The sequence below is a fragment of the Thalassospira sp. HF15 genome, from assembly GCF_011806525.1.
Classification (GTDB): domain Bacteria; phylum Pseudomonadota; class Alphaproteobacteria; order Rhodospirillales; family Thalassospiraceae; genus Thalassospira.
Map to the genome: position 1 here is coordinate 115,344 of NZ_JAAVKI010000005.1, position 115,343 is coordinate 230,686.

The 115,343-nt window shown below is 55.4% G+C and carries 105 protein-coding genes and 1 tRNA gene (1 of these 106 only partly in view); 55 read left to right on the forward strand and 51 right to left on the reverse strand.

Annotated elements, in window-relative coordinates; all coding sequences use genetic code 11:
- Nucleotides 1-156 precede the first annotated feature (156 nt).
- The 12 genes from HED22_RS12495 (at nucleotide 157) to HED22_RS12550 (ending at nucleotide 14,217) form a co-directional block, all read left to right on the forward strand.
- Nucleotides 157-819, forward strand: a complete 663-nt coding sequence (locus HED22_RS12495) for a dienelactone hydrolase family protein (RefSeq protein WP_167722678.1) — start codon at nucleotides 157-159, stop codon at nucleotides 817-819.
- A 232-nt stretch (nucleotides 820-1,051) separates the two neighbouring features.
- Nucleotides 1,052-2,731 (forward strand): PAS domain-containing sensor histidine kinase, encoded by a 1,680-nt coding sequence (locus tag HED22_RS12500; protein ID WP_368484499.1) that lies wholly within the window; start codon nucleotides 1,052-1,054, stop codon nucleotides 2,729-2,731.
- Nucleotides 2,697-4,067 carry a sigma-54 dependent transcriptional regulator gene (locus tag HED22_RS12505; protein ID WP_167722682.1) on the forward strand — a complete coding sequence of 457 codons (1,371 nt, stop codon included), beginning with the start codon at nucleotides 2,697-2,699 and terminating at the stop codon, nucleotides 4,065-4,067. The genes HED22_RS12500 and HED22_RS12505 overlap by 35 nt, the downstream gene beginning before the upstream one ends.
- Before the next feature lie 241 nt (nucleotides 4,068-4,308).
- Nucleotides 4,309-5,646, forward strand: a complete 1,338-nt coding sequence (locus tag HED22_RS12510; protein ID WP_167722684.1) for an ABC transporter substrate-binding protein — start codon at nucleotides 4,309-4,311, stop codon at nucleotides 5,644-5,646.
- 21 nt (nucleotides 5,647-5,667) lie between these two features.
- The gene (locus tag HED22_RS12515; RefSeq protein WP_167722685.1) at nucleotides 5,668-6,981 is read left to right on the forward strand and encodes an ABC transporter substrate-binding protein; all 1,314 of its coding nucleotides are present in this window, start codon (nucleotides 5,668-5,670) and stop codon (nucleotides 6,979-6,981) included.
- A gap of 94 nt (nucleotides 6,982-7,075) precedes the next feature.
- Complete coding sequence (locus tag HED22_RS12520) at nucleotides 7,076-7,975, forward strand: branched-chain amino acid ABC transporter permease (RefSeq protein WP_167722686.1); 900 nt, start codon at nucleotides 7,076-7,078, stop codon at nucleotides 7,973-7,975.
- 1 nt (nucleotide 7,976) lies between these two features.
- The gene (locus HED22_RS12525; RefSeq protein ID WP_167722687.1) at nucleotides 7,977-8,924 is read left to right on the forward strand and encodes a branched-chain amino acid ABC transporter permease; all 948 of its coding nucleotides are present in this window, start codon (nucleotides 7,977-7,979) and stop codon (nucleotides 8,922-8,924) included.
- The gene (locus HED22_RS12530; RefSeq protein ID WP_167722688.1) at nucleotides 8,921-9,697 is read left to right on the forward strand and encodes an ABC transporter ATP-binding protein; all 777 of its coding nucleotides are present in this window, start codon (nucleotides 8,921-8,923) and stop codon (nucleotides 9,695-9,697) included. Before HED22_RS12525 ends, HED22_RS12530 begins: the two co-directional genes overlap by 4 nt.
- Nucleotides 9,694-10,356 carry an ABC transporter ATP-binding protein gene (locus tag HED22_RS12535; RefSeq protein WP_167722689.1) on the forward strand — a complete coding sequence of 221 codons (663 nt, stop codon included), beginning with the start codon at nucleotides 9,694-9,696 and terminating at the stop codon, nucleotides 10,354-10,356. Before HED22_RS12530 ends, HED22_RS12535 begins: the two co-directional genes overlap by 4 nt.
- Before the next feature lie 36 nt (nucleotides 10,357-10,392).
- Entirely contained in the window at nucleotides 10,393-11,547 is a 1,155-nt protein-coding gene (locus HED22_RS12540; protein WP_167722690.1) for an iron-containing alcohol dehydrogenase, read from the forward strand.
- 18 nt (nucleotides 11,548-11,565) lie between these two features.
- Nucleotides 11,566-13,041 carry an NAD-dependent succinate-semialdehyde dehydrogenase gene (locus HED22_RS12545; protein ID WP_175581234.1) on the forward strand — a complete coding sequence of 492 codons (1,476 nt, stop codon included), beginning with the start codon at nucleotides 11,566-11,568 and terminating at the stop codon, nucleotides 13,039-13,041.
- Between the two features lie 21 nt (nucleotides 13,042-13,062).
- On the forward strand, nucleotides 13,063-14,217 hold the full coding sequence (locus HED22_RS12550; protein ID WP_167722691.1) for an iron-containing alcohol dehydrogenase: 1,155 nt from the start codon (nucleotides 13,063-13,065) through the stop codon (nucleotides 14,215-14,217).
- 223 nt (nucleotides 14,218-14,440) lie between these two features.
- Here HED22_RS12550 and HED22_RS12555 read toward each other — a convergent pair whose 3' ends face one another.
- From HED22_RS12555 to HED22_RS12585, 7 genes are all read right to left on the reverse strand, one after another.
- The gene (locus HED22_RS12555) at nucleotides 14,441-16,063 is read right to left on the reverse strand and encodes a dihydroxyacetone kinase subunit DhaK (RefSeq protein WP_167722692.1); all 1,623 of its coding nucleotides are present in this window, start codon (nucleotides 16,061-16,063) and stop codon (nucleotides 14,441-14,443) included.
- A gap of 11 nt (nucleotides 16,064-16,074) precedes the next feature.
- A complete protein-coding gene (locus HED22_RS12560; protein ID WP_167722694.1) occupies nucleotides 16,075-17,070 on the reverse strand; it encodes an ABC transporter ATP-binding protein in 996 nt (331 codons plus the stop codon).
- Nucleotides 17,063-18,160: an ABC transporter ATP-binding protein gene (locus tag HED22_RS12565; protein ID WP_167722696.1), complete on the reverse strand. Its 1,098-nt coding sequence runs from the start codon at nucleotides 18,158-18,160 to the stop codon at nucleotides 17,063-17,065. The genes HED22_RS12560 and HED22_RS12565 overlap by 8 nt, the downstream gene beginning before the upstream one ends.
- Before the next feature lie 3 nt (nucleotides 18,161-18,163).
- On the reverse strand, nucleotides 18,164-18,352 hold the full coding sequence (locus tag HED22_RS12570; protein ID WP_167722698.1) for a hypothetical protein: 189 nt from the start codon (nucleotides 18,350-18,352) through the stop codon (nucleotides 18,164-18,166).
- Nucleotides 18,349-19,287 carry a carbohydrate ABC transporter permease gene (locus HED22_RS12575; RefSeq protein ID WP_167722700.1) on the reverse strand — a complete coding sequence of 313 codons (939 nt, stop codon included), beginning with the start codon at nucleotides 19,285-19,287 and terminating at the stop codon, nucleotides 18,349-18,351. The genes HED22_RS12570 and HED22_RS12575 overlap by 4 nt, the downstream gene beginning before the upstream one ends.
- Nucleotides 19,284-20,231 (reverse strand): carbohydrate ABC transporter permease, encoded by a 948-nt coding sequence (locus HED22_RS12580; protein ID WP_167722703.1) that lies wholly within the window; start codon nucleotides 20,229-20,231, stop codon nucleotides 19,284-19,286. Before HED22_RS12580 ends, HED22_RS12575 begins: the two co-directional genes overlap by 4 nt.
- 123 nt (nucleotides 20,232-20,354) lie before the next feature.
- Nucleotides 20,355-21,677 (reverse strand): ABC transporter substrate-binding protein, encoded by a 1,323-nt coding sequence (locus HED22_RS12585; protein ID WP_167722705.1) that lies wholly within the window; start codon nucleotides 21,675-21,677, stop codon nucleotides 20,355-20,357.
- 187 nt (nucleotides 21,678-21,864) lie between these two features.
- On the opposite strand from HED22_RS12585, the gene HED22_RS12590 reads away from it, so the two are divergent.
- Nucleotides 21,865-22,887 (forward strand): LacI family DNA-binding transcriptional regulator, encoded by a 1,023-nt coding sequence (locus tag HED22_RS12590; RefSeq protein ID WP_167722708.1) that lies wholly within the window; start codon nucleotides 21,865-21,867, stop codon nucleotides 22,885-22,887.
- Nucleotides 22,888-22,944: 57 nt separating this feature from the next.
- Here the strand turns inward: HED22_RS12590 and HED22_RS12595 are convergent, their stop codons facing one another.
- Together HED22_RS12595 and HED22_RS12600 are read right to left on the reverse strand one after the other, a co-directional pair.
- Nucleotides 22,945-23,646: a GntR family transcriptional regulator gene (locus HED22_RS12595; protein ID WP_167722710.1), complete on the reverse strand. Its 702-nt coding sequence runs from the start codon at nucleotides 23,644-23,646 to the stop codon at nucleotides 22,945-22,947.
- A complete protein-coding gene (locus HED22_RS12600) occupies nucleotides 23,643-25,016 on the reverse strand; it encodes a formimidoylglutamate deiminase (RefSeq protein ID WP_167722712.1) in 1,374 nt (457 codons plus the stop codon). The genes HED22_RS12595 and HED22_RS12600 overlap by 4 nt, the downstream gene beginning before the upstream one ends.
- Nucleotides 25,017-25,098: 82 nt before the next feature.
- Between HED22_RS12600 and hutI the strand changes: the two genes are divergently transcribed.
- The 7 genes from hutI (at nucleotide 25,099) to HED22_RS12635 (ending at nucleotide 33,680) form a co-directional block, all read left to right on the forward strand.
- Nucleotides 25,099-26,301: an imidazolonepropionase gene (gene hutI / locus HED22_RS12605; protein ID WP_167722714.1), complete on the forward strand. Its 1,203-nt coding sequence runs from the start codon at nucleotides 25,099-25,101 to the stop codon at nucleotides 26,299-26,301.
- A gap of 43 nt (nucleotides 26,302-26,344) precedes the next feature.
- Nucleotides 26,345-27,886 (forward strand): histidine ammonia-lyase, encoded by a 1,542-nt coding sequence (hutH, locus tag HED22_RS12610; RefSeq protein ID WP_167722715.1) that lies wholly within the window; start codon nucleotides 26,345-26,347, stop codon nucleotides 27,884-27,886.
- Nucleotides 27,883-28,692, forward strand: coding sequence for an N-formylglutamate deformylase (hutG, locus tag HED22_RS12615; protein WP_254870014.1), 810 nt, complete (start codon nucleotides 27,883-27,885; stop codon nucleotides 28,690-28,692). Before hutH ends, hutG begins: the two co-directional genes overlap by 4 nt.
- The gene (gene hutU / locus HED22_RS12620) at nucleotides 28,689-30,365 is read left to right on the forward strand and encodes a urocanate hydratase (RefSeq protein WP_167722717.1); all 1,677 of its coding nucleotides are present in this window, start codon (nucleotides 28,689-28,691) and stop codon (nucleotides 30,363-30,365) included. The genes hutG and hutU overlap by 4 nt, the downstream gene beginning before the upstream one ends.
- Before the next feature lie 77 nt (nucleotides 30,366-30,442).
- Nucleotides 30,443-31,537, forward strand: a complete 1,095-nt coding sequence (locus tag HED22_RS12625; protein WP_167722719.1) for a TRAP transporter substrate-binding protein — start codon at nucleotides 30,443-30,445, stop codon at nucleotides 31,535-31,537.
- A gap of 74 nt (nucleotides 31,538-31,611) precedes the next feature.
- Nucleotides 31,612-32,133, forward strand: coding sequence for a TRAP transporter small permease subunit (locus tag HED22_RS12630; protein ID WP_167722721.1), 522 nt, complete (start codon nucleotides 31,612-31,614; stop codon nucleotides 32,131-32,133).
- Entirely contained in the window at nucleotides 32,133-33,680 is a 1,548-nt protein-coding gene (locus HED22_RS12635) for a TRAP transporter large permease subunit (RefSeq protein ID WP_167722723.1), read from the forward strand. The genes HED22_RS12630 and HED22_RS12635 overlap by 1 nt, the downstream gene beginning before the upstream one ends.
- Nucleotides 33,681-33,765: 85 nt before the next feature.
- Here the strand turns inward: HED22_RS12635 and HED22_RS12640 are convergent, their stop codons facing one another.
- The 6 genes from HED22_RS12640 to HED22_RS12665 form a co-directional block, all read right to left on the reverse strand.
- The gene (locus tag HED22_RS12640; protein WP_167722725.1) at nucleotides 33,766-34,221 is read right to left on the reverse strand and encodes a DUF3237 domain-containing protein; all 456 of its coding nucleotides are present in this window, start codon (nucleotides 34,219-34,221) and stop codon (nucleotides 33,766-33,768) included.
- Nucleotides 34,222-34,231: 10 nt separating this feature from the next.
- Nucleotides 34,232-35,527, reverse strand: coding sequence for a TRAP transporter large permease (locus HED22_RS12645; protein WP_167722727.1), 1,296 nt, complete (start codon nucleotides 35,525-35,527; stop codon nucleotides 34,232-34,234).
- A complete protein-coding gene (locus HED22_RS12650; protein ID WP_167722729.1) occupies nucleotides 35,520-36,107 on the reverse strand; it encodes a TRAP transporter small permease in 588 nt (195 codons plus the stop codon). Before HED22_RS12650 ends, HED22_RS12645 begins: the two co-directional genes overlap by 8 nt.
- 65 nt (nucleotides 36,108-36,172) lie before the next feature.
- Nucleotides 36,173-37,201 carry a TRAP transporter substrate-binding protein gene (locus tag HED22_RS12655; protein ID WP_167722732.1) on the reverse strand — a complete coding sequence of 343 codons (1,029 nt, stop codon included), beginning with the start codon at nucleotides 37,199-37,201 and terminating at the stop codon, nucleotides 36,173-36,175.
- 216 nt (nucleotides 37,202-37,417) lie between these two features.
- The gene (locus HED22_RS12660; protein ID WP_167722733.1) at nucleotides 37,418-38,668 is read right to left on the reverse strand and encodes a thiolase family protein; all 1,251 of its coding nucleotides are present in this window, start codon (nucleotides 38,666-38,668) and stop codon (nucleotides 37,418-37,420) included.
- Between the two features lie 5 nt (nucleotides 38,669-38,673).
- A complete protein-coding gene (locus HED22_RS12665) occupies nucleotides 38,674-40,536 on the reverse strand; it encodes a feruloyl-CoA synthase (protein ID WP_254870017.1) in 1,863 nt (620 codons plus the stop codon).
- A gap of 244 nt (nucleotides 40,537-40,780) precedes the next feature.
- Here HED22_RS12665 and HED22_RS12670 point away from each other — a divergent pair, with 244 nt between their 5' ends.
- From HED22_RS12670 to HED22_RS12705, 8 genes are all read left to right on the forward strand, one after another.
- Complete coding sequence (locus HED22_RS12670; RefSeq protein WP_167722736.1) at nucleotides 40,781-41,545, forward strand: SDR family NAD(P)-dependent oxidoreductase; 765 nt, start codon at nucleotides 40,781-40,783, stop codon at nucleotides 41,543-41,545.
- 31 nt (nucleotides 41,546-41,576) lie between these two features.
- Nucleotides 41,577-42,356, forward strand: a complete 780-nt coding sequence (locus HED22_RS12675) for a crotonase/enoyl-CoA hydratase family protein (RefSeq protein WP_167722737.1) — start codon at nucleotides 41,577-41,579, stop codon at nucleotides 42,354-42,356.
- A gap of 143 nt (nucleotides 42,357-42,499) precedes the next feature.
- Nucleotides 42,500-43,552 carry a TRAP transporter substrate-binding protein gene (locus HED22_RS12680; RefSeq protein ID WP_167722740.1) on the forward strand — a complete coding sequence of 351 codons (1,053 nt, stop codon included), beginning with the start codon at nucleotides 42,500-42,502 and terminating at the stop codon, nucleotides 43,550-43,552.
- Between the two features lies 1 nt (nucleotide 43,553).
- Nucleotides 43,554-44,117, forward strand: coding sequence for a TRAP transporter small permease (locus HED22_RS12685; RefSeq protein WP_167722742.1), 564 nt, complete (start codon nucleotides 43,554-43,556; stop codon nucleotides 44,115-44,117).
- Nucleotides 44,114-45,436, forward strand: a complete 1,323-nt coding sequence (locus HED22_RS12690) for a TRAP transporter large permease (protein ID WP_167722744.1) — start codon at nucleotides 44,114-44,116, stop codon at nucleotides 45,434-45,436. The genes HED22_RS12685 and HED22_RS12690 overlap by 4 nt, the downstream gene beginning before the upstream one ends.
- Nucleotides 45,437-45,462: 26 nt before the next feature.
- On the forward strand, nucleotides 45,463-45,942 hold the full coding sequence (locus tag HED22_RS12695; protein WP_217701890.1) for a MarR family winged helix-turn-helix transcriptional regulator: 480 nt from the start codon (nucleotides 45,463-45,465) through the stop codon (nucleotides 45,940-45,942).
- Between the two features lie 22 nt (nucleotides 45,943-45,964).
- Nucleotides 45,965-46,426, forward strand: coding sequence for a thioesterase family protein (locus HED22_RS12700; RefSeq protein WP_167722748.1), 462 nt, complete (start codon nucleotides 45,965-45,967; stop codon nucleotides 46,424-46,426).
- A gap of 23 nt (nucleotides 46,427-46,449) precedes the next feature.
- Nucleotides 46,450-48,072, forward strand: a complete 1,623-nt coding sequence (locus tag HED22_RS12705; RefSeq protein WP_167722750.1) for an acyl-CoA dehydrogenase family protein — start codon at nucleotides 46,450-46,452, stop codon at nucleotides 48,070-48,072.
- A 167-nt stretch (nucleotides 48,073-48,239) separates the two neighbouring features.
- Here the strand turns inward: HED22_RS12705 and HED22_RS12710 are convergent, their stop codons facing one another.
- Both HED22_RS12710 and HED22_RS12715 read right to left on the reverse strand, forming a co-directional pair.
- The gene (locus HED22_RS12710) at nucleotides 48,240-49,187 is read right to left on the reverse strand and encodes a cyclase family protein (protein ID WP_167722752.1); all 948 of its coding nucleotides are present in this window, start codon (nucleotides 49,185-49,187) and stop codon (nucleotides 48,240-48,242) included.
- Nucleotides 49,188-49,411: 224 nt separating this feature from the next.
- Nucleotides 49,412-49,497: transfer RNA gene (locus HED22_RS12715), tRNA-Leu, on the reverse strand.
- A gap of 215 nt (nucleotides 49,498-49,712) precedes the next feature.
- Between HED22_RS12715 and HED22_RS12720 the strand changes: the two genes are divergently transcribed.
- On the forward strand, nucleotides 49,713-50,300 hold the full coding sequence (locus tag HED22_RS12720; protein WP_167722754.1) for a YqaA family protein: 588 nt from the start codon (nucleotides 49,713-49,715) through the stop codon (nucleotides 50,298-50,300).
- A 43-nt stretch (nucleotides 50,301-50,343) separates the two neighbouring features.
- Nucleotides 50,344-50,850 (forward strand): disulfide bond formation protein B, encoded by a 507-nt coding sequence (locus HED22_RS12725; protein ID WP_167722756.1) that lies wholly within the window; start codon nucleotides 50,344-50,346, stop codon nucleotides 50,848-50,850.
- A 132-nt stretch (nucleotides 50,851-50,982) separates the two neighbouring features.
- On the opposite strand, the gene HED22_RS12730 is transcribed toward HED22_RS12725, so the two are convergent.
- Nucleotides 50,983-51,549 carry an HNH endonuclease gene (locus HED22_RS12730; protein ID WP_167722758.1) on the reverse strand — a complete coding sequence of 189 codons (567 nt, stop codon included), beginning with the start codon at nucleotides 51,547-51,549 and terminating at the stop codon, nucleotides 50,983-50,985.
- Between the two features lie 382 nt (nucleotides 51,550-51,931).
- Entirely contained in the window at nucleotides 51,932-52,225 is a 294-nt protein-coding gene (gene rpmB, locus HED22_RS12735; protein WP_167722760.1) for a 50S ribosomal protein L28, read from the reverse strand.
- Nucleotides 52,226-52,673: 448 nt separating this feature from the next.
- Between rpmB and HED22_RS12740 the strand changes: the two genes are divergently transcribed.
- Nucleotides 52,674-52,862 carry a hypothetical protein gene (locus HED22_RS12740; RefSeq protein WP_167722762.1) on the forward strand — a complete coding sequence of 63 codons (189 nt, stop codon included), beginning with the start codon at nucleotides 52,674-52,676 and terminating at the stop codon, nucleotides 52,860-52,862.
- 90 nt (nucleotides 52,863-52,952) lie between these two features.
- Here the strand turns inward: HED22_RS12740 and HED22_RS12745 are convergent, their stop codons facing one another.
- Nucleotides 52,953-55,022, reverse strand: a complete 2,070-nt coding sequence (locus HED22_RS12745) for a bifunctional diguanylate cyclase/phosphodiesterase (RefSeq protein ID WP_167722764.1) — start codon at nucleotides 55,020-55,022, stop codon at nucleotides 52,953-52,955.
- A gap of 185 nt (nucleotides 55,023-55,207) precedes the next feature.
- The gene (locus HED22_RS12750) at nucleotides 55,208-55,807 is read right to left on the reverse strand and encodes a short chain dehydrogenase (RefSeq protein WP_167722766.1); all 600 of its coding nucleotides are present in this window, start codon (nucleotides 55,805-55,807) and stop codon (nucleotides 55,208-55,210) included.
- 102 nt (nucleotides 55,808-55,909) lie between these two features.
- Between HED22_RS12750 and HED22_RS12755 the strand changes: the two genes are divergently transcribed.
- Nucleotides 55,910-56,842: a LysR family transcriptional regulator gene (locus HED22_RS12755; RefSeq protein ID WP_167722768.1), complete on the forward strand. Its 933-nt coding sequence runs from the start codon at nucleotides 55,910-55,912 to the stop codon at nucleotides 56,840-56,842.
- On the opposite strand, the gene gluQRS is transcribed toward HED22_RS12755, so the two are convergent.
- The 4 genes from gluQRS to HED22_RS12775 form a co-directional block, all read right to left on the reverse strand.
- A complete protein-coding gene (gene gluQRS / locus HED22_RS12760) occupies nucleotides 56,843-57,682 on the reverse strand; it encodes a tRNA glutamyl-Q(34) synthetase GluQRS (RefSeq protein WP_167722770.1) in 840 nt (279 codons plus the stop codon). It abuts the gene before it with no gap.
- A gap of 19 nt (nucleotides 57,683-57,701) precedes the next feature.
- Nucleotides 57,702-59,627 carry a cobaltochelatase subunit CobT gene (gene cobT, locus HED22_RS12765; RefSeq protein WP_167722772.1) on the reverse strand — a complete coding sequence of 642 codons (1,926 nt, stop codon included), beginning with the start codon at nucleotides 59,625-59,627 and terminating at the stop codon, nucleotides 57,702-57,704.
- 51 nt (nucleotides 59,628-59,678) lie between these two features.
- The gene (gene cobS, locus HED22_RS12770; protein ID WP_167722774.1) at nucleotides 59,679-60,686 is read right to left on the reverse strand and encodes a cobaltochelatase subunit CobS; all 1,008 of its coding nucleotides are present in this window, start codon (nucleotides 60,684-60,686) and stop codon (nucleotides 59,679-59,681) included.
- 200 nt (nucleotides 60,687-60,886) lie between these two features.
- Entirely contained in the window at nucleotides 60,887-61,537 is a 651-nt protein-coding gene (locus HED22_RS12775) for a DnaJ domain-containing protein (protein ID WP_167722776.1), read from the reverse strand.
- A gap of 173 nt (nucleotides 61,538-61,710) precedes the next feature.
- Between HED22_RS12775 and HED22_RS12780 the strand changes: the two genes are divergently transcribed.
- Nucleotides 61,711-62,007, forward strand: a complete 297-nt coding sequence (locus tag HED22_RS12780; protein ID WP_167723274.1) for a BolA family transcriptional regulator — start codon at nucleotides 61,711-61,713, stop codon at nucleotides 62,005-62,007.
- Nucleotides 62,008-62,050: 43 nt separating this feature from the next.
- Here HED22_RS12780 and HED22_RS12785 read toward each other — a convergent pair whose 3' ends face one another.
- From HED22_RS12785 to HED22_RS12810, 6 genes are all read right to left on the reverse strand, one after another.
- Nucleotides 62,051-63,427 (reverse strand): transporter substrate-binding domain-containing protein, encoded by a 1,377-nt coding sequence (locus HED22_RS12785; protein WP_167722778.1) that lies wholly within the window; start codon nucleotides 63,425-63,427, stop codon nucleotides 62,051-62,053.
- Nucleotides 63,428-63,507: 80 nt separating this feature from the next.
- On the reverse strand, nucleotides 63,508-64,077 hold the full coding sequence (locus tag HED22_RS12790; RefSeq protein WP_167722780.1) for a DUF2889 domain-containing protein: 570 nt from the start codon (nucleotides 64,075-64,077) through the stop codon (nucleotides 63,508-63,510).
- 166 nt (nucleotides 64,078-64,243) lie between these two features.
- Complete coding sequence (locus HED22_RS12795) at nucleotides 64,244-64,693, reverse strand: CBS domain-containing protein (RefSeq protein WP_167722782.1); 450 nt, start codon at nucleotides 64,691-64,693, stop codon at nucleotides 64,244-64,246.
- Nucleotides 64,694-64,946: 253 nt separating this feature from the next.
- The gene (locus HED22_RS12800) at nucleotides 64,947-66,221 is read right to left on the reverse strand and encodes an HlyC/CorC family transporter (protein ID WP_167722784.1); all 1,275 of its coding nucleotides are present in this window, start codon (nucleotides 66,219-66,221) and stop codon (nucleotides 64,947-64,949) included.
- Between the two features lie 131 nt (nucleotides 66,222-66,352).
- Nucleotides 66,353-67,468, reverse strand: a complete 1,116-nt coding sequence (gene aroB, locus HED22_RS12805; RefSeq protein WP_167722787.1) for a 3-dehydroquinate synthase — start codon at nucleotides 67,466-67,468, stop codon at nucleotides 66,353-66,355.
- Between the two features lie 4 nt (nucleotides 67,469-67,472).
- Complete coding sequence (locus HED22_RS12810; protein ID WP_167722789.1) at nucleotides 67,473-68,084, reverse strand: shikimate kinase; 612 nt, start codon at nucleotides 68,082-68,084, stop codon at nucleotides 67,473-67,475.
- A gap of 409 nt (nucleotides 68,085-68,493) precedes the next feature.
- Here HED22_RS12810 and HED22_RS12815 point away from each other — a divergent pair, with 409 nt between their 5' ends.
- The 5 genes from HED22_RS12815 (at nucleotide 68,494) to HED22_RS12835 (ending at nucleotide 74,240) form a co-directional block, all read left to right on the forward strand.
- Entirely contained in the window at nucleotides 68,494-68,631 is a 138-nt protein-coding gene (locus tag HED22_RS12815) for a hypothetical protein (RefSeq protein ID WP_167722791.1), read from the forward strand.
- Between the two features lie 46 nt (nucleotides 68,632-68,677).
- The gene (locus HED22_RS12820; RefSeq protein WP_254870018.1) at nucleotides 68,678-70,708 is read left to right on the forward strand and encodes an antifreeze glycopeptide; all 2,031 of its coding nucleotides are present in this window, start codon (nucleotides 68,678-68,680) and stop codon (nucleotides 70,706-70,708) included.
- 43 nt (nucleotides 70,709-70,751) lie between these two features.
- Nucleotides 70,752-71,702, forward strand: coding sequence for a site-specific tyrosine recombinase XerD (gene xerD / locus HED22_RS12825; RefSeq protein ID WP_167722795.1), 951 nt, complete (start codon nucleotides 70,752-70,754; stop codon nucleotides 71,700-71,702).
- Nucleotides 71,703-71,958: 256 nt separating this feature from the next.
- Nucleotides 71,959-73,758 carry a GGDEF domain-containing protein gene (locus HED22_RS12830; protein WP_368484500.1) on the forward strand — a complete coding sequence of 600 codons (1,800 nt, stop codon included), beginning with the start codon at nucleotides 71,959-71,961 and terminating at the stop codon, nucleotides 73,756-73,758.
- Nucleotides 73,759-73,886: 128 nt separating this feature from the next.
- Nucleotides 73,887-74,240 (forward strand): hypothetical protein, encoded by a 354-nt coding sequence (locus tag HED22_RS12835; RefSeq protein ID WP_167722796.1) that lies wholly within the window; start codon nucleotides 73,887-73,889, stop codon nucleotides 74,238-74,240.
- Nucleotides 74,241-74,255: 15 nt separating this feature from the next.
- Here the strand turns inward: HED22_RS12835 and HED22_RS12840 are convergent, their stop codons facing one another.
- Genes HED22_RS12840 through HED22_RS12860 form a run of 5 tightly spaced genes read right to left on the reverse strand, consistent with a single transcriptional unit; the run spans nucleotide 74,256 to nucleotide 77,820 of the window.
- Complete coding sequence (locus HED22_RS12840; RefSeq protein ID WP_167722798.1) at nucleotides 74,256-74,915, reverse strand: GDSL-type esterase/lipase family protein; 660 nt, start codon at nucleotides 74,913-74,915, stop codon at nucleotides 74,256-74,258.
- A complete protein-coding gene (locus HED22_RS12845) occupies nucleotides 74,915-76,231 on the reverse strand; it encodes a CCA tRNA nucleotidyltransferase (RefSeq protein WP_167722800.1) in 1,317 nt (438 codons plus the stop codon). The genes HED22_RS12840 and HED22_RS12845 overlap by 1 nt, the downstream gene beginning before the upstream one ends.
- A gap of 55 nt (nucleotides 76,232-76,286) precedes the next feature.
- Nucleotides 76,287-76,574, reverse strand: coding sequence for a hypothetical protein (locus HED22_RS12850; RefSeq protein ID WP_167722802.1), 288 nt, complete (start codon nucleotides 76,572-76,574; stop codon nucleotides 76,287-76,289).
- A gap of 23 nt (nucleotides 76,575-76,597) precedes the next feature.
- Nucleotides 76,598-77,242: a CoA pyrophosphatase gene (locus HED22_RS12855; RefSeq protein ID WP_167722804.1), complete on the reverse strand. Its 645-nt coding sequence runs from the start codon at nucleotides 77,240-77,242 to the stop codon at nucleotides 76,598-76,600.
- The gene (locus HED22_RS12860; protein ID WP_167722807.1) at nucleotides 77,239-77,820 is read right to left on the reverse strand and encodes a DUF1285 domain-containing protein; all 582 of its coding nucleotides are present in this window, start codon (nucleotides 77,818-77,820) and stop codon (nucleotides 77,239-77,241) included. Before HED22_RS12860 ends, HED22_RS12855 begins: the two co-directional genes overlap by 4 nt.
- 113 nt (nucleotides 77,821-77,933) lie before the next feature.
- Here HED22_RS12860 and HED22_RS12865 point away from each other — a divergent pair, with 113 nt between their 5' ends.
- The 4 genes from HED22_RS12865 to HED22_RS12880 are packed head-to-tail and all read left to right on the forward strand — an operon-like array spanning nucleotide 77,934 to nucleotide 84,705.
- Entirely contained in the window at nucleotides 77,934-78,974 is a 1,041-nt protein-coding gene (locus HED22_RS12865) for a MoxR family ATPase (protein ID WP_167722809.1), read from the forward strand.
- Nucleotides 78,975-78,977: 3 nt separating this feature from the next.
- Nucleotides 78,978-79,928, forward strand: coding sequence for a DUF58 domain-containing protein (locus HED22_RS12870; protein WP_368484501.1), 951 nt, complete (start codon nucleotides 78,978-78,980; stop codon nucleotides 79,926-79,928).
- Nucleotides 79,925-82,633, forward strand: a complete 2,709-nt coding sequence (locus tag HED22_RS12875) for a DUF4159 domain-containing protein (RefSeq protein WP_167722813.1) — start codon at nucleotides 79,925-79,927, stop codon at nucleotides 82,631-82,633. Before HED22_RS12870 ends, HED22_RS12875 begins: the two co-directional genes overlap by 4 nt.
- Nucleotides 82,630-84,705: a hypothetical protein gene (locus HED22_RS12880; RefSeq protein ID WP_167722815.1), complete on the forward strand. Its 2,076-nt coding sequence runs from the start codon at nucleotides 82,630-82,632 to the stop codon at nucleotides 84,703-84,705. The genes HED22_RS12875 and HED22_RS12880 overlap by 4 nt, the downstream gene beginning before the upstream one ends.
- Here HED22_RS12880 and HED22_RS12885 read toward each other — a convergent pair whose 3' ends face one another.
- Complete coding sequence (locus tag HED22_RS12885; protein ID WP_167722816.1) at nucleotides 84,706-85,671, reverse strand: LysR family transcriptional regulator; 966 nt, start codon at nucleotides 85,669-85,671, stop codon at nucleotides 84,706-84,708.
- 159 nt (nucleotides 85,672-85,830) lie between these two features.
- Between HED22_RS12885 and HED22_RS12890 the strand changes: the two genes are divergently transcribed.
- Complete coding sequence (locus tag HED22_RS12890; protein WP_167722818.1) at nucleotides 85,831-86,790, forward strand: glutathione S-transferase family protein; 960 nt, start codon at nucleotides 85,831-85,833, stop codon at nucleotides 86,788-86,790.
- Between the two features lie 77 nt (nucleotides 86,791-86,867).
- Here HED22_RS12890 and HED22_RS12895 read toward each other — a convergent pair whose 3' ends face one another.
- The 9 genes from HED22_RS12895 to HED22_RS12935 form a co-directional block, all read right to left on the reverse strand.
- Complete coding sequence (locus HED22_RS12895; RefSeq protein WP_167722820.1) at nucleotides 86,868-87,371, reverse strand: F0F1 ATP synthase subunit B; 504 nt, start codon at nucleotides 87,369-87,371, stop codon at nucleotides 86,868-86,870.
- 4 nt (nucleotides 87,372-87,375) lie between these two features.
- Nucleotides 87,376-87,861, reverse strand: a complete 486-nt coding sequence (locus HED22_RS12900; RefSeq protein WP_167722822.1) for a hypothetical protein — start codon at nucleotides 87,859-87,861, stop codon at nucleotides 87,376-87,378.
- Between the two features lie 74 nt (nucleotides 87,862-87,935).
- On the reverse strand, nucleotides 87,936-88,160 hold the full coding sequence (locus tag HED22_RS12905; RefSeq protein WP_007089066.1) for an ATP synthase subunit C family protein: 225 nt from the start codon (nucleotides 88,158-88,160) through the stop codon (nucleotides 87,936-87,938).
- Between the two features lie 60 nt (nucleotides 88,161-88,220).
- Nucleotides 88,221-88,943, reverse strand: a complete 723-nt coding sequence (locus HED22_RS12910) for a F0F1 ATP synthase subunit A (protein WP_008889876.1) — start codon at nucleotides 88,941-88,943, stop codon at nucleotides 88,221-88,223.
- Between the two features lie 21 nt (nucleotides 88,944-88,964).
- Nucleotides 88,965-89,330 (reverse strand): AtpZ/AtpI family protein, encoded by a 366-nt coding sequence (locus tag HED22_RS19645; protein WP_254870020.1) that lies wholly within the window; start codon nucleotides 89,328-89,330, stop codon nucleotides 88,965-88,967.
- Between the two features lie 449 nt (nucleotides 89,331-89,779).
- On the reverse strand, nucleotides 89,780-91,111 hold the full coding sequence (locus tag HED22_RS12920) for a bifunctional 2-polyprenyl-6-hydroxyphenol methylase/3-demethylubiquinol 3-O-methyltransferase UbiG (protein WP_167722824.1): 1,332 nt from the start codon (nucleotides 91,109-91,111) through the stop codon (nucleotides 89,780-89,782).
- A 99-nt stretch (nucleotides 91,112-91,210) separates the two neighbouring features.
- Nucleotides 91,211-94,744 carry a chromosome segregation protein SMC gene (gene smc, locus HED22_RS12925; protein ID WP_167722826.1) on the reverse strand — a complete coding sequence of 1,178 codons (3,534 nt, stop codon included), beginning with the start codon at nucleotides 94,742-94,744 and terminating at the stop codon, nucleotides 91,211-91,213.
- Nucleotides 94,745-94,817: 73 nt separating this feature from the next.
- Nucleotides 94,818-95,414, reverse strand: coding sequence for a thioredoxin domain-containing protein (locus tag HED22_RS12930; RefSeq protein WP_167722828.1), 597 nt, complete (start codon nucleotides 95,412-95,414; stop codon nucleotides 94,818-94,820).
- Between the two features lie 232 nt (nucleotides 95,415-95,646).
- Nucleotides 95,647-96,258: a DciA family protein gene (locus HED22_RS12935; RefSeq protein WP_167722830.1), complete on the reverse strand. Its 612-nt coding sequence runs from the start codon at nucleotides 96,256-96,258 to the stop codon at nucleotides 95,647-95,649.
- Nucleotides 96,259-96,336: 78 nt separating this feature from the next.
- On the opposite strand from HED22_RS12935, the gene mutY reads away from it, so the two are divergent.
- Complete coding sequence (gene mutY / locus HED22_RS12940; RefSeq protein WP_167722831.1) at nucleotides 96,337-97,416, forward strand: A/G-specific adenine glycosylase; 1,080 nt, start codon at nucleotides 96,337-96,339, stop codon at nucleotides 97,414-97,416.
- Nucleotides 97,417-97,507: 91 nt separating this feature from the next.
- Here the strand turns inward: mutY and HED22_RS12945 are convergent, their stop codons facing one another.
- Entirely contained in the window at nucleotides 97,508-97,717 is a 210-nt protein-coding gene (locus HED22_RS12945) for a hypothetical protein (RefSeq protein WP_254870021.1), read from the reverse strand.
- Between the two features lie 142 nt (nucleotides 97,718-97,859).
- The gene (locus tag HED22_RS12950) at nucleotides 97,860-98,960 is read right to left on the reverse strand and encodes a site-specific DNA-methyltransferase (protein WP_167722835.1); all 1,101 of its coding nucleotides are present in this window, start codon (nucleotides 98,958-98,960) and stop codon (nucleotides 97,860-97,862) included.
- Between the two features lie 479 nt (nucleotides 98,961-99,439).
- Between HED22_RS12950 and HED22_RS12955 the strand changes: the two genes are divergently transcribed.
- From HED22_RS12955 to HED22_RS13000, 10 genes are all read left to right on the forward strand, one after another.
- Nucleotides 99,440-100,447, forward strand: coding sequence for a BMP family protein (locus HED22_RS12955; protein WP_167722837.1), 1,008 nt, complete (start codon nucleotides 99,440-99,442; stop codon nucleotides 100,445-100,447).
- Nucleotides 100,448-100,563: 116 nt separating this feature from the next.
- Nucleotides 100,564-102,162 carry an ABC transporter ATP-binding protein gene (locus HED22_RS12960; protein WP_167722839.1) on the forward strand — a complete coding sequence of 533 codons (1,599 nt, stop codon included), beginning with the start codon at nucleotides 100,564-100,566 and terminating at the stop codon, nucleotides 102,160-102,162.
- The gene (locus tag HED22_RS12965) at nucleotides 102,159-103,229 is read left to right on the forward strand and encodes an ABC transporter permease (RefSeq protein WP_167722841.1); all 1,071 of its coding nucleotides are present in this window, start codon (nucleotides 102,159-102,161) and stop codon (nucleotides 103,227-103,229) included. The genes HED22_RS12960 and HED22_RS12965 overlap by 4 nt, the downstream gene beginning before the upstream one ends.
- 11 nt (nucleotides 103,230-103,240) lie before the next feature.
- Nucleotides 103,241-104,182, forward strand: coding sequence for an ABC transporter permease (locus tag HED22_RS12970; protein ID WP_008889864.1), 942 nt, complete (start codon nucleotides 103,241-103,243; stop codon nucleotides 104,180-104,182).
- A 48-nt stretch (nucleotides 104,183-104,230) separates the two neighbouring features.
- Entirely contained in the window at nucleotides 104,231-105,520 is a 1,290-nt protein-coding gene (locus HED22_RS12975; RefSeq protein WP_167722843.1) for an amidohydrolase family protein, read from the forward strand.
- 80 nt (nucleotides 105,521-105,600) lie between these two features.
- A complete protein-coding gene (locus HED22_RS12980) occupies nucleotides 105,601-106,206 on the forward strand; it encodes a flavin reductase family protein (protein WP_167722845.1) in 606 nt (201 codons plus the stop codon).
- A 155-nt stretch (nucleotides 106,207-106,361) separates the two neighbouring features.
- The gene (locus HED22_RS12985; protein ID WP_167722847.1) at nucleotides 106,362-107,663 is read left to right on the forward strand and encodes an esterase-like activity of phytase family protein; all 1,302 of its coding nucleotides are present in this window, start codon (nucleotides 106,362-106,364) and stop codon (nucleotides 107,661-107,663) included.
- A gap of 97 nt (nucleotides 107,664-107,760) precedes the next feature.
- Complete coding sequence (locus HED22_RS12990; RefSeq protein WP_175581235.1) at nucleotides 107,761-108,726, forward strand: SAM-dependent methyltransferase; 966 nt, start codon at nucleotides 107,761-107,763, stop codon at nucleotides 108,724-108,726.
- Nucleotides 108,727-108,911: 185 nt separating this feature from the next.
- The gene (gene nadB, locus HED22_RS12995; RefSeq protein WP_167722849.1) at nucleotides 108,912-110,558 is read left to right on the forward strand and encodes an L-aspartate oxidase; all 1,647 of its coding nucleotides are present in this window, start codon (nucleotides 108,912-108,914) and stop codon (nucleotides 110,556-110,558) included.
- The gene (locus HED22_RS13000; protein WP_167722851.1) at nucleotides 110,559-111,008 is read left to right on the forward strand and encodes an MOSC domain-containing protein; all 450 of its coding nucleotides are present in this window, start codon (nucleotides 110,559-110,561) and stop codon (nucleotides 111,006-111,008) included.
- A gap of 5 nt (nucleotides 111,009-111,013) precedes the next feature.
- On the opposite strand, the gene HED22_RS13005 is transcribed toward HED22_RS13000, so the two are convergent.
- The gene (locus HED22_RS13005; RefSeq protein WP_167722853.1) at nucleotides 111,014-111,619 is read right to left on the reverse strand and encodes a DUF4269 domain-containing protein; all 606 of its coding nucleotides are present in this window, start codon (nucleotides 111,617-111,619) and stop codon (nucleotides 111,014-111,016) included.
- Nucleotides 111,620-111,704: 85 nt separating this feature from the next.
- On the opposite strand from HED22_RS13005, the gene HED22_RS13010 reads away from it, so the two are divergent.
- Nucleotides 111,705-112,661 carry an AEC family transporter gene (locus HED22_RS13010; RefSeq protein ID WP_167722855.1) on the forward strand — a complete coding sequence of 319 codons (957 nt, stop codon included), beginning with the start codon at nucleotides 111,705-111,707 and terminating at the stop codon, nucleotides 112,659-112,661.
- A gap of 10 nt (nucleotides 112,662-112,671) precedes the next feature.
- Here HED22_RS13010 and HED22_RS13015 read toward each other — a convergent pair whose 3' ends face one another.
- Nucleotides 112,672-113,682, reverse strand: a complete 1,011-nt coding sequence (locus tag HED22_RS13015; RefSeq protein ID WP_167722857.1) for a YHYH protein — start codon at nucleotides 113,680-113,682, stop codon at nucleotides 112,672-112,674.
- Between the two features lie 183 nt (nucleotides 113,683-113,865).
- Nucleotides 113,866-115,343: the 3' portion of an ABC transporter ATP-binding protein/permease gene (locus HED22_RS13020; RefSeq protein WP_167722859.1), read on the reverse strand. Its footprint extends 397 nt past the window's final position; 1,478 of the gene's 1,875 nt are visible here — the last part of the coding sequence; the start codon falls outside the window, past its right edge; it ends in the stop codon at nucleotides 113,866-113,868.

Here is a 115,343-nt window from a genome sequence, read left to right on the forward strand (position 1 = left end):
TGATACCCTAGTGATGTCACATCCTGAGCACTCCGTGCAAGCCAATTGGAAAATCATGTTTCAACCTGACCAATCTGACCACCCTGATTGCTCTGACGCCGCAATTCGATATCATCAGCGCAATAATCCGTTCGACCCAAAAGGAACACGAAAGACATGATGCAGACCATTACAGCCAGTGACGGCCACGTTCTTGATTGCTGGTTTGAAGCCCCGGTCGGTGAACGTCGCGGCGGGATTGTCATCCTGCAGGAAATCTTTGGCGTCACCGATCAGCTCAAGGGCGTCGCACGGAAATATGCCGCCCTTGGCTATGAGGTTGCCATCCCTGCCCTGTTCGACCGGACCGAACACGGCGCAGTCGTTGACTTCAACGATTTTGATCGTGCCCGGACCCTGATGATGGCATCCCAATTGCCAAACACCCTTATGGACATTGATGCCGCCGTTCAGGCCTTGGCGGCCAAGGGCGGCAAGGTTGCTGTGATCGGATTTTGCTGGGGCGGCGGACTGGCGCTGCGCAGTGCCCAAACAATTGATATTGCGGCGGGCGTTTCATTTTATGGCACGCGTATCGATCAATATCTTGATAAACCGCTGCATAAGCCGTTTCTGGCGCATTTCGGATTGTCGGACGGCCACGTCCCGGTCGAGATGATCGAAGACGCCAAGGAGGCCCTACCTGGCATGGAAGTGCACATGTACGAGGCAGGCCACGCCTTTGCCAACGAAGCCCGCCCGTCGGCTTATGTGCCAGCCGCGGCCGAGGTTGCCCATGCCCGCACAGTCGAGTTTCTTGCCCTTCACCTTGGGACATGAAATGACGGAAATCGGCCCTTGAGCACCCCTCAAATACGCCGAAAATTGACCTGTGCCCCTGCACCGCGCTGTAGATTTGCGTTGCCGTTCTGAGCGATTTCAGCGAGAACTGAGGAAACAACAAAACCAAAAACGCTGAAAACAGGGAACGCTCGTGACCGGATTTCATTGGTCCCGAAACCAACGACTGAGCCTTGTGGGCCGATATACATTGTTGTCGGTCGGGGTTGTCGTGTGCGCGCTTCTTGCCCTGAGCTTCATTTATCAGCGTTTTTCAAATGAACTGATTGACCGGCTAACGGGTGAAAGGCTGAGCGCGCAGGTCGCAGCCACGTCAAACAAGCTTTCTGCCTTTCTTGATGCCCGCATCTATCAGCTGGTGACCCTGTCAAATCATCCGGCCCTGCCGGCCTTCATTGAAGCGCCGAACTCCCCGCAGGCTGAAGAAGCCCTGACGCTGCTTCGGGTCGAAGCGGATTCACCTGACCTTTATGGCGTGTTGTTCTTTGACTGGTATGACAATCTTGATCGACTGGTCGCAGGGCAGGCTGCATCGGGCCCGCCATACTGGTCGAAAAGCGGTTGGGATATTTCCGGTCTGCCGCGCGTCGAGCATGAAGGCATCGAATTCATTGGGCCAAAACTGCCTGAGAACGGCAATTCCGGCTGGATTTTGATGCGCGCCCATATCCGCGACACCGGATTGGGCCAAAACACGTCTGTGGCCCTGCATGTCCGTCTGGCATCGCTGACCGAACTTCTGGCAAGTGCGGGCGTATCGGGCGTGATTGATCCGTTGTTGCGTGCGCCGGGCGGTATTGTTCTTGATGCCACCGGGCGCCCGACAGAAGTCAGTGGTGAGCTGATCGAAGGCCCCAGTATCCTGCCGGGCTGGAACCTTGTGATGAGTGTCCGTCCGGGCACCATCCTGCAACCGATTGATGAAACGCGTTTCTGGCTGACCGTAACCGCCGCCGTCATCATCGTCGTGATCCTCGCGATCTTTTTTGCCCTGTCGCGCAGTCTCCGCCGACGGGTCGATACCCTTGTGCAAGGCGCACACAGCATTGCGTCGGGCGATCTTTATTATCGTTTGCCCGAAGGGCGGCGCCGCGATGAAATCAGCACTGTTGCCAAGGCGTTCAACACCATGGCCTGGCAGCTCAAAGACCTGATTGATCGCACGGTGCGGGCCGAAAAGCTTGCGGTTTTGGGGCAGTTTGCCACCGGTGTCGCACATGAGGTCCGTAATCCGTTGGCGACCATGAAGACAACCGTGCAGGCCCTTGTGCGCAAGGAACCGGATGGCGAACGCAAGACGCTGCTTGATGATATGGGCCATCAGATTGATCGCCTGTCGCGCGTGGTCAATGATCTTCTGGCCTATGGCCGCCCCGGCGAAGCCTGCCCGCAGGAAACCGAAATCCGTGATCTGTTCCGCCAGTCATCGCGCGTTCTGACCCCGGTCGCCGAAGAAGCCCAGGTTCGGTTTTATACCAGTGGCGATTCCCGCCTGACGATCTTTGTTGATCCCGATCAGGTCTTGCAGATCCTGCTCAATATCGGGATCAACGCCATTCAGGCCTGCCAGCCCGGTGGCACGGTCAGTCTCAGGGCCGAACGCCACAATGACCAGGTCGAAATACGTGTTACCGACGATGGTGCCGGCATCCCCAAAGAGCATTTGCTTGACGTCGTGCAGCCATTTTTTACCATGAAAAGCAAAGGAACCGGACTAGGCCTGACAATCAGCCAACAACTGGTCGAGTACAATAACGGTTCAATCAATATTGAAAGTGCCCCGCAAGAGGGCACAACAATCACATTGAAGTTCCCGGCAACGAAATCGGGAGTTTCAAAAGAGGAAACATCGAAAAATGCCCCGCCAGATCAGGATTCTGATCGTCGATGATGAGGAATCATTCGTCCGATCACTAAGCTTTGCGCTCCGCACCGAAGGCATGGATGTCACCGGCGTTCATTCCGGTGAAGATGCGTTTTTGCAGGTACGTGAAAACAAGTTCGACATCATCCTGCTGGATCTGCGCCTGCCCGGTGCCGATGGCATGGAGGTGCTTGATAGCATCCGCAAGCTTGATATCGACGTTCCTGTCATCATGATTTCGGCCCATGGCGACACGCGCGCCGCCGTCAAGGCCGTCAAACTCGGTGCGGCGGATTACCTGAGCAAACCGTTCGAGCTTGATGAGCTGATCCACACGATCAACACCACCCTGGATCAGAGCCGCACGGCCCTTGAGCTTGATTACCATCGCAAGCGCAATTTGCCGACCAATGGTCTGATTGGCGAATGCGGGCCGATGCGCGAATTGCGCACAACGATTGACCGCGTCGCACAAAGCAGCGCCAGCCGCATTCTGCTGCAAGGGGAATCCGGCACCGGCAAGGCATTGGTCGCACGCGCCATTCACGGCGAAAGCCCGCGCGCCTCAAACGCCTTTATCGAGGTCAACTGTGCCGCCCTACCAGAACAGCTGATTGAATCCGAATTGTTCGGGGCAGAAAAGGGCTCTTACACGGGCGCGCATCAAAAACGCACCGGTCTTGTGCGCCTTGCCGATGGCGGCAGTCTGTTTCTTGATGAAATCGGTGAACTGCCACTGGCCCTGCAGGCGAAGTTTCTGCACTTCCTTGAAAATGGCGACTACCGCCCGGTCGGCAGCGAGCATTCCGCATCCGCCGATGTCCGCGTGATTGCCGCAACCAATCGTGATCTTGCCGAGGAAGTCCGACAGGGAAATTTCCGCGAGGACCTGTTTTATCGCCTGAATGTCATCACCATCGATATCCCCGCACTGCGCCACCGTGGTGAGGACATCATCAAGCTGGTCGATCATTTCGCCGATCATCAGGCCAAGGCCGAAGGGTGCCATCCAATCCGCTTTGACGACGCCGCGCTTGATCTGCTGCGCCATCATCGCTGGCGGGGCAATGTGCGCGAGCTTAAAAACCTGATTGAGCGGCTCACCATTCTCTATCCCTCCAAAGAAATCAGCACCGATTTGCTGCCAGCCGAGTTTCACGCCCCCGACGAAACGTCAGATGATCTGCATAGCGACATTTCCGATGGCACGTCTCAGCTGCAGGACCGTATGGAAAGCACCGAACGCCATCTGGTGCAGGATGCCCTTGATCAGGCAGACGGGCACAAGGGCCGCGCGGCAGAAATCCTTGGTATTTCACGCCATGCCCTGAAACGCCGCCTCCAAAGGCTTGGCCTGCAATAACCCCCCAATCTGACGCATTTCCAATGCACCCTTGAGCGGAAACCGCTCAAGGGTGTTTTGCTGTTTGAGCGCAAGGCGCTCAACGCAGCGCTCAAAACCGCTCCATGAATTCGGACCAGAACGGTCAATCGCCCGGCTTTCCTGACTTTGCTTCGAAATTTCGCAACTGGCACAGCCTTTGCGGAATAGCGAGACAAAGGTACAAACGCGGATGGAACAACCATTCGCAGGGAGGAAAGTCATGGAGATGTTCAAACGCCCGGTTTCCGGGTGCATCACCATTATTGCTGCCACGTTCGCACTGTTTGCGGCCGATACCGCACAGGCAGAACGTTTTGAGCTGGGCGCATCTACACAGAACGCAGATGCTGTCATCGGCTGTTTGTACCCGATGACCGGACGGTCGGCGACCTATGGTCGCGACAGTATTTCCGGGATCAAGATCGCCCTTCAGGACCTCGAAGCCGAAGCCCGATCGGGCCTTGATGTACCCAATCTTCGCGTCATCGCCGATGACCCGCGATCAAAGGCATCCTACGCGGTCCGACTGGCACAGGATTTCATCACCAATGACAAGGCCAAGTTCTTCTGCGGCATCGTGTCGTCAGGTGTGGCCCATGCCGTCAGCGATCTGGCCCGGACCGAGAAAATCGTCATGGTCGGCACCGATCATGCGTCATCCCGACTGAGCATTGAGGCCGGTCACGATTACTATTTCCGTGTCACCAATGACAGCTGGACGTCAATGGCCGCCGGTGCGCGCTATTTGCGTGACCTGCAAAAGGAAACCGGCTGGAAGCGCCTTGCCTTCGTTGGGCCGGATTATGATTACGGCCATGTTTCCTGGACGGACCTGCAGCTCGCACTTGATGAGTTGGGTGTCGAATATGAAACGGTCGGCGATCTGTGGCCCAAGCTTTATGAACCGGATTACTCGGTCTATATCAACGCCCTGCAATCGGCAAAGGCCGACGTCGTTGTTACCGCGCTCTGGGGCGGAGATTTCATCGCCTTTATCAAACAGGCGGCATCAACCCGCTTCTTTGAAACCACCCGCCTGGCGAATTTCGATACCGGGGCCAATTACGATGTGATGATGGCGCTTGGTGATCAGCCCTATCCGGGTTTGATCCTGTCAGCGCGCCATCACAATAACTGGCCCGAAACTGGCCGCAACAAGCGGTTCGTCAAACAGTTCCACGACATGACCGGGCGCTATCCGACCTATGCGGCCGAAGGCGCCTATACCGGGATCATCGCCATTGCACGCGCCATTGAAAAGGCTGGCGGCGTTGATGATGACCGCGCCCTGATCACAGCCCTCGAAGGATTGCAACTGGCCCTGCCCGAAGATCCGCCGGGCTTTGCATCCTACATCGATCCCGAAACTCACCAGATTGTCCAGGCGCAAGCCGTGGGCACGGTCGTCCACAACGAAGACTTTCCGCCATCAAAACTGATGGTGGGGAATTGGGCGATCTACGATGCCGAAGACCTCAAACCATCAAAAGAGATGGTCAAACGTCGCCGCGATGCCGTGGCGGGCGGGTCGGAGGCAGTTCCACCGCCAACTCCATGACTTTTCCTAAGGGAGGAAATAGTGAAGAACAATAAATCAAAATTCAGCAAATACCTTGTTTCGGGCGTCGCAGCCCTCGCCCTTGCAGCTGGCGCAGCCGGTTCTGCATCGGCGGCTGAAAACGGCAAGTTCCGCGTCGGGATCGTAACCTTCCTGTCCGGTCCGGCAGCGGGTCCGTTCGGTGTTCCGTCGGCAAATGCCGCCAAGGTTCTTGTTGATGAACTGAACAAGGGCAACCTGCCTGCACCTTACGATAAGGTCGGCATCAACGGCTTGGAAATCGAAGCCGTGGTCATCGACGAAGCCGGTGGTGCAACCAAGCAGGTTGAAGAATACCGCAACCTTGTTCAGCGTCAGAAAGTCGATGCTGTCATCGGCTATGTTTCTTCGGGCGACTGCCTGGCGATTGCGCCGGTTGCCGAAGAACTGAAAACCTTCACCATCGCATATGACTGCGGTACTCCCCGTCTCTTTGCTGACAACCCGGACGCGGCCTACATGTTCCGTACCGGTCTTGATGCATCGGTCGATAACATCGGTGCTGTTCGCTATCTCGCAGCGACCCGCCCGGACGTCACCCGTCTTGCCGGTATCCAGCAGAACTATTCCTGGGGCCAGGACAGCTGGGCTGACTTCACCGCTGCTGCTTCGGCCCTGATGCCGGAAGCAGAAGTCGTCGAAGAACAGTTCCCGAAAATCTATCAGGGTCAGTACGGTGCTGAAATCTCCGCCCTGTCGGTGAAACGCCCGGAAGTCGTTCACAGCTCCTTCTGGGGTGGCGACATGGAAGCGCTGGTTCTGCAGGCAAACGCACGTGGCCTTCTTGAAGATGCAACCGGCCTTCTGACCTGCGGCGAAGCATCCTTTGCCACCTACAAGGATCAGGCCCCGAACGGCATGATCATCGGTGCACGTGGCCCGTTCGGCCAGTTTGCCCCGGACAACGAACTGAACACCTGGTTTGAGGGTGTCTATCAGAATGCCTACGATCTGGAACCGGTCTACCCGGCAACCAAAATGGCACAGGCGATCCTTGGTCTGAAATATGCTGCTGAAAATGCCGGTGTTGGCGACAAGGAAATCGCATCTGCAGAGCAGCTGGCCGCTGCCATGAAAGGTGCCACCTTTGAGTCGGTTTCGGGCACGGTTGAAATGGCGCGCGCAAACGGCCATCAGGCAATGCAGGGTATCACCTATGGTGAATACCACTACGAAGACGGCGTTGCCTCGATCAAGAACGCTGTTTCGTTCGCTGGCGAATGCGTAACCCCCCCGGAAGGTGTTGCTGCTGCGGACTGGATCGCAGACGGCTTCCCGGGCGCTCAGTGTAACTAAGCTGCCCGCTCTGTTTCAGAGAGCTTCCTGATCCTGCGGACATCCCACCTCCCTGGGGATGTCCGCCCTTTTCCCTGCACACTGGATATTTGTGATGACAAGTCTTCTTGCCGTCCTGATTGATGGCTCGATCTATGCATCGTGGCTGTTTCTTGTGGCTGCTGGCCTGACCGTGATTTACGGGGTGATGCGCATCCTGAACATGGCGCATGGCAGCTTCTATGCCATCGGCGCCTATTCGGCGGCTTCCCTCGTTGGCTGGTATTTCAACAATGGCATGGGCCCGGCCTGGGTCAGCTATCTGCTGCTGGTGGGTGCCGCGCTGGTTGCCGGTCTGATTGTCGGTGTGATCGTCGAACGCGGATTGCTGCGCCTGATGTATGGCCGCGACGAAATCCTGATGGTGATCATTACCTATGCCCTTCTTCTGATCCTTGAAGACGGCATGAAAATCGTCTGGGGTGTCAGCCCCTATTTCGCCTATCAGCCCTATTCCGAACTCGGGCGTACATCGCTCGGATTACTCAAGGTTTCCAATTACGACGTCGCCTTGGTCGGTGTGTCCGCCCTGCTTGGTCTTGGCCTGTGGGCGTGGCTTGAACGCACCAATCAGGGCAAGGTCCTGCGTGCCGTGATCCATGACCGCGAAATCGCGGTTGCCATGGGTGTGAACGTAAAACTGATGTTCACCATCACCTTTGTTCTTGGCACCACGCTGGGTGCGCTTGCCGGTGCATTGACCGCGCCTGCGATCTCGGTTGTGCCGGGGATCGGTATCGAAGTGATCGTGCTGGCCTTCGCCGTTGTCGTCATTGGCGGCCTTGGCAGCATTGGCGGTGCGGCAGTCGGCGCGCTTCTGGTCGGACTGAGCCGTGCGGCCGCGGTCCACTATGCCCCTGAATTCGAACTGTTCGTCATTTATGGCGTGATGTCGCTGGTTCTCGCGTTCCGTCCCGAAGGCCTGTTTGGCCGTACTTTGGTGAGGAAAATCTGACATGCGTCTTGATAAAACTGAAATCTCGCTCGGACTGGTCGCACTTGCCTGCGTTCTGTTCGGCTTCGTTTCGCCGGGTTGGCTGATCTTCCTTCTGACCATCGCACTGGCCAAGGCGCTTGTCGTGCAAGGCGTCGTCATGCAGATGCGTTCCGGCCTCGTGTCCTTTGGTCAGGGCCTGTTCTATTGCATCGGTGGGTACACTGTTGGCATGGGCGGTCAGTTCTTTGGCATTCATGATGCGATTGCCGCCCTGTCGCTGGGTATGTTTGTCGCCATCGTCATTGCGATGCTGCTGGGCCTGTTGCTGACACGTTATCGCGAAATCTTCTTTGCGATGCTGTCGCTGGCCTTCTCGATGATCCTGTTTGGCATTCTCGTCAAAAGTCAGGAACTGGGCAGCACGGACGGCTTTAACGTTCATGACTGGACCCTGTTTGGCTGGGCCCCCGAAGCAGGTGCGGGCAGCCAGCATACGGTCTTTACCATGACTGTGGTTGCCGGTCTGATCGTTGCTGTTCTTCTCCATCGCTACACCAAGGCTGGCGTGGGTGTTATTTGCGAAGCGGTTCGCGAAAACGAAGTCCGTGTTGAATATCTCGGCCTGTCGCCGCGCTGGTTGCTGTATGGCAACTATGTTGCTGCGGCCGCTGTTTCCGCCCTTGGTGGCGGCCTGACGGCACTGGCCACCGGCCACGTCGATCCGGAAATGGCCTATTGGACCACGTCGGGTGAGTTTGTCTTCATCGCACTGCTCGGTGGACTGGGCCATGTGGCGGCACCGTTTATCGCGGCCATCGTCTTCTCGTTCGTGCGGACCTACGCCATCGAATTCGTTCCCCATACCTGGCAGATGATCCTCGGTTTCACGCTGCTTGCGGTCATCATCTTCCTGCCCAAAGGGCTGTGGAGCCTGGTCAGCCGTGAAAAAACAGGAGAACGGGCATGACCTGCATTCTCGAAACACGTTCGCTGAACAAGGAATTCGGCGCGGTCATCGCCGCAAAGGATTTGAACGTTCAGATCAACAAGGGTGAAGTCGTTGGCGTTATTGGTTCCAACGGGGCTGGCAAAACGACCTTCATCAACATGGTGACGGGCTATCTCAAACCGACCCGGGGCGAGATCCTGTTTAACGGCAAGTCCATCATGGGGCATTCCCCGCGTGCCATCACGCGGGCCGGAATGGCACGCTCCTTCCAGGTCGCTCAGCTGTTCCCGGAAATGACCGTGCTCGACAACCTGATTGTCGCGCTGGCGGCTGCCGAAAGTGCCCGTCCGAGTTTCTTAAGCCCCCTGCGCAGCGATGCCCGCATCGCCCGTGCGGAGGAAATCCTCAAGGAATTCGGTGTCGAAAACTATCGCGATTCACTGGTGACCGCCGTCCCGCAGGGTGCGCGCAAACTGGTCGATATCGCCATGGCCCTGATCGGCAATCCGCAGATGCTGCTGCTTGATGAACCGACCAGCGGTGTCAGCATGGATGAAAAGACCGGCCTGATGGATACGGTGATGAATGCCGTGCGTCAGCATGGTGTGACCGTGCTGTTTGTCGAACATGACATGGATGTGGTCGAACGCTATGTCTCGCGCGTTTTGGCGTTCTATAGCGGCGAAATCATTGCCGATGGCGAACCTGCGGCTGTTCTGGCCGATCAGCAGGTCCGCGATCTTGTGACCGGCCATCGTCCCACCACCAAACAAGGGAATGGCGCATCATGACCCTGGAAATCAACAATCTCGATGTTTCAATCGGCAATATTCCGATCTTGCGTGATGTCTCGCTTTTGGTTCCATCCGGCAAGATGTTTGGCCTGATTGGCCATAACGGGGCAGGCAAAACCACCCTGATGCGCGCCATCATGGGCCTTCTGGATGCAGACCAGGGCACCATCACCTTTAATGGTCAGGACCTGCGCAAGATGGCCGACTTTGCCCGCGCCAAAACCGGCATCAGCTACATGCCCGAAGACCGTCGTCTGATCCCGTCCCTGACGGTCGAGGAAAACATTCTTCTTCCGGCCTGGACCAACGGCATCAAGGACGCCGAGGAACGGCTGAAATGGGTCTATGACCTGTTGCCGGAAATCGCCCAGTTCCGGGATCGCCGGGCGCTGCAGCTTTCCGGCGGGCAGCAGAAACTGGTTTCGCTCGGGCGCGCATTGATGCCCGGCCGCAATCTTCTGTTGCTTGATGAACCGTTCGAAGGGGTCGCACCGGTCCTGTCACGTCGCCTGTCGGAAGTTATTTCCGATCTGGGCAGCAGTGGCCTGTGCGTCCTGATCTCTGAATCCGATGACAGCCATTCTGCCGATCTGGTGGCGGGCAGTTATCGCATCGAACGTGGCACCGTTTCCAAGGCTGAACTGGAAACCGCCTGATCCCGCTAACAGACAAGTCAAAAGACGAGGTTTCCCATGTCAGACTTTGTGTTTGAAACCACCCCTCGCGTCATCTGCGAGTTCGACGGTGCCTTGCAACTCGGTGCGCTCTGCAAGGAGTTCGGTGCAAAACGCGCCGTTCTCCTGACCGACCCGGGTTTGCAGAAGGTTGGCCTGATTGACGCCCCCTATGCCGCCCTTAAGGACGCCGGGATCGAAACCCTGCTGTGGACTGATGTTCAGGCCGACCCGCCCGAGCAAAGCATTCTGGCGGCCGTCAAGGGTGCCCGTGATTTCAAGGCCGATATCGTCATCGGCCTTGGGGGCGGTTCATCGCTTGATACCGCCAAACTGGTCGCCCTTCTGTGCGGCAAGGACCAGAAGCTTGACGAGATTTATGGCATCGGTCTGGCAACAGGTCCGCGCCTGCCGCTTATTCAGGTGCCGACCACGGCCGGTACCGGTTCGGAAGTCACCCCAATCTCGATCGTCACCACCCCGACACACGAGAAAAAGGGTGTCGTTTCCAACCTGCTTTATCCCGATATCGCCCTGCTGGATGCCAAACTGACCATGGGCCTTCCGGCACCGATCACGGCCATGACCGGCATTGATGCCATGGTTCATGCGATTGAGGCCTACACCACCAAGCACAAGAAAAATGCGCTGTCTGACGGGCTCGCCATCCGTGCGATGCAGCTGATGACCGCCCATATCGATGATGCGGTTTCCGCCACCCCGTCACGCGAAGCCCGCGAAGCCATGCTTCAGGGCTCCATGCTGGCCGGGATGGCCTTTGCCAATGCCCCGGTCGCGGCTGTTCATGCCCTTGCCTATCCGCTGGGCGGACATTTTCACGTACCGCATGGCCACAGCAATGCATTGGTCCTGATCGAAGTTCTGAAATTCAACCGGGATGCCGCGGTATCACACTATGCCGAGCTCGCCCGTGCGGTTCTGCCCGGCGAAAAATTCGCAAATGACGATGTCGCCTGTGATCGCTTCATCAATTTCATGACCGACATGGTCGAACGCATGCCGTTCAGCCGCACCTTGCGCGAAGTCGGCGTGGCGGAAAGCGACCTCGACATGCTGGCAACCGATGCGATGAAGGTGGAACGCCTTCTGATGAACAACCCGCGTGAAATGACGTTCGATGCCGCACGCGCGATTTATGCCGCCGTGCTGTAACGAAAAGGAATAGCCACCATGACCATCCAGCTCAATGATTCCGGCCTTTGGCAGACCCAGGCACATATCGACGGCAACTGGGTCGCATCTGACAGCGGCAAGACCTTTGCGGTCGTCGATCCGGCCACGGGCGAACATCTTGCCGATGTGCCCGATATGGGTGCGGCTGAAACCGGCCGCGCAGTTGATGCCGCCAATGCCGCCCTGCCCACATGGCGCGCCAAAACCGCAAAGGAACGCGCAAGCGTCCTTCGTAAATGGTTTGATCTCTGCATGGCGGCACAGGCCGACCTTGCCCTGCTGATGACCCGCGAACAGGGCAAACCCCTTGCCGAGGCATCCGGCGAAGTTGCCTATGGCGCGTCCTTCCTTGAATGGTTTGCCGAAGAAGGCAAACGCATCTATGGCGACGTCATTCCGTCCCATGGGGCGGATAAACGCATCATCACCATCAAACAGCCGATCGGTGTTGTCGCCGCGATCACACCATGGAACTTCCCGATGGCAATGATCACACGCAAATGCGCCCCGGCCCTTGCGGCGGGCTGCACCGTCGTCATCAAACCGGCCGAAGATACGCCGCTGACCGCACTGGCACTGGTGGAACTGGCCAAACGTGCAGGCTTCCCCGATGGCGTGATCAACATCGTCACCGCATCGCACGGCGCAGAAATTGGTGGGGAGCTGACCGCGAACCCGATTGTGCGCAAGCTGTCCTTTACCGGTTCGACCCAGGTCGGCAAGCTTTTGATGCGTCAGTGCTCCGACACAGTCAAAAAGGTCAGTCTGGAACTGGGTGGCAATGCGCCGTTCATCGTGTTTGACGATGCCGATCTGGATGCGGCCGTTGCCGGCGCGATTGCATCGAAATACCGCAATGCCGGTCAGACCTGTGTGTGTGCCAACCGTATTCTGGTTCAGGACGGTGTCTATGACGCCTTTGCCGCCAAACTGGCCGAGGCCGTTGGCAAACTGCGCGTTGGTCACGGCACCGAAGACGGCGTTACGCAGGGTCCGCTGATCAATACCAAGGCGATTGAAAAGGTCGAAGCACTGGTCGAAGACGCCGTTTCCCGCGGTGCAAAGACCGTGCTTGGCGGTAACCGCGCCAAAGCAGACAGCAACTTTTACACCCCGACCATCCTGACCGGGGTTACCGCCGATATGCGGATTTTCTCCGAGGAAATCTTTGGCCCGGTTGCCCCGCTGTTCAAGTTCAGCAGCGAAGAAGACGCCATTCGAATGGCCAATGATACGCCGTTTGGTCTGGCGGCCTATTTCTATGCCCGTGATATCGGCCGCATCTGGCGGGTTGGCGAGGCGCTTGAATACGGCATCGTTGGCATCAACGAAGGTATCATTTCGACTGAATCCGCCCCGTTTGGCGGGGTCAAGGAATCCGGCATCGGCCGCGAAGGGTCGAAATACGGCGTCGATGATTTCGTCGAGATTAAATATATGTGCCTCGGCGGTCTCGCCGGGAATGCCAACTGATCCCGGATAAGGAGACAAATCATGAGTTTCATGTTCCGAAGCGTCCCGCGCATTGTCTGCGAAGCCGGTGGCATTGCCAAGACCGGCAGCCTGATGAAAGAACTCGGCACCAGCCGTGTCACCATCGTCTGCGATCCGGGCATCGTCAAACTGGGCTTTGCGCAAAAGGCACAAGCCTCCCTCGAAGCCGCCGGGATCGCTGTTCAGATCTTTTCCGACGTCGAAGCCGACCCACCCCAGAAAGTCGTCGAAGCTGCGATTACCGGTGCACGTGACTTCAAGGCAGATGGCGTGATTGGACTTGGCGGCGGCAGTTCACTTGATAGTGCCAAGCTGGTTGCGTTGCTGGCCAACAGCGATCAGACCATCGAAGAGATCTATGGTATCGACAAGGCAACCGGTGATCGCCTGCCACTGATCCAGATCCCGACCACTGCCGGGACCGGATCGGAAGTCACCTGGGTGTCGGTGATTACCGATAACAACAACCTCAAACAGGTTGTCTACACCCCGCAACTGATGCCCGACATCGCCCTTCTTGACGCAGAGCTGACCTATGGCCTGCCGCAAAAAGTCACAGCCGCCACAGGCCTTGATGCCATGGTGCATGCAATCGAAGGCTATACCAGCCGGACGCGCAAGAACCCGATTGCCGATGGCATGGCGGTAACGGCCCTTTCGCTGCTGGGCAAAAACCTGATGAAGGTGATTGAAAATCCGGGTGACAAGGAAGCACGCTCTGCGATGTTGCAGGGGTCGCTGATTGCCGGGATGGCCTTTGCCAATGCATCGGTTGCCGCCATTCATGGCTTGGCCTATCCGCTGGGTGCGCGGTTCCATATCCCGCACGGCCATGCCAATGCACTGGTCATGGCGCAAGTGATCCGCTTTAACCTGCCCTCGGCCAAAAAGCTTTATGCCGAACTGGCACCCTGCCTGATCGAAGGGGTTGAGTTCGACAGCGAAGATGCCGCTGCTGAGGCCTTCGTCAAACGGATCGAGGAAATGGTCCCGGCCAGCGGTCTTGAAACCCGTCTGCGCGATCTTGGCGTCACCGAAGAGTCCCTGCCCGAAATGGCCGAGGAAGTCTTTACCAAGATCCATCGCCTGATTGACAGCAACCCGCGTGACATGACCGCCAAGGAAATCGAGGCGATCTATCGCGAGGTCTACTGATTGCCGGGATTATGCGGTTTCGGCCGCTAATCTTTGCAGAAACCGGCGGCGTGCTCGGTCGCTTCGTCGCCGGTTTTACTTTTTCGGGATTTGAGTTCAGATCGCAGAAAGCGCTCAGTTTGCCCCTTTTTCCATTTTGGAAACGCGATCAGCTGTCAAAAAGCCCCAACCGATTGTAGCTAGGGCTTTTTGATGCCGATATTAAAAGGCGATAAGATTAACCCTACTCGCTCAGTTGTTCAAACAACCGGGCGACGGCCTCAGCCCCCGGGTCGATATGACCTTCAAGCTGTTCAGCATTGATATAGGATGCCCGTCCTGCCTTTGCCTTGACAATCGTCGAGGTATGAACAGCCCCTTTGCGAGCCGCATCTGCCGCTGCAGAAAGACCTTTGCCTTCAAGTGCGTCAAGAGCAGGCTTCAGAGCATCAACCATCGTACGGTCACCGAGTTCGGCACCGCCAATCTGCTGCATGCGCTCCAAACCGTCCTTGAGCGCCGCCACCATCGAACGCCCGCTTGAGGCCGCGTCCCCGGCTGCGGTGAAGAAGATCGCCAGCAATACACCTGATGATCCTCCCATCGTCTGGCTAAGCTCCTGCCCAATGGCGCGCAAAAGCTGGGTATGATCGGCAAGTGGCAACCGATCAAGAGCACCCATTAAGGCCCGCGCCGCTGTGGCAAGCGTGGACCCGGTATCGCCATCGCCCGACTTTGCATCCAGCGCGTTCAGATCATTTTCAGCATCAATCAGGATATGACAGCACTGCGTCAGAAACGCCGCAGTCTGGCGATGCTCGGACGGGATCGGCTGGATTGGCGTCAGGCCATCAGGAAGCTCAATGACACTAACAGGTTTTATCGGATTGCAACCCGGCCAGGCTGATGGTGCACAGGGTGCAGACAACCATGCATGATCCTCGGCACTGATCGGATAGACCGATACCGAAAAGCCCCGCATATCAAGCGACGTCATCATGGCGGCTGGCCCCACGATGAATTTCAGGTTCTTGGCAATCGATGAATTGATCAGGTCGTTGGCCAGAATGGCCATCTCAAGCACGGATGTCCCGCCAAGGTTATTGAGCAACACCACATGCGGCTTGTTTTCCATGACCGCTGCAAGCTTGGCCGTGACTGCAGCCATGGCTTGCTCGGCATTGTGATAATCAATCTGTTGAACACCTGCTTCGCCGTGAATGCCAAGTCCAAGCTCGGCCTTGCCATCCCCAATACGGTTTTCCTTGGGGGATCCCGGAACGGTGCAGGTATCAAGCGACATGCCAATAGATTTAGTCCCCGAAATCACCCGATTGGCGGCCGCAGTTACGTCTTCAAGTGACGCGCCGCTTTCGGCCATCGCACCGGCAATTTTATGGACAAAAAGCGTGCCTGCCACACCACGTGGCTGCGGAAGATCTGGCAAGGCGATATCATCATCAACAATGACGATATTGACCTTCAGGCCAAAGGCCCGCGCACGTTCTGCTGCCAAGCCGAAATTAAGCCGATCCCCGGTATAGTTTTTGACAATCAGCAAACAGCCGGATGGACCGGTAACCGACAGGATACCGGCAAGCACGGCATCAACCGACGGGGAGGCAAACACATCACCGCAAACCGCAGCTGTCAGCATGCCCGCCCCCACAAAACCGGCATGGGCCGGTTCATGGCCAGAGCCACCACCCGAAACAATGGCGACCTTTGATTTGTCCCAGTCGTTGCGTACCACCACACGAATATGTGGGTATCCGTCAATCCGGGCCAGTTTGCCGCCGGATGCCTTTATCACGCCATCAATGGCTTCGGTTACAGTTGCGTCTTTATTGTTTATGAATTGGGCCATTGTGATCTCCTTCAGGCCACCCGAGCGCCGTCAGCGCCGAAGTAGAATGGTTTCCGTGGACTAATCTTGACGATGTCTCCGGTTTTAAGTTCCGTATGAGCATCCGTGACCGTGATCAGGTCATGCGACTTGAACGTCAGATGAAGCCGTGTCTGATCCCCAAGATGCTCAACCCGCTGAACAAAGCTTTCTTCACCCTCGCCCTGAATGATTTGTTCAGGACGCAGTCCGATCTTCGCTGCCCCACTTGGGGCGCCAGCAAAGACATCGGCAGGCAAAACATTGATCCGCGGTTGACCAAGCCGACTGGCAGCATAGATGCTGACCGGGTCTTCATAGATTTCACGCGGCGCGCCAAACTGAACCAGCCGCCCCTGATCAAGAACCCCAACATGGGTCGCCATGGTCATGGCTTCGATCTGGTCATGGGTAACGTACAAAAGCGTCGCCCCGGAATCCGCCTGAATGGATTTCAGCTCAACCCGAAGGTCAGCACGCAACTTGGCATCAAGCGAACTTAGTGGCTCATCCATCAGATAAACCATCGGTTTGCGGACCAACGCACGCCCGATGGAGACACGCTGCATCTCCCCCCCTGATAACTCGGTCGCCTTGTTATCAAGCTTGTGGCTGATCTGCAAAATCTCTGCGATTTCACCGACTTTGCGTTTGATCTGATCCTTGGACGTTTTCAGGATCGGGGATTTCAGCGGGAATTCCAGATTGTCACGCACCGTCATATGCGGATAGAGCGAGTATTGCTGAAACACCATGGCGACGTCGCGTTGGGCCGGAGTCAGCCCCGCCATGTCACGCCCGCCAATCATGACCTGCCCTGCATCCGGGTTATCAAGCCCGGAAACCATCCGAAGCGTTGTTGTTTTCCCCGCCCCGGTCGGACCAAGAAGCACAACAAAGGAACCGTCTGGAATGGTCATTGTCACATTATCAAGTGCCGTATCCGCCCCAAAGCATTTGGTGACACCGGTTAAGCTTACCTCAGCCATGTCCGAACACTCCCTCATTCCCTTGTGAACGCAATGCCTTGCCATGTTGCGCATCGAACAATGTGACTGTTCTTGGATCAAACCGCAGACCGATGAGTTGCCCATTTGTCACAACTTCATGGCTGGGAACACGCGCCTTAAGCAAACCATTTGGCGTCTCGAAAGTAACGATTTGCGTGGTGCCGAGATACTCGGTCGCAATCACCCGGCCGCGATAGGGCGCGTCATCATTAAAATCTACATGTTCGGGGCGTATGCCAAACGTCAGTTTGCCATTTGCCCCTTCGCGGCTTTGCGGCACTTCCATAGGAACATCGTTTAAACGCACCTCAGTACCACCCGTGCCAATCATGCCTTCGAACTCAAGGAAGTTCATTGGCGGTGATCCGATAAACTCGGCAACAAAGCGGGTAGCTGGCCAGTCATAGATGTCTTGGGGAACGCCAAACTGTTCGACGACGCCATGGTTCATAACCACGATCTTGTCGCCCATTTGCATTGCCTCAAGCTGATCATGAGTGACGTAAACCGTGGTGGCCCCCATCCGATCGTGCAAGGCACGAAGCTCTTCGGACATATGTTCGCGGAACTCGGCATCAAGGGCTCCAAGTGGCTCATCCATGAAGAATGCCTTGGGGTCACGGACAATCGCGCGGCCAAGGGCAACACGTTGACGATCCCCGCCAGACAACCCGCCAACCGGCCGGTCAAGGATATCGGTAATGCCAAGAATTTCAGCCACTTCACCGACCTTGTTTTTGACATCGCCCGATTTCATCCCCTGACTTTTCAAGGGATAGCTGATGTTGGCCCGCACATTCATATGTGGATAAAGCGCAAACATCTGAAAAACAAAGGCAATATCGCGCTGGCTGGCGGGCTTTTGACCCACCTCTTCGCCATCGATATAGATTTCGCCCCGCGTTGGCAGTTCAAGCCCGGCCATCATGCGAAGGGTGGTTGTCTTGCCACAGCCAGACGGCCCCAAAAGCATGAAGAACTCACCATCTTCAATCGTGAAGGTTGAAGACTGAACTGCGGTAAACGTCCCGAAATCCTTGCGCACGTTTTCAATTCTAATCTGTGCCATGGGTTACTCCGGGAAGTGGCTGACGATGATGAACATGACTGTTCCGATCAGCGTGGTAATGAAGGAATAGGTGTACAGCGTAATCGCAACCGGTTGCATCAGCATGACAACACCCAGCGCAATGAGCACCGATGCCACCATTTCCCATGGACCACGGCGCAGCCGAAGAAGGTTGTTGATGAAATCACTCATTTGCGAACGGCTCCAAACGTGATCCCGCGCAGAAGATGTTTACGCAGAAGAATGGTGAAGACCATGACCGGCACAAGGAAGATGGTTGCTCCGGCGGCAACAGCGGGCCAATCCTTGCCACCCACACCGATGATTGTCGGAATAAAGGGCGGTGCCGTCTGAGCCGTGCCAGACGTCAGCAGCACGGCAAACGCATATTCGTTCCATGCAAATATCAGACAGAAGATGGCCGTGGATGCGATGCCCGTCGCTGCCTGTGGCAGCACCACCTTGTAAAAGGCCTGAAAACGGGTATAGCCATCAATAAGGGCGGCTTCTTCGTACTCGATCGGGATTTCATCAATGAACCCCTTAAGCAGCCATACCGACAGGGACAGGTTCACACCCGTATACAGCAGGATCATCCCCAGATGCGTGTCATTCAGACCCAAGTTCCTGAACATCAGAAAGATCGGAATGGCAACCGCAATCGGCGGCATCATGCGGGTTGAAAGGATAAAGAACAGCAGATCATCCTTAAGCGGCACACGAAAACGACTAAAGGCATAGGCGGCAGCCGTGCCAAGGATCATGCAAAGTGCGGTGGAACCAAACCCGATAATCACCGAGTTCAGAAACCGTTCGCCATAGCGCGACGGACCACTGATCACGGTCCCCTGATCGCGTGCAATTTCCTCGTACCAGGTTGTGGGTTCACCTGCCGCTTCAAGCATATCGTCGGTCGCCCGGGTCCGCTCGGTAAACAGGTTCACATATCCTTCCATCGATGGTTCAAAAACCACCTTGGGCGGATAGGCAATGGAATCAGCGGGGGATTTGAACCCGGTCGCAATGATCCACAGCAAGGGTGCAATCGTCACCAGGGCATAGCCAACAACAAGGACCCCGGCGAACCATTTGGTTCCCTTGTTTGGTTCTGTAACAGAAAAACTCATCTTTCTTTTACCTTGTTGAGGGCTTTGACATAGATCGACGCGAGACCGAATACCGTCACAAACAAAATGACGGCATAGGCCGATGAATATCCAGTCCGCCATTTTTCAAAGGCTTCACGTTTCAGATCGATTGACGTCAATGTCGTCGTGTTTCCCGGCCCACCGCCTGTCAGCTGGACCACAAGGTCGAACATCTTGAAATTTTCAATCCCGCGAAACAGCACGGCCAACATCAAAAACGGCAGCACCATCGGAATGGTAATCGTCCAGAATTGCCGCCACTTTGATGCACGGTCGCATTCGGCGGCTTCATAGATGCTGTTTGGAATGGATCGCAAACCTGCCAAACAGATCAGCATCACAAAGGGCGTCCACATCCAGGTATCGGCAATCACAATCGCCCAAGGTGCCAGATGCACATCACCAATCATCGAAAAGCTTGCCGGATCTGCACCAGTAAAGAAGGCTATGACGTAATTGAACAAGCCAATTTGCGGCTGATACAGGAAGGTCCAGAAATTACCGACCACAGCTGGCGACAACATCATCGGAAAGACAATGATCGTCGTCCAAAGGTCATTGCCCTTGAATTTCTTGTTGATCAGGAAGGCCAGCATAAAGCCGATCAGGACCTGCAAAACGATGGTCCAAATCAGGAAATGTGCTGTTGCTTGCATCGTGTTCCAGATATCGGAATCGGTCAGGATGCGTTCGTAGTTGCGCAAACCCACCCATTCGACATCACGGTTGGGACGGTTCACACGACTGTTGGTAAAGCTCAGCCAAACGGTCCAGATCAGCGGGAAAATATTGATCGCCAGCAACAGGAAGATTGTTGGTGCGACAAAAATCCACGCGATGCTTCGATCCGACAGGCCACGAATGTGCCGCGCCACACTGTCTGGCGTCGCACTGGCGATCTTTTCGATCGGAATATTCTTCATTATGGATGCCCTTGGCCATGCGGCGATGCCACACGGTCTCTGCTTTGTCGGGGGAGATGGTCCCGGTGCAATTATCCATCACACCGGGATCGGTGCAGAGCCGGTCGCCTTCAACAAGACGACTTAAAGCTTGCCTTCATCTTCGAAGACTTCGATCCAATCCTTGGCCAGATCGTCAAGCGCTTCCTTGGCCGTGCCGTCGCCAGCCACGACATAGTTGTGGACGCGCTCCTGCATCGACAAAAGCAAATCGGCATAAGCAGGTTCTGCCCAGAAGTCCTTCACGATTGCCATGCTATCAAGGAAAGTCTGTGCATATGGCTGGCTGCTGGCAAAACCGGGATCCTCGACCACGGCGCGCAACGCAGAATAGCCACCAAGCTCCCACCAGCGGGCCTGAATTTCAGGCTGGGCAAACCACTTGATGTATTCAAGCGCTGCATCCTGTTTTTCAGAGTAGGCAACAACCGAAATCCCCTGCCCGCCGAGCTGCGCAAACTGCCCTGCCGGCCCTGCCGGATTCGGGAAGTACCCCGACTTACCGCCACCGACATTGGGGTCGGCTTCAACACCCGGCCAGATGAAGGCAAAGTTCATCTGAAGCGCAACCTGACCGGATTTATAGGCATCAATATTTTCGCCCATATACCAGTTCGATGAGCCCGGAGGCGTGGCGGTATCATAAAGGTCCTTGTAGTATTCAAGTCCAGCAACCGCGCCGTCTGAGTTAACGAACCCTTCGATGTCATAAGGCTGGTCCGGGTTCTCGTACTGGAAGCCATAGTTATAAAGCGCGTTGGTAACGCCCATGGTGATGCCTTCGGACCCACGCTCGGTATAGATCGCCGCACCATAAACAGTGTTGCCATCGATTTCGCGCCCCTGGAAGAACTGCGCAATGTCCTTGAGCTCTTCAAGGGTTTCCGGCGCACCAAGCTCACGACCATATTTTTCCTTAAACTCTGCGCGAATTTCCGGACGTTCGAACCAGTCCTTGCGATAGGTCCAGCCGACCACATCACCAAAGGCGGGCAATGCATAATAGTTTGGCGTGTTTTTCGGCCACTCGGCATAACCGGTCACGGTGGCCGGAATGAAGTCGCCCATGTCGATACCGTTGGCATCAAAGAAGTCATTCAGTTTGACGTAGTGACCGTTTTCGGCACCGCCACCAATCCACTGGCTGTCCCCGATCATCAGATCACACAGCTGACCACCGGAATTCAATTCATTGAGCATACGGTCAGCAAATGACGTCCACGGCACAAACTCGAAGCTCATGTTGTGGCCGCTTTTGGTCTCGAAGTCCTTGGACAGCTCTACAAGTGCATTTGCAGGATCCCATGCTGCCCAGCACAAGGTCAGATCTTCGGCAGCAGCAGCTGTCGGAAGCGAACCAGCAACGATTGCAGACGCCACAATCGTCTTCAAAGGTATTGATTTCATTTTGTTTTTCCTCCCATTGGAAAGTCGCAGCTTTTTGGCGACTGCGGCACTTCTACCACAAGTTTTTGAGGTACGCACCTCAAAATGAGCATTTTTTGCGGTACGTACCTCAAATTTCTTGCAGAGACGCCTCCAATAGTTGAGGGTAAGATAAGAAAAAACAGACCGATCTGGGCCTTAAAAACCAATGAGACCAACCACAAAAGACCTTGCAAAGGCAGCCGGTGTAAGCCTTGCGACGGTTGACCGCGTACTGAACGGGCGCAGCGGTGTGCGCCAGAAAACCGTCGATGCCGTTAATGAGGCGATCACACGCATCGGATTTGAACGCAATCAGGTCGCGGCGACACTGGCCCGACAGCGCGGTTATCGTTTTGGCTTTGTCGTGCCACGTTCTGGCGACGAATTCCTAAGCGTCATTATCAAGCATATCTCTGAATTTGCCCAAGCCAGCCGGGCTGAAATGATCCAGACCAAGGTCATTCGCATTGACGACCACGATCCTCATCGCGCGGCAAGAACGCTTTCGCGCCTGTCAGCAGATGAATATGACGGCATTGCGATCATGGCACCGGAAACCCCGCAAATTCGCGATGCGCTCTATCGGATGCGCGAACGCGGCATTCAAACGGTCGCAATCGTTTCCAACCAGCAGGAAGAAGACGGCCAATCCTTTGTCGGCATTGATAACGTGGCCGCGGGGGCTACGGCCGGGCGTCTTATGGCCCGGTTTCTTGGCAACCGTTCAGGGGATATTCTTGTCCTTGCCGAAACCATGCAATCACGTGACAGCCTGGAACGTCGACTTGGTTTTGATCGGGTATTGAGCCCGGACTACCCGCATTTTCATGCGCTACCGACCCTCGAAACGCACGGCTATCCGGACCGCACAAAACTTGTCCTTGAAAACGCCTTTGCCGCGCATCCCGACATTATCGGGCTTTACATCATGGGTTCTGAGGCCCGTGTGGCCATCGAATGCGCCCGGGACCTCAAACCCGATGGAAAACTGATCACCATTGCCCACGAACGCACCCCGTCCACCGAGCAGGCATTACGCGACGACACACTCGACGCACTGATCAACCAGGACCCTGGGCATATCGTACGAAGCGCCATTCGAACCCTCAGAGCCAAGTGCGAAAACCGCGAAACACTCGCCTCTCAGGAACGCATTCGCATTGAAATCCTCATTTCCGAGAACCTGTAGCGGCAAACAGCCATTAGGCCATCGCCCAATCTCCAGTTTTACTTTTTAGAGATGGGTTCAGATCGCAGAATGTTTGCGATAGCCCGGTGCAAACAGAAGCCGGGCGGATGTGATCCCGGTCTGGTTTTCCCACGTGGTACGTTCCATCAGGAAAAGCGATGTGCCCGGATCGGTGCGCAGTACCTTGGCCTCGGTCTCGGTGGCATTGACGGCGGAAAAATAGATATCGCCGCGCGTATAAGGTGCATGCAGCACCAGCCATTCATTGGCACTGATCTTTTCAAGGTCGGCCTCAACGATCGTGGGTGTTGCGGCAATCGATACCCAGCGGTCCTCGAACATGAACGGCTTGCCATCGGCCAGATGTAATGAGGTGATATGCAGCATATCACTTTCTGCGGTTACACTCAGATTGGCGCAGATTTCCGGTGGCGGCGTGCGGCGTTCACTAAACAGCAGGCCATAGGCATATTTCTGCCCGCGCCCTTCGACCTCAAGACGAACAACCGGAATATCAAGCTTGGCGCGCCGCACCGGGTGGGCTGCCACCCGTGTGCCGGCCTTGCGCCGGCGATCCAGGAACCCTTCGGATGCCAGTTCACGCAGGGCACGGTTTACCGTGGCGCGTGCACAGCCAAGTTGCTCGGCAAGTTCGACTTCCTTGGGGATCAGATCGCCGGGCTTCCAAACACGCGTATGAATGCGGCGCAGAACCTCGTCGTGGACGGACTGCCAGCTTTGCTGTTCCAGGCTGTTCACACTGCTTCCTTGAGTTGTTCCATCACGTTGCGATACCGGCTGGTGATCGCGTCATGGGCGATGTGGCGGCCTTCGGTCACGACATGGCGACCGGCCGACCAGACATCACGCACCATGCGATCATCTCCGGCGAAGATATATGTATCGAGGATCGTATCGCCTGTCCGGCCGATCAGGTCAACCGCCGAACCATCCAGCGCCATCAAATCGGCCAATGCGCCGACTTCGATCCGGCCGGAATCGCGCCCGGCAGCCTGTGCACCGCCCTTGGCGGCTGCGTCATAGATACGGCGCGCGGTTGATTTTTCCTCTGTTGCCAAAGCCGCACGGGAATTGTCACGCAGGCGTTGACTGTATTCGAGTGTACGGAGCTCCTCAGACAAGGAAATACGGATGTTAGAGTCTGAGCCCACACCAATCACACCCCCGGCATTCAGATAGCGAACCCCGTCAAAGATCCCATCGCCAAGGCTGCTTTCCGTAATCGGGCACAGCCCCGCAACCGCGCCGGTTTTGGCAAGACCAAGGGTCTCGTGCTCTTCTATCTGTGTGCAGTGGATCAGGCACCAGTTTGCGTTTACATCAGCGTTTTCAAGCAGCCATTCGGTCGGGCGCTTGCCCCAGCTTTCACGCACTTCATCCACCTCGGCCAGCTGTTCGGCCAGATGCATGTGGATCGGACCGTCCTTGGAAAGCAGGCTTGTGGCGATCAAGTCTTCGCGGCCAACCGCACGCAGTGAATGCGGTGCGACGCCCATTACAGTATCGGCGGGCAGGTTTTTAATCGCGCGTGATGATTCCTCATACAATTTAGCGAACTGGTCTGGATCGTTGCCAAACCGGATCTGTCCGGGACCCAGTGGGCGCTTGTCACAGCCGCCATATTGATAGTGCACCGGCAAAAGCGTCAGCCCGATGCCGGTCATTTCGGTCGCGGCGGCAATGCGTTCGGCCATCTCGGCGATATTGTCATACAAATGTCCGCCGGGGCGGTGATGCAGATAATGGAACTCGGTATTGTTGGCATATCCGGCCTCCAACATCTCCATCTGAACGAATGCCGCGATGGCTTCGACATGGTCCGGTGTCAGCTGATCGAGGAAGCGGAACATCAATTGCCGCCAGGTCCAGAAGGTATCGCGCGGATCGGGTCCACGCCTTTCCGTCAGGCCCGCCATGGAGCGCTGAAACGCGTGGCTGTGCAGGTTTGCAATCGCCGGAAGAAGAATATCGGTTTTGCTTGAGGCATCCGAAGGCGCAGCAGAATCGGCCTGAATCGCAGCGATTCTGCCATTCTCATCAATGTCTATGCGGACATTGTTTTGCCAGCCCGTCGTCGTAAGTGCCTGATTTGCCCAAAGAACCGTCATTGCCTCTACCCGTCTTGACAGAAATAATATGTACGTACATATTATCTTTAATAACAAACTTATCAAGGGGTGATGCTTCGCGATGCTGCTTCGAAACGCAAAAATCGTCACGATTGAGGATCAGGAAAGTTATGGCCTGATCGAATGCGGTGCGATTGCCATCAAGGACGGCCTGATTGATTGGGTCGGCGCCGATGATGCCATCCCGAGCAAATATCTTGAGGGTCCAACTCGTGACCTTGAAGGACGCCTGATCACCCCGGCTTTGATTGATTGTCATACCCATGTTGTGCATGGCGGCGACCGTGCAGTTGAATTCGAGATGCGCCTGAAGGGTGCAAGCTACGAAGAAGTTGCGCGTGCTGGCGGCGGGATTGTTTCCACGGTCAAGGCCACCCGCGACGCATCAATTGACGAACTTATTGAAACCGCCCTGCCGCGCGTCGATGCGCTGCTGGCCGAAGGCGTTTCGGTGATTGAGGTCAAATCAGGTTACGGCCTGAACAAAGAGACCGAGCTCAACATGCTGCGCGCAGCGCGCAAGATCGCCGATCATCGTAACGTGCGGATCAAGACCACCTTCCTTGGCGCCCATGCGGTGCCGGTCGAGTATAAAGACAATCCGGACGGCTATATTGATGAAGTCTGTATTCCGGCTCTGAAAGCCGCCCATGCGGAGGGGCTGGTCGATGCGGTTGACGGGTTCTGCGAAGGCATTGCCTTTAACACCGATCAGATCAAACGTGTGTTTGACGCGGCCCGCGACCTTGGCATTCCGGTCAAACTGCATGCCGAGCAGCTTTCAAACATCGGCGGCACCAAATTGGCCGCCGAATATGGCGCGCATTCCGTTGATCACGTTGAATACGCCACCGAAGAAGACGCTATGGCCATGGCCAAGTCCGGCTCGGTCGCAGTCCTTTTGCCCGGTGCGTTTTACACCCTGCATGAAACCCAGTTGCCGCCGATTGAGGCGTTTCGCAAGCACGGCGTACCCATGGCCGTTGCCACCGATTGCAACCCGGGCACATCGCCACTGGCATCGATCCTTTTGACCATGAACATGTCCTGCACGCTGTTCCGCCTGACGCCCGAAGAGGCACTTGTGGGTGCAACGGCCCATGCGGCACGTGCACTTGGCCTGTCTGATACCGGCCGGGTCAAAGCAGGCCTCCGTGCCGATCTTGCCATCTGGAATGCCAAACATCCGGCCGAGCTTTCATACCGCATCGGGTTTAACCCGCTGTTCGAACGCATTCTGGGCGGTGAAAGCATCGCCGCCTGAGAAACCCGCGCCACCGCGCCAACATATGCCCTGAGGTTAGAATATGACTGTCACCCTTATCCCCGCTTCGGTCAAACTGGCAGAGCTTGAACGCATCTGGCGTGATCAGGTTGCGGTCAAACTCGATCCTTCAGCACGTGCCGGTGTTGAAGCCGCGCACGCAATGGTGCGCAAGGCGGCCGACGGCGAAGATGCGGTGTATGGCGTGAATACCGGTTTTGGCAAGCTGGCCTCGGTCAAGATTGCCCCGGAAGATACCGAAACCCTGCAACGCAACCTGATCCTGAGCCATTGCTGCGGCGTGGGCGAGCCGCTTGATACCCCGACCACACGTTTGATGATGGCACTTAAATTGCTGTCGCTTGGTCGTGGCGCGTCGGGTGTGCGTTGGGAGCTGATCGAACTGATCGAAGGCATGCTGGCCAAGGGCGTCACCCCGGTGGTCCCGTCGCAAGGATCGGTCGGTGCATCTGGCGATCTGGCGCCGCTGGCCCATATGGCCGCGGTCATGATCGGTGCAGGCGAAGCCCTATATAAAGACCAGGTTCTGGCCGGTGGCGAGGCGCTTGCCAAAGCGGGTCTAACGCCAGTCGTGCTTGGCCCGAAAGAGGGTCTTGCCCTGATCAACGGCACGCAGTTTTCCACCGCCTGCGCGCTGGTCGGGCTGTTTTCGGCGTGGCGCAACGCGGCAAGTTCAATTGTTACATCGTCGCTTTCGACCGATGCCATTATGGGATCAACCGCCCCGCTGGTCGATGAAATCCATACCCTGCGTGGTCATCCCGGCCAGATCAATGTTGCGCGTGCGATGCGCGAACTGATGGATGGTTCGGAAATCCGCGAAAGCCACCGCGAAGGCGACACCCGCGTTCAGGATCCCTATTGCATCCGTTGCCAGCCACAGGTCACCGGGGCTGCGATGGACTTGCTGCGCTTTGCCGGTCAGACGCTTGAGATCGAAGCCAATGCGGTGACCGACAACCCGCTGGTGCTTAAAGAAGATGGCCGCATCGTTTCGGGCGGTAACTTCCACGCCGAACCGGTCGCCTTTGCCGCCGATCAGATCGCGCTTGCGGTTGCCGAGATCGGCGCAATTGCCCAGCGCCGTGTCGCGCTGATGGTCGACCCGACCCTGTCGCATGATCTGCCGCCGTTCCTGACCCCGGAGCCGGGTCTGAATTCCGGTCTGATGATTGCCGAGGTCACGACGGCAGCACTGATGAGTGAAAACAAACATCTGGCCAATCCGTGCTCGACCGACAGCACGCCCACCAGTGCCAATCAGGAAGACCATGTGTCGATGGCGGCCCACGGGGCACGTCGACTGGCACGGATGAATGCCAACCTTGCCAATATTCTGGGTGTTGAGCTGATCTGTGCGGCGCAGGGGGTGGAATTCCGAAGCCCGCTTAAAACCAGCCCGGGCCTTCTGAATGTTCTGAAATCGGTACGTGCCGACATTCCGACCGTGAAGGAAGACCGTTACATGGCACCGGATCTGGCCAAGGCCGCCGAACTTGTTACCGAAGGCACCATTGTCGCCGCCGCCAAATTGTCGGGCTTTGTTGTCGGGGAGGATGCATGAGCATGACCAACCCGGTTGAAATCAAACAGGGCGATAGCCCGATTGTTTTGGGCCTGCCCCATACCGGCACCTATGTCCCCGATGACATTGCCGGAAAGCTCAATGATCGTGGCCGTGAACTGGCAGATACCGACTGGCATATCCATCAGCTTTATGACGGGGTACTGGACGGGGCCACCACGGTACGCGCGACATTCCATCGCTATGTGATTGATGCCAACCGCGATCCCGAAGGTGTCAGCCTTTATCCCGGTCAGAACACCACGACCCTTGTGCCACTGACCGATTTTGACGGCGAAAATATCTGGGACGTGGCCCCGACCGACGATGACATTGCCTATCGCGCGGCGACCTTCCATGCGCCCTATCATCAGGCATTGGCGGCCGAGCTTGAGCGTGTGCGCGCCAAACATGGTGTGGCGATCCTGTATGATTGCCATTCGATCCGATCAAACATTCCGTTCCTGTTTGAGGGAACTCTGCCGGATTTCAATATCGGCACCAATCTGGGCACGACATGCGATCCGATGATCGAGACGCTGACGTCTGAAATCTGTTCGCAGGCGCCGGGATACAGCGCGGTTTTGAACGGGCGTTTCAAGGGTGGCTGGACCACCCGCCATTATGGCCGCCCGGAGATCAATCAGCACGCCATCCAGATGGAACTGGCGCAATCGACCTATCTAACGGCCGAGGAAGCCCCTTGGTCCTATGACGAAAGCCGTGCGGCAAAACTGCGCACGCATCTTACCGAAATCCTGAAGACACTGGCCGATTTGGCCCCAGCACTAAGAGGCAAGTCATGACCAATAATCCGCGTCACAACCAGCGTGATGTTTATCCCGATACCGGGACCGAAATTTCGGCGAAAAGCTGGCTGACCGAAGCGCCGATGCGCATGCTGATGAACAACCTGCATCCCGATGTGGCCGAAAACCCGCATGAGTTGGTTGTTTATGGCGGCATTGGCCGTGCGGCCCGCACCTGGAAGGATTTCGATCAGATCGTTGCCAGCCTCAAGGAACTCGAAGATGACCAGACCCTTCTGGTGCAGTCGGGCAAGCCGGTTGGCGTTTTCCGCACGCACAAGGATGCACCGCGCGTTCTGATCGCGAACTCCAACCTTGTGCCGCATTGGGCCAACTGGGACCATTTCAATGAACTCGATAAAAAGGGTCTGGCGATGTATGGCCAGATGACCGCGGGTTCGTGGATTTATATCGGGTCACAGGGCATCGTTCAGGGCACCTATGAAACCTTTGTCGAGGCAGGTCGCCAGCATTATGACGGCAACCTTACCGGCAAATGGATTTTGACCGGCGGCCTTGGCGGCATGGGTGGCGCACAGCCGTTGGCGGCCGTGATGGCCGGTGCCTGCTGCTTGGCGGTCGAGTGCGATGAAACCCGTGCGGACTTCCGCCTGCGCACCCGTTACGTCGATGAGAAAACCCATTCCCTGGACGAGGCGCTTGAAATGATCGAGCGCTGGACCAAGGCGGGCGAAGCCAAGTCCGTTGCCCTGATTGGCAATGCGGCCGATGTGTTCCCGGAACTGGTCAAACGCGGTGTTCGCCCGGATATCGTAACCGATCAGACTTCGGCGCATGACCCGGTGCATGGCTATCTGCCGCAGGGTTGGACCGTTGCCGAATGGCGCGAAAAACAGGAATCCGACCCCAAGGCCGTTTCCAAGGCCGCACGTGCATCCATGCGCGTTCAGGTCGAAGCCATGGTTGCCTTCCATGATGCGGGTATTCCGACAGTCGATTACGGCAACAACATCCGTCAGATGGCACTGGAAGAAGGGTTCGAGAACGCATTCGCTTTCCCGGGCTTCGTTCCGGCCTATATCCGCCCGCTGTTCTGTAAGGGCATCGGTCCGTTCCGCTGGGCCGCCCTTTCGGGTGATCCGGAGGACATCTACAAGACCGACCAGAAGGTCAAGGAACTGATCCCCGATGATCCGCACCTGCATAACTGGCTGGATATGGCGCGCGAACGCATTTCGTTCCAGGGCCTGCCGGCGCGTATTTGCTGGGTCGGTCTGGGGCAGCGCCATCGTCTGGGCATGGCGTTCAACGAAATGGTCAAGAATGGCGAGCTTAAAGCCCCGGTCGTGATCGGGCGTGATCATCTTGACAGTGGTTCGGTCGCAAGTCCGAACCGGGAGACCGAAGCCATGAAAGACAGCTCGGACGCGGTCAGTGACTGGCCGCTTTTGAATGCGCTGCTGAATACGGCGTCCGGGGCAACCTGGGTCTCGCTGCATCATGGTGGCGGTGTTGGAATGGGCTTCTCGCAGCATTCCGGCATGGTGATTTGTTGTGACGGCACAGAAGATGCCGCACGCAGGGTCGAACGCGTCCTTTGGAACGATCCGGCAACCGGTGTGATGCGTCATGCGGATGCGGGATATGACATCGCACTGGATTGCGCACGGGAAAACGGGCTGAACCTGCCCGGCATTCTCGGCAAATAAGCAAAACTCTCACGTGGGGGCGATGACGATTGCCCCTGCTCCGCCCAATCAGGGTACAATCAAGGAGGCTTCTTAACATGAAAAGACGTGAATTTCTGACCGCCGGTGTTGCCGGCGCAGGTGCAGCAGCCGCTGCAACATTCGCAACCCCTGCCATCGCACAGGACAAGCGCCAGTGGAACATGGTTACCGCTTGGCCGAAAAACCTGCCTGGACCGGGTGTGGCTGCACAGAAACTGGCAGACCGTATCACCACGCTGTCGGGTGGTCGTCTTGAAGTCAAACTCCACGCGGCTGGCGAACTGGTTCCGGGTCGTGGTGTGTTTGATGCCGTTTCCGAAGGCACGGCCGAGATCTATCACGCGGTTCCGGCCTATTGGGGGTCAAAATCCAAGGGCATCCTTCTGTTCGGGTCTCAGCCGTTTGGCCTGCGTGCCGATGAACAGGTTGGCTGGCTGAACTATGGTGGCGGTCAGGAACTGTATGACGAAATCTATGGCCAGTTCGGCCTGAAACCGTTCCTGTGTGGCAACTCCGGTCCGCAGTGGGCAGGCTGGTTCCGCAATGAAATCAACTCGGTCGATGACCTTAAGGGGCTTAAGTTCCGCACCACCGGTCTGGCATCGGAAATGTGCGCGAAACTCGGCATGGCGGTTCAGGCCATGGGTGGTCGCGACATGTTCCAGGCACTTCAGTCTGGTGCGCTTGACGCCGGCGAGTTCATTGGCCCGTGGACAGACAGCGCGCTTGGTTTCTATCAGGTTGCCAAGAACTACTACTGGCCAGGTGTTGGCGAGCCGTCCTCGGCTGAGGAATGTGCAGTGAACGCCAAGGCCTATGCCGATCTTCCGGAAGATCTTCAGGCGGTTGTGAAGTTCGCGGCAGACAGCCTTTATAACGAAGTCTGGACCGAATACGAAACCAACCACGCCAAGGCATTGCAGAAACTGGTTGCCGAGCAGGACGTTAAAGTCCGCATGCTTCCAGATGAAGTGATTACAGCAATGGGTGAGGCTGCGACCGAGGTTTATGCAGACCTGCGTGAAAGCGACGACGCATTGACCCGTAAAGTCACTGAAAGCTTCCTTGCCTATCGTGACCTGATCGGTGGTTACATGACCTATGCCGATAATGGTCAGATGAATGCCCGCGCCAAAGTGCTCGGCTTCTGATAGACGTTATGACCGGTGCCGGAACTCTCCGGCACCGGTTATTTTTTCAGGCGTGCCTTTCACGGGGAGATGTCATGCAGCGCCTTGCTGATGCACTTGATCAGGTAAACCACTGGACCGGGATGACCGTGCGCTGGTTCGCACTTCTGATGGTTCTGTTGCAGTTTACAGTGGTTTTGCTGCGCTATGTTTTCGGGTTCAGCTCAATCGCGCTGAATGAAAGCGTTTTGTATCTGCATTCCGCTTTGTTCATGTTGGGGGCGGGCTATACGCTGTTGGTTGATGGTCATGTCCGGGTGGACATTTTCTATGCCGCTGCCACCGACAAGACCAAGGCGCGGATTGATGCGTTTGGGTATACAGTTCTGGCCATTCCATCGATGGCAGCCCTGCTGTACTGGACCTGGCCTTCGGTGATCAATTCGATCTCGATGATGGAAGGGGCGATTTCAGTGGGCGGCATTCCGGCCGTCTGGTTTTTGAAATCCTTGATCCCGGCCTTTTGCATTCTTTTGATTATCCAGTCTGTGGCCTGTCTTTTGCGGCAGGTGATTTTGCTGCGCGGTGACGTTGAAGATCAAGGTGGTGCGAAGTGATGGAATATCTTGATCTTTTGATGTTTGCCGCCCTGATGGGCTGCATCCTTCTGGGCTTTCCGGTGTCCTTTTCGATTGCCGGCACGGCGGTGATTTTCGGCTATCTTGGTTGGGTCACCGATACGATGAATATCGGCCTGATGGGGGCGTTTGGGCAGCGGGTTTTTGGCACGCTGACCAATGATGTTCTGATCGCCATTCCGCTGTTTGTCGTGATGGGTGTGATCCTGGAACGATCCCGCATTGCCAAAGATCTGCTGCATACCATGGGGCGCCTGTTTGGCCAGTTGCGCGGCGGTTTGGGCATTTCAGTCGTGCTGGTGGGCGCGTTGCTGGCAGCCTCCACCGGGATTGTCGGCGCAACCGTGATTGCGATGGGCATGATTGCCCTGCCGACCATGCTGCGCACGGGATATAACCCGAAAATGGCTTCGGGCCTTGTCTGCACCGCAGGCACGCTGGGCCAGATTATCCCGCCCTCGACCCTTTTGATCATTCTGTCTGACGTGATGTCATCGGCCTATCAGCAGGCACAGTATGAGCAGGGAAAATTCACGATAGAAACCATCTCGGTCGGGCAGATCTTTGCCGGTGCGCTGATCCCCGGCCTGACGCTGGTTGCGATCTATATCATCTATATCCTGCTGCGCGGGGTGTTCCGCCCCGATGACATGCCGCCGGTTCAAAGTGATGATGGCCGCCCGAATATGCGCGAGGTGATTGGTGCAGTTCTGCCACCGGTCATGCTTATCATTGCTGTTCTCGGTGCCATTCTGGGCGGGGTTGCGACCCCGACCGAAGCCGCATCAGTGGGTGCGATTGGCGCGATCCTGATGGCCGGTGTCCGTCAGGGGGCGAACCGCAATCTGGTTCTGACCGGCACCGTCGCCCTTCTGATCCTTGCCGTCATGGCCGGTGTCGCACCGGTACGGTTCCAGCGCAGTGACCTGACCGGCTTTGATTACGTCTTGGGTGTCGGGTATGTCACTTTGGCCATAATCGGCATTGTTGCGATCTTTGCCTGTCTGCGTCAGGCATGGAAAACCGATATCCTGAAATCAGCACTGACATCGACCATGACAGTCAGTTCGATGATCTTTGCCACCATCCTGACGGCCAGCATGTTCTCGCTGGTGTTTATCGGGCTGGGCGGCGAAGACCATGTGGCAGAGATACTTGAATCCATGCCCGGTGGTCCGACAGGCGCGCTGATTTTCTGCATGGCGCTGATCTTTGTGCTGGGCTTCTTCCTTGATTTCGTCGAGATCACGGTGATCCTGCTGCCGCTGATTGCGCCAGGGCTGATCATGATGGGCCATGATCCGGTTTGGCTGGCGATCCTGATTGCGATCAACCTTCAGACATCGTTCCTGACACCGCCGTTCGGGTTCTCGCTGTTTTACCTGCGCAGTGCTGCGCCGCCGGAAATCACCACCGGCCAGATTTATCAGGGTGTCATTCCGTTCATCGCACTTCAGCTGTTTGGTATTTTCGTGATTTGGCTTTGGCCATCACTCGCCAACTGGCTGCCAAGCGTCGTGTTCTGAGTACCGCATAAAGAAACCAAAAAACGCCCCCGATTGACCGGGGGCGTTTTTGTTTGGCGTAGTGCTGCAAGTCGCCAAGCAGCTGTCACAGCACTTCGTAGACCGACACGTAGACAGTGCTTTTTTCGCGCTGTCCGGTTCCGACAAATATGCGGTGATTAAGCCAGCGATAACGTTCGTCGCCGGTTTCAAACCGGGGCTGTGTGCGCATGTAATATTTTGACGGATCGACATGTTCGCCGCGCGCAAGGGCGGCCAACACATCCTTGGGGCCATGGCGGAAACCGAAGTTTCGGATATCGATCAGCGCACCATCATGGGTCTCGATACAATATCGCGTATCCAGTTCGGCCACACCGTTTTCGAAAACAGTTTGCCAGTCTGCGCCCAATGCCAGAACGCGCCCGTTCAGATACTTGCCTTCGACATGCCCGCCGATGATCGGGATAATCCTTCGCGTGCCGCGCATTGATTCGCCCAATTCCATCGGGGCTTCCAGCTCGACCGTGAGATCACAAAAATGTTCGATTTCAAGTTTCATGTTTGCGCCCCTAATTCATGGTCATCGGTAAGAAAAGAACGATAGACGGCACCAGAACCAAAAGGATCAGGCGGATGATATCGACCGCGACAAACGGGATGACGCCCTGAAAGACCTTTTGCAGCGGCACTTCGCGCGCAATCGAATTGATGACAAACACATTCATCCCGACGGGTGGTGTGATCAGGCCAAGTTCGACCGTCATGACAACGATGATGCCAAACCAGATCGGATCGAACCCCAACTGGGTCACCACGGGAAAGACGATGGGCACCAGCAAGATGATCATCGCCATGGCATCAAGGATGCAGCCCAGCAGCAGGAAAAAGACCAGGATCAGTGCAAGCGTCGGATAGGCCCCGATATCAAGCCCGACCAGCCATGCAGTGATCTTTTGCGGTGTCTGGGTGATGGCAAGGAAATAGCCAAACAGGATCGCACCGATCAGAATGGTATAGATTGCAACCGATGTGCGAAGGGCCTCAACCAGGCTATCAAGAATGCTGCGCCAGCCAAGCCTACCCCGAAGCACACCTATCAAGGCGGTCAGGACAGATCCCACCGCCGCGGCCTCGGTCGCGGTGACAACACCAAGATAGATACTGCCGATAATCGCAATAAAAAGGGCCAGAACCGCCCAGACATCGCGCAGGGAGCGCATGGCATGGCGCAAATCAAATCGGTCGCCCGCCGGTAGACCACGGGCATAGGTCACCCGAAAGGCCAGCATATACATCACGATCGCCAGAAGACCTGGAATGATGCCAGCAATGAAAAGCTTGCCGACATCCTGTTCGGTAATAAAGCCATACACCGCCAGAACAACCGATGGCGGGATCAGAATGCCAAGGGTGCCGCCCGCCGCAATAACCCCGGTTGCAACATGATCGCGATAGCCACTGCGTTGCATTTCCGGCAAAGCAACCTTGGTCATGGTTGCCGCCGTTGCCACCGAAGAGCCCGATATCGCGGCAAACCCGGCACATGACGCAATTGTCGAAAGCGCCATGCCGCCGCGAAACGATCCAAGCCACGCCTGACCTGCGCGAAACAGTTCGCGCGACATGCCCGAATTGGTGGCCAGAACCCCCATCAGAATAAAGAACGGAATAAGGCTGAGGTTAAAATCGGTAATGGTCCGGATGGGCGATTGCGCCAGAAGGTTGAGCGCCGGGGTTGGCCCGACGATTGCGGCAAATCCACCGACACCGACGATGCCCATTGCGATCCCGATCGGAACCCGAAGCAACATCAGGGCAAAAAGCGCAACAAACCCGCCCAGTGCGACAAAATCTGCTTCAGTCATCAGTTCCCCCCAAACCAGCAGATGGCTTTGACTTGTGTTGTTCAGAGGCAATGTGTGGTTCTGATTCCGCCGGTTCGAAATCATCCAGACCGGCATCGGTAAGCGCAATCATCAAGGCACGGGCCAGGATGGTCAGTATGCCGACCGCAACACCAAGCCAGATCAGGGCCATGACCGGCCAGACGGGCAATTGAAGATCAAATGTCGTCTCGCCACTGTTATAGGCACTGGTCACACGGGCCAGCATCTTCCAGCACAGCAAACCGGTGAATCCCAGCAGGACCAGCCAGGCACAAAAATCCGTCCAGCGACGCACGCACGCAGGCAGCATCAAGGCAAACAGATCAACCTTGATATGCGATCCGCGATAGCCCACGCAGGCAAAACCCCACATGATTACGACCCCAAGGAACAGCCGCGAAAAATCGAACGCGTCAGGGATCGGCCACGCAAACAGGTACCGGCCAATTGCGGACGCAAGGACAAGCAGCGTGATCACCGCAAGCAAGATGGCCGAGACCATTTCGACCTTGCGTGAAAATGCTTCGAGATAGCGAAGGCAGTGATGAAGAACCCGCATGGATTATGCACTTTCAGAGGTATCGGCAGCACCGACATTTGATGCCGCCGATACAGAACATGGCATCAATACTTGGCGTTTTCGGCCTCAAGCGCGTCGATGAATGCCTTATAGATGGCATCGGCATCACCGCCCTTGGCAGCGACACTTTCGCGCCATTGTGCGACAAGCGGCTCGGCGGCATCACGCCATTGCTGAAGTTCATCAGCGGTCGGCTGATACAGTTCGTGATCGCCCGATGCCATCATCTTGTCACGACCCGATGCCTCGTTCTCAGCCCAGCCTTTGGAAAAACGACCTGACCATTCCGGTGTGCAATGATCGTCCATCACCTTGCGGTTTTCCGCTGATAGGCCGTCATAGACACCGCGATTGATCACAAGGATCTGCGACGAGACATAGAACGGCATATCGAGGTGATATTTGGTTTCCTGGTCGATGCCAAAGATATACATCGAGTTCCACGGGAAGGTGATTGCATCTGCCGTGCCCTTGGCAATGGCTTCGCGTGCCTCGGGTGCGGGGACCTGAACACTGGCACCGCCCAGAAGGTTCACAAAGCGGGCCATGGTTGCATGGGCCGGACGGACTGCGTGGCCCTTGATGTCATCCGGGACATGGACCGGCATCTTTGAATGGATGGTGCCCGGGTCATGCGGGTTTACCAGACAGAGTTTGACTTCCGGCATTTCCTGTTCGGCATAGTTCGCATACCACTTGTGAAGCGCGACCGATCCATTGACCGCGTCTTTCACATTGAACGGGACTTCCGTCAGACCATAGATCGGGAAACGGCCCGCCTGATAGCCCGGATTGATGTAGCCGATATCGGCAATGCCATCGCGGGTCATGTCATAGTGATCGGGTGCCGAACCAAGTTGCTGGGCCGGAAAGATCGTGAAATCGATTTTGCCACCGGATGCCTCGCGAATGGAGTTTGTCCAATCTTCAAGACCCATGGTTTGCACCGGATGGGTTGGCGGCAACCAGTGGGCAAGGCGGAAGTTCACCTCTTGGGCGGATGCCACAGAGGTAGAAGCGATGACAGCAAATGATGCCAGGGCAATCACTGAACCAAGTTTAAGTCGTTTCATTGTTTCCTCCCTGAGTAAACCAACAGCGGCACTTATGTTTTTGTTGCCTTGTCTGTCGGTTTCTCGATTTGATCAAACCACCCTTGGAAAGCTTTGCACCGAAGGTTGGACTGATCGCCAAACCGGGTCCAAAACCAATGCCCCGGTCAAAAATAACCTCTCCGTTTGTCGTACCCCGGCGCCCCTGATGGCGCCTCTGAATCCTGTTATGCCAGCCTATGCCAGCGGCGCGTTTTCGATCAGAACGGCAATTCCCTGCCCGCCGCCGATGCAAGCGGATGCGATGCCATAACGACCGCCGGATTTGGCCAGTTCGCGGGCCAGCGTGTTGGTGATACGAACGCCCGTTGCACCCAACGGATGACCAATCGCAATCGCGCCGCCATTGACATTGACCTTGTTTTCATCAAGGCCAAGTTCGCGGATACACGCCAATATCTGTGCGCCAAACGCCTCGTTGATTTCGATGCGGTCAATCTGATCAAGGGTCATACCTGTCTGATCCAGAACGGCCTCAATGGCCGGTACCGGGCCGATGCCCATGATTTCGGGCGGAACGCCCACGGCCGCCCCGGCAATGATCCGCGCGCGCGGTTTCAGGCCATGCTTGCGGGCATAATCGGCACTGCCAAGAACAACACCCGCCGCGCCGTCAACAACCGCCGATGAATTGCCACCGGTTTGAACCCCGCCAAAGACCGGGCGCAGTTTGGCCAGAATGTCATAGGGGGACGGACGGATATGGCTGTCTGCGTCGACCGCGTCCACTTTGCGCGGCAGTTTGATTGCGCGTGGATTGCCATTTTCCATTTCAAAGGTTTCGTTGGTTACGGCAACAATCTCGTCCGCGAGGAACCCGTTCTGCTGGGCGTCAACCGCACGCGCAAAACTGCGTTCGGCGAAGCGGTCCACTTCTTCGCGGGTGATGTTGTATTTTTTGGCAAGATTTTCGGCCGTATCGCCCATGGTGCAACTGACAGCCGGATCAAGCAGCGCTTCCCACAGGAAGTCCTTGAATTCGACCTGCCCCATACGAAAACCACTGCGATGGGTGTAGGCCGCAATCGGATTGCGGCTCATGGATTCAGTCCCGACACACAGTGCCAGATCACCACGACCAAGCGAAATATGATCCGCCGCCTGCAGGATGACTTCGATCCCCGTACCGCAAATCCGCTGCACCAGATGGGCTGGCCGGTCATAGGGAACGCCCGCATACAACCCGATATGGCGCGGCGTCATATAGGCATCATAGGACGCCTGGGCCATCGAGCCGGCGACGGTAAAATCTATGTCGGTGGCATTGACCCCGGCATCCTTGATGGCGGCACGGGCCGCCTTGATGCCAAGATCAATCGGGGAAATCAGCCCGAATGCGCCGGTATAATCGACAAACGGTGTGCGCTTCCCGCCCAGCAGCCAGACATCTTCAAATTCGGTCCTGAGACCTTTGGCGTTGGCAGTCATTCTGCTTATCCTCTTTTGGCGATCATGACACCGGCTGGTGACGGGTCAGTATAAAGTTCGGCAACCTTGTCAGCACGCTTGGCAAGAACCGCACGCTGATTGATCGATCCCTTGTCAGTGACTTCATGCGCATCAAGTTCCGGCGAGTTTTCAAGCAGGATCGCGCGCGCAACAAAGTTTGAACTGCCGGTCGCTTTGGCGCCAAGTTCATCAAGGCATTTCTGGAAATGCGCGATGACAGCCGGATGGGTGGCAATGTCACGCTCGGCCGCATTTGCCGGCAGATCCGGGCAAAGTTTTTTGCAGGCGGTAAAATCGGCAAAGATCAGCGCGCCGAGATAATCCTCGTTCAAGCCGGTCAGCACGGCATCACGCACATAAGGTGCAAAGGTCTGGGCAATTGCGGTTCGGATGGCAGCCACATGCACCCACGTCCCGGACGAGAGTTTGAAATCCTCGCACACCCGACCATCGAACAGAAAGCCACGGTCGATATTGTCCGGATCAACAAATTTCAGAGCATCACCAATCAGGTAATAGCCTTCTTCATCGAAGGATTCGTCGGTCTTGTCGGGCTGCTTCCAGTACCCCGGCGTGATGCTTGGCCCCTTAAGGCGCACTTCAAGCTTTTCGGCATTGGGAACAAGTTTGATATCAAGCCCGACCGCCGGAAGACCAACACTGCCTGCCTGATCGACCGCCCAGGTGGTGGTGAAGGCAAAGGGGGCGGTTTCGGTCGAACCATAGCCGGTGACGATGACGATTTTTTCGCCGACCGTGTCTTCGGCAATTTTTTCCAGATTGTCCCAGACATATTGCGACAAACCGGCACCGGCATATTGCATCAGTTTCAGCTTGGCAAAGAACATCTCGCGAAGTGTCTTGTTTTCGCGCAAATGATGGACAAGTGCCTCATAGCCCTTGGGGACGTTGAAATAGATGTTTGGCGAAATCTCGGAAAGATTGCGCACCGTTTCATGGATGCCGCCCGGGGTCGGCTTGCCCTGATCGATATAGAAACTGCCCCCGTTATAAAGGGCCAGTCCGAAATTGTGGTTACCGCCGGCAGTGTGGTTCCATGGCAGCCAATCGACCATCACGGGTGGTTCATCCTGCAGAAAGGCCAGCGCGTGGCGCAGCATCATCTGGTTGTAACACAGCATGCGCTGGGTATTGATCACCGCCTTTGGCATCCCTGTGGAGCCCGACGTAAACAGGAATTTGGCTATCGTGTCTTCGGTGATTTTGGCATTCGCGGCATCGACAGCCTCGGTCGGCATGGTCTGACAGGCGTCGGCATAAACATCGCAGTCATATTGCGACAGCGGATTTTCCAACACCAAAAGACGGGCATCCTTTGGCATGACAGCGGCCAATGCCTTGGCATATTTCGCACCGTCATCGACAAAGATCAGACCGGGGTTCAGCAAATCGCAGATATGGCGCAGTTTGGCAAAATCGGTCGAGATCAGCGAATAGGCCGGAGATACCGGCGCATATGGAATACCGGCATACATGGATGCCAGTGCAAGCAGCCCGTGTTCAAGGCTGTTGCCTGAAAGGATCAGAACCGGGCGATCTTCTGAAAGATCCTGCCCGATCAGATATTGCGCAAGGTTGCGGACCTCATTGCGGGTTTCAAGGTAGCTGCGCTTTTGCCAGCCACCGGTTTTGTCGCGGTCGGCGAGAAACAGGCGATCAGGCGTCTTTTCCGCCCATTCATCAAGCTTGTCGGTGATGGCGCGCGGATAGTCATCCGGCGTTTCAGCAGAGCGGATATAGATCGTGCCGTTGTCTTTTTTTGACACCGAGACACGCGTGTCTCCCATGCGAACCGGACGGAGTCCGGGTTCTGCAATCATAGGCATGAGACGAAACCTCCAGTTATCATTTTCTTATTTGTTATAATTCATAACAATCATAATTCATTACATCAAGCGCAATATCTCTATGCGTGTATGGCCCCATCGAAAGTTCGCCAAAATTATTATAATGATCGCGCGCGCGAGAAGAAAATTTAAGCCGTATTTCAGCGATCTAATGGCGATTGACGCCGCCGCATTACTGTGTAAACATAATTGTTATAAAACATAACAAACTCTGGGTAAGGAAATGCAGCTCAATCAGGTTCCCGTCATCATAACCGGCGGGGGAAGCGGCCTTGGCGAAGCCACCGCACGTACATTTGCAGTTGCGGGTGCGAAGGTTGCGGTCTTTGATCGCAATGGCGATGCCGCCAAACGAGTCGCCAGCGAAACCGGCGGAATCGGACTGGAAGTCGACGTCTCTGACAAGGAGTCGGTCGCAGCTGCATTCAAGACCGTGAAACAGAATCTTGGCCTGCCGCGGGTGTTGGTAAACTGTGCCGGGATCGGTACGGCCAACCGTATTCTGCCACGCGATGGCAACCTGCCGATTGATGATTTCATCAAAACACTGAACATCAACCTGACCGGCAGCTACATCACCATGAGCCATGCCGCCCAGTTGCTTTCGGAAGCAACCCCGGTCAATGACGATGGTGAACGGGGCGTAATCATCAATACATCCTCGGTCGGATACGAAGACGGGCAAATCGGCCAATGCGCCTATGCGGCATCAAAGGGTGGCATTGCCTCCATGACGTTGCCAGCTGCACGTGAACTGGCGCGGATCGGTGTGCGGGTCATGGCGATTGCGCCGGGACTTTTTTCCACGGCGATGACCGAGACCCTCCCAGACGAGGCCCGTCAGGCGATTGAGGCCAATATTCCGTTTCCCAAGCGGCTGGGCAAGGCACAGGAATTTGCCGACCTGGCCCGCCATATCGTTGAAAATACCATGCTCAATGGCACCGTCGTCCGACTGGATGGCGCGGTTCGCCTGCAGGCACGATGAAGACAGATTGCTTTACGTAAGGAACAAGAACATGACCAACGGCGCGAATGACGTATTGAACGTCGCAATCAACGGATCGATTGCCCGTTTGACCATCACGCGACCTGAGAAGCGTAACGCTGTCAGCGACACCCTGATGGAAGCCCTCGAGGCCTTTTTTGCCAATCCCCCGAAAGAGGTCAGGGTTGTCATCCTTGCCGGGGAAGGCGGGCATTTTTCCGCGGGCCTTGATCTTGCAGAACATGTCGCGCGCAATGCTGCAGAAACCATGCGCCATTCGCGCAACTGGCACCGCATCATGGACATGATCCAGTATGGCGGACTGCCGGTGATCTCGCTTCTCAAGGGGGCGGTGATCGGTGGCGGCCTTGAACTGGCCAGTGCCACCCATATCCGCATTGCCGATGAAACCGCCTTTTTCCAGCTTCCCGAAGGACGCCGTGGTATTTTTGTCGGCGGCGGCGCATCTGTTCGGGTCGGCCGCATTCTGGGTGCGGATCGCATGATCGAAATGATGCTGACCGGGCGCAAATACAATGCCGAGGATGGACTGCGGCTTGGTCTGACCCATTATGTCTGTGACAGTCAGGATGCCGCCGAGGCAAAAGCACTCGAGCTTGCCAATACGGTGGCTGAAAATGCACAACTTTCCAACTATGTCATGATCCAGGCCCTGTCACGGATTGAGGACATGGCCAAGACAGACGGCCTGTTTACCGAAAGCCTGTGCGCAGCCCTGACCCAGACCAGCGAAGATGCACAGGAAGGTTTGAAGGCGTTTCTCGAAAAGCGCGCCCCGAATTTCAAATAGCGCCCCATAACAGAGCCGCCCAATCGCGGCCAGAAGATCAAAATACCGGTAAAGAATCCGCAAAAAAGCGGACGCTAGAACAGTCAGGAAGGAACAGGGCCACCCAAACAAAACGGTGTGCCCACAACGTGAGGAGACGTTCGATGTCAGGATTTCCCGTCAACCGCCGCCAGATGCTCGGCATCATGGGTGGCGCACTTGCAGCCCCGGCCATTATCGGCAAGGCACGTGCGGCCGAGGTCACCCTTCGGCTGCATCACATGCTGCCGCCGGTTGCACCGATGCACAAGGCGTTCTTCGAACCATGGTCCAAGACCATTCGTGAACAGTCCGATGGACGTATCGATATTCAGATTTTCCCGGCCATGCAGCTTGGTGGCAAACCACCGCAACTGGCTGATCAGGTGGCAAATAATGTCGTTGATATCGCCTGGACGCTGACGGTGTATACGCCGGGGCGTTATCCGGTTTCCGAAACGCCGAGCCTGCCCTTCATGGTGACCACCGCCGAGGCAACATCGGTCGCCATGCACAAGTTCATGGATGAATTCGGTCAGGATGAATATCGCGGCATGAAGCCGCTGGCCTTCCATGTTCATGCCGGTGGCAAGTTCCATATGCGCGACACAGCCATCGAGAATCAGGCCGATCTTGAAGGGCTGCAAATCCGTGCCCCGAACCAGAGTGTTGGCAAGGCCTTGTCCATTCTGGGCGCAGAACCTGTCTTTTTCCCGGTAACCGAGATGGCCGTTGGCCTGGCCAATGGCGTGATTGACGGTACCTGCCTGCCCTATGAAGTGGTTCCGGCCTTCAAACTTCATGAACTGACATCTTTCCATTGCGCACCGGCAGAGGGCGGACGTGGTCTTTATGCCAACTCGTTTGCGCTTTTGATGGCGGGCAATGCCTATGACAACATGCCAGATGATCTCAAGGCGGTGATTGATGCCAATTCCGGCATCGACCTTTCACGCCAGATCGGCAAACAGTTCGATAGCTTTGAGTCTGTTGGCTACAAGATGTGTGCTGATCGCGGCAACAAATTCGTCGAGATTCCCAAAGCCGAGATTGAACGCTGGCAGGCCGCAACCCAGCCTGTTGTCGATGACTGGATCGAGACGCTTAATGATGCTGGCCATGATGGCAAGGTGATGATTGATCGCCTTAATCAGCTGATTGATGCCGAGACTGCCTGACATGTCAGGAGCCACCCGTGATCACAATGGGCGCGGCCATCGCGCTGCGCCCATTCATTTCCTTGGTCAGTTTGTTGATCGTGCCTGCATTGCGTCTGCTGGCATTGCAGGTGCCGTGATTGTTGCTGTCGCCATTACGGTCACCCTGTCGGTTACAATGCGGTATATCGGCATTGGCGGTATTCGCGGTGACTTTGAAGTTGTCGAACTGGGATGCGGGATTGCTGCATTTCTGTTTTTGCCGTTGTGCCAACGCAAGGGCAACCATGTCATGGTCGACATTTTCAGCATGGCTTTCCCGCAACGTACACGCCGCGTGCTTGATCAGGTGTGGGAGGCGCTGTTTTGCCTTGCCTGGGTCATCATTTCGTGGCGCGTCGCATACGGCCTGATCGATATGTATGACTATAACGACCGCAGTATGCTTCTTAGAATGCCGACCTGGATTGTTTATGGGGTCGCGTTGTTCGGACTTGGACTTTCATCGCTGACCGCGTTGTCGAACGTCATCGAACAATTTGTCACCCCCGCCCCCACCTCTTCGCACACGGATACCCCCCAATGAGCCCGGTCGAAATCAGTATCATTATGGTCGTCGTCCTGTTGGCCCTTATATTCCTGCGCATGCCGATTGCATTGGCGATGGCTGTGGTCGGGGCTGGCGGATATGTGGTTCTGTCCGGGTGGTTGCCGTTGTCGGCCTATCTGAAAACCGCAATTGTCGACAAATACATTTCCTATGATCTTGCGGTTATTCCGCTGTTTATCCTGATGGGGCAGATTGCCACGCGAACCGGCATCAGTCGGGCGATTTTTACCGCGTCGAACGCCTGGCTTGGCCATTGGCGCGGCGGCCTTGCCATGGCCTCTGTCGCAGGTTGCGCGGCATTCGGGTCGATTTGCGGATCGTCAATTGCCACCGCGACCACGATGGGCCGGGTTGCCCTGCCTGAAATGCGTCGCCACGGATATTCCGGCGCGCTGGGTGCCGGGACGCTTGCCGCGGGCGGCACGCTTGGCATTCTGATCCCGCCTTCGGTGGTTCTGATCATTTATGCCCTTTTGACCGAACAGAACATCGTCAAACTGTTCCTGGCTGCGACCATACCGGGGCTATTGGCGGTTCTTGGCTTTATTCTGGCGATTGGCGTTTATGTGCGCCTGTTCCCGGAAGAAGGCCCGGCACATCCCGGATTGCCGATGCGCGAACGCATCAAGTCACTTGGCGGTATATGGCACGTCGCCCTTGTTTTCATCGCCGTTCTGGGCGGGATTTATGGCGGCGTCTTCACCCCGGCCGAGGGCGCATCTGTTGGTGTGGTCCTGATTGCGCTGACCGGATTTCTGATGCGCAGCCTTTCGATCAAGGGCCTGTTTGAATGCGTGATTGAGACCGCCGGTACAACGGCAATGATCTTTGCCATCATTTTCGGTGCGGATCTTTTCAATGTCGCCCTTGCCCTGACACGGGTTCCGACGATGGCGGCCGACTGGGTTGGTACGGCCGGGATTGCGCCGATGACGGTTCTGATGGTGGTCATTCTGTTTTACATCATCATGGGCTGCATCATGGACAGCCTGTCGATGATCCTTCTGACGGTGCCGGTATTCTTCCCGGCCTTTATGGCGATGGATTTCGGCATGGACCCAACCCATCAGGCCCTGTGGTTTGGCATCATTACCCTGATTGTTGTCGAATTGGGGATGATCACGCCGCCGGTCGGACTTAATCTGTTTATGATATCGGCGATGGCACCCGATATCCCGACCAGCAAGATTTTCCGCGGGGCGGTGCCGTTCCTTCTGGTCGAGTGCCTACGCATCGCGGTCATTGTTGCGTTCCCTGCACTGACATTCTGGCTGGTGGATATCGTCACAGGATAGCTGCGCGCAAAAAGATGGAGACACTGTTGCAAGCAAACAAAAAGAAGAAAAACGATCCGGATACTGGCATTGCGGGCTTGTCACCCGACAGTCCGCTGCGCGGTTTTGTCGGCTATAACCTCAAGCGCGCCTATATGTCGATCCACAGCGATTTTGTCGCCAGCCTGACGCACCTTGATCTGAAACCGATAACCTATAGTGCGCTAGCCATTATCAACGAGAACCCCGACATCAGTCAGACGGATCTGGCCCGATCGCTTGCCATGGAACGTTCGAACATTGTCGTGATGGTCGATGAACTGCAGGCACGCGGCTTGATTGTGCGCAACAAGGTGCCAACCGACCGGCGCGTCTATGCGCTGCGGACCACCTCAAAGGGGATTGAGCTTTTCCTTGAAGCCAGCCGTGCCGTTCAAAAACACGAAGACAAACTCCTCGAGGGGTTTGCGCCCGACGAACGTGCGCAACTTGTCGAAATGCTGATCCGAATTCAGCAGGTCAAATAACGTTTAGATCAGGTAGGATTCCATGCTGCGACTGTCCCGCGAAATCCGTGTTGAATGGGGTCACTGCGACCCGGCCCGGATTGTCTATAACCCCAACTTTTATGACTGGATGGAAGGCGGCCTTCTTGCCCTGCTTTCAGTTGCCGGGTTTGATCTTGCCACCATGATTGCAAAGGATGCCGACTTTCGCGGAACACCGCTGGTCCGTGCCGAGGCCAATTTCATGGCGCCCGCCCGGGTTGGGGACCTGATTGTCCATCATGTCGAAGTATCGCGCTGGGGCGGCAAATCGTTTGACCTTGCCCATCGGTTCACCCTTGGCGAAACCAAATTGCTTGAAGGATCGCAAACGCGTGTATGGGCACGCGCCAATCCGGATAACCCGGCAAGTCTGGCCGCCGTTCCCGTACCAGATAATGTCAAGGCTGCCTTGTCTGAGGACAAGGTTATCCGCATGACACTCCATCAGGAAACGCAGGTTTAATCGCTGGCATAAGAGGCCCGGCCGTGATCCCCTTTAAAGCCCCAATTGATGACATTCTGTTTGCCCTGTCTGCGACCTGCGATGAAACCGTTGCCGCAGAACACGGATTTGATGCTGAAATCACCCGAGATATCCTGGAACACTTCGCACGTTTTGCCGAAGACGTCATCGCACCGATTGACGAACCGGGCGATCAGGAAGGCTGCCGGTTTGAAAATGGCCGGGTCAGAATGCCATCCGGCTTTCGTGAGGCCTATCAGGCCTATATTGAGCAGGGCTGGCAGGCAATCTCGCTGGCTGAAGAATTTGATGGTCAGGGTGCCCCGGCAACCGTCTGTGGCGCGATCAGTGAAATACTGGCCGGTGCCTGCCATTCCTTTCAGATGGTCACCGGGCTTGTGCCGGGTGCGGCCCGGCTGATTGCGCAGTTTGGCACGGATGAGCAACGCCAGACATGGTTGCCAAAGTTGGCTTCCGGAAGCCACCTTGCCACCATGTGCCTGACCGAACCGCAAGCCGGATCGGATCTTTCGGATATCCGCACCGTCGCACGCCAGCAAGAAGATGGCCGTTGGGTTCTGAATGGGGAGAAAATCTTTATATCTGGCGGGGACCAGGACCTGAGTAATGAAATCCTGCATCTGGTTCTGGCCCGGACGGGCAGTCGTGAAGACGGTGTGCGCGGCCTGACCCTGTTTTTGTGCCCATCCCATACCCGCGAAACCGAACGCAATGCCGTGACGGTCACGCGGATCGAAGAAAAGATGGGGTTGCATGCCTCACCCACCTGCCAACTGGCTTTTGACGGGGCAACCGCAATCCCCATCGGTCCGGTTGGCAAGGGGTTGATGTGCATGTTTACCATGATGAACCATGCCCGCCTTGATGTCGCCCTTCAGGGGGTTGCGCATGCAACCCGCGCGCATCAAATCGCCCAAAACTATGCCGCCGAGCGTAAGCAGGGCCGGGATCGCAACAGCGGCCAACCGGTTTCCATCGACCAACATTTTGACGTCGCGCGCATGCTATCCCGTCAGGACATGCTGGCCATGACCGGGCGTCTGATGACGTATAAGGCCTTTGCCCTGATGGAGACGGGCCAACATCCCGACTTGATTGAATTCCTGACCCCGATCTGCAAATCGTTCTGCACCGATGCCGGGGTTGAAGCGGCCGATATCGGGATACAGGTCCTTGGCGGGTATGGATATTTGCGCGAATACAGGGTCGAACAAACGCTGCGCGATGCCCGCATCTGCAAGATTTACGAAGGCACAAACGGTATTCACGCCCTCACCCTTGCCGGCAGGCTGACCCGCCATAAGGAAGGTGCAAGCGCCAAGGCGTTTGAGAAACTGATCAGCGAATTGATTTCCGCATCAGGCGGCGATATCAGCCTGGTTACAGAGCTTCTGGAACACTGGCGTCAGATGACGTCAGAAATCGCTTCCAACGACACACCAGAAAATTTCGCCGACGACTACATGCAAATCAGTGCTGCAGCGTATGGCGTTGCCCTTTGGAGCGAACTGACGCGTCGACTATCCCCATCGCAAACCGCGCGATATCAACAATGCCTTGATCAGATGCAGGAATGGGCAGCGATCACACTGGCCGCGAGCAAGGTGCGCAAAGCGTCTTCGTGATTTAACGGATCAACAAAGACAAAGACGTTTGGAAATAGCGATGGTGCGCGCAATTGCAGGCCATAACAGCCCAACACGCAAAAACAGATCGGCTATGGCATCAGAACCGGTGGCCTGCTTGGACGCATGGCCACCGGTTCCGAAGTTCGAGAAATGATCGGACCGGGTTAGCGAATAGCAACCGGGTTAATGATCATCTGTACTGCGCCTTTGAGTTTTGCCTGCCCCAGAACAAAGAGAAACTCGTGGGCACGATCCGCTGCCAGATCCCTGGTGACAATGTTTTCAAGGATATAAACGCCGTTTTCGGCCAGAAGCTTGACATGAACGGGGAAGAACGCACTCGGGTCCTCATGGGGAACTGCTTCGAGGCCCCATGTATCGGCACCCACGGCAACAACACCCTGTTTTGCCAACCACTCAGCGGCTTCCAGCCCGATGCCGGGTTCGGTCGTGCCATAAAGCTCGTTATCTTTCCCAACCAGATCAAGCCAGCCAGTATGGATCAGCGCAACATCGCCCTTGCGGATTTCGGTACCTGCTGCCTTTTGGGCGGCCATGATATCATCAAGGGTAATAACGTAGCCGCCTTCAAGACGATCCGTTCCCTTGATTGCTGCAACGTCAAGCAACACGCCGCGCGTTGCCATGGGGGGAACGTTTTCAATACCAAGCTTGGTCAAGCCAGTGGCTGCGACCATGTCTTCGGCGTGGTTGTTGTTATAATAGGTATGATGATCACCGAGATGACCAAGGCCATCAATCTGGGTCCCCACACCAAGCCAGCCGGTGAACATGTCATCGTTATAGGTTCCGGCATTGCTGCCAATCGTTTTGTTGCCACTTTGCCCGGGTGAGAAAACCGTGACCGCAACACCGCGCGGCGCAAACGCCGGCGTATCACGTGAAATTTCCATCCCCAGTGAATAGACCTTGCCTTCGGAAACCAACTTGCTTGCTGCAAGTGTCACTTCCGAGGTCAAAAAGTTTGCAGCCCCGATCTGATCTTCCGGCCCAAATTGGGAACCGAACCTGTCATGAGCGGACGCAGAGCCGATTGTTCCGATTGCACCGAGCATCACGGATGCGAAGGTGATGATTTTTACTTTTTGCATTATTTCCTCCCTAAGTTGATAAGGACTCAGGGAATGGCAATTGTTGTGCCAAGAGAAAAATGGCAGAAACCTTGGGAAGTCAGCATTGCTTTGAGCGGTGAACGATCATCCATGACCCCGAAATGATCGGTTGCCGCTCAGGTTGAACATGATGCGATGCATTACAGCGCCTGCGATCCAGCAGATTTTTGTGATGCTGTTTTATCTTTCGGATAAAAAGGCGATGGTGCCCCCGGGGAGAATCGAACTCCCACTCACTAGGTGAAACAGATTTTGAGTCTGCCGCGTCTACCAATTCCGCCACAGGGGCAGGCAATACAGGTGCGTGTGCGCACCGTCCATCGACGGGCGGGATAATAGCTGTAAATTTCGCCGGGTCAATGGGGCTTTGTGCAAAAATGCGTCGCTGCAAACGTCAATAAACTGCGTCATTGCGATTGGCGGCAAAATGCGGTTTGATCTGGCCTGATTTCAAGGCCAAGCGCCGCACACCAATTGCACATAACCGATACAAGGCGCATAGCCGTGATCCGCAGCCTCTATGACTGGACGATGAAACTCGCTGGCCACCGCCATGCTGGCTGGGCCCTGTTTTTCATTGCCGCGATTGAAAGCTCTGTCTTTCCGATTCCACCAGATATTCTTTTGATCCCGATGATCATCGCCGCGCCCACGCGCGCCTGGCGCTATGCTTTGATCTGCCTTGTCGGTTCGGTGCTTGGCGGACTGGTTGGCTATGGCATCGGCTTCTTCCTGTTCGAAACAGTCGGCCAACCGGTGCTGCAGCTTTATGGCTATGCCGACAAGTTCGATCAGTTCCGCGACTATTATAATGAATGGGGTGCTTGGGCGGTGTTTATCGCCGGTGTGACGCCATTCCCCTATAAAGTGATCACCATCCTGTCAGGGGTAACCGCCCTTGATCCGGTTGTTTTCACGATTGCATCGATCCTTGCACGCGGGTTGCGGTTCTTTGTCATTGCAGCCCTGATCTGGAAGTTCGGCCCTGCGATCCGCGACTTCATCGAAAAACGACTGGGCCTCGTTTTCACCATATTTATCGTGGTTCTTGTCGGTGGGTTTGCTGCACTTAAACTGATCCCGCATGGTTGACCCGATGCCGAATTCTTATGGAAGCCAATAAACGGACCCTCTGATGTTCAATCTGCTGCGCCCCCGCTTCATTCCGGCCTTTCCACCCATTGCCCTGCTGCTGATTTCAGCGGGCAGCATCGGCTTTGCGCTTTATGCACAATATGTCCAGAAGCTGCTGCCCTGTGTACTGTGCCTGTATCAGCGTGTGCCGTTTTATGTGGTTGCCGGTTTTTCGGTGGTTGCCTTGCTGCTCATTCGTTTTCCAGCGCTTGCAAGGGCCGTGGTTTATCTGTGTGCTGCAACGTTCGCGGTTGGCACCGTGATCGCGTTTTATCACGTCGGGGTTCAGGAACTTTGGTGGGAAGGGCCTGCCATGTGTGGCGGCGTTCAAAGTGGTGCCGGATCGATCGCCGATCTTAAAGCGCAGCTTATGGCACAGCCGATCATTCGCTGTGACAAGATCGACTGGACCCTGTTTGGCATTACCATGCCGACCGTGAATGTGTTTTTCTCGGCGGCACTGACCATTTTTTGCCTGATCGCACCGTCGCGCTGGATGAAGAAATAACATCCCGAAATCATAAATGATGATCTGGCACCCAGATTTGTAGCGACCAAGCCACAACTAGCGTGCCTCTGAACCGCGACTTTCGCCGTGGCAGCTTTTTCTTTGTGTTTTGTAAAACGCGTTGCAACACGATCAGAAGTCGTAATCCAGTTCGGTATCCCAGTATAAAAAATCCCGCCAACTTTCATGAAGATAGTTTGGCGGGAAACGACGTCCTGTGCTTTGCAGTTCGTGCATTGTGGGCTGTCCCGGCGTCCTGCGCAGTCGCAGGCCCGCCTCGCGCACCGATCGACTGCCCTTGTATAGGTTGCAGTCAGAACAGGCCGTGACGATGTTTTCCCAGTTGGTCCGCCCGCCACGCGCACGCGGAATAACGTGATCAAAGGTCAGTTCATTGGTCGGCAGGCGATCACCGCAATACTGGCAGGAAAACTCGTCGCGCAAAAAGACGTTGAACCGGGTGAAGGCCGGGCTGCTTTTAAGCGGAACATATTCCTTAAGGGAGATAACGCTGGGCAGGCGCATTTTAAAGGATGGGGAACGTACTTCGCGGTCGTATTCGGAAAGAACATCGACGCGTTGGAGAAAGACCGCCTTGAGCGTATCCTGCCATGACCAAAGAGACAGAGGAAAGTAGCTCAACGGCCGAAAGTCGGCGTTAAGAACAAGTGCCGGACACGCATTGGGCGATAAATGCATACCATCCGCTCCACCGTGTTTACCGAGTCGCTTGCTTTATTTAGCAGGTCCGGGAATCGCTGTTGATGAAGATATCATGACGTTTCACCAAACCGGGCGACACGGCGACGTAAACCACTGATAGAGCAAAGTATAGAACAAATTTCCAAAAGCGCAAAGCCCGTGTTCCGCCGAGTCGCGTTTCTTCACGCAACATCCTTGCGCAACCCTTGGAACCCCTAGGCGAAGACGATATCGCAGGGCACAAAAAAAGCCGCCTGACCATGTCATGACAGCGCATCGTGCATGTGGAAATGCGGCAGTTGATTAAAGACCTGAAAAAACGAAAGGCCCGCTAAAAAGCGAGCCTTCGTAAATTCTGTCTGTAAAGCAGAAGCCTGAATTAGGCAGTTTTTGCTTCAACAGCTTTGGCGACCTGGCGTTTGATTTTCACCAAATCTGCCGGCAGCTTTGCATTTGCAGTGCTGAGCAGATATGCATCCAGACCACCACGTTTTTCGATGGTGCGGACAGCATTGGTGGTCAGACGCAGACGCACCGAACGACCGAGCGACTCACTAAGCAGCGAGGTCGGCTGCAGGTTCGGGAGGAAACGACGTTTGGTACGATTGTGGGCGTGGCTCACATTCATGCCGACCAAAACGCCTTTGCCGGATACCGGGCAGCGACGTGCCATGACCTGATCTCCTGGTCTATAAATTCGCAAAAGGACGCTTGGCCTGAACATGCAGGCCCGCGCTTGGAGCCGGGTTATTACCGCCTCTGACCAATGGCGTCAAGCCTTCATCAAGCGAAAACCGCGACAAAAACGCTTATTGGCACCGTTTTCGCCCTAAACCCCGATTTGGCGTGTCATTTGCCCAACTCAACCGCACGGAATCTGTGGCTTTTCAAACCGGGGCGACAATACCAAAGACCTCAGTTACCGACAATTATGCGATTTTAGCCAACATCTGATTACCGATTCTCTGTCCTTATATAACGTCATTGTCTGTTTTCTTTCCGTGCGGCGTCCGTGGTTTCAATCCGCACGCTTTATTGATACGGATCAAAACGCAGACGCGCGCAGCATGGTAAGTTCAACACCATGAGTTAAGAAATCCGTTTCGGGAGCATGACGGGACATGAAATCAGATAGCAAAGTTTCTCTGCCGCTTTTGGGCATTCTGCTGGTCGCTGTAATTGGCTTGGCGCTTTATCTTGCCGGTTATGTTCTTGCTGCTTTGGGCGTTCCAGTCGCGTCCTTCTGGATTTACGTTGCGCTGGCCCTGGTGCCAGTCACCTTCCTTGTCTTGATTGATTTTAGCCGCTGATTCTGCTGTCCCCCGCAGAACAGTACTGAGACGGCCTGCCACATGTAGCGACAGGCCGTTTTTTTTGTGTGCCTTCAGGACAAGCGGGACTCAGACGGGCTGATCCGTATCAGACTGCCATTGGGTATCCCGGCAGGGCATCGGGCCAGGGCGGGCAAAGAAGAACCCCTGACAGGCATCAACCCCCATCGCCAACAATTCAGTGCGTTGCTCGGCTGTCTCAATCCCTTCGGCGATCACCTTAAGGCCAAAGCGATGCGCAATCAGGATTGCGGCTTCGATCACGACGCGGGCATTTTCATCCATGGCAAGGACAAAGGACTTGTCGATCTTGACTGCATCAACAGGGATCTCATGCAGGCGCGACAGCGATGAATAACCGGTCCCGAAATCATCGATATATATCTCGATGCCCATGGCATGGAGCTGATCAAGCACTCTGGCGATCTGGGTGGTCTGACGTTTTTCAAAAATCGACTCTGTCACTTCCAGAACCAACCGGTCCGATGACAGGCCGGTATCTGCCAGAACACGCGACACCATATCGGCGAAGTTCGGCATGACGATCTGGCGGATGGAGACGTTGATCGCAATTTTCGTCGTTGCAGAGACTTCAGCACAGTCTTGCAAGGCCTGACAGGCCCGGCGCATACACCATTCACCAATATCGACGATCAGGGCGCTTTCCTCGGCAATCGGGATGAATTCATCGGGTGACACAACACCAAGCACACCGCTGTTCCACCGCAGGAGTGCCTCATAGACGATAATGTCGCCCGTCACGGCGTCTATGACCGGCTGATATTTAACATCGAACTCATCGGCACCCATGGCGCGTCTTAGCGCCTGTGTCACGCTCAGACGCCGTTCCTGTTCGGTCAGCAGCATCTTGTCATAGTTATGCACACTGCCACGCCCGGATCGCTTGACCTCTGCCGCGGCAAGGTCGGCCCAGTGGATCAGCTCCGATATCGACGGGTTGCGGCCTGAGGAAAAGGCAACGCCGGTACTGAACCCGACATGCAGCGTATGCCCGACAATATTGATCGGCTGGGTGACCGCTTGCTGAGCGAGTTCGATAACATCTTCGACCAGCGGATGAAGTTCCAGATGCGGAGCGGCCAGAACGATCAGGAATTCATCCCCACCCCAGCGCCCCAGGGCATGCTCCGGACCAACACATTCGCCCAACCGCATGCTGACTGCGCGCAGAACTTCATCACCAATTGCGTGGCTCAGCCCATCATTGATCTGTTTGAACCGGTCAAGATCGATAAACAGAACCGCATAATCCAACAGCGCGTCCGATCTCTTTTTATGCTCAAACCAAGCGACAATCCCGTCCCGGTTATAAAGACCGGTCAGGGCATCGTGTTCCACCAGGTTTCGCAGTTCCTCGGTACGCTGTTCGACGCGTATTTCAAGGGTTGCGTTCCAGTCCTCGGTAATCCGGTTTTTCTGTCTGAGATCTTCAATCAATCCCTGATTCTGGTATTTCAGAACAAAGGATCTGAACAGAACTGCATGGTTGTTGCGATGGGTCACCAGCATCACCAGCAGGAAGACCAATGCCAGTGCTGAAAGGATATAATTCGGCTCCGCCATGACCGCCAGGATCACCGCCGGCGGCAGCAACAACGCGCAGAGATAAATGCGTCCTACCAGAAATACCGGGGCCAGAATACCGGTTGCACCACCGGCCATGCCAGCGAGGATAATCATCGTCAGGAACTGACTTTCACCCTGTACGGTCGGAATTTGCATCAGTCCGAGGACAGACCACAAAAGGCCCGTGAAAATCACCGCGGTCTGATATCGAAACCGCCACTTCCTTAGCAATGCGTCAGGCAATTCGCTAATATTTTCGCGCAGCAGCCGATAGAGGTAACCGCTCCAAAGGCGAATGCAGGAAACAATCCCGACAACCGCCAACCAGATGACATTCCCCGAAACCAGATCGCCCCGCAGCCAGAACATCGCAACCAAACTGGCCCCTGCGGCCAGATTGACCAGATTGTTTGCCCAGTTGTTGCGATAGGCGAGATCAAGGAGATCACGCTGCACCTTGCCCGTCAGCTCTCGGCCAACCGGCATCCCCCCGATGCCCGGGTCCCAAAGACGTTTACCGATCCTGCCGACCAAACCGGCGTTGTTTTCCATCTGGTCTTGCGCCCCCGACTTCTTCGAATATCAGTAATCCTATACATACGGACTATTCAACGCCAACGAGAATGTATATCGGGGCAAGGTAACATCGCAAAAGTACCGCCAAATCTGCGCAATGCTACATAACGAAAGGACGGCTCGCCAAAACGAACCGTCCCTTGCATCAACTCAAAAGATGATCAGAATATTTCAAAGACCTGTCCGGTCTGCAGCCCTTCGACCGATTTGGCATACCCAAGGGCTGCGCGTGCTGCCGGAACCGGATCATGTCCACGGAAATACGCTGCGTAGCCTTCCATTGCTTCGGTTATGACCCCCGGACTGACAACGTTGATGCGCTGTCCCGGCGTCATTTCAATTGCAGCCGCCCGGACAAACGACTCAATCGCGCCATTCACCATCGAGGCCGAACTGCCAAACGGAATCGGGTCTTTAGACAGAATCCCCGTGGTCAGGGTGAAGGACGCGCGATCAGAGACATACTCGCGCCCGATCAGCACCAGATTGATCTGACCAAACAGTTTGTCATCAATACCAACGCGGTATTTTTCCTCGTCCATATCCGCAAGCGCACCGAAATGCACATGCCCGGTTGCCGCGATCACGGCATCAACGGTGCCAACTTTTTCAAACATCGTGCGAATAGATGCACTGTCTTGCAGATCAACATGCACGTCACCGCTGTTACGTGATGCCCGAATGATTTCATGACGTGGGGACAACTCGGCATCAATACCTTTGCCAATGATCCCGGACGCACCAACCAATAAGATTTTCATTTCATCCTCCAACTGTGGAATTTCCAATACACAGAGGATTTCACAAAACAGTCGGCTGGATAATCTGGTGATTTTCAAACTTATCGTTTAGAATTTTAAACAATGAAAGACTATCTTAGCGAAATGCGCAGCTTTGCTGCGGTGATTGAACAGGGCAGTTTTACAAAGGCTGCCAACAGCACCGGCACGTCCAAGGGCCTGATCAGCCAGCACGTCAAACGGCTTGAAGATGCCCTTGGCGCGCAATTGCTGTTTCGCTCAACGCGCAAGCTGGAACTGACCGAAATCGGTGCGACATTTCTGGAATACTGCCAGAACATCACCAAGAATGCTGATGCCGCGTTTGAAGCCGTCGAAACCCTGCGCGGGGAACCGGTTGGCACGGTTCGCATTACGGTTCCGGTTTCGTTTGGTGAAATGTTCCTGCAAGACATCATCGTCAGCTTTCAGCAGTCTCACCCCCGCATTCAGATCGAGATGGAGCTGGAAAACACATTTCGGGATTTGCAGTCATCACACATGGATATCGCCATTCGTGCGGGCCTGAGTGACGATCCAGAACAGGTCGCCATCCCATTGGGGCAGCTTTCCGAACTGATCTGTGCCAGCCCGGACTATTGGCAAACACACCCCAAACCACAAACACCAGACGACCTTGCCCACCACAATTGCCTGGTGAATTTCCAGTATTACAAAGACCGCAAATGGGTGTTCTTTTCCAAGGACGGCCCGCAATCGATTACAGCAAATGGCAATCTGCGCCTGAACCATTATCCGCTGATCCGAAACGCAACCGTGCAGGGTTTGGGCGTCGCCCGCCTGCCGCGTTATGTCGCCCTGCCAGAAATTCGTGCCGGACGACTTGAAACCGCTCTGGATGAATATCGCTCGCCGCTGCGGCCGATCTATCTGGTGTATCCTTATCAGGGGAATCTGCCGATCAAGAATCGGCTTATGATCGACTTCATTCGAAACTGGTTTACCGACCGGCCAGACCTTTTGGAAACGGCCCCGAACGGACATCCCGCACCTTGATCAGGACAGGGTTGCTTGTTTTATCACGGCCACAGAGGGCAGGCCTTCTTCGCGCATGGATCGAAGGGTCTTGGATTTATCACGCTTGGCGAAGCGTTTGCCATCCGGGCCCGTCAGAAGCCTGTGATGGTGATATTCCGGCACATCATAACCCAGTAGTTCCTGCAACAAGCGATGCAGGTGGCTGGCAAAAAACAGGTCTTCACCACGGGTAACAAGGCTAATGCCCTGCAAGTCATCATCATGGGTGACCGAGATATGATAGCTGGTCGGTGTGTCCTTGCGCGCCAGCACGACATCCCCAAAGATCTCCGGTGTCGCCACCTGTTGACCCGCAGCACGATCAAACCAAGTCAGTTCCTTGCCCACCCGTCTGATGGCCGCCGTCATATCAAGGCGCAGCGCATAGCTTTCACCCGCAGCGATTCGGTCCTGGCGCTCGGTTACTGAACAGTGCCGACAGGTACCGGGATAAAGTGCGCCATCGGGCCCGTGCGGCGCATTGTCGATGCGCGCGATTTCGGCCTGAATGTCCTTGCGGGTGCAAAAGCACGGATAAAGCAGTTCCATATCCGACAATCGATCAAGTATGGCCTGATAGTCGGTGAAGTGATCGGACTGCACGCGCACCGGCGTTTCCCACTCAAGGCCAAGCCATGCGAGGTCTTCATAGATCGCCTCAAGATATTCAGGGCGGCAGCGAGTCTGATCGATATCTTCGATCCGCAAAAGAAAACGGCCATTCGGCCCGGCCTGTTTTGCAGAAAACAGCGCCGAGGCCGCATGGCCGAGATGAAGATATCCGGTCGGACTTGGTGCAAAGCGGGTGATGATACTCATCCTCGATACACCTTGGCTTTTACCAGCGGTCGCGGTCACCCGCGGCGTGATCACGAGCCTGTCCGTTATCGGCTGGCACATGACGCATCGGGCGTTTGGGCTGACGTGCGCCTTCCTCGTCAAACAGGTCAGACAGTTCGCGCAGCATGGTGCCGCCGAGTTCTTCCGGATCGTTGATCGTCACCGCACGGCGGTAGTAGCGCGTCACGTCATGGCCAATACCAATCGCCAGAAGTTCGACCGGCGATCTGGTTTCGATCCATTCGATCACTTCACGCAGATGACGTTCCAGATAATTGCCGGAGTTGACTGATAGGGTCGAATCATCGACCGGCGCCCCATCGGAAATCACCATCATGATCCGACGCTGTTCGCTTCGCGCCAAAAGACGTTCATGCGCCCACAGCAGCGCTTCGCCGTCGATATTTTCCTTAAGCAGCCCTTCACGCAGCATCAGACCAAGGTTCTTGCGCGCCCGACGCCACGGCGTATCGGCCGCCTTGTAGATGATATGACGCAGATCGTTCAGACGACCGGGTTTTGGCGGTTTTCCTGCCTCGACCCAGCTTTCACGGGACTGACCGCCCTTCCACTGACGCGTGGTGAAGCCAAGAATTTCGACCTTCACCCCACACCGTTCAAGCGTGCGGGCAAGAATATCAGCCGACAGGGCCGCAATCGTGATCGGACGACCACGCATGGAGCCGGAATTGTCGATCAGAAGGGTCACGACCGTATCGCGGAAATCGGTATCCTGTTCCTGCTTGAACGACAGTGACGTCGACGGTGTCGAGACAATGCGCGCAAGCTTGGCGGCATCAAGAATGCCTTCTTCAAGGTCGAAGTCCCAGCCACGGTTCTGCTGCGCCATCAGGCGGCGTTGCAGACGGTTGGCAAGCTTGGAGACCACGTTCTGAAGGTTGGCCAGCTGCTTATCAAGCATCGCGCGCAGGCGCGAAAGTTCGAGGTTTTCACACAGATCATCCGCGGTGACGACCTCGTCATATTCGCGGGTAAACGGCTCATAGCCGCGTTCGACAGGCTCGTTACGACCATCAAATTCCGGCTGCTCGCCCGGTCCGGCAGGCTTTTCTTCCTGCGACATGGCTTCAAGCTGCTGGTCATCGATATCGCCTTCGCCCGCTTCGGCTTCTTCGGAACCGGCATCCTGTTGATCATCGCCACCATCAGGTTCGGAGTCATCATTCTGGCCCTGCTGGCCGCCCTGACTTTCCATATCTTCCTGATCGGGATCGTTTTCGCCTTCCTGTTCCTGATCATCCTCGCCTTCCTGTTCGGGCGGGGTATCGTCGATGTCATCTTCAAGCGAAAGATGATCAAGCAATTTGCGCATACCACGCGCAAACGCTTCCTGATCGTCCATCACCTCACGCAGATCAGAAAGGTCCGTGCCAGCGTTTTCTTCGATATGGGAGCGCCACAAATCAATCAGCGGCCGGGCCGATTCCGGGGCACGCTCGCCGGTAAAGACTTCACGCGCCAGCATCCCGATTGCATCGGCAAACGGGGCGTCATCACGCGATGTCACGCGGTGATAATTCTTGGCGTGGCAATCCTGTTCGGCATGTTCACGAAGGTTCTTGCGCACGCCGGGGAAATAACGCGATCCAACTGCTTCAACACGTGCGGTTTCAAGCGCATCATAAACAGCCTGCGCCTCGGCTGTTTCAGGCATGCGCTTGGCGTGCAAGGCGGCGTCATGATGACGCATTTTAAGCGCCCAGCCATCGGCAACGCCGCGCAGATCTGCGACCTCATCCTTGGGCATGGCCTGCTTGGGCATAGGCAAACGCACATGCTCGCCATAGCCCCCCGGACGTCCGCCTTTGACAAAGCCGACTTCCAGATCATTGCGCCCGGCAAGCGCGCGAAACGTCGCTGCCGTGCCACGCAAGAAGCCGGAAAGAGCCTCATCATTCTTCATTGCACTACTCGCTTGTGGGACCAGTTCGCCAATCTGCTTGAAGGCCACGCCTTAGCGGACCATTACATTGATGGCTTCCTCGGGCAGTTCTTCACCAAAGCAACGCTGGTAATATTCCGCCAGGATCGGTCGTTCGACTTCATCACAACGGTTAAGGAACGTTACGCGGAAGGCATAGGAAACGTCGCCAAAGATCTCGGCGTTTTCCGCAAGCGTGATCACGGTACGCGGGCTCATGACGGTCGAGATATCGCCAGCAACAAAGCCCTGACGAGTCAGGTTGGCAAGGGCAACCATGGCCTCGATCTTCTGGCGGCCTTCGGCATTATCGAACGCCGGAACCTTGGCAGCAACGATGTTGGTTTCATCTTCGACGGACAGATAGTTCAGCGTCGCAATGATCGACCAACGGTCCATCTGGGCCTGGTTGATCTGCTGGGTGCCATGATACAGGCCCGTGGTATCGCCAAGGCCAACCGTGTTCGACGTTGCAAACAGGCGGAAATGGGAATGCGGGTGGATGACCTTGTTCTGATCAAGCAGGGTCAGCTTGCCGTCAACCTCAAGCACACGCTGGATGACGAACATCACATCCGGGCGACCGGCATCATATTCATCAAACACCATCGCCACCGGACGTTTGAGCGCCCATGGCAGAATGCCTTCGCGGAATTCGGTAATCTGTTTGCCATCGCGCAAAACAATTGCGTCCTTGCCGATCAGGTCAATACGGCTGATATGGCTATCAAGGTTGACGCGCACACACGGCCAGTTAAGGCGTGATGCCACCTGTTCGATATGGGTCGATTTACCCGTGCCGTGATAGCCTTGGATCATCACACGGCGGTTGTAGGCAAAGCCTGCAAGGATCGCCAGCGTCGTGTCGCGATCAAAACGGTAAGTCGGATCGGCTGCCGGTACATGTTCGCTGCCCTGGCTGAACGCCGGGACTTCCATATCAATGTCGATCCCGAACGTTTCACGCACGGAAATGGTGGTATCGGGTGTATCAAGCGGATGTTCCGCCGCCACACCTGTCGCTTCGTAACCTTGGCTCATAAGTACTCGCGCATTTCTCGGACCAACGCTGGTGACGCGGTCGTTTCGTTAAACTTGCTCATTAATAGCGGTTATGGCGCATCACACAAAGGGAAGATGCGCAAAAAATATCTATTATCGCAAAAGGTTTACTCGATAAGAGCTATCAGGTACGCAAACTGCGACCTGATAGACCGGTTTTCATCGAATTTCGCAGAAAATTACAGGGTCACCCGCGCTTCAAGATCGCGAATGTACCGCGTCAGCGATGTATAGGCCGCACTGATGCGCTTAAAGCGTTCCTCAGCTGCCTTATCACCACCATTGGCGTCGGGGTGATACTTCTTTGAAAGCGCCTTGTATTTGGCCTTGAGCTCATCACGGGTAAAAGGCCATCCCAGATCAAGGGTCGCCATCGCCTGTTGCTGCTCGGCAGGCATGCCCATGGCACCGGCACGACGCTGGGCTTCTTCGCTTTTGCGTTTGCGTTCGGCATTGGCCCTGGCTTCGGCACCCGGTCCATGGTGGGTCTGATCGCCGTCCTCGTTAAAGAAGCCGAACCCGTCCTTGAATTTGAAATTGAAAGGCTTTTTCGAACCCCGGATATGACCAAACTGCCAAGTCGGGCGTTGCCAGTGGGTATCGCGACGCATGTCGCTTTCGATATCCTCGGCCTTCATGCCTGCGTAGTAGTTCCACGACTTGTTGTACTCGCGAACATGTTCCAGACAGAACTTGTAGTACTCGCGCAACTTGCGATCCTTGGGCGCACGGAATTCCCCATGCCCGTCGCAATCCGGCCAGTCACATTCCGGCAGAATTGGTTCGTCATGGTAGAGCGTCTTGCGCTTGTTGCGGTGTCCTCGGTTCATTTGGGTCTATATGTTCTGAAAATTCGATCTGCGCAATATCATACGAGCGCTTTAGATGCGATAAAAGGCTTGAAAAATGGTCATCGCATGCCAGAACGTGATGCATAGGTCCTAACCCTAGAAACGTTTTTGCAGCAATTTGCAAACATCACATGAAAACAGAGGCCCTTACCATGCAGGTCGCCAACCAGATCCGTGACATCCTGACCGACCAATTCGCGCCGGTCGAACTCCAGATCAATGATGATTCGTCAAAACATGCCGGCCATGCCGGGGCAGACCCCCGCGGCGAGTCCCATTTTTCAGTGCTTGTGGTTTCGGAAAAATTCGAAGGCGAGAACCGGGTCAATCGCCAGCGACTTGTTTATGGTGCGCTTGATGCGTTGCTTAAGGACCGGGTGCATGCGCTTGCACTCAAAACCATGACACCTGCAGAATACGAAGCTGCTCTTGCCGCGAGAAACACTTGACCGCAAATCTGCACGGAAAGTGACTGACGTTGCCGGTTAATCTTCAACTTTCCGGGCGTAATGCGGCAGAAACATTGAGCCCAACGGTCAAGGCGGCAAGTGTCTGACCACTATCTGGGTCAATGATCGGCACCGTAATTTGCGACAGGAAGGCACGGGTCGAGGCATCGAAGAGGATATCGGTGATCAGGACCTGATCGCGATTGATGCTTTCGATCATCTGGAATTGCGGCTCGTCGCTTTGATCAAAATCCGATGTCAGACGGCTCATTCCGATGATCTGACCATGAACATCAAATATGAATGCTTCTGCAATCTGTTCCCCTTTATTGGCTTGGAACATCCGCAGGTGTTCTGACAATTCGTTCTCGAGTATTTTGTTGGCTGTTTTACTTTTCTCGCCCTTGCGGGCCATTTCTGCCCACACGACGTCTTTTAGACGTTTCTTCTCTTCCGACGGACTTTCAGCCTCGTCAAGCAGCCTCTGAACACGGGCCAGAAGCTCCGGTGAACGAGCAAACTGATGCACGACAGGTAACTGAACTCGTTCAATAGCACTGCGCTCCCATGGCTCAAGACGCATGGGACGGGTTTCACAAAATTGCAAAACAGCATTCAGCTGCTCAAGCATTTCGGGAAACTCTGCAACATACTGTTTGGAAAGATAAACCACCAAGGGCGCATAGCGTTCAAACTGGACGAGAAATTTGTCGGCGGTCAGTCCCAATTCTTTGCGGGCAATCTCGAAGCTGTGCTTGTCAACAAGGGCATAATCAACCCGACCCGTTGCTACCTGGCTCACCAGCGAGGCGATGGACGGAACACGCGCCACATCTTCATATGCGGTTTCTTCCAACCACTCGGCCTCGTTCGATCCCAGTATCGCGCCAACAGTGGAAAAGTCGCCGGGCTTGGGAGGGCGCATGATCCGCGGATCATTCGATTTGCCAGACGATGAAACCCATACCCATTTTTCAAGCGCCAACGGATTTGTCGCCACCGCATACGCGTCCATCTCCTCGCTGATGCGCGCCAGGAAAAAGCCGTCTGCCTTGCCGGTGCGCACCATTTCACGGTTGCGTTGCCGTGGGGCGATGGCAAGCCCATACCCAACGTCGAGCCGATCAAACACGCAATCCAGAATTGAAACGGAAAATCCGCTAAGCGTTCCGTTTTGCAGTTCCTGATAGGGAGGATGAACATTGGTCTGCAAGATCAAGAAGCCATCCTCAGGATGAGGATCTTCTTGTCCTGCCTGGACCTGCGAGGACGAAAGGTCCTGCGCCTGTAACGCAGGGGCAGCCAGCATCAAGATGCCCGCGACACAACACTGCAGCGCTAAAAGTGCAACCGGGACCAGGCCCCCCTTGCCGACTTTTCGGTTGTTTTGTTTTTTGGCGTTTCCATTCAGGCGCAACATGATCGCAAGTCACCTGACAACTAAACGTTACGGACCCCTTTGATATTGGACCGCCCACGTGCGCTTGCAAGACGACGCCGTTATTCGTCGCCCGTATAGAAGTCGGGGGATATGCGCTTCACAGCCTGCCCGTCACTTCGCCAGCCATGACATGTGTTGATCAGAGGATTGCGACGCGACGGTGTGTCATCGTTTTCTTCACGCGCCTGAAGGGATTCCTTGGCAAGGATCGGGAAGACCGTCTGAAACGCCGTGGTCGCAACAGGCCCCATCAACTCATTAAGGTGCGTGCAACCATGAACGCCACCGACGCGGTCACGGATTTGCTTGCGCAATCCCGGACCAAGCTTCAATCCAACCAGCTTTTCGTAATTCGGCGTAACTGCATCGCAAGCCGAAAACGGTGCATAGTCCGTCACAGCCTCGACCTCGCGAATCACAAGATCATCCCCGATGGTAACCCGGATCCACATGCCATGGACTGGCTCGCCCGCCGGGATTTCACCCCGGTCGTGATTGGAAAAGCCGTATGTTTTGATGTCGGTAATGTGACCTTCGATATCCCACAGACCGTCTTTGCGACGAAACCCCTGACAGGTCACTGTGCGGGTATGGATGTGTTCACGTTCAGCGGGACTGGACAATGGCATGGGGCTATCTCCTTTACGTAAACGTAAAGACGTTCACCTGCACTCTGTCAAGCAGCAAAAGCGCTGTCTGCCGTCACGGCCTCCAATCTTTCACGCATGCCTACGCGCCCGAAGGGACAAATCCCCTCAGGCCAACATCAGGCTATGCTTTTGAAATCGCGGTTGTTTATGCGACCCCGTAGTCGGAGCCGAAGATGAACTTTTCACGTTCGCGCACATCTTCTTCAAGCTGGCGTTTGACCACGTTAAACAGGTCACGGATCGACACCATGCCAACAACCTTGTCGCCATCAACCACCGGCAGGTGGCGATATCGTCGGGCACTCATCAAATCAAGCGCACTCATGGCCGAATCATTGGGACCAAGTGTATCGGGATCTGCTGTCATGACCTTGGACAACGGCAAAGATGCCGCATCAAGCCCCTTGGCGACCACGCGATTGACAAGGTCACGCTCGGTAAAAATTCCGGCCAATTTGGCATTGTTGTCGACGATGATGACCGCGCCAATTTTGCGTTCAGACATCATGTTAACGGCGTCCATCACGGAATCGGCGGGATTGAGTGTCGCGATGGATTGTTCCTGGACCACACCCGGTACAATTTTCGTATCCATGCATCTCTCTCTGCAGGTTGCTGTTGCCACAAGCCCAAACCCGATCAGATCATCTGGTTTCACACTGGCTGACGTCGTATTTGGATGACGTCATTGGATGACACAGTGTGAAGGGCCCTTATTTGCAAGTGGCCCTGCAATCCTTTGGGTCAAGACCCTGAAACAAGAGTTTAACCCATAAGTAGATAAAGCTGAAATTTTTTACACCAATAAGGTTTTATTCTGTCAGACGGACAAAACCTGGATGCAGGATTTATTCCTGCTCGTCCCCGGCCGGATCGGTAACCGGGCGTAGCCGCACGCGAGTGATCTGGTTACGGATACGCCGCAGCACTTCGAATTCAAAGCCATGGAAACGGAACTGTTGACCGACATCGGGAATGCGTCGGGTTTCATACAACAGAAGTCCGGCAACGGTTGCGGCTTCTTCATCTGGCAGACGCCAGCCGAACCGGCGGTTCAGGTCACGAATGGTGACATCGCCGCGCACGATCACTGACCCGTCAGCCTGTGGCTGCACACCAACCACTTCGACATCGGTTTCATCGGCAATATCGCCAACGATTTCTTCCAGAATGTCTTCAAGCGAGACAACGCCCTCGAACGCGCCATATTCATCGACGACGATGGCAAAATGTTCGTGACGTTCCTTGAACGCCTTGAGCTGATCGGCAAGGGTGGTTGAATCCGGGATAAACCAGGGTTCGGAGCTCAGTTCACGGACATCCTCGGCAGTTTCAGGTTTGGCACCGCGCACAATCGCCTTGAGAACTTCGCGCGCATGCAGGACGCCAACGATATTGTCCGGGTCCTTTTCGTAAATCGGAATACGGGTATGCGGGCTTGCCAGAACCGTATCCAGGATTTCTTCCATCGGGCGGGAAATGTCGATCATCTGCACCTTGCGACGGTGCACCATGATTTCCCAGACACCGACGTCTTCCAGGTCCAGCACCCCATGCAACATCGTGCGTTCGGCATGGTGTTCGCCAACAACCACGTCATCGGCATGCAATTCAATCGCGCCGCGCAATTCACGTTCGCTGTCCAGCCCGGGGCCCTCGCCACTGCCAAACAGGCGCAAGGTGGCCTGCACGAGAACCTGAATGGTCTGGGTGATCGGCGCAAACAGAACCACCAATACGCTCATCGGGCGCGCCACACGCAGCGCCATGGTATCGGCATTCTGAAGGGCGTAGGTCTTTGGCAGGATTTCGGCAAATATCAGAACAAGTGCCGTCATGACGGCGGTCGCATAGACGACGCCGTTCTCGCCGAACAGTTCGATCATTACCGACGTCGCAAGCGCGGAGGCCAGAATATTGACCATATTGTTGCCAAGCAAAATCGCGCCCAGCAGCCGTTCCTGATAACGGCGCAGCCTGTTAACGATCCCGGCCCGCTGGTCACCATCCTGTTCCTTGTGGTGCATGACCGGACGCGACGCCGCCGTCAGCGCGGTTTCCGAGCCAGAAAAGAATGCCGAAAGCATCAACAGGAAAAAAATCACGACAATCGTGATCGTCATTCAGGGCCGTCTCCAAGCGGTGAACTCAACAGAACAAGTTTGTCCCGTGTTCATCTATAAGGTCAAATGGCGTTAAACAAGTTAACAACAACACATTGGTGCCAATCGGGGCATCAAATGTCGCAAAACCTTTACCCGCGGCAGGACCGGGTGATGGCCGCGCGCATTTTATCGACATCCATCGCCTTGGATGTAAAAGCCTTGCCGATGCCACGCGTCATGACAAAGGTGATTTCGCCGTCTCGGACTTTTTTGTCGCGTGACATGTGCCCAATCACCTTGTCGATATCCCAATGCATGCCGGTAACTTCGGATGCCGCAACCGGAAGACCAACCGATTTCAGGTGGGCAACAATCCGGTCTTTCTCGCCCGCAGGCGCCATACCCATGGCACCGCATACTTCATGCGCAATCACCATGCCCATGGCGACTGCTTCCCCGTGCAACAGCTTCTCGCCATAGCCGGTTTCAGCTTCAAGCGCATGGCCAAAGGTATGACCAAGGTTCAAAAGCGCACGTTTGCCACCTTCGCGTTCGTCCTCGGACACGATGCGCGCCTTGGCCGCACAGCTTTTGATGACAGCCTGACGGCGTTCAGGCCCGTCGACATCCAGAACCGCTTGACCGTTTTCTTCAAGCCACGCAAAGAATTCCGGATCATCAATCAGGCCATATTTGGCAATCTCGGCATAGCCAGACCGCAGTTCACGCGCAGGCAAAGTATCAAGAACCGCAGTGTCGGCCAGAACCAGACGCGGCTGATGGAACGCCCCGACCAGGTTTTTACCAGATTTGGAATTGATCCCGGTCTTGCCACCAACCGAACTGTCGACCTGCGACAGCAAGGTCGTCGGGATTTGAACGAAATCAAGCCCGCGCAGAAGCGACGCCGCAACAAACCCGGCAAGGTCACCAACCACACCACCGCCCAAGGCGATTACAAGCGTGGAACGTTCGATCCCCATCGCCAAAATCTGTTCGACGACACTTTCGAACATGGCAAAGCTTTTGGATTTTTCACCCGACGGCACGACGACTTCACGATGCGCAATCCCGGCCCCGTCAAGGGATGCCAGAACTGTTGGAAGGTGATTTTCGGACAGGGCCGCGTCGCTGATCACGACAACACCGGCCTTTTTGACGAACGGGGCAATATATTTGGCGGTGTCGGCCAAAAGGTTGCTGCCAACAAGGATGTCATAGCTGCGCGCGCCAAGTTCGACGCGAAGGGTGTCGTGATTGCTCACTCTGTCAGGTTCCTGTCTTGATCAGTTGACCGTTGTCATCAAAGGAGTTCGCAAGCAGTTCAAGAACTGCATCACGGGTCGCTTCCTTTGAGGATTCATCACAGTCGAAAATAATGTCTGCCCCGGCATAGACCGGGTACCGGGTATCAATCAGCTCTGCCAGGATCTGCTTGGGATCACCGTTATTGAGCAATGGGCGATGTGTTCGCCCACTGGTCCGGTGCAACAGCAGATCAAGGTCGGCACGCAGCCAGACCGATACGGATTTTTCGAGAATCAGCGAACGGGTGCGTTCACGAATAAACGCACCACCGCCTGTGGCCAACACGATCTGTTCGCCATCAAGCAAACGGGCAATTACACGTTCCTCGCCGTCGCGAAAAGCCTCTTCGCCATACAGCTTGAAGATATCGGCTATCGAGCAGCCGGCGGCTTCTTCGATCTCGCGGTCGGCATCGACAAAATCCAGATTGAGTTCCTTGGCGACCATCCGGCCGATGCAGCTTTTCCCTGCACCCATCAGTCCAATGAACACCAATGTACGGCCCTTAAGACCGTTCCGAATTCTGGCGATCACGTCTTCGTGCAAACCCGACTCGGCAATGTTGCTGTCCATGTTCGGTTTGCAGTCCTGTGGTTCAATCAAATGCGTTACAAATTACCCAATTCTTTAGGGCAGCTTGCCCCTGAACGCAAGCAAACGGCAAAGAAAACGCGACAAAAATGCTGCGTCAAACTACTGCTTTCGGTCACTTTTCGCATGCATGGGCAACGTTTAAACCAACCTAGTTGCGCCAGATGTCATTAACTCTCTGTGAGTAACAGGGACTTATACTGCCATCAAGTTGCCGAATTGGCATGCGACCACACCGATGCGATGAAGGGTCAAAGACAGGGCATCAGGCAAGCCGTGGCACGGTTGAAATGATTGTCCAAACCAAGAATTGCGGTTCTTGCATCTTTGATTTTCGTCCGCATACTGGTATTCGCGTCCTTCGCTCAAACGCTTCGAAGTCTGGATTAAAATGAAGATTTTATCGCGCATCATCCTGTTGCTGGTTATCGCTGTGATTGCTGGCGGCGCCACATTCCTGGTGACCTGGGACATCCCGGCCCCGACCGCCCAAATCGAAGAAACCATCCCGAATTCGAGGTTCAACTAAGATGACGTTGCGTTCCCGGCTGCTAATGCGAACTTGTTTACTGGCGATGATGACGGGAACGGGACTTGCTTGCGCGCCTGCACTCGCACAAACATCCGCCCCGGTGCCGCTGTTTTTAAAACAGGAAGCCGAACAGGACGCGGAACGCCAGTCTGACCAGGGCCCGACCAATCCGGGCACGACAAGTGCCCCGTTGTCAGGCGGCTTTGGCAGCACGGTACCCAACACCACCCAGGCCGAAACATTCCCGTCTGATCCTAATGCGGTGCAGTCACTGTCGCTGGGTGCTGTCGATGCCGAGGCGGTTGGTACCATCGGCCGGTCGCGCGGCGGACTTGGCATTGATATGTGGAATGGCACCACACGCCGGTCCGCGGCACACCTTATTTCCGAACTGCCGGCAACACCAGCCACCCACACCGCACGCGATTTGCAGGAACGTATGTTGCTTTCCGCCGCCGCCCTGCCACAAGATTCACCCGAAATCAGTCTGCTTGAAGCGCGCGTTGCCAAGCTGATTGAAATGGGTGCCCTTGATAACGCCATCGAACTTGTGCGCGCCGCCCCGCAAGGGTCGCGCGGTTCCATGCTGGCGCAAGCAGAGATCAATGCCCTTTTGATCGGCGCAAAACTTGATGCGGCTTGTGATGCGATTGAAAGTTACGGGGCAAGTTACGAAGAAGTTTTCTGGCTAAAGGCCGCCGCAATGTGCGCGTTCTATGCCAATGATCCGACCTCGGCAGCCTTTTCGGTCGACCTCGTCCGCGAAATGGGCGGTGAAGGCGATGCAACCTTCTTTGGGTTGGTATCAGCCATCCGAAGCGGCGGTGCCGCCAACCCCGAATTGCTTGACGAGTTGCGCCCGCTGGACCTTGCGCTTCTGGAAATTGCCAAACAATCAATTCCGACCAGTCAGCTTGAAACCGGCAATCCTGCCGCCATCATTGGCATCACCAATGCCAAGGCAACTGCGACCGATGTTCGCCTGGAAGCCGCGCGAAAGGCCGAAAAACTCGGCCTGATCAGCGCGGAACAGTTGGCAGACATCTACCAGTCTGTGAATTTCACGGCCGATGCATTGGCAAGTGTTCTTGATGACGCCAGCGAAGGCATTCAGGCCCGCCAATACGCAAAACTTTATCAGGCTGCGGTACAAAGTGATGTGCCGGCAGCACGTGCCGAAATTCTGTCTGCGCTGTTTGAGACCGCCGAGTTTGAAGGCGACTTCATGCAGGCGGCACGCCTATCCGCCCCCATGCTGGCCGACATTCCGGTCAATGGCGACTTTTCGTGGTTTGCGGTTGCCGCCCTTAAGGCATCGATTGCCGCAAACAGTTTCGAACGGGCGGAAAACTGGCTTCAGGTTGCCCGATCTTCGGCCAATGCTTCCAATGACATTTCGTCGCGCTTGAGCCTGTTGTATCCGGTGCTGGCGATTTCAGGTCTGGAAGAAACCGGCGCGATCAAACCGGCCCAACCTGTTGCCAACGCGGCAAACGGAAATTCGGTTCAGACATTCGGGACGGATGCCCAATCGGCCCCGCAACAGAACTTCGGGCTTGGCGGTGCTGTTGTGCCGGGTGCCCCGACATCAAGTGGCGGCATGGCATCGGCAACCGTGATGCCAAATTCGGCCTCTGCCGAAGATGTTCAAAGTGCATCTGATCGCGCCGCCGCCCTTGCCCGTCATCGTGCGCGCATGATCGAATGGCAGGAAATGCAGGCAGCACGCGGTGATCAGGCTGCGGCAAGACGCTATAGCGAGCTGATCTTCAATTTGTTTGAAGGCTTTGGCATCGAAGTTCCCGACAGCTTGTGGGATGGTCTTTTGAAAGCCCCCTATGCCGAAGAACGCGTCACGACCAGCAGTGCGGTTTCCCATCATCTGAATGATGCAGCCAGCGCGCAGCAAAAAGCAAAAACCGTCGCGATGGTCATTCAGGCCCAACAGATTGCTGCGGCTGAAAATGCCGACCCCAAGGTTCTGAGTGATACCGTAACGTCGCTTGAAGCTGTTGGGCTTGAAAGTGATGCGCGGCGTCTGGCGACAGAATTGCTGATGTCGTTCAATCACTGAGATACATGATCATCAAGTCCTTTAATCACTGCTGGGACCGGCCATGGCCAAGGCACTGACAAGTTCGCTAATATCGGCCTTTCTCGAAATGATGGCGGCCGAACGCGGGGCCAGTGCGCATACACTTGATGCTTATCGCCGCGACCTTGAGGATTACGCCTCCTCGCTGACAGCCGGAAAATCCGACCCGGTGGCGGCAAGTGATGCAGATGTCCGGCGCTATATGGCAGAACTTGGTTCCGCCGGGCTTGCTCCGCGTACACAGGCGCGGCGACTGTCGGCCTTAAGGCAGTTTCACAAATTCCTTTATTCCGATGGCTATCGTAATGACGACCCGTCAACGAATATCGACAGCCCGCAACAGGGGCAGACCTTGCCCAAGTTCCTGTCGATTGAAGAAATCGACCGCCTGATTGAGGCAGCGACAAATCATCCTGGCATCAAGGGCAAGCGCCTTCTGGCGATGGTGGAACTGATGTATGCCACGGGCATGCGCGTCTCCGAACTGGTCGAATTGCCCTTTGCTGCTGCGGCGCGTGATCCGCAGATGTTGATTGTGCGCGGCAAGGGTAGCAAGGAACGGCTGGTGCCGCTTTCAGATCCGGCACGCGATGCGCTGCGCGATTACCTTGACGTTCGCGATGCCTTCATTCCATCAGACAAATCAGATGGCCATGCGGATCGCCCTGGTCAATCCTCATACCTTTTCCCGTCGCGCGGGAAAACCGGGCATCTGACCCGCCAGATGTTCTTGAAAATGATCAAGGATCTGGCGATTGAGGCCGGCGTGCCACCCTCTAAGGTTTCGCCGCACGTGTTGCGTCATTCCTTTGCCAGCCATCTTCTGGCCAATGGGGCAGATTTGCGATCATTGCAAAAGATGCTCGGGCATTCGGACATTTCGACCACGCAGATCTATACCCATGTCCTCGAGTCACGGCTGCGCGGACTGGTTCAGGAACATCATCCCCTTGCCCAACGCACCAACGGCTAGGCCGAGGCGGTATCGAGTTTCCCGATTTGTCTAGCCCATCGTATAGAAATACGCGGCATTCTTGACGGAAAAGTGCATGTTTTCCGCGGATGTCACATATTCGTAACCCCACTGTAACGAACTTGTTGTCATATCTGGGATACGAGAAACCGGAAAAAATCAATCCTTCTAACTTCCGGGAAATCAGACCATTTCGAAGATCGGGGTACTGCATTTGGATTCTGATGCAGATGAAAAGTGGATATCTGAACGACCTGTGACCCAACCGGTCATGCTGCGCAACTGGCAGCAGGTCGTCGAGAAAGTCGACTTCGCATTTCAACCCATTGTCAGCCCCCATACAGGCCATGTTTTCGGCTATGAGGCGCTGCTGCGCCGCTGGGAGGATGCCGGGTTTTCGTCCATTCAGGCGCTGTTTGATACCGCGTGGGATACAGGCAATCTGCACAGTGTCGACATGATGCTGCGCGCCAAGGCGATCAAGAAATTCGCACGTTTCCCCGGCGCCAAGCGGCTCAAGTTGTTTTACAATTTCGACAACCGCGTTGTGAAAACCGAGGATTATCAGCCCGGTCAAACCGCCGCGTTGCTGAGTGATGCCGGACTTGAACGCGATACCATCTTCCTTGAGATTTCCGAACGCCACGACATCAGCAATGCCGGATACCTTAAAGACATTCTGGTGCGCTATCGCAGTCAGGGCTTCAAGATTGCCATTGATGATTACGGCAGCGGTTTTGCCCAGTTGCGCGCACTTTATGAGTGCGAACCCGACATTATCAAAATCGATCGATTCTTTATCGATGGCATCGACCGCGACCGCCGCAAGGAACTGTTCGTTACACAGATCACTGCCTTTGCCCACATGATCGCCGCACAGGTCGTCGCCGAAGGTGTTGAAACCCGCGAAGAGTTTCTGTGTTGTCGCCGTTTGGGCTGCGATCTGGTACAGGGCTTCTTTATCGCGCGACCGACACTTGATATCCCCGAACAGACTGACCTTGTGAAAACCGCCGCCGATATCGCCGCCAACTCACGGCGCCAATCAGATCGCGATGATGATGTTGTCAGATCCTATCTGCTTGAAACGCCAGCCCTGCCAAGTGATATCAATCCAGTCGATATCCTGAGCTATTTTCAGCAGAACCCAGACATTTCACTGGTGCCGGTGGTCAATCAGGATGGTGAACCATTAGGTATTGTGCGGGATTCCGAATTCAAGGCGTTCATCTACACCCCGTTTGGCCGTGAATTGCTGCAAAATCCGGCCAACCGGGCCAATATCAAACGCTTCCTGCGACGCTGTCCGATTGCCGATATCCGCACCAGCCTGTCTGAACTTCTTGAAACCTTTGTCTCAACCGAGGCACTTGATGGTGTAATCCTGACCGAAAATGGCCAGTATCTTGGAGTGCTCGATCAAAGTGCCCTTTTGCGTGCCGTTAATGAGCGCAACACGTTAAATGCGCGCGATGAAAACCCGCTAACCCGTCTGCCGGGCAACAGTGCGATTTACCGCTATGCCGCACGTGCACTTTCAGAACCTCGCCGCCGCCGGTTTGCCATCTATTTCGATTTCGACAACTTCAAACCGTTCAATGACCGGTATGGCTTCCGCCAAGGCGACCGCGCGATCCTGTTGTTCAAGGATATTCTGGGCAAGGTCCTTAGCCAGAATGAATGGTTTGTCGGCCATATCGGCGGCGATGATTTCTTTGCCTATGTCCAGTCGATTGACTTCGAAGATGCGGTTGAGGCCGTTCATCGCGTCCAGGCAATGTTCAATGCCCAGATCAAAAGTTTTTATGACCCGGAAACCCGCGAAAGCGGATACCTGACCGGTAAGGGACGCGATGGCAAACCAACGCGATTTGATCTGATGAGTGTCAGTGCGGCCCTGATCCGGATTCCGGCCGAACGCACCGACATCACGCTTGATCATATTTCGGTCGAAGCGGCGAAATTAAAGGCGCTTGCCAAGACCAGTTCGGGCCGATTCGCGACCGGAATTTATGACCCTGACAGCGATAATGCCAACGAACCAAAACTTCTTTGATTTGGTTTTCAAAGACTTGTCATTTTTATCGCTGTGAAGGGCAAATTAGGGCTTCAAATCCGAGTCACTCTGAGTAATATTCCGCCCGAATTAAAAACACCAATCGGTTCAAACGAGCAGTTCCGTCAATGGTAAATATTGCGCCTTTTTCTGACCTTCAGCAGTCATCACCAATCCGTCAGGCAAGCCCCATCGCCCAACAACGTGGCGATGAACAACGGTTTGCCGAACAAAATCGGATTATTGACGGTACCCGCGCTTCGGTCCTGACATCGGATCAGGAGATTGAACGCGCTGTTCAGTCCTATCAGCGCGACCGCAGTGAACAAAAGCAGTTCCTGAAAGACGGCGAGCAAAAGACGCAATCAGATCAATATGTCGAAAAGATCTCGTCCCCGACCTATAGCGCGTCAGGTGATCCGCTGCATAACCTGACGGCTGGTTCAGGCGGTCGTGGTCAGTATTTTGATATTCTGACCTGATCGGTTATCTGCGCTTTAGTCGTCCGATGACGAGAGACCAATGGTCTTTTGTACAGCACCCCATTCCCAGATCAGTTCCGCCACCCGGTCATAACCAGCCTTGTTGGGGTGATAACCATCCCCGCGACGCAGCGCGCGTTGCCACGTCTCGTCACTGAGTGTCGTTGCAAACAGGTCCAGGTAGGGCACATTAAATCCGCGTGCAGTTTCGAGATAAATCTGATTAAGGCCTTCAAGGCGTTGATTGATTTCCTGACTGGATTTGCTGCCATCAATCACGGCCTGGGGGCCAATCCACAGAGTCGGCGCCAATTTGGATGCCGCACCGATGATCTCGGCGGCATTGGCAGCCGATGCTGCCGGTGACACCCTCATGGTGGTTTCCTCGCCACGGTCTTCGGCGTGATTGGCGTCATTAACCCCGAAACTGAACATCAGGATCGTCGGAAATTCCGCGACCATGCGCAGTTTGGCTTCAAACTCCCAGCGGGCCTTAAGCCCTTCGGACGTTTCCGCGCGGATGCCGAGGTTATAGATGGTGACCTCGTGCCCAGCTTCATCCAGAAGACGACGTCCCAGGCGCATGGGCCAACCGCCCTTTTCCTCATCGCGCACACCATTGACCAGACTGTCACCAAAACAGCAAATCCGATGTCCTATCGTGCCTGTCGTCATTACGTCTCCTCGTCGCCCACCTTCGATTGGCAGGCCACATAATCCATCAACTCGTCACGACCAGGTTTAAAATCCTGATCAATCCAGTATTCCTCGGCCTGCTTTAACAGGGCCCCGATTTGCGGTCCTGCAGGCGCAAGACCAGCTTTTAGGATATCGCGTCCTTGTATTGGCAATGTAACCGGTTGCCAATTTGTCGCGGCTTCAAGCAGGCCTTTCCATGCGTCATTTTCAGCCCGCGTACAGCAGGGTGGAACAGCGCCGCGTGTACTCCACGCCAAAAGCACGGCATCGCGAAAGGCAGACGCCCCCATTCGGTAAAGATCACGCCGCACTGTTTCAAGCGGCAGGTTTGGATCAATCAGTGGTGCGTGCGCCACCATTTCTACGAACCGGTCAGTTTCTTCGTTCGACAGCCGCAAGTCCCGCGCAAAGCGTTCGACAGCCGCCAAGTTGTCTTCCTGATCATCGCCGTCAGTCTCGAGCAGGGCTGCCAAACGGCGCAGCGGATCGGGATGGATTGCGGGATCGGCAAGAGCGGTACTATCAAGCCACTGCATGATACGCAGGCAATCAGTATGGATCAGCTTGGGTAGAATGGCCGGCAGAATGCCAAAACCGATCATATCGTTGACCGTGCTGGCCGGACTATTTGATCGCAGCAATTTGAACATCTCGTCGCGGATACGCTCGACAGAGATGTCATGAAGGCCCTTTACTGCCTTGCGACATGCCTCTGCCCCGATCGGATCAATCGGTGGGCGGCCAAACCAAGCCTGAAACCGGAAAAACCGCAAGATACGCAAAAAATCTTCGGCGATGCGGTTTTCTGCAACCCCGATGAATCGCACCCGCCCATCGCGCAAATCGGTTTCACCATCGAAAGGGTCATAGATTGTGCCATCGAGGTCACAGTAAATGGCATTGAAGGTAAAATCGCGGCGCTTGGCATCTTCAAGCCAGCTGTCGGTGAAGGCGACCTCGGCATGGCGGCCATCGGTCAGAACATCGACACGCAACGTGGTGATTTCATAAGCCCCGGCATCGGTAATTGCCGTCACTGTGCCGTGCTTCAGGCCAGTGGGGATCACCCGGATACCTTGCTTCTCCAACGCCGCCTGAGTTTTCTCGGGCGCAAGATCACAGGCAATATCGACATCAACCAAATCACGTTTAAGCAACGCATCGCGCACCACACCACCGACAAAGCGCGCGCAGCCACCTTGCTGCGCAATGGCATCAAACACGCGGGCGGTATCATCGGCGACCATGATCCCGTATGGCCGCAATCTGCCGGTTACTTCGAGTGCTGTCATCGCTGCTTTGTTGCCACCTGTCCTGCCGGCCTTGGCCGCGGCGGATGGTTTGTGGTTATTCCTTGGGTTCGAAATAGCCCGGCTCGACCACGCCGTCGCGCAATACCGGCGCATGATAAATGGAATCAGGCGGCGCACCAGTCCCGAGTGCGGTGAAAATCAGAATTGCAGCTGTCAGAGCGACACCCGCACCAAACAACAGAAGCCACGGCCCCTTGTTCCACGGCGGCACGATATCGTGCCCTTCGCGGATGGCCTTGGCCCGCGCCCATTTCAGCCACAGCCCGTAAATCACAAAGGGCAGGATCAGAGGAAGACCGATCTGGATGATTTGTCGCAACATAAAGCTCTGTCCTAATATTCGGATTAACGGTTAAGTGATGGCGCATTGGCCCGGATGACTTCAGAGAAGTTGACCAACATCCCCGCGGTCGCCCCCCAAATGTAATATTCGCGATACGGTATCGCAAAATACCGTCGGCGGGTGCCTTCGAATGTCACGGTTTGCAGTTTCTGGTTTCGTGGATCAAGAATGAAATTGAGCGGAACTTCAAATACTTCGGCCACTTCATGGTCATCGGGCTTAAGATCAAATGGCGGTGTGACCAGACCAATGACTGGGGTCACCTGATAGCCGGTCACAGTATAATAATCGTCAATCCGCCCCACCAGATCGATGTGACGGCGCGCAAGCCCGATTTCTTCTTCGGTTTCGCGCAAGGCGGTTTCTTCAAGGGTGGCATCAACCTCTTCTTGTCGACCACCCGGGAAACTGATTTGCCCCGCATGGTCGCTCAGATGATCAGTCCGCCGGGTCAGGATAACATGCAAACCGGCATCACGTTTGACCAATGGCACCAGAACGGCGGCCGGCCGTGATACCAGTTCCCCGTCTGCAAACGCCCGCGCACGGGATTGGGAACCGGGGAAATCGACAGCGTGATCACCACGGCGCTGTAAAACGCCACCGCTCGGCGCACGCAAAGCGGCAATGATGTCATCGGGTGTCATTCCGTGGCCTCCATACGGCCGATCTCGAAAAACTCGCCATGACTGTACACACCAATACGAGTCATGTTGCTTTCAGGGTCACTAATTTCCTCTGCCAGTTCGACCAGCTGATAGAACACTGCCCGGTTCAGGCGCGCCTCCAGACCGCGTTCCAACCCGACATAGGGGGATGGTTCATCCGTTTCCGGGTCATGTTCGACACGCAAAGGATGATCTTTATCAAGCTCCACCCACTGGTCGATATTGGTCCGAAAGCGGATATTCTGATCCTTGCCTTCGCCTTCGTTTTGCATCTCGATTGCGATGAAGGCGACGTCCTCGACCTCGATCCGGGCCATCTCGGCCGGGGTCACCAACCAATGCCCACCTTCCTCGTCACGCTGCAATACGGAAGAAAAAAGCTTCACAAGTTCGATTCGACCGATCGGCCCACCTTGATAGAACCAGGTTCCATCACGACCTATAGACATAGGGATATCGCCGCAGATTTGTGGATGCCGCCCGGTGTCAGGTTTCTGCCCGCGAAGGCGCGTCCACAATTTTTCGGCGAGATCGACGGTTTTTTGGTTTTCATTCATGCTGTAGAGTTGATCCTGAACCAGACGTTTTCCCGTTTCACTTTACCGATTTCTTCTGCGTTCTTCGACCTGCCGTCGCCTGCACTGCAACATAGGAAGCACAGTCAACTGCCATGACAAACGCGCCACAATTCCCCGAAGAAATGGGTTTCTCCCAGGAAAGCAGTCTGGAACGCGATGCATCTCGCCTGGACGAGTGTGTCGCACGGCTGGCCGAAGCCCGCAAAATGGTTTCCAGTGTTATATTTGGGCAGAATGATGCCATAGAGCAAACACTTATCGGAATTTTATCCGGTGGGCATGTGCTGATGGTTGGTGCGCCCGGCCTTGGCAAGTCTTTGCTGGCGCATACACTTGGCAAGGTTCTTGGCCTGCTTGACAAGCGTGTTCAATTCACGCCCGATCTGATGCCTGCCGACATTCTGGGCTCCGAAGTTCTGGAAGAAGGGACGGACGGCAAACGCGCGTTTCGCTTTATCAAGGGCCCGGTATTCTGCCAGTTGCTTCTGGCCGATGAAATCAACCGTGCCAGCCCGCGTACCCAGTCGGCCCTTTTGCAGGCCATGCAGGAACGCGAAGTATCGGTTGCCGGTTTCAGTCACAAACTGCCAGAACCGTTCCACGTTCTGGCGACCCAGAACCCGCTCGAACAGGAAGGCACCTATCCCCTGCCCGAAGCACAACTTGACCGCTTCCTGCTCGAAGTGCGTCTGGGCTATCCGGATGCAGATGAAGAACGCAAGATCGTGACCGAAACCACAGGCCGTTATCCGGCCCGCCCGCGTCAGGTGCTTCAAACTGATGATCTGGTGGAAGCACAGGACTTTGTAAGGCGCCTTCCGATGCCTGATCGGGTTCTCGACACTATCATCGCGCTGTGTCGTGAATGCCGCCCGGAAAGCACATCCCTTGCCGATATCCGCGAAAACGTCGCCTGGGGTCCAGGGACGCGCGCGGCACAGGCCTTGTCGCTGGCATGTCGGGCACGCGCCATGCTGTTTGGTCGGTTCGCGCCGTCGATTGAAGATATCGAAGAACTTGCCGTCCCGGTTCTGCGCCATCGTTTCGGCCTGACCTATGGTGCGCGTGCCGAAGGCTTTACCGCCAAGGGACTGATTACCGACGCGCTGGCCCATTTGCAGGAGAACAGCTAATTGGTGACCACTGCTGTGCATGATCATGTCGCCGCCGCCCGCGCCCTTGCGGCCCGACTGCCACAGCTGATTGATGAGTCACGGCGAACGGCCATCAGTCTGCGTAGCGGCCTGCATGGCAATCGCAAGGTCGGCCCGGGGAGTGATTTCTGGCAATTCCGCCCCTATGTTCCCGGTGATCCAACCAATCAGATTGACTGGCGCCGGTCCGCACGCAGCGAACATACCTTCATCCGCCAGACTGAATGGCAGGCCAGTCACAATTACTGGATATGGCCGGTTCTTTCGCCGTCGACCTATTGGGCATCCAAAGACAGCTTGCCGTCAAAGGCCGAACGCACTCTGATCATATCCATTGCACTGGCGGACCTTTTGATACGCAATGGCGAAACCGTTGGCACCTTTGATGGTGAACGGACCCGCATCACATCGTCAGAACATCTGGAAAAACTGGCCCACGCCATGCTTGCCAGCCCGCAAAGCATTGTCGATCAGGGTGCAAACATTCATCCCGGGCGCAAGCATTCGGTTCTGATCCTGGGCGACTTCCTCGAGTTTTCCGATCAAACCGAAAAGTCGAGCAAAACCGTGCGGCGTCTGGGGCAATATCAGAATGACGGCGCGCTGGTTCAGATTCTTGATCCTGCCGAAATCACCCCACCGTATCAGGGGCGGATTGATCTGTTTGATACTGACGATCAAATGATTTTTCGCAGCGAAAAGTTCGAAGATCTTGCCGATGACTTTAAAAAGCGCGCCCAGAAATGGCGGGCGCAGGTCCGCGATGCTGCCCGCCAGAATGACTGGCTCTATGACCGCCACGTCACATCCGAAAGTGCCAGCCCGACATTGCTTGCGCTTTATCAGCATCTGAGCGAACGGCAAAATCAAAGCGGATCGAATGGACGGGGCCGCCCGAACCTGCAGCGCCAAAACAGGCAGGAGATGTCATGAGCCTGTCGGCCATCACATTCCTTTATCCTGCGATGTTGACCGGCTTGATGGTCTTGCCGATTGTCTGGCTTTTGATCAGGTCCGCACCACGGTCGCCGAAAACCATCATCTTCCCGGCCGCCCGCATCCTGCGTGGCCTTAAAAGCAATCGCCGCGATATTCAGCGCGCGCCGATCTGGCAAACCATTCTGCGCTGTCTGATCCTCACACTTCTGATCATTGCCGCAGCCCGTCCGGTGATGAACCGCAGTGACTTTGCCGCCAATGACGGCGCAATCCTGATCATTGCCGATAATGGTTGGGACAGTGCGGCGAACTGGGGACAGTACCGTACGGCACTCGAACAGATCGCCAATCAGGCCCGGTTTGATCTGCAGACGGTCTATGTCGCGCAAACCGCACCAGAGGCCGCCGGTGCAAGCACCTGGAAGCTTCCCGACATTAGCGGGCCGGTATCGCCCAATGATACCAAACGCCTGTTTGACCGATTGCAGCCACGACCCTGGCCATCCGATTACGCAGCCCTGTCGGACCTGATTTCAGAACGGCCGGAAATGAACCGTGCAGTGGGCAGTATCCTTTGGCTTACCGGGCAAATGGACAGCCCCGGAAAGTCTAAAATCGCATCCGAATTGCTTGATATCGCGCCAATCACCACAATTTCGCCAACTGTCACGGATCGCATCGCCATCCGGTCGCTCAACCGTTCTGGCACAGGCATGGTGGCAACACTTACGCATAATCGCAATGAACTGCCCCGCGAAGTGAACCTTCTGGCACGCGGAGAACGCGGTAATGTGATCCTGCGCCATAAGGTAGAAATCACCCCCGATAGCGATCAAAGCGATGTCGCCATTCTGCTGCCCCGTGACATTTCCAACGCCATTCAGTCGGTAGGCATTGAAGGGATTGAAAGTGCCGCATCGGTGTTTCAAACCGGCGCACGCTGGCAACAGCGCCGGGTTGGCGTCATTGTCAGTTCCGGCGATGGTCCGGGGGTGTTGTCCGATCAGTATTTCTTCCTTGATCGCGCACTTTCGCCCTATGCGGACGTGACCTATGCACCGCTGGGCACGTTGCTTGAAGGCCAAGTCGATATTCTGGTGTCTGCCGGACCGATTTCAGGGCTGGGCAGCCAGTTTGATGCATTGGAACGCTGGGTCAATGAAGGCGGCATGCTTGTCCGTTTTGCTGGTGACAGTTCATCACAGATCGGCAAGGACTTTCTGCCCGTCACGCTCAGACTGGGTAACCGGGATTTTGGCGGATCAATGTCATGGGAAAAGCCCAAAAGGTTACTGGATTTCCCCGAAAACAGCCCGTTTCATGGCATTGCGGTCCCCGATGACATCACGGTCACCCGTCAATTACTGGCCGAACCGGACCCGGATATTGTCAGCAAAACATGGGCGCGCCTGACCGATGGCACACCCTTGATTACCAGCACACCGCGCAATGCTGGCCGGCTTGTGCTGTTCCATGTAACACCATGGGCGGATTGGTCGAACCTGCCGATGTCCGGTCTGTTTGTAGAGCTGTGGCAAAAAATCCTGCCACTTGCCAGCCCCAGCAATAGCAACGATGCCGAGTTACAAAGCAGTCTTCCGGCCCAAACAATCCTTGATGGGTTTGGGCGACCTCATCAACCAGATGCGTTGATCTTGCCCGTTCGCACTCCGCTTCCAGTACCCAACCCACGCCACCCACCGGGCATCTACGGCGAAAATGGACAGGCGGTTGCACTTAACCTTGGTCCGTCGCTTTCAAATATCGGGCGTGATGTCATTTGGCCATCGGGTGTCCGTACACGCGAAATCACCGATCAGAGCCAGGTCGACCTTGCTGCACTTTGCCTGTTGGCGGCGGTTATTCTGGTCATGTTTGATGCCCTGATTTTGCTGGTGCTGAACAATGTGTCTCTTCGGCGCAGCCGACGCAGCAATGCCATGACATCGATCTTGCTCGGTGTTGTCATCACAGGCATGGGTGCGGCCGTCCTGCTGTCTTCATCATCACGCGCTGCCACCCTGCCCGAGGCCGCCTTGCAACCCCGTCTGGCCTATCTTGAAACCGGAAATGCGCCGGTCGATCGCCTCAGCCGTGCGGGTATGACAGGCCTGACCGAAATACTGCGCAGGCGAAGTGCCGCGGACCTGAACACAGTGGATGGCGTCAATCCGGAAACCGATGAGCTCAGCTTCTATCCGCTGATCTATTGGCCACTTGTCGACGGACAGGAACCGTTTTCCGAGCGTGCGCAAGACCGTCTGAACCGCTATCTCAATAATGGTGGAATGATCCTGATTGACAGTCGGGATCGCGAAGTCCAGCCAGCCCGCCTGCGGCGCCTGTTGGCCGGGCTGGAAGTCCCGCTTCTGGATCGTGCACCAAGTGATCACATTTTGTTTCGCAGTTTCTATTTGCTTGATCATGCCTTTGGCCGGTTTTCCGAACCGCTATGGCTTGATGCACGGCCCAGCCAGCGTCTGGACGGGGTTGCATCGGTGCTGTTTGGTGGCAATGACTGGGCATCGGCCTGGATCCTTCCAGAAGGTCGTGACGATCTGCGCAGTGAAGACATCTCGCCACGGCAACGTGAAATGGCCTATCGGTTTGGCGTTAATCTGGTGATGTATGCCCTGACCGGCAGCTACAAGGGCGATCAGGTACATATCCCGGCCATTCTCGAAAGGTTGGGCCGATGAACCAGGGATGGCAGAACCTTCAGATCGCACCGCTGCTCGACATTACCATCCTGCAGGGACTGGCGGTCTTGTGTCTGGCTGCTGTCATCCTCTTTACCCTGTTTCGATTGCGCGGGACGGTCTGGCGTGCTGCGGTCATGGTGCTGGTTCTTCTTACCCTTCTGGCACCGCAATTTACTGATCAGGAAAGCGAGAAGCTTAGCGACATTGTTCTGGTACTGGTCGACCGATCGGCCAGTCAGAATATCGCGGATCGCGCAGCGCAAGCCGATGCGGCGATTGCTGAACTGCAAGATCGCTTTGTCGATGACCCATCGGTTGAGTTGCGCTTTGAAGATGTTCCGGGGGAAACCGATACCCGCATGTTTGCGGTTCTCGACCGCTTATTGGGCGGGTTGCCGCGTGAACGGCTGGGCGGTGTCATGATGATCACAGACGGGCAGGTTCACGACATTCCCGACCGTCTTGATCTGGCAGCTCCCCTCCATGTTCTGATCAGCGGCGGGCGCGATGAACGCGACCGCAGGTTGGTCATTCGCCAAAGTGCCGATTACGGCATTGTCGGCAAGGATGCCGAATTCATGATCGAGGCGGTTGATCCACAGCTCTCGCGCGGCACGGCCATCCCGGTGCGGATGTTGCTTGAAGACGGTACCGAACGCGAAATTGCCCTGCCTGCCAATGAACAGCGCCGGGTCAGCATCCCCGTACCGCATGCCGGATCGGTTCTGGCCGAATTGCGCATGGATACGCTCGATGAAGAAACCGACAAAACCAACAACCGGCTGATCCTTGAAACCACCGGGGTTCGTGACCGGCTGCGTGTTCTGTTGTTATCTGGCGAACCCCATCCGGGCGAGCGGGCCTGGCGCAACCTGTTGCGTGCTGATCCGGGTGTTGATCTTGTGCATTTCACCATTTTGCGGCCACCTGAAAAGGGCGATGACACGCCGATCAATGAACTGGCGCTGATCCCGTTTCCGATCCGCGATTTATTTGAGGTGCGCCTGCGTCAGTTTGATCTGATCATTTTTGATCGCTATCAGATGCGGGGCGTTTTGCCGCCGCACTATCTTGAAAAGGTCGTCGATTTCGTCAAATGGGGTGGTGCCGCCCTTGTGGTCGCCGGGCCGGAATATGTCGGGGCAGATGGGCTTTCAACCACGGCACTCAACGATCTGATGCCTGCTGTCCCGACCGGCCGCATCGTAGAGGAAGCTTTTGTCCCGCGTGTCAATCAGGCCGGGCGTTTGCACCCGGTGACAACCGCTATTGCCGGATCGCCAAATACACCACCCAAATGGGGCCGCTGGTACAGACAGATCGAAACCCGTGTATCCGATCCCGATGCCATGACACTGCTGACCGGTGTTGACGAGATGCCGCTTCTTACCATGCAGCGCGTCGAAGAAGGCCGTGTCGCCATGCTGAGTTCCGATCAGATGTGGCTGTGGCAGCGCGGTCATGATGGCGGCGGCCCGGTTGCCGAATTACTGCGTCGCCTGTCGCACTGGCTGATGAAGGAACCAGCCCTTGATGAAAACACGGTTCTGACCGAACGCAGCCCGGATGGTGACAGCCTGATCCTCAATTGGCGCAAAATTGGTGCCGCGCCCGCAGCAGCCAGTGTGATCAATCCGGAAACTGGTGAGCAAATCAACGCGCCGTTCGAACAACTGCCAGATCAATCATGGCAGGCGACCGTGCCGATTGAGACACGCGGTCTGATCCGGGTTCGGGTTCGCGATCAGGATAATCGCAGCCAGACCAGCCTTCATGTGGATCGCGATGCCCTGACAGCTGAAACCCGGAACACCAATTCAACCCCTGACCTTTTGGCCGGACTGGTCGTGGAGAATGATGGTTATATCGGCCGGATTGAAGATGGCTTGCCTGATTTCCGCCATGTACCCGATGATCGTGTTTGGCATGGAAGCAACTGGGCAGGTTTTGTTCAAACCGACAGTTTCAAAACCGTGATTGGCGGCATCACCAATCTTCTGCCCATCCCGTTTGTCGCCCTTTTGATCGGCGCGATCTGTTTGTTGGGCTGGCGGGTGGAAAGCAAGTAGTCACGGCGTGGGGCGCTGACGTCCCCGTCCTTTACGATATTCGGCGCAGGTATCCTTGTGGAAATTGCACAGACCGCCTTTGAATTTTTCGACCAGAAAATCGATAAAGACACGCACCTTGCTGGGCAGGTGACGACGTTCGGGATAGACCGCGTAAATCCCGCCACTGCTGAGCGGATCGTAATCATGCAGTATCCGCACCAGCCGCCCTTCGCTGAGGGCCTCAGCGACGATGAATTCCGGCTCGCGGGCGATACCAAGACCACGAATGGCCGCAACAGAGGTGAATTCACCATTGTTGCACGACATCACCGGATTGACCCGGACAGAGACTTGGCCATCAGGGCCTTCGAAGTCCCATATATTCGGGCTGGGTATGTTGGTATATGAAATCGTTCTGTGCTCGACCAATTCCTGCGGGGTTTTGGGTTCGCCATGTTCGGCCAGATAGCCCGGTGATGCCACCACGTGGCCGTTGAAATCGGCAAGCTTGCGGGCAATCAGGCTTGAATCCTTAAGCCGGGTGATCCGGATTGCCATGTCGATCCCCTCGGCAACCAGATCAACCATATGATCGGCCAGATGGATATCGACATGCAGCCCAGGATATTTTTCCATGAATTCGGTAACGAGTTGCGGCAGATACATCTGCCCGAAGGTCAGCGGGGCTGAAATCCGCAATGTACCGCGCGGCGTTCCGCGCAAATCCGTCAACGCGTGTTCGGCTGTTTCGATTTCTTCGACCACGCGCGCGCAGTGCTGATAGAAGGTCGACCCAGCATCGGTCAGACTAAGCCGCCGTGTGGTACGGTTCAAAAGCCGGATACCAAGATTGTCTTCAAGCTTGGTCACATGTTTGCTGACCGCAGACTTTGACATGCCGAGTTTACGGGCCGCGCCGGAAAAGCTGCGTTCTTCGACAACACGGGCAAAGACGGTCATGCCGTCAAGATTTCCGATCAGCATTATGCGGCTCCTGGCTACATTACACGGCGTACTGTTGCGCGATTGGAAACAAATTAATGTCACATCAACGGATTGTCTTCAACGCGCAAATCAGGAGAATAAAGCCCAACCGAGGCAGGATGACTGCCCAAACCGACCAACAGAAACTGGGAAACGGACATGGGATTACTTGTCGACGGAAAATGGCAAGACAAATGGTATGACACCAAAAGCACCGGCGGAAAATTCAAACGCCAGGATTCTGCTTTCCGCAATTGGGTGTCGGCCGATCAGAATGCCGAGTTCCCGGCTGAAAAGGGCCGCTATCATCTTTATGTCTCCTATGCCTGCCCTTGGGCGCATCGTACGCTGATTTTCCGCGCCCTGAAGGGCCTTGAAGATATGATCAGCGTATCTGTTGTCCATTGGCACATGGGCGAGAATGGCTGGGAATTTGACCGCGACGCCGGCCTTCCCGATCATCTTGAAGATCGCGACTTCATGCATCAGGTCTATACCGACGCAATGTCCGATTACACCGGACGTGTCACCGTGCCTGTCGTCTGGGACAAGAAAGCCAACAAGCTGGTCAACAATGAATCAGCTGAGATCATCCGCATGTTTAACAGTGCGTTTGATGACCTTGGCGCAAACGATGCAGATTTCTACCCTGAAGCATTGCGGGCAGAAATCGATGAAGTGAACGAGCGCGTTTATCACGACGTCAATAACGGCGTGTACAAGTCAGGCTTTGCCACCACGCAGTCGGCATATGAAGAAGCCGTCACCAAGCTGTTTGATGCGCTGGACTGGCTTGAAGAACGCCTTTCCAAGCGGCGCTACCTTGTTGGCAACCAGCTTACCGAGGCAGACTGGCGCCTGTTCACCACACTCGTGCGCTTTGATCCTGTCTATCACGGGCATTTCAAATGCAACCTGCGCAAGCTGAATGAATATCCCAACCTTTGGGCCTATACGCGCGATCTGTATCAGCACCCCAGGGTCAAACAGACGGTCTTTATGGATCATATCAAGGGCCATTATTACGAAAGCCACCCGACGATCAATCCGTCCGGTGTTGTCCCAATGGGTCCGGTGCAGGACCTTGATGCACCGCATGGTCGCGAAAAGCTGTCCTGATCGCAGCGATGTCATTCAGACAATAAAAAACCCCGCAGCAATGCTGCGGGGTTTTTAAATTCCGGAAACCGGAAAAATCAGTTCAGACGACCTTTGATTTCCGCGATCGCACTATCAACCAGCTCGTCTGCCTTTGCACCGGAAACCTTGTCAGAAACAAGGGCCGTGGTGGCCTTAGCCGCGATTTCGGCAACATGTGCACGAACTTCGGCGATAGCTTGGCTTTCGAGGTTGGAGATACGGTCCAGGGCCTGTTGTTCACGGCGTTTGAGGGCCGCTTTCAACTCTGCCTGGGCGCTCTCGAGCATACGGTCAGCTTCTGCCTTGGCATGCGCGCGGATTTCGTCAGCTTCCTTAAGCGCTTCACGCTGTTTGGCCTGATAATTGGCCAGAAGCTCTTGTGCTTCTTCGCGAAGACGCTGTGCTTCGTCCAGTTCGTCGGAAATCTTCTGGGCACGTTTATCGAGTGCAGCAGAAATCCCTTTGACGGCTTTGAAACCGCCAAAACCGACGACCAGCACGAAAGAAAGCGTGGTCCAAGTGTATGGATCGGTAAGGAAAGTAACCTCTTGGGTTGCCATTATCTTACTCTCCTACGATTGCCGAAACAGCCTTGTCGGCAGTTTTGGCCTGAACCTTGACACCGATAAGTTTGTCGGTTGCTTCACGGGCAATTTCCGATGCTGCTTCTGCAACACCCGTCATTGCATCCGCTTTTGCGTCCGCAATTGCCTTTTCGGCGTCAGATGTCTTTTTAGACAGTTTCTTGACCATCGCATCGGTTTTCTTTGCCTGCTCTGCAGCAGCCTTTTCCGATGCTTCGCGAATGTCTGCCTGAGCAGCTTCACGAGCTTCTGCCAGGGCAGCCTCGTACTTCGCAATGGCGGCATCGGTTTCGTCTTTCAACGCCCGAGCCTTGCCAAGGTTGTCTTCGATGGTTTTTTGACGGCGTTCCAGAACTTCACCGACTTTCGGCAGCGCAATTCTCGACATCAGGAAATACAAGATGGCGAAAATAACGAACAGCCAGAAAATCTGTTCCGAGAACGTCGCAATATCAAACTGCGGCATAGCCTACTCCCGAATTCAACGAGACCGGCGAGGGAGTGCCTCGCCGGGCCGTGTATTCGCGCAAAAGGCGCCGATTAGCCGAACAGAACGATCAGCGCAACGACGAGTGCGAACAGTGCAATAGCTTCGGTAACAGCAAAGCCGATCCAGCCATACAGTTCAACGTCGCCTTTTGCAGCCGGGTTACGGCCAACAGTCGCAATCAGGCTCGACCAGATGTTACCAACACCGATACCGGCACCAATCATGCCAATAGCAGCCAGGCCAGCACCGATCATCTTAGCAGCATCGAGTTCCATAACTTCACCCTTTCGAATTTCTTAAAGGCAATCAGAAGAGATCACACCAAACCACACACATCAGTGCATGTGGATTGCATCATGGAGATAGATGCAGGTGAGAATTGTGTAGACATAAGCCTGAAGCGCAGCAATGCCGAACTCCAGAACAGTAATCCCCGTCAGCAAAGCAAACGGAAGCACGCCGAGAATGCCAATCAGGCCAACGAACCCACCGATAACTTTCAGCATGATGTGGCCGACGGTCATGTTCGCAAACAGTCGGATCGCCAAGCTGAACGGACGAGAGAAATAGGAGATGATTTCGATCGGGATCAGAATGATCGCGGTCGCAATCGGCGCACCTTCAGGGAAGAACATCCGAAGGTAATGCGTACCATGACGCATGAAGCCGATGACCGTCACACCGAGGAAGATCACCAGAGCCATCGCAAAGGTCACAGCGATGTGGCTCGTAAAGGTAAAGCTGTGCGGGATCATGCCAAGCAGGTTCCCGAACAGAACAAACATAAACAGTGTAAAGACGAACGGGAAATATTTGCGACCAGCGCTACCCACGTTGTCCTTGAGCATATTGGCGACGAATTCATACATCACCTCGGCAGATCCCTGCCAGCGGCCCGGAACCAGCGCGCCGCGACGCATCGAAAGCGTCATGAAGCCCGTTACGAGAACGGCTGCGATCACCATCCACAGTGCGGAGTTGGTGAAGGAAATATCAATGCCGGCAACCGAAAGTTCGGCCAAGGGCTTGATTTCAAACTGCTCTAGCGGTCCAGCCACCGTAATCCTCGCTCAATATTATCAGGGTTCGGATTGGTCCCCGTTCCCCTGCTTGCGCTTCCCCATCGCACGACCAAGTCCGACAGCACTGTCAAAACCCTTGGCAACGCGATAAGCGTTCAAACCTCCGGCGCCTGCTCCGAGAAAAACAAACAGAACAAGCAGCCAAGGCGTCGTATCAAGCACCCGATCCAGCGCCCAGCCGATCAGCAAGCCAACAAGAACCGCAGCGATCATTTCCGCCGAAATCCTCATGCCAAGCGCCATCCCTTGGGATGGTTTGCCGGTCGCCCGGTTCGGGCTGTGCAGTTCTTCTCGCTTGCCTGCTACAGCTGCCAGTTTGCTTTCAAGCTCTGCTAATGAAGCGCGATCTTTATCATCGCTCATTGTCGTGAACCCCGCTTTGGCAGCCCTGCAAACGTCGCAAGGAAATGCGCGGGCAACATACTTAGCACCCCATGGGCTGTCAAGCTGTAAAACCCCACCTTCCCAGAGCTTGGAAAATCGGAATAACGTCAATTATTTCAATAATTTAAGCTATCGAATGTGAAGGAAAACACTTTTGAAGTTAGGCAATAGTCGCAGTCCGAAAAAATAACAGTGATCCGTCCCACTTGCCTGCAACCGGCGGTTTTCCTTGGTTCCTGCCGGTTTGACGGCCTTTGACAAGGCAAATGACAAAGTCGGGGATTTTTATCCTGACCCGACAATTTGCCAAGATCAGGGCCTATTTTTGCCAGAACCATGAAATATCGAAAGGTTAAACACAATCCACCGCCCCGATTCACCGGGGACTGAACTGGTCGTTATCGCAGCCTGCCGCGATCAGCAGCCAATCAAACCTTGCGCACGCGCAATGTCCGTTCGCCATCGGTTTTTTGCCAACCTTTTGGCTTGGCAGCCAACATCCAGTCGAACTTGTGAAACAACGCCCACACTGCACCGAGCGTGTTGATCGCAATCGAGTTCATATCAATTGGCTGGGTATCGAGGATTTCATCGCGCAGAATGGTAATAATCCGGGCGACCGAGTTTTTGCCATCAAAGACAGCCAACAAACGCGCCAGGTCCGGCCCGCCGGTTAAATCAACTGCATTACCGCTGCCATCTTCGATCAGAACAGGCTGCCCCGCGAGGGCGACCAGATCATCAAAGAATGTCTTGTTGGGCGGAACAAAGAAATAGGGTGCCAGTTCTGCATCCGGCAGCACTTCGGCACTTTGGCCCTTGTCTTCGCGTGTCAGATAGAAGGCATGAAGCGGCATCGCACCGCTAAACCGTTCGCAAAATGCCTGTTGATCGCGCAGCGGCTTGGCCGCGAGTTCACGCAGCAATGCCGGATCACGGACCAGATTTTCAATATTGTAGTGTGCCTTGCCCGTGCCACCGAACCCGAAGAAGCCGGTAAAGGCTGCAACATGCAGACCAGCAGAAGACGCGAAGTCATAGACCCCATGAACATCATAGGCGCATTCAACCGGATGCAGCAGCAGGTCAACGACTTCCGGATCGTTTTCAAGCAGGCCTTTGATAAAGCCCGGACCACCGCCCATTTTCAGCAGCATGTTATCTTCGGGAAGGGCGGAAAGCAGCGTGCGCGTCATGGCAAGCTGTTGCTGCAGGTCTTTGCCTTCCAGCAGTGGCTCGATCATTTTGCGCCATTCTGTCACGGCAAGACGACCATGTTCGCCATAAACCATGATGCCCATCGCGCCATCGGTCTTGAGCACTGAAGTCAGGTCACGCAGGCCCTCCTCCGGATCTTCCAGATGGTGCAAAACGCCGGCACAGTTAATGTAGTCAAACGGGTCAGGTTCGGATTTTGCAAATTCTGAAATCGTCTGATTAACGTAATCGACATTGGTAAGGCCGCGTGCCTCGGCCCGTGCCCGGGCGACCTTGGTACTGGCCGCAGACGGCTCTAGATAGGTTACCGCCCCACCGACATCACGCAGCTGCTCGGCCAACCAGATCAGGGAATCCCCTGTCCCACCGCCTGCAACAAGAGCGCGAAAACTGGCATCGAAGCCCCTTGTCCCGCCAAAGCAGTAGTGATTGACCCGTGACAGGGTATCAAGTGGCGGCATTAACAGGCGGTCTTTTTCCTGCTGCGGATCGCGCAACGGATAGGGAAACTGTTCATAAAGCTCGCGCACTTTTTGGGACATTCGGCCTTCACCATCATTGAGTTTCAATGATGTTTAACATCGCGCGCCCTATCAGTTTATTAAAAAACGGATCAATTACCGGCGCGGGTAAACCTGATTTTAGCTGGTGAAGTCGAGCTCGGTCTGTTCTTTCTTGGAATAGACTTCTGCCTGATGGAGATCGACCGAGACCAGCGATGACACACCGCGTTCAGCCATGGTCACACCAAACAGGCGGTTCATGCGGGCCATGGTCATACGGTGGTGGGTGATGACCAGGAAGCGGGTGTTGGCATGACGGCCAATGGCTTCAAGCAGCTTGCAGAAACGGTCAACGTTGGCGTCATCAAGCGGGGCGTCGACCTCATCAAGTACACAGATTGGCGCCGGATTGGTCAGGAAGACTGCGAACAGAAGTGCCACAGCAGTAAGGGCCTGTTCACCCCCGGACAGAAGCGAGAGATGCTGAAGCTTCTTGCCCGGCGGGGATGCCATGATCTCAAGCCCGGCTTCGAGCGGATCATCCGCATCGGTCAGCATCAGATGCGCGCCACCACCGCCAAACAGACGAACAAACAGTTGCTGGAAATGCTTGTCGACTTCGTCAAAGGCGGCTTTGAGGCGTGCACGTGCTTCGCGGTTGAGCTGATTGATGCCATTGCGCAGTTTTTCAATGGCGGCAATCAAATCATCGCGTTCGGACACCATGGTGTCTTTCTGTTCCTGCATCTCGGCCAATTCGACCTCGGCGCGCAGGTTAACCGCCCCCAGGTTTTCCCGTTCACGGGTCTGGCGTTGCAGGCGGGCTTCGATGTCGCCTTCGCTTGGCAGGTCCTTGGTCAGATCAATCTGGCCCAGCTCGACCAACTGATCTGGCGTGGCATTAACGCGTTCGCGGATACGTTCGATCAAATCACGGCGATGTTGTTCGGCCTGTTCAAGAAGTGCCTCGCAGCGCACGCGACCTTCGCGGGCCTCGGCCAGTTTTTGTTCGGCTTCACGCAGGTTCATATCCGCTTCGCGCTGGGCATTTTCAGCACGCTGCAATTCATCAGCGGCTTCTTTGCGGGTCGCATCGGAAAGTTCAATCCGGTCCGACAGAATGGCACGGCGTTCTTCGATCTCTTCGGGCTTGAGTTCAAGCTCCTCGATCTCCATGCGGGCTTCTTCCTGGCGTTCGCGCAGTTCGGCAACCCGTTCACCGGCACCGGATGCACGTTCGTTCCAGGTGGCAATTTCGTTTTCAACGAATTCAAGACGCTTGCGGCGACCTGACATGGTGCTTTGCATGCGCTCAAGCTGACTTCTGGCTTCCATCTGATCGGCGCGCGCATCGGCAAGGTTGGCACGCTTTTCAATCAGCTCGGCCTTGATTTCCATCAGGCCCTCGCTGCTTTCCTCTGGCAGGGCGGCGAGCTCTTCCTGTTCGGCAATCAGTTCATCAAGGTCTTGCTTGGCACGCTTTTCGGCCTCTTCTGCGTTCTGAAGACGGCTTTGGATTGCGCTGGCGTCGCGTTTGATATTGGCGATTTCCTCGCGCGCGGATGAAGCCGTATTTTCCGCATCGCGTACCGCGCGATGGGCTTCCTGCTCGGCTGTCCGGGCCGCCTCGATTTCTTCATCAAGGCGTTCGACATTCTCGCTGGCTATCTCTGCGCGCTCGCTTGCGGCTTCGACGACGGCATCAGCTTCTTCAAGTTCACCGCGTAATTCTTCAAGGCGATTGCGCTGGCGCAGGCGAACCGCTGCCGGAAGCTCAGCACCGGCAAGAATACGATAGCCATCCCACCGCCAAAGTGCACCTTCACGCGAAACAAGGCGCTGGCCGACCTTGAGATTCTTGGCAAGGAAGTTCCCCGTAGCTTCATCATCGACAATGCCGATCTGCCACAGCCGCCGGTTCAAAAGTGCTGGTGCCTCGACATATTTGGCGAGCGCACTGACATCATCGGGCAAGGCTGGGTCATCAGTTGCCGGGTCAATGGTTGCCCAATGCATGGCCGCATCGGTTGCATCGGGCGCATCAAGGTCTTCGCCAAGGGCGGCGGCCATGGCAAGTTCAAACCCGCTTTGCACCGTGATGTTTTCAATGACCCCGGGATATTTGTCGTCATCGCCACCACGCAGAAGGCTTTCAAGCGCCTCAATCTCGGCGGTGAGGCGCGCCTTGCGGCTTTCAGCATCACGCAGGGCATCGCGCGCATCACTTTCGGCCGTTTTCAAACCGTCTTCGCGATCACGCATTTCGGCAAGGCGCATTTCCGCCTCTTCGACTGCCATCTTGCGTTGTTCGACGAGTTCCTCGCACTCTTCAAGATGCTCGTTTGCCTCTTCAAGGGCTTCGGTAAAATCTGCTTCAATGCGGATATCGTCTAGCTTGGCAACCGCCTCATCATGGCGTTCAGTCAGGCGGGCACGGCGGGCATTGAGTTCACCTAAGCGCTGTTGCACCGATTTGAGGCGTGCCTCTTCCTCGGCGACCTTGTTGGTCATCGCATCGACGTCTGTTTCAAGCTCTTCCACCCGAAGGGCCTTTTCGGATGCAACTTCGCGGGCTTCATCAAGGGCGTCGTCTTCGCTGCCTTGAGCTTCGCTTAGTTCTTCGCGTTCGTTCTTGAGCTTCTCAAGCGCACCCTGCGCATCACTTGCCAGTTCCGCTTCGCGGGCAAGATCGGCATCAATCTGCTGGATGCGACCACGCAGTTGGCTCATTTGCGTTTCAATCTGCGCCTTGTCCTTATCCAGGCCTTCGCGTTCGATCAGAAGGCGCTGCAGTGCTGCAGCCGCATCGGCTTCTTTTTTGCGAAGATCGGGCAGGCTGGCGGCCACATGGGCCTGAACCGTGGTTGCCTCGGTCACCGATGAGGTCAGATCGCGAACTGCACTTTCACCCGCGACCAGCAATTCACGCGCATCTTCCTGACGTTTCTCCGCTTCGGTCCAGCGGATGTGGAACAGCAATGCCTCTGTCTCGCGGACACTTTCAGAAAGCTTGCGATATCGTTCGGCCTGTCTCGCCTGTTTCTGCAGCGAGGCAATCTGACCATCAAGCTGCAAAAGGACGTCTTCAAGACGTTCCATATTCTGTTCGGCGTTTTTAAGGCGTAGTTCCGCCTCATGGCGGCGTGAATGCAGGCCGGTAATGCCTGCAGCTTCTTCAAGGATCAGGCGCCGCTGGATCGGTTTGGCCCCGATCAGTGCGCCAATTTTGCCCTGGGAAACCATCGCATTTGAACGCGCACCGGTCGCGGCATCAGCAAACAGCAACTGCACATCACGGGCACGTACATCCTTGCCGTTAACGCGATAGTTTGACCCGCCGCCACGTTCGATGCGGCGCGTGACTTCGAGCATGTCAAAGTCATTGAACATCGCGGGCGCCTTGCGCTCGCTGTTATCAAGGGTAACCGATACTTCTGCAACGTTACGAGCAGGGCGGCTTGATGTGCCGCCAAAAATAACGTCGGACATGTCGGAACCGCGCATCTGCTTGGCCGATGTTTCGCCCATCACCCAGCGCAGTGCCTCGACAAGATTGGATTTGCCACAGCCGTTCGGTCCGACAACACCGGTCAGCCCGTCTTCAACCAATAAATCTGTTGAATCGACGAAGGATTTGAACCCCGTCAGCTTTAGCGATTTAAACTGGACCAATCATGTCCCCCGGTCCGACCCTGTCCCCTGTTGCCGGACACCACACATGCGGTGTCCGACAGAATTGTTTTAGTTAGTCGATAAGGTCTTCGACTTTGTCGATAAAGAATTCCGCTTCACGCGAACCGGCAATCAAGTCGCCATCAAGAATGAAGCTTGGCGTGGAATTGACCTTGTGTTCCTGCTCGCCGGTCATGCGCGATCCAACGATACCATCAATCAGTTCCTGATCGGCCATGCAGGCATCCACCGCATCACCAGTCATGCCCGCAAAACGCACCACTTCCTTGATGCTGCCAATCGGGTCCTCGGAACGTGCCCAGGTCATTTGCGATTTGAACAGCATGCCAAGCACACCGAAATAGCGATCCTCGCCCGCGCACTGGGCAATCGCAGCCGCGCGCAGGGCAACACCATCAAGCGGATAGTCGCGGAAGATCAGCTTAAGCTTTCCGGTATCAATCAGCTTTTCCTTGATTTCGGGCAGAACCTCGGTGTGGAAGGACGCGCAATGCGGGCAGGTCAAAGATGCATATTCGATCATCGTGACCGGTGCATCCGCATCCCCCATCACATGTTCTTTCCATTCAACTGCCTGTGCCGGCTGGGTGCTTGCCACACCAACCATCATCAAAAAAGCACCAGCAAGAAACTTAACTGCCTTTAGCAAGGAAACCTCCGTTAAAACAAAGTTTTGTGATTACAAGCCTGTTGCAGCGCGGGAGTCAACACACCCCCGAAAACGGCTATGCCACCAACGAGTCGCCAAGTTGGCGCGCAATTGCGGCAACTCCGTGATCGTTCATTTCATGAAACTGATTCGATTATCCTCGACGCGCAAGACAACAACTCGTGACCGTGTGGCACGGCACCACGGGCTTTAACGGATGGCGCTGGATGCCTTATTTTTTGCCGTTCTTGGGACGCAATCCACCACTTGCCCCGGCAATATGACGGCCAAGGCGGGTCAGGACTTCGCGCAGGTGCGGATCTTCGATCTTTTCGATATCGGCCTGGCTTGACGGGGTGATGTCGGCTTCGGGCACCTCGGTCGGGCGATGTACGGTGCGTTCGGGGCGGGAAATATCACCCTGAAGCATCGTGATCTTGTTAATGGCACGATAGCCGAAATAGCTGTTCACGCGTTCGATGATCTGCGGCATGCGGTGTTGCAATTCAAGGGCGACCGGTCCGACAACCCGAATAAGCAACGTACCCCCGGCAATGCTTTCCTTGGGCGGCGGGGTGTATTTCAGCGGCATGGTGTATTGTTCAAGATCTTGTCCGACGATCTCGGCCCAATGCAGAATGATTTCGGTCTGGAAAAAGCCACGTTTGCGCACCAGTGGCCGGGTCAGATTACCAACAAGCGGCGCGACGTTGCGAAGGCCCATGCGGCGTTCGGAACTGCCCAGCGGGACAAAACCCTGCTTCTTTTTGGGCGCAACAGATTTGGATGCCTGATCCATCACCGAGCCACTTTTCGTACCAGTGTTATCTTTTTTCTTGCTCACGCCCGCTTCTTTCGTAGGGTCTGCATACCTTCCGGACCTAAAGTAACTGTCCGCAAAACAACATAACACGGGATCGACGTGCATTTCACCCATCAGGATATCCAACGCCTTTCGCAAAGCATGCTGGAATGGTACGACCGCCATCATCGCACCCTGCCATGGCGGTCTGAACCCGGCGACACGCCCAACCCTTATCACGTGTGGCTGAGCGAAATCATGCTGCAACAAACCACCGTGCAAACGGTGGGGCCATATTTCGCTGCTTTCCTGAAACGCTGGCCGACCGTAATCGATCTTGCCAATGCCGAACTGGATGATGTTCTGCATGCCTGGCAGGGACTTGGCTACTACGCGCGGGCCCGCAACCTGCACAAATGCGCCAAGGTCGTCGCATCCGAATATGGGGGTGTTTTTCCCGACACCGAGGAAGGCTTGCTGAAACTGCCGGGCATCGGGCCTTATACCGCCTGTGCGGTTGCGGCCATTGCCTTTAACCGCCATGCAAGCCCGGTCGATGGCAATATCGAACGCGTGATTTCACGGCTGTTTGCGTTGGAAACCCCGCTGCCCGACGTCAAACCGGAAATCAAGGAAAAGTCGGCCGCCCTGACGCCATCGGACCGCCCGGGTGATTATGCCCAGGCATTGATGGATCTGGGGGCGACAGTGTGTACTCCACGCAATCCGGCGTGCGGAATTTGCCCGTGGCAGGCTGATTGCGAAGGCCGCAAATCGGGCATCGCGCCCGACCTTCCGAAGAAACGCAAGAAGGAACCCAAACCAACCCGCGTGGGTTACGCCTTCTGGATCCGGCGCGAGGATGACGGTCGTATTCTGGTGCGTCGCCGTCCGGAAAAAGGACTGTTGGGTGGATTGTATGAAGTTCCCGGCAGTGACTGGCGAGCAATTGAAACACCAGATGATGTCATGCTGTCCGAAGCGCCGGTATCTGCCAACTGGTCCGAACTGGACGGGACGGTGGGTCATACCTTCACGCATTTTCATCTCACTGTCAGCGTGCTGGCCGCGACCCTGCCTGCCGATCAGGCAGATACACTAGATGGCAGCTGGACGACGATTGACGGGCTTTCGGACTTTGCCTTGCCGACCGTGATGAAAAAGATCGTGCGTCATGCCCTGAAATACGACCCGGCGTAATCGCGTCAAATGCGTTTGCAACAACTGCCGCAATGAAAAAGGCCCGTGGTCAAAACCACGGGCCTTTGTTTTTGAACTTCGCGCGGCGCGATCAGGCGTAAATATCGATTACCTGTCCACGGCCCTCTGTCGGGGTCGGTGCGGCCTGCTGCGACGTTTCGGCTTCTGCTGTTTGCTCTACCCGCTGTGTCGGCGGTGAATTCAGGTCGTTGTTACCCGTTTCAGCAATCGGCGCGGTTGCCTGCTGAATTTGTACCGGGTTGGGTGCGTATGCTGCACCCCCTACTGCACCTGCTTGCATAACTTTCTCCATCTATCCTTGCGGATAAGTTTTGACGGAAAAAATATAGCAAGAATTTTGGGCAAAAGCAAAACCGGCGGGTTTTGCAACCACGCCGGTTCTTTTGGGCATCAATGATTTACCCGGAATTTTCCGCTCTTAATCAGGCGGGGACCTGACCCATTTCCTTACGCAGCTGACTGCGCAGATTGTCGATTGAAACCAGTCGGCCATCACACTTGTAATGCCAATAAGTCCAACCATTACAAGCCTGTGCGCCCTGCACGTGTGCGCCAACCTGATGGATCGACCCGGCATTGTCCTTGTGACTGATCGAGCCGTCTGCACGCACCATTGCAGCAACATTGCCCCGGTTGTCATAGATCTTGTCACCCGGCGAAAGCAGGCCGCGTTCAATCACCGCACCAAACGGAATACGCGGCAGGGAACGCTTCGACTCGGTGAGTTCAAGGCTGTCGCCATCCAGCATCTGGACCTTGGCAATGCGGTCACGCGCAGCTTCGGCATAGGCTTCTTCGCGTTCCAGACCGATGAAGTGACGACCCAGACGACGCGCAGCTGCACCGGTCGTCCCGGTGCCAAAGAACGGATCAAGCACCACGTCGCCCTGACGGGTGGTTGCCATCAGAACACGCTGCAGGAGTGCTTCGGGCTTCTGGGTCGGATGAACCTTCTTGCCCTTGTCATCCTTGAGACGTTCCGAGCCAGAGCAAATCGGCATCAACCAGTCAGAGCGCATCTGCAGACCTTCATTGAGCTGCTTCATCGCTTCGTAGTTGAAGGTGATGGCTTTCTGTTCTTCGCTTTTCGAGCACCACAGAAGCGTTTCATGCGCGTTGCAGAAGCGCTTGCCGCGGAAGTTCGGCATCGGGTTGGTCTTGCGCCAGACGATGTCATTGAGGATCCAGAACCCGATATCCTGAAGCGTATTCCCGACGCGATAAATGTTGTGATAGGAGCCGATCACCCAGATCGCACCGGTATCCTTAAGCACACGACGGGCTGCGGTCAGCCAGTCACGGGTGAAGTCGTCATAGTGACGGAAGCTGTCAAACTGATCCCAATGGTCGTCGACTGCATCGACCTTGGAATTGTTCGGACGCAGCAAGTCACCGCCAAGCTGAAGGTTGTAGGGCGGATCGGCAAAAATCAGATCGACGGATTTTTCCGGCAGGCTGTTCATCAATTCGATGCAATCGCCAACCATCACCTGATCAAGTGGTAAAGATGTCTTTTTTGTCATGATGCCTTCTAGGTTCCCCCTTGAAATCTTGATGAAAGCATCAACCGAAATAGTTAATGAAAGAGTTAACCGACTCCGAAATTTTTCAAGGATTCGCATTGCGTTAGAAAGTGCGTGAGCTGTTTAGACAATCTTAACTGCTATGGTCGAAAAACCGGAAGATTTTGGCCCTGCAACCGCAAGACCGCAAAGCCAGTTGATCCAGCCCGGACTCGGGTGATCGTGCATGGGCGAAATCAGGCCCATTCGGTGCCGGGATATCCTTGCCTCACCTCACAGTTGCGTAGACCCCCGTGATTTGCATGCGCTGACTGACAATTATCCCCGAGTATTCCCAGATACTTACACCCAAAAGTGGAAAACTGACCATTTGGACAGAAGGTGCTTTGCCTCTTTTGTGATCGCGTATACAATCTGCCCACAATCTATGCAAAAAGGTTGATTTTCGCACAACGGCAATAATCCGCAGGGGGACAATAATGAAGTCAGGTACTTTCCGCCTTACGCGCCGGGCCATGCTGTCAGCCATCGCTGGCGCAGCCGCAGTGGTTTCGTTTGGCTTTGGTGCACCGGCACAGGCCGCCGATCCGCTCAAGGTTTCAGCAATCTACACCGTTCCGGTCGAACAGCAGTGGGTTTCGCGCATTCACAAGGCACTTAACGCTGCCGAGGAACGTGGTGACATTTCCTATGAGTTTTCCGAGAACGTCGCCAACACCGACTATGAGCGCGTCATGCGCGAATATGCCGAAAACGGCTCTGATTTGATCGTTGGCGAAGTGTTCGGCGTTGAACGCGCCGCGCGCAAGGTTGCCGCCGACTATCCGGAAACCGCCTTCCTGATGGGTTCGAGCTTTGCACCCGACGGGGAAAACTTCTCGGTCTTTGATAACTTTATCCATGAGCCGAGCTACCTTGTCGGCATGGCGGCTGGTGCCGCGACCGAAACCAACAAGATCGGCATGGTTGGTGGCTTTGCCATTCCGGAAGTGAACCGTTTGATGCATGCCTTCATGGCAGGTGCGAAATCGGTCAATCCGGATGTCGAATTCATGGTGACCTTCATCAACAGCTGGTACGACCCGCCCAAAGCCAAAGAAGCAGCCTTTGCCATGATCGATAATGGTGCGGACATCATGTATGCTGAACGCTTTGGTGTTTCCGATGCGGCCAAGGAGCGTGGCATTCTGGCCGTTGGCAACGTGATCGACACCGCGGCTGATTATCCGGGCACCATCCTGGGTTCGGCGCTATGGCACATGGAAGCCACCATTGACCACGCCATCGAGGCGGTCAAAGCCGGTGAATTCAAGGCCGAAGATTACGGCAAGTACAGCTACATGGAATTCGGCGGCGGTTCTGTCGTTCTTGACCCGGCCCTGCTGCCGGACGGAACGGTCGAAGACGTCGAAGCCAAGCAGGCTGAAATTCTTGATGGGTCCTTCACTGTCGAAGTAAACGACGAAGAACCGAAATCAACGATGTAAATTTGCTCTCAGATTTTCGGGCAGTTCGGTGTAGAAGCCGAACTGCCCTTTTTCGTTTATAACCACCATCCAATCGCCCCACAGCGTGACGCATAAAAACAAAACGGATTACCCGAATGTCATCTGCTGCGCACACATCATCTGAAACGTTGCAAGACCTGCTGCTGTCGCTGGCAGGTGTCACCAAAAGATTTGGCGCACTCGTTGCCAATGACGCCATCGACCTGACTGTTCACAAGGGTGAAATTGTTGCCCTTCTGGGCGAAAACGGCGCTGGTAAAACCACGCTTATGAATATCTTGTTTGGTCACTATGTCGCAGACGAAGGCACCGTTACGGTCGCCAGTCGCGACGGCACCCTTGAACAGCTTGAACCCGGCGCCCCACAGGCGGCCCTTGATGCCGGGATCGGCATGGTTCATCAGCATTTCACACTTGCCGAAAACCTGACCGGCCTTGATAACATCGTCCTTGGGACAGAATCGATTTTCCGCGTCAGGCGCGACCGCAGTACCGCACGCGCAAAGCTTGGCGAACTGATGGCCGGGTCGGGGCTGAATGTCGATCTTGATCAACCCATACACAAACTGACTGTCGGCGAAAAGCAGCGCGTGGAAATCCTCAAGGCACTGTATCGCGATGCACGGTTACTTGTCCTTGATGAACCGACCGCTGTTCTGACCCCACAAGAAGCTGACAGCCTGTTTGCCATCCTGCGCAAACTTGCCGCCACCGGCCTTGCCGTCATCATCATCGCCCACAAGCTGGCCGAGGTTCTTGCCGTATCGCACCGGATCGCGGTGCTGCGCGGCGGGGCCAAGGTTGGCGAAATGAAAACCAGCGAGGCGGACCACAAATCCATTGCCGAACTGATGGTCGGTCGCGAAGTTCCGGCCAGCCGTCGCACACCGCGCGAAGCCGGAAAACCAGTCATCACCCTGGCCGACGTCATCATTGATCGCGGGGATTCCCGCCGATCCCTGCATTCGGTGAACGTCACCGCCCGCGAAGGCGAAATTCTCGGCATTGCCGGGGTATCGGGCAATGGACAGGCGGCTCTGGCGCAACTGATCGCAGGACTTGATAAACCCGATAGCGGGACGGTCGAAATCTTTGGCGACAAAGTCACCAAGTTCGATGCCCACACGTTCGCGCAGAACGGCATCGCCCGCATCCCCGAAGACCGCCATCATGACGGCATGGTCGGATCGATGACGGTGGCCGAAAACATCGCGATTGAGGATGTGCGAAGCGCTGAGTACCAAAAACTCGGTTTCCTTGATTTCGATGTCATCCGAAAACGGGCCGAACATGCGATTGCCGATTATGACGTGCGCTGCCCCGGCCCCGATGCCCCGGCACGCCTTTTGTCGGGTGGCAATATCCAAAAACTGATTTTGGCGCGTGTCTTGGAAAAATCACCCAGACTGATCCTTGCCAATCAGCCATCGCGTGGCCTTGATGTTGGTGCGCAATCGGAAGTCCATCGTCGTTTGCTTGAAGCCCGTCAAAACGGGGCGGCGGTCATTCTGATTTCTGAAGACCTTGATGAACTTCTGACCATTTCTGATCAGATCGCGGTCATCCATGCCGGGCACATCACACCAGCCATGCCAACGGAAAGTATTGATCGCTCCGAACTTGGCCTGATGATGGCCGGGCAAAAAGCAGCCCCCCATGCCACGACGACCACCAATCCGGGAGAAACGGCATGATCCGCTTTGAACCCCGCAGCAATCCCGGCCCGCTTCTGGTTTATGGCGTACCGGTTTTGGCCGCAACGATTGCCATTCTTCTGGCCGCCATTCCGCTTGCCCTTGCCGGTGCCCCGATTATCAAAGCCTATGGCCTGATGATCACAGGTGCTTTCGGCTCGGTGTTTTCAACATCTGAAATGCTAACCCGTGCAACGCCCTTGATCCTGACCGGGCTTGCTGCTGCCATCGCATTCCGCGCCAAGCTTTGGAACATCGGTGCCGAAGGCCAGCTTTACATGGGCGCCATGGCCGCCGTTGCTGTTGGGTCCGGTGTGATTGATGGTCCAAGCTGGGTGATGATCCCGCTTGTCATCATTGCCGGCATGATTGCTGGTGCGTTGATGCTGATTGGCCCGACGCTTTTGAAAACCCGTCTCGGCGTCGACGAGGTCGTGACCACCTTGTTGCTGAACTTCATCGTCTTGCTGTTTGTGCAGATGATGTTGGAAGGTGCGCTAAAAGACCCGATGTCGATGGGCTGGCCACAATCGGAACCGATTATTGACAGTGCCGTTTTTCCGCCCCTTCTCGAACGCATGCGGGTTCATATTGGCCTGATCATTGCGCTGGTTTCGGCCATTGCGCTGGCGATTTTCGTCAAACGCACGGTTTGGGGATTTGAAATTCGTGCGGTTGGTGAAAATGCCGCTGCTGCCAAGTTTTCCGGTATTTCTGTGACCAAAACCATGATCCTTGTCGCCGCCCTTTCAGGTGGTCTGGCGGGTCTGGCCGGGGTGTCCGAAGTGGCTGGAACGCGTGGTTACCTCGCAACCGATCTGTCACCCGGATATGGCTATGCCGGGATCGTCGTTGCCATGTTAGCGCGTTTATCACCGGTTGGTGTTATCGCATCGGCATTGTTTGTTGCATCGGTGTTTGTCGGTGCAGATTCCATGAGCCGCGCAATTGGCGTTTCAAGCTATCTGGCTGATCTGATCGTTGCCATGGCGTTGCTGTGCGTTTTGATCGGCGGGTTTTTGACCCGGTTCAAGGTTCACTTTGATCGCAAATCGGCGCAGGGCTAAGGGGAAAGACCATGGAAATCATTGATATTCTTCTTGCTGCCAGCTTCTGGGAAGCCGCCATTCGTATCGCGACGCCGCTGATCTTTGGCGTTTTGGGCGCCTTGATCTGCGAACGCGCGGGTGTGCTGAACCTTGGGATCGAGGGCATCTTTACCGCCGGTGCCATGGCGGGCTGGATGGCGGTTTGGCTGGGTGCCGGGCTTTGGGGTGGTGTTTTGGTTGCCGCCCTCGCCGGGGCATTCTTTGGCCTGATCCATGCGATCCTGACCGTGCCTTTGGGGCTAAGTCAGCATGTGTCGGGGATCGGGGTCACCCTGCTTGCCACCAGCCTGTCCTATTTCACTTATCGCACGGCATTGCCGGATGTTTCGTCCCCTCCGCGCATCGAACCTTTCCGACCGCTTGATATTCCGTTCCTGTCAGACCTGCCCTTCATCGGTCAGGCACTGTTTTCGCAAACGGCGATGACGATGCTCGCCCTTGTGCTGGTGTTTGTTACCGGCTGGGTTTTGTATCGCACGCCGCTTGGTCTTGCGATCCGGGCCGTTGGCGACAACCCGTCCTCGGTCGAGGCACAGGGTCTTTCGGTTTATGGCCTGCGTATTGGGGCGGTCGTGGTTGGATCATCGCTGATGGCGCTGGGTGGGGCGTTCCTGACCATGTCGGCCTTTGATGCGTTCTTCTTTGGCATGATCAATGGTCGTGGCTGGGTCTGTATTGCGCTGACCGTGTTTGCCAGCTGGCGACCGGGCAAGGCATTGATTGGCGCATTGCTGTTTGGGGCATTTGATGCGTTTCAGGTCCGCCTGCAGACCGAAGTCGGTGCCTTCCTGCCATCGCAGGTTTTCCTGATGATGCCCTATATCCTGTCGATCATTGCGCTTATTGTTGTTGCCCGCAAAGCCGATTACCCCAAGGCGCTTCTTGTGCCATGGTTCAAGGGCCAACGTTAAGCACCACCAACCGTTTGTGACTGCCACCACAAGACCAAGGATGACATCATGCAACCCGATCTGATCCTGAAGAATGCAAATATCGCCAATGGTCAGTCCGGCGTCGATATTGCCTGTCAGAATGGCAAGATTGTCGAGATCGCAAGCCATATTGATGTTCCGGCGGTCGAGGTCCTTGATTGCGGCGGCATGTTGGTTAGCCCGCCCTTTGTCGACAGCCATTTCCACATGGATGCAACCCTGTCACTTGGTCTGCCAAGGATGAATGAGTCGGGCACGCTGCTTGAAGGCATCGCACTGTGGGGGGAGCTTAAACCGCTTCTCACCCCAGAAGCCGTGATTGAACGCGCGCTTAAATATTGCGATCTGGCAGTGTCCAAGGGCCTGCTTGCCATCCGCACCCATGTCGATGTCTGCGATGATCGGCTGCTTGCGGTTGATGCCTTGCTTGAGGTCAAAAAACAGGTTGCCCCCTATATTGACCTGCAACTTGTCGCCTTCCCGCAGGATGGCTATTTGCGCAGCCCGACGGCCAAGGAAAACACCATCCGTGCCTTGGACAAGGGTGTTGATGTGGTCGGCGGCATTCCGCATTTCGAACGCACGATGGCTGACGGCGCACAAAGCATCAAAGAATTGTGCGAAATGGCGGCCGAGCGCGGTTTGATGGTCGATATGCATTGCGATGAATCCGATGATCCCCTGTCGCGCCATATCGAGATGCTGACCTATGAAACCCAGCGTCTCGGGCTTCAGGGCCGGGTGGCCGGATCACACCTGACATCGATGCATTCGATGGATAATTACTATGTCTCCAAACTGATCGCCCTGATGACCGAGGCGGAGATTTCAGCCATTGCCAACCCACTGATCAACATCACGCTTCAGGGCCGGCATGATACCTATCCCAAACGCCGCGGTATGACGCGTGTGCCTGAACTCCGCAACGCCGGGATTACCGTTGCGTTTGGCCATGATTGCGTGATGGATCCCTGGTATTCAATGGGGTCAGGCGACATGCTTGAGGTTGCCTCCATGGGGCTTCATGTCGCGCAAATGACCTCGCGCGCGGATATCCGCGCCTGCTTTGACGCGGTGACCAAAGAACCGGCCAAAATCCTTGGACTAGAAGGATACGGGATCGAAGTTGGCAACAATGCCGATTTCGTCATCCTGCAGGCCCGCGACACGATCGAGGCCATCCGCATGCGCGCCAATCGCCTGTTTGTCATCAAACACGGCAAGATCATCGCCGAAACCCCGATGGCCCAGACCCGCTTGCATCTCGCAGAGCGCCCAGATCATGTCCGGGAGCATGAATACGCGCCGGGTCAGTAACCGGTCGGCAAATCTATTGGTGATCCAAACCGGTGTTGGTCCCGGATAAGGAACACCAAACACACAACTCAGGACGCACCATGTTCTACGAACCGGGTAAAACCGCGCACAACCTGCCGCACGATCCATTCAAGGCCTGTGTGGCACCGCGCCCGATTGGCTGGGTATCGACCGTTGATGCCGATGGCCGGGCCAATCTTGCACCCTATTCGTTTTTCAATGCGGTGCATGGCAGCCCGCCAATGGTGATGTTTTCATCCGGTGGATCGGTCGACAGTTTGCGCAATGCGCGTGACACCGGTGAATTCGTTGTTGGTGTCGCCCCGAAAGCAATGCTGAAGGAACTCAATTTCTCCTCTGCACCGCTGCCGCCCGGCGAAGACGAGTTTGAATATGCCGGGCTGGAAAAGCTGCCTGCAAGTTGCGTCAAACCGCACCTGATCAAGGGTGTGCCGATCCACATGGAATGCGAGGTATTTCAGATTGTCGATCTGCCAAGTGCCACTCCGGAACGCCCGTGTGCGATGGTGATTGGCACCGTGGTTGGCCTGCATATTGATGATGACATCATTCGCGATGGCATGGTCGATATCACCCTGTTTGAACCTCTCGCCCGCCTTGGCTATCAGGAATATGCCAGCGTTTCGGAAACCTTTCCGGTCCGGCGCGAGGATTTCTGGAAATAACACATCCAAGCGTCTGATTTGTTTCATCAAACAGACGCGCAAGCGCAAACAAACTGTCACACAGACCCCTTAATGTGAACAGGAACACAGTTCGCCCGATCATTACGGGCTTGAGCTGCATGTTCTTGTGAAATTTTTTCGGGGAATTCCCAGTGATGAAACGGACGTTTGCAGCCGGTCTTTTCGGTGCCACCGCCATGCTGATGGCTGGTTCTGCCTTGGCAGGCGAAGCCAAGGTTTTTGAAACCAAAAGTGCGATCAACAATCTTTCGACCGTCATGGTCGAGGGCGGCAAGGCACGTGAACTCACCGTTGGTCTTGGTTCGGGCGCATATCGTCGCCCAAGCGACCCGGCCAATATGTTCTATGCCGTATCCGACCGTGGCCCGAACTTCACCTGTGCAAACGTCGAAGCAGTTTTGGGAGTTTCGGCCGATCAGGTCTGCAAAGGCCAGAAAGTCCGCGTCTATCCGACCCCGGATTATTCGCCGTCGATCTACACCATCTTCCTGAATGACGATGGCAACTTTGACATCAAGGATGTCATCACCATCAAGGACCAAAACGGGGTACCGCTGACCGGGCTTACCAACAAACTGACCGTGGCCAAAACCGAAAAGCCGGTTGATGCCAATGGTAATATGCTTAAGCAGTCGGTGTCCTCAATCGATGCCGAAGGCATCATTCGTCTTTCTGATGGCTCCTACTGGATTGGTGAGGAAAATGGCCCGTCGATCCTGCATGCTTCTGCTGACGGCACTGTCATTGAACGCATCGTTCCGGCTGGCTCTGAAAAGGATTTCGAAGGTTCGGCTTATAAGGTTACCGGCGGCCTTCCCGCCATTCTGGTCAAACGCCAGACCAACCGCGGCATTGAATCCATGGCGGTCTCACCAGATGAAACCAAACTGTACTTCATGGTCCAAAACCCGCTGGCAAACCCCGACAAGGCCGCCTACACCAAGGCAAAGAATACGCGCCTGTTCGTCTATGACCGCACATCTTCCAAGCTGACCGGCGAATACATCTATCAGCTTGATGATCCACAGACCTTCCGCAACGATCCATCCAAGAAACAGAACGCACCGCGCATCTCTGAAGTTCTGGCCCTTGGCAACGACCGTCTTCTGGTTCTGGAACGCACCAACAAAACCACCAAGCTGCATGAAGTTGAGCTCAAAGGTGCGACAAACATCCTTGCCACCCGCTGGGATGACATGTCCACCAGCCCGTCACTTGAACAGCAAAATGATCTTGGCACCATTGATTTGGTTGCGGTTTCCAAGACGCTTCGTTTTGACAGCGCGGACTACCCGGAAGCACCCAACAAGCTCGAAGGCCTTGCCATCATGGGGGATGGCGCACTTGCGATGATCAACGACAATGACTTTGGCATCAAAGGTGACCCGACCAAGGTTCTCCTGATCGACGGTCTGGTGCAGGCAGACAAATTCTGATTTGCCGTTTCCCTTGTCGACCATCACGGGCGGGAAAGCTGACATGCAGCTTTCCCGCTTTTTTATTGCGCCAAATCGGCGTAAAAGCAGGCCCATGATGGAAAACACACAGACATTCGATACCCCCGACGGCATTGATGCCGTGATCGAGCCGATGGATGCCACCGGCTATCTCGCCCCTGTCGGCTTTGAAGATCAGCTCGAAGCAGAACTTGGCGATGTGATTGAACGCCATGACCGCTTGATGTTTGCCCCCGGTCCGGAACGGCGGGTTTTCTGGGCGCAGAATGTCTGGCGCAATCCGGTCCGTATTGCCATCCCGTCGATCAAGGGTGCGGCCAAGATCCTGAAATTCAATCAGCGCAACTGGGCTCTCTTCAAGTTTGACCACTTTTCCCGTGCCAAACTGATCGAAGGGCATTTGCCGCACGTGTCAGCCAAACGTCAGGTGTTTGGTGAACCGGCCCCAACTGCACCGCTTGGCTCGTGGACGCTGATTGATCCCGATACCATCATTGCGGCTGCTGATTGTTCCAGCCCGTGGAAAAACGGCGAGGTCGAGTTTGAAGAAGACAAGGTAACCCCGCCCAACCGTGCATATCTGAAACTGTGGGAAGCCTTCACCCGACTTGGCGCCTATCCGCAGGCAGGTGATCGCACCATGGATTTGGGCGGAAGCCCGGGCGGCTGGACGTGGGTTTTGCATGAATTTGGCACCGATGTCATTTCCATCGACAAGGCCCGCCTTGATGCCAAGATCGCCAATCTGCCGCGCGTTGATTTCCGACAGGAAAGCGCCTTTGGCCTGAACCCGGAAGAAATCGGCTATATCGACTGGCTGTGCTCCGACGTGATCTGCTATCCGGATCGCTTGTTCCAACTGGTTAATCTCTGGATGGATGCCGGCATGGCAACCAACTTTATCTGCACCATCAAACTGCAAGGCGATACCGATTATTCCGCAATTACGCAGTTTGCTGATATCCCCGGGTCAAAGGTCGTCCACCTTTATAACAACAAGCACGAACTGACTTGGCTCAAGGTGCCCGGCGTTACCGATTAGACAGATCAAACTGTTTGATCGTCGATGCGCAATCCTGTCTCGACGATGATTCATCATACTTTTTCAGACAATTATGTTTGAGATTGGACAAAAGCAGCCCTATTCTGCGGCTCTGTTCGGAGCCCGATGTTGACGCCACCGCGACAATTTCCGCCATCTGGCACCGCCCGAAAGTGATGGGAAAAATGTCCGATAATTCTTTCCAGTATGATGTGCTTATCATCGGCAGTGGTGCTGCCGGTTTGTCAACCGCACTTAAACTCGCCCCGCATGTAAAGGTCGCCGTTCTTTCCAAGGGAAAGATTGATGATGGCTCGACCAACTGGGCACAAGGCGGCATTGCTGCCGTGCTTGATGCCGCAGACAGTATCGAAAACCATGTCCGCGATACGCTGGTTGCAGGGGCCGACCTTTGCAAACGCGAAACTGTCGAATTCGTCGCCACCAACGCGCCAAAGGCGATTGCCTGGCTTGATGAATTGGGCATTCAGCTGACGCGCGATCCTAATGGTGACAACAATCAGCCGTTCCACCTGACCCGTGAAGGCGGCCATAGCCATCGGCGCATTGTCCATGCCGCCGATGCAACCGGTCGCGCGGTTCAGACCACCCTGCAGGGGCAGGCTGTCAATCATCCGAACATTGATGTTTTTGAGAACTATCTGGCGATTGATCTGGTGACAGATCGCAAATTCGGTGGTGAAGGCCGTCGCTGCATCGGGGCCTACGCGCTTGATCTTGATACCGGACAGGTCAAATCATTCAATGCGCGCACGGTGATCCTTGCCACCGGTGGTGCCAGCAAGGTTTACCGGTTTACCTCCAACCCGGATGGGTCGACCGGTGATGGTATTGCCATGGCATGGCGTGCAGGTTGCCGCGTGATGAACATGGAATTCAGCCAGTTCCACCCGACCTGCCTGTATCATCCGCAAGCCAAATCCTTCCTGATATCCGAAGCCGTGCGCGGTGAAGGCGGCAAACTGTTGCTGCCTGATGGGTCGCGTTTCATGGATCGGTTTGATGAACGTGGTGAATTGGCCCCGCGTGACATTGTCGCACGCGCCATTGACCATGAACTCAAACGTCTGGGTGCGGATTGTGTCTACCTTGATATCACCCATAAGGGGGCCGATTTCATCAAGGAACACTTCCCGACGATCTATGAGAATTGCCTGAGTTATGGCATCGACATGACCAAACAACCGATCCCGGTTGTTCCGGCCGCGCACTATACCTGCGGCGGGGTCCTGACCGATTTGCGCGGGCGGACCGATCTGACCGGGCTTTACGCCATTGGCGAATGTGCCGGTACCGGTTTGCACGGAGCCAACCGACTGGCGTCAAACTCGCTTCTGGAATGCCTTGTGTTTGGTGATGCCGCCGCAAAGGACATTATCGAAGCGCTGCCCGTCGATGACCTTTTCAAACCGATCCCGGATTGGGATGAAACAGGTATCACGGATTCAGACGAAGAAGTCATTGTTGCCCATAACTGGGAACAGCTGCGCAACGTGATGTGGGACTTTGTCGGCATTGTGCGCACCACCAAGCGCATGCAACGCGCCCAGCACCGTGTGGATTTGCTGCTGTCGGAAATCGATGAGTATTACGGCAATTTCCGCGTTACCAATGACCTTCTGGAACTGCGTAACCTGTCGGTCGTTGCCAAGCTGATCATTCAATCGGCCCTTTGGCGGCGCGAAAGCAGAGGTTTGCATTACACCACCGATTATCCTGATCTGGATGAAAGCGGCACGCCGCGCCAGACCATTCTGGTACCGGAAAACTTCGCCGGTCGCTGGGTCATTTCCGGTCAGTGGAAGACGTGAATGGTTATTAAAGCTGAGCTGATTGGCATCGCGCGCAAGGCTCGCCCCCGTGCCCCGATGGAAAGCCTAGACCAAGTTGACGTCACAACCGAACTTGGCATCGATGGGGATTTCCGCGGCAAACTGCGCCGTCGGCAGGTAACTATTCTGGCTGAGGAAGACTGGCAGGCAGCCTGTAACGAGATTAGCCGAACTGACATCCCGTGGACTGAACGGCGCGCCAACCTTTATGTGCGTGGTATCGCACTGCCCAGAACCAAGGGCAGCAAGCTTTCAATCGGCAATGTAATGTTTGAGATTACCGGTGAAACAGACCCGTGCAATCGTATGGATGCGGTTGCCATGGGCCTGCAAGAAGCCCTGAGGCCAGACTGGCGAGGTGGTGTTACCTGCCGCGTGATCAAGGGTGGAACACTTGCCATTGGTGACCCAGTGGTCGAGGGAAACTAATTTCCTCAGACGCCAAGCCGCTTGCTTAGCTGCGACGGCGAAAGGCCTACAAATTCTGCCAATGCGATATAGGGATCTCCGGACAATCCCAGAAGCCTGGCAAAAGCCGGTTCCGTCTTGATACCTGCTTGCTTCAACTCCCGTATCTGACTCGCAAACTCATCCCCCATCACAGACAGAATGCGTGCTTCGACCAGCATATGGACAAAACCGAACTGTATTCGTGTCGGACAATCGGTCGCAAAGATTTCAATCGGCAGCCCGTCACACTCAAATCGCACGACCATTGCTGCCGGGACATGTTTGGTCGCAGGCCGCTGATGAAGACTATAGCCGTCAAAATGGCCAAAAACCCGGTCTGAAAGTTTGGAAAATGCTGCCAAATCAGGCGCATTGCACAGGATATCAATATCAGATTTTGGCGTATCAATCGCCAAAGGCAAGGTTCTGACAACTTCGGGATCATAAGCCGCCAAACAATCAAGTATCCGGTGACGCCGCAAAATATCAGCGGCCAAAGCACCCCGTTTGGATACATTCACAAGCCGGTTTATCCCCGAAAAGCTTTTGCCATCCAGTCCTTCTGACCAATCCATTACCGTTTGGTTCATGTTGGAAGGCATTCTGTTTCTTGACCTTAAGGCAATTGGGGGCTAGCTGATGATGGCCTTACCACAATGAAAGCCTCTGGCACAGATGCTTGATATTCTTGCCGTCACATCCCCGATATTCCTGATCATCGCCATTGGCTATATCGCGGTCTATCGCAACATCGTGCCGCAAACCGTCGCGCGCGGCATGGGGGCATTTGTCATCAATTTTGCCCTTCCGTGCCTTCTGATGCGCACCGTCATCGCCCACGACATCAATAAAGTCTTCAACACAAACTATCTGTTGGCCTATGGCAGCGGGTCGTTGATTGTCTTCGCATTGGGTTATTTCTTTGCCCGGTTGATCGCCAAGAAAAGCCAGCAGAATGCCGCCCTGCAGGGCATGGGCATGTCAGTTTCCAACAGCGGCTTTATTGGCTATCCGATTGTCCTGCAACTGCTTGGCCCGACGGCGGGCATTGCGCTGGCGCTGTGTTTCATGATTGAAAACCTTGTGATCACGCCGCTGGCGCTGATTTTGGGGGACAGTGCGCAGGCCGAGGGTGCCAACCGCTGGCAAATCCTGCGCAAGACTTTTGCCCGACTGGCTCGAAACCCGATCATAGGCGCAATCGTGATCGGACTGAGCATTTCGATATCCGGGATCACATTACCCGGTCCGATCTTTTCGGTTATTGATATGCTGGCCTCAGCATCTGGTCCGGTGGCCCTGTTTGTCATCGGTGGCGGGTTGGTCGGCCTCAAGCTGCATGGTCTGCGGTTTGACATGGCGCGCATCGTGTTTGGCAAACTTTTACTTCACCCGTTGATCATCTTCGTGCTGCTTGGTCTTGTCCCCGATCTGGACCCATTGATGAAGATCGCGGCGGTCAGCTTTGCCTGTGCACCAATGTTCAGCGTCTATCCCATCTACGGACAGCGGTACGGACACGAGGGCATGGGTTCGGCATCCCTGATGGCAGCGACATCGCTGTCCTTTATCACCATCAGCACCGCACTTTGGTTGCTTGATACAACTGCCGTGTTCGGGCCACTCCCCTGAGCAGCCGCTATCAACGCGGCGGTTGACCAAATTTCGGGCGTTGCCCAGGGAAACCGCCACCCGGTGGCGGTGGACGTCTTCCCTGATCCGGTCCGGCACCAGGGCCGCCATCCGGCCCTTGCCCTGGCCCGCCGCCGGGCCCCATACCGCCTGGTCCTTTGGCAAAACTGCGATCAGGCATCCCTGCCAGCATGCGCGGAATGAACGGAAAGCTCTCCGTCACGAAATAGGCATAGGTGCCGTTGGGATATTCCGGAGTTACGGCTTCACGGCCATTGGCTTCGTCCAAATCCCCCAACCCGGGGACGAATTCAAAATCCTCGCCATAGGTGCCATCATATTTACCGCCTGGTCCGTTCGGGCGCGTCCCGGATTTCACCCGCCACGAACTGCGCACAGCCACCACCGATGAATTGGAATTACCCGGATCAGAATACCCAAACATCGCATAGATCGGAAAACCGTCGGCAGCAAAGCCGATGCGAATGGAATGTTGATCCGGCGACCAGCTCTTGATCAGTCCCTTGGGCAGGCCATGATAATGATAGGTCCCGTCAGGTTGAACATGGGCATTGTTCTGATCAAGCCCCAGATCCACCGTTGGTGAGATCGCCTCATAGCGCCAACCGGACTGACGATCCCGTTGCCAGTATTCGGCGGTGAAGGGATCAAAGGGTACGCCATTTACCGCGACGCCAAATGACATGTGATCAATGGAAGAAAACCGCCCTGCACGCGCTGGATGCAGGGGTAGGCGAAATTCAAGCGATTGCGCCTTGATGGAATTGGGGTTCTTGCGATTGGGGAAACTTCCGGTCGCGTGATCGGGAATCGCGTTGGAGCGGATATAGCGATACCGCCCGTCTTCGCGCATGCTGACTTCGTTTGAAAGTGCCCATGCCTGCCGCGTCGGATTGAGGACCATGCCAGCAAGCGGCAACATCCCCATTCCCACCAGAATATTACGACGCATGCGATCAACTTCTTCGCGCGTATCACCAGCATAACGACCTTCATCCATTCGCCCGTGATGATGATCATGATGTTGGGTATGCCGATGGTCTGATGACGCTCCCCTGAGAGCATGTAGATCACTTCGTGTCAATTTCGGCACCGGACTTCCCCCAAAACCAGTTGCGACGTCATCCCCATTATTTGGCGATGACGTCGCAAGGTTCCAGTGCAAATTTGCCGCGCGAGGCAATCAGGTCGGGATTTCACCCGCATGGGCCAGAATTTCCTCGGCCTCGCGGATTTCCTGTTGCTGTGCCCACATCTCGGCATAAAGACCATCACGATCGAGCAATTCCTGATGCCGTCCGCGTTCGGCCACCTGTCCATCGCGCAGCACGATGATTTCATCAGCATCAATCACGGTCGACAAACGGTGGGCAATGATAAGTGTGGTGTGACCACGCGAAACATCACGTAGGGCCTGCTGAATATCCTTTTCAGTGCGGGTATCAAGTGCTGATGTGGCTTCATCAAAGATCATGATTTTCGGGCGTTTGAGCAACATGCGTGCAATCGAAACGCGTTGCTTTTCCCCGCCCGACAGTTTCAAGCCGCGTTCACCAACCATGGTTTTGAAGCCTTCGGGCAAACCGGCGATGAATCCGTCAATGCTGGCAAGCTTGGCAACATTTTCGATTTCGCCCTGTTCGGCACCCGGCCGACCGTATGAGATGTTATAGGCAATGGTATCGTTAAACAGAACAGTATCCTGCGGAACGATCCCGATTTCACGTCTTAGCGAGTTTTGCGTCACCTCGCGAATGTCCTGATCATCAATCGTGATCTTGCCGCCTGACACATCGTAAAACCGGAACATCAGACGGGTCAGGGTCGATTTACCAGCACCACTTGGCCCGACAACGGCAACGGTTTTGCCCGCTGGCACCTCGAAACTGACACCCTTCAGGATCTTGCGATCCGGGTTGTAGGAGAAATGCACATCTTCAAACCGGACAGTTGCCGCATCACAGGCAAGTCCCTTGGCATCGACCTTGTCTTCGACTTCCTTTTCAACATCCAGAAGCGAGAACATCCGCTCCATATCGGTCAGCGACTGTTTGATCTGGCGATAGACGAAACCAAGGAAATTAAGCGGCATATAAAGCTGCAGCAGATAGGTATTGACCAGAACGAAGTCACCAACCGTCATGTTGCCGTCTTTCACCCCTTGGGCCGCCAGCAACATATTCAGAACCAAACCAAGCGCAATGATCGCCCCCTGCCCGACATTAAGCTTGGAAAGCGAAACCTGTGACTGAACGGCAGCAACCTCGTACCCCCGCAAAGCCTTGTCATAGCGGGTCGATTCATGGGCTTCATTATTGAAGTATTTGACAGTTTCGTAGTTGATCAGACTGTCGATGGCCTTGGTGTTGGCCTCGTCATCGCGCTTGTTCATTTCGCGACGGAACTTCATGCGCCATTCGGTCACCACCAACGTGAAGACGATATAGATCACGATGGTGGTGAAAGTGATCACCGCAAACCAGACGTCATAAAGCGCCCACAAGATCACCGAAACCATGACGATTTCAAGCAAGGTCGGCAGGATGTTGAAAAGCATGAAGGACAAAAGAAACTCTATGCCCTTCACCCCGCGTTCAATGGCGCGCGAAAGCCCGCCCATCTGCCGGTCCAGATGGAAGCGCAGTGACAGTCCGTGCAGGT

Excerpts from the sequence above, each read along its gene's own strand:
- HED22_RS12495 (WP_167722678.1), top strand. The coding sequence starts at position 157 with ATGATGCAGACCATTACAGCCAGTGACGGCCACGTTCTTGATTGCTGG.
- HED22_RS12505 (WP_167722682.1), top strand. The coding sequence starts at position 2,697 with ATGCCCCGCCAGATCAGGATTCTGATCGTCGATGATGAGGAATCATTC.
- HED22_RS12510 (WP_167722684.1), top strand. The coding sequence starts at position 4,309 with ATGGAGATGTTCAAACGCCCGGTTTCCGGGTGCATCACCATTATTGCT.
- HED22_RS12520 (WP_167722686.1), top strand. The coding sequence starts at position 7,076 with ATGACAAGTCTTCTTGCCGTCCTGATTGATGGCTCGATCTATGCATCG.
- HED22_RS12525 (WP_167722687.1), top strand. The coding sequence starts at position 7,977 with ATGCGTCTTGATAAAACTGAAATCTCGCTCGGACTGGTCGCACTTGCC.
- HED22_RS12530 (WP_167722688.1), top strand. The coding sequence starts at position 8,921 with ATGACCTGCATTCTCGAAACACGTTCGCTGAACAAGGAATTCGGCGCG.
- HED22_RS12535 (WP_167722689.1), top strand. The coding sequence starts at position 9,694 with ATGACCCTGGAAATCAACAATCTCGATGTTTCAATCGGCAATATTCCG.
- HED22_RS12540 (WP_167722690.1), top strand. The coding sequence starts at position 10,393 with ATGTCAGACTTTGTGTTTGAAACCACCCCTCGCGTCATCTGCGAGTTC.
- HED22_RS12545 (WP_175581234.1), top strand. The coding sequence starts at position 11,566 with ATGACCATCCAGCTCAATGATTCCGGCCTTTGGCAGACCCAGGCACAT.
- HED22_RS12550 (WP_167722691.1), top strand. The coding sequence starts at position 13,063 with ATGAGTTTCATGTTCCGAAGCGTCCCGCGCATTGTCTGCGAAGCCGGT.
- HED22_RS12555 (WP_167722692.1), bottom strand. The coding sequence starts at position 16,063 with ATGGCCCAATTCATAAACAATAAAGACGCAACTGTAACCGAAGCCATT.
- HED22_RS12560 (WP_167722694.1), bottom strand. The coding sequence starts at position 17,070 with ATGGCTGAGGTAAGCTTAACCGGTGTCACCAAATGCTTTGGGGCGGAT.
- HED22_RS12565 (WP_167722696.1), bottom strand. The coding sequence starts at position 18,160 with ATGGCACAGATTAGAATTGAAAACGTGCGCAAGGATTTCGGGACGTTT.
- HED22_RS12570 (WP_167722698.1), bottom strand. The coding sequence starts at position 18,352 with ATGAGTGATTTCATCAACAACCTTCTTCGGCTGCGCCGTGGTCCATGG.
- HED22_RS12575 (WP_167722700.1), bottom strand. The coding sequence starts at position 19,287 with ATGAGTTTTTCTGTTACAGAACCAAACAAGGGAACCAAATGGTTCGCC.
- HED22_RS12580 (WP_167722703.1), bottom strand. The coding sequence starts at position 20,231 with ATGAAGAATATTCCGATCGAAAAGATCGCCAGTGCGACGCCAGACAGT.
- HED22_RS12585 (WP_167722705.1), bottom strand. The coding sequence starts at position 21,677 with ATGAAATCAATACCTTTGAAGACGATTGTGGCGTCTGCAATCGTTGCT.
- HED22_RS12590 (WP_167722708.1), top strand. The coding sequence starts at position 21,865 with ATGAGACCAACCACAAAAGACCTTGCAAAGGCAGCCGGTGTAAGCCTT.
- HED22_RS12600 (WP_167722712.1), bottom strand. The coding sequence starts at position 25,016 with ATGACGGTTCTTTGGGCAAATCAGGCACTTACGACGACGGGCTGGCAA.
- hutI (WP_167722714.1), top strand. The coding sequence starts at position 25,099 with ATGCTGCTTCGAAACGCAAAAATCGTCACGATTGAGGATCAGGAAAGT.
- hutH (WP_167722715.1), top strand. The coding sequence starts at position 26,345 with ATGACTGTCACCCTTATCCCCGCTTCGGTCAAACTGGCAGAGCTTGAA.
- hutG (WP_254870014.1), top strand. The coding sequence starts at position 27,883 with ATGAGCATGACCAACCCGGTTGAAATCAAACAGGGCGATAGCCCGATT.
- hutU (WP_167722717.1), top strand. The coding sequence starts at position 28,689 with ATGACCAATAATCCGCGTCACAACCAGCGTGATGTTTATCCCGATACC.
- HED22_RS12625 (WP_167722719.1), top strand. The coding sequence starts at position 30,443 with ATGAAAAGACGTGAATTTCTGACCGCCGGTGTTGCCGGCGCAGGTGCA.
- HED22_RS12630 (WP_167722721.1), top strand. The coding sequence starts at position 31,612 with ATGCAGCGCCTTGCTGATGCACTTGATCAGGTAAACCACTGGACCGGG.
- HED22_RS12635 (WP_167722723.1), top strand. The coding sequence starts at position 32,133 with ATGGAATATCTTGATCTTTTGATGTTTGCCGCCCTGATGGGCTGCATC.
- HED22_RS12640 (WP_167722725.1), bottom strand. The coding sequence starts at position 34,221 with ATGAAACTTGAAATCGAACATTTTTGTGATCTCACGGTCGAGCTGGAA.
- HED22_RS12645 (WP_167722727.1), bottom strand. The coding sequence starts at position 35,527 with ATGACTGAAGCAGATTTTGTCGCACTGGGCGGGTTTGTTGCGCTTTTT.
- HED22_RS12650 (WP_167722729.1), bottom strand. The coding sequence starts at position 36,107 with ATGCGGGTTCTTCATCACTGCCTTCGCTATCTCGAAGCATTTTCACGC.
- HED22_RS12655 (WP_167722732.1), bottom strand. The coding sequence starts at position 37,201 with ATGAAACGACTTAAACTTGGTTCAGTGATTGCCCTGGCATCATTTGCT.
- HED22_RS12660 (WP_167722733.1), bottom strand. The coding sequence starts at position 38,668 with ATGACTGCCAACGCCAAAGGTCTCAGGACCGAATTTGAAGATGTCTGG.
- HED22_RS12665 (WP_254870017.1), bottom strand. The coding sequence starts at position 40,536 with ATGCCTATGATTGCAGAACCCGGACTCCGTCCGGTTCGCATGGGAGAC.
- HED22_RS12670 (WP_167722736.1), top strand. The coding sequence starts at position 40,781 with ATGCAGCTCAATCAGGTTCCCGTCATCATAACCGGCGGGGGAAGCGGC.
- HED22_RS12675 (WP_167722737.1), top strand. The coding sequence starts at position 41,577 with ATGACCAACGGCGCGAATGACGTATTGAACGTCGCAATCAACGGATCG.
- HED22_RS12680 (WP_167722740.1), top strand. The coding sequence starts at position 42,500 with ATGTCAGGATTTCCCGTCAACCGCCGCCAGATGCTCGGCATCATGGGT.
- HED22_RS12685 (WP_167722742.1), top strand. The coding sequence starts at position 43,554 with ATGTCAGGAGCCACCCGTGATCACAATGGGCGCGGCCATCGCGCTGCG.
- HED22_RS12690 (WP_167722744.1), top strand. The coding sequence starts at position 44,114 with ATGAGCCCGGTCGAAATCAGTATCATTATGGTCGTCGTCCTGTTGGCC.
- HED22_RS12700 (WP_167722748.1), top strand. The coding sequence starts at position 45,965 with ATGCTGCGACTGTCCCGCGAAATCCGTGTTGAATGGGGTCACTGCGAC.
- HED22_RS12710 (WP_167722752.1), bottom strand. The coding sequence starts at position 49,187 with ATGCAAAAAGTAAAAATCATCACCTTCGCATCCGTGATGCTCGGTGCA.
- HED22_RS12725 (WP_167722756.1), top strand. The coding sequence starts at position 50,344 with ATGTTCAATCTGCTGCGCCCCCGCTTCATTCCGGCCTTTCCACCCATT.
- HED22_RS12730 (WP_167722758.1), bottom strand. The coding sequence starts at position 51,549 with ATGCATTTATCGCCCAATGCGTGTCCGGCACTTGTTCTTAACGCCGAC.
- rpmB (WP_167722760.1), bottom strand. The coding sequence starts at position 52,225 with ATGGCACGTCGCTGCCCGGTATCCGGCAAAGGCGTTTTGGTCGGCATG.
- HED22_RS12740 (WP_167722762.1), top strand. The coding sequence starts at position 52,674 with ATGAAATCAGATAGCAAAGTTTCTCTGCCGCTTTTGGGCATTCTGCTG.
- HED22_RS12745 (WP_167722764.1), bottom strand. The coding sequence starts at position 55,022 with ATGGAAAACAACGCCGGTTTGGTCGGCAGGATCGGTAAACGTCTTTGG.
- HED22_RS12750 (WP_167722766.1), bottom strand. The coding sequence starts at position 55,807 with ATGAAAATCTTATTGGTTGGTGCGTCCGGGATCATTGGCAAAGGTATT.
- HED22_RS12755 (WP_167722768.1), top strand. The coding sequence starts at position 55,910 with ATGAAAGACTATCTTAGCGAAATGCGCAGCTTTGCTGCGGTGATTGAA.
- gluQRS (WP_167722770.1), bottom strand. The coding sequence starts at position 57,682 with ATGAGTATCATCACCCGCTTTGCACCAAGTCCGACCGGATATCTTCAT.
- cobT (WP_167722772.1), bottom strand. The coding sequence starts at position 59,627 with ATGAAGAATGATGAGGCTCTTTCCGGCTTCTTGCGTGGCACGGCAGCG.
- cobS (WP_167722774.1), bottom strand. The coding sequence starts at position 60,686 with ATGAGCCAAGGTTACGAAGCGACAGGTGTGGCGGCGGAACATCCGCTT.
- HED22_RS12775 (WP_167722776.1), bottom strand. The coding sequence starts at position 61,537 with ATGAACCGAGGACACCGCAACAAGCGCAAGACGCTCTACCATGACGAA.
- HED22_RS12780 (WP_167723274.1), top strand. The coding sequence starts at position 61,711 with ATGCAGGTCGCCAACCAGATCCGTGACATCCTGACCGACCAATTCGCG.
- HED22_RS12785 (WP_167722778.1), bottom strand. The coding sequence starts at position 63,427 with ATGTTGCGCCTGAATGGAAACGCCAAAAAACAAAACAACCGAAAAGTC.
- HED22_RS12790 (WP_167722780.1), bottom strand. The coding sequence starts at position 64,077 with ATGCCATTGTCCAGTCCCGCTGAACGTGAACACATCCATACCCGCACA.
- HED22_RS12795 (WP_167722782.1), bottom strand. The coding sequence starts at position 64,693 with ATGGATACGAAAATTGTACCGGGTGTGGTCCAGGAACAATCCATCGCG.
- HED22_RS12800 (WP_167722784.1), bottom strand. The coding sequence starts at position 66,221 with ATGACGATCACGATTGTCGTGATTTTTTTCCTGTTGATGCTTTCGGCA.
- HED22_RS12810 (WP_167722789.1), bottom strand. The coding sequence starts at position 68,084 with ATGGACAGCAACATTGCCGAGTCGGGTTTGCACGAAGACGTGATCGCC.
- HED22_RS12815 (WP_167722791.1), top strand. The coding sequence starts at position 68,494 with ATGAAGATTTTATCGCGCATCATCCTGTTGCTGGTTATCGCTGTGATT.
- HED22_RS12820 (WP_254870018.1), top strand. The coding sequence starts at position 68,678 with ATGATGACGGGAACGGGACTTGCTTGCGCGCCTGCACTCGCACAAACA.
- xerD (WP_167722795.1), top strand. The coding sequence starts at position 70,752 with ATGGCCAAGGCACTGACAAGTTCGCTAATATCGGCCTTTCTCGAAATG.
- HED22_RS12835 (WP_167722796.1), top strand. The coding sequence starts at position 73,887 with ATGGTAAATATTGCGCCTTTTTCTGACCTTCAGCAGTCATCACCAATC.
- HED22_RS12840 (WP_167722798.1), bottom strand. The coding sequence starts at position 74,915 with ATGACGACAGGCACGATAGGACATCGGATTTGCTGTTTTGGTGACAGT.
- HED22_RS12845 (WP_167722800.1), bottom strand. The coding sequence starts at position 76,231 with ATGACAGCACTCGAAGTAACCGGCAGATTGCGGCCATACGGGATCATG.
- HED22_RS12850 (WP_167722802.1), bottom strand. The coding sequence starts at position 76,574 with ATGTTGCGACAAATCATCCAGATCGGTCTTCCTCTGATCCTGCCCTTT.
- HED22_RS12855 (WP_167722804.1), bottom strand. The coding sequence starts at position 77,242 with ATGACACCCGATGACATCATTGCCGCTTTGCGTGCGCCGAGCGGTGGC.
- HED22_RS12860 (WP_167722807.1), bottom strand. The coding sequence starts at position 77,820 with ATGAATGAAAACCAAAAAACCGTCGATCTCGCCGAAAAATTGTGGACG.
- HED22_RS12865 (WP_167722809.1), top strand. The coding sequence starts at position 77,934 with ATGACAAACGCGCCACAATTCCCCGAAGAAATGGGTTTCTCCCAGGAA.
- HED22_RS12875 (WP_167722813.1), top strand. The coding sequence starts at position 79,925 with ATGAGCCTGTCGGCCATCACATTCCTTTATCCTGCGATGTTGACCGGC.
- HED22_RS12880 (WP_167722815.1), top strand. The coding sequence starts at position 82,630 with ATGAACCAGGGATGGCAGAACCTTCAGATCGCACCGCTGCTCGACATT.
- HED22_RS12885 (WP_167722816.1), bottom strand. The coding sequence starts at position 85,671 with ATGCTGATCGGAAATCTTGACGGCATGACCGTCTTTGCCCGTGTTGTC.
- HED22_RS12890 (WP_167722818.1), top strand. The coding sequence starts at position 85,831 with ATGGGATTACTTGTCGACGGAAAATGGCAAGACAAATGGTATGACACC.
- HED22_RS12895 (WP_167722820.1), bottom strand. The coding sequence starts at position 87,371 with ATGGCAACCCAAGAGGTTACTTTCCTTACCGATCCATACACTTGGACC.
- HED22_RS12900 (WP_167722822.1), bottom strand. The coding sequence starts at position 87,861 with ATGCCGCAGTTTGATATTGCGACGTTCTCGGAACAGATTTTCTGGCTG.
- HED22_RS12905 (WP_007089066.1), bottom strand. The coding sequence starts at position 88,160 with ATGGAACTCGATGCTGCTAAGATGATCGGTGCTGGCCTGGCTGCTATT.
- HED22_RS19645 (WP_254870020.1), bottom strand. The coding sequence starts at position 89,330 with ATGAGCGATGATAAAGATCGCGCTTCATTAGCAGAGCTTGAAAGCAAA.
- HED22_RS12920 (WP_167722824.1), bottom strand. The coding sequence starts at position 91,111 with ATGTCCCAAAAAGTGCGCGAGCTTTATGAACAGTTTCCCTATCCGTTG.
- HED22_RS12945 (WP_254870021.1), bottom strand. The coding sequence starts at position 97,717 with ATGCAAGCAGGTGCAGTAGGGGGTGCAGCATACGCACCCAACCCGGTA.
- HED22_RS12950 (WP_167722835.1), bottom strand. The coding sequence starts at position 98,960 with ATGACAAAAAAGACATCTTTACCACTTGATCAGGTGATGGTTGGCGAT.
- HED22_RS12955 (WP_167722837.1), top strand. The coding sequence starts at position 99,440 with ATGAAGTCAGGTACTTTCCGCCTTACGCGCCGGGCCATGCTGTCAGCC.
- HED22_RS12960 (WP_167722839.1), top strand. The coding sequence starts at position 100,564 with ATGTCATCTGCTGCGCACACATCATCTGAAACGTTGCAAGACCTGCTG.
- HED22_RS12965 (WP_167722841.1), top strand. The coding sequence starts at position 102,159 with ATGATCCGCTTTGAACCCCGCAGCAATCCCGGCCCGCTTCTGGTTTAT.
- HED22_RS12970 (WP_008889864.1), top strand. The coding sequence starts at position 103,241 with ATGGAAATCATTGATATTCTTCTTGCTGCCAGCTTCTGGGAAGCCGCC.
- HED22_RS12975 (WP_167722843.1), top strand. The coding sequence starts at position 104,231 with ATGCAACCCGATCTGATCCTGAAGAATGCAAATATCGCCAATGGTCAG.
- HED22_RS12980 (WP_167722845.1), top strand. The coding sequence starts at position 105,601 with ATGTTCTACGAACCGGGTAAAACCGCGCACAACCTGCCGCACGATCCA.
- HED22_RS12985 (WP_167722847.1), top strand. The coding sequence starts at position 106,362 with ATGAAACGGACGTTTGCAGCCGGTCTTTTCGGTGCCACCGCCATGCTG.
- HED22_RS12990 (WP_175581235.1), top strand. The coding sequence starts at position 107,761 with ATGGAAAACACACAGACATTCGATACCCCCGACGGCATTGATGCCGTG.
- nadB (WP_167722849.1), top strand. The coding sequence starts at position 108,912 with ATGTCCGATAATTCTTTCCAGTATGATGTGCTTATCATCGGCAGTGGT.
- HED22_RS13000 (WP_167722851.1), top strand. The coding sequence starts at position 110,559 with ATGGTTATTAAAGCTGAGCTGATTGGCATCGCGCGCAAGGCTCGCCCC.
- HED22_RS13005 (WP_167722853.1), bottom strand. The coding sequence starts at position 111,619 with ATGAACCAAACGGTAATGGATTGGTCAGAAGGACTGGATGGCAAAAGC.
- HED22_RS13010 (WP_167722855.1), top strand. The coding sequence starts at position 111,705 with ATGCTTGATATTCTTGCCGTCACATCCCCGATATTCCTGATCATCGCC.
- HED22_RS13015 (WP_167722857.1), bottom strand. The coding sequence starts at position 113,682 with ATGGATGAAGGTCGTTATGCTGGTGATACGCGCGAAGAAGTTGATCGC.